Origin of the sequence: Mesorhizobium sp. M0040, from assembly GCF_040323505.1 — a bacterium.
In the GTDB taxonomy this organism is placed as follows: Bacteria; Pseudomonadota; Alphaproteobacteria; order Rhizobiales; family Rhizobiaceae; genus Mesorhizobium.
The window spans coordinates 56523-168785 of the sequence record NZ_JAMYVA010000010.1; the positions used below are offsets into that span (position 1 = coordinate 56523).

At 62.4% G+C, this 112263-nt stretch carries 115 protein-coding genes and 1 tRNA gene (1 of these 116 cut by a window edge); 77 read left to right on the forward strand and 39 right to left on the reverse strand.

Features of this window, described 5'->3' with window-relative positions; all coding sequences use genetic code 11:
• Positions 1-111, forward strand: the end of a protein-coding gene (locus NKJ91_RS11680) for an MFS transporter (RefSeq protein WP_352455675.1). 1107 nt of this gene lie to the left of the window's left edge; the window shows 111 of its 1218 coding nt (coding positions 1108-1218); its start codon lies beyond the left edge, outside the window; its stop codon occupies positions 109-111.
• On the opposite strand, the gene dgcA is transcribed toward NKJ91_RS11680, so the two are convergent.
• The gene (gene dgcA, locus NKJ91_RS11685) at positions 82-1065 is read right to left on the reverse strand and encodes an N-acetyl-D-Glu racemase DgcA (RefSeq protein WP_352455676.1); all 984 of its coding nucleotides are present in this window, start codon (positions 1063-1065) and stop codon (positions 82-84) included. The genes NKJ91_RS11680 and dgcA overlap by 30 nt on opposite strands.
• A 78-nt stretch (positions 1066-1143) precedes the next feature.
• Between dgcA and NKJ91_RS11690 the strand changes: the two genes are divergently transcribed.
• Genes NKJ91_RS11690 through NKJ91_RS11705 form a run of 4 tightly spaced genes read left to right on the forward strand, consistent with a single transcriptional unit; the run spans position 1144 to position 5226 of the window.
• Positions 1144-2328, forward strand: a complete 1185-nt coding sequence (locus tag NKJ91_RS11690) for an ABC transporter permease (protein ID WP_352455677.1) — start codon at positions 1144-1146, stop codon at positions 2326-2328.
• Position 2329: 1 nt separating this feature from the next.
• Positions 2330-3148, forward strand: a complete 819-nt coding sequence (locus NKJ91_RS11695; RefSeq protein WP_352455678.1) for an ABC transporter ATP-binding protein — start codon at positions 2330-2332, stop codon at positions 3146-3148.
• A gap of 13 nt (positions 3149-3161) precedes the next feature.
• Positions 3162-4535 (forward strand): MlaD family protein, encoded by a 1374-nt coding sequence (locus NKJ91_RS11700; RefSeq protein ID WP_352455679.1) that lies wholly within the window; start codon positions 3162-3164, stop codon positions 4533-4535.
• A gap of 37 nt (positions 4536-4572) precedes the next feature.
• Positions 4573-5226 carry an ABC-type transport auxiliary lipoprotein family protein gene (locus NKJ91_RS11705; protein WP_051406244.1) on the forward strand — a complete coding sequence of 218 codons (654 nt, stop codon included), beginning with the start codon at positions 4573-4575 and terminating at the stop codon, positions 5224-5226.
• Positions 5227-5330: 104 nt separating this feature from the next.
• Here the strand turns inward: NKJ91_RS11705 and NKJ91_RS11710 are convergent, their stop codons facing one another.
• A complete protein-coding gene (locus NKJ91_RS11710) occupies positions 5331-11717 on the reverse strand; it encodes an apolipoprotein A-IV repeat region-like domain-containing protein (protein WP_352455680.1) in 6387 nt (2128 codons plus the stop codon).
• Positions 11718-12002: 285 nt separating this feature from the next.
• Here NKJ91_RS11710 and NKJ91_RS11715 point away from each other — a divergent pair, with 285 nt between their 5' ends.
• From NKJ91_RS11715 to NKJ91_RS11725, 3 genes are all read left to right on the forward strand, one after another.
• The gene (locus NKJ91_RS11715) at positions 12003-12371 is read left to right on the forward strand and encodes an Hpt domain-containing protein (RefSeq protein ID WP_292660938.1); all 369 of its coding nucleotides are present in this window, start codon (positions 12003-12005) and stop codon (positions 12369-12371) included.
• Between the two features lie 97 nt (positions 12372-12468).
• Positions 12469-12789, forward strand: a complete 321-nt coding sequence (locus NKJ91_RS11720) for a 2Fe-2S iron-sulfur cluster-binding protein (protein WP_023674833.1) — start codon at positions 12469-12471, stop codon at positions 12787-12789.
• Positions 12790-12871: 82 nt separating this feature from the next.
• Positions 12872-13900 (forward strand): NAD(P)/FAD-dependent oxidoreductase, encoded by a 1029-nt coding sequence (locus NKJ91_RS11725; protein ID WP_352455681.1) that lies wholly within the window; start codon positions 12872-12874, stop codon positions 13898-13900.
• A 26-nt stretch (positions 13901-13926) separates the two neighbouring features.
• Here NKJ91_RS11725 and NKJ91_RS11730 read toward each other — a convergent pair whose 3' ends face one another.
• Both NKJ91_RS11730 and NKJ91_RS11735 read right to left on the reverse strand, forming a co-directional pair.
• The gene (locus NKJ91_RS11730; RefSeq protein WP_352455682.1) at positions 13927-15408 is read right to left on the reverse strand and encodes an MDR family MFS transporter; all 1482 of its coding nucleotides are present in this window, start codon (positions 15406-15408) and stop codon (positions 13927-13929) included.
• Between the two features lie 201 nt (positions 15409-15609).
• The gene (locus NKJ91_RS11735; protein ID WP_023674836.1) at positions 15610-16227 is read right to left on the reverse strand and encodes a DUF922 domain-containing Zn-dependent protease; all 618 of its coding nucleotides are present in this window, start codon (positions 16225-16227) and stop codon (positions 15610-15612) included.
• A 96-nt stretch (positions 16228-16323) separates the two neighbouring features.
• Between NKJ91_RS11735 and folP the strand changes: the two genes are divergently transcribed.
• From folP to folK, 3 genes are read left to right on the forward strand one after another with little or no spacing between them, the layout of a single operon-like run.
• Positions 16324-17169, forward strand: coding sequence for a dihydropteroate synthase (folP, locus tag NKJ91_RS11740; protein ID WP_352455683.1), 846 nt, complete (start codon positions 16324-16326; stop codon positions 17167-17169).
• Positions 17170-17172: 3 nt separating this feature from the next.
• On the forward strand, positions 17173-17532 hold the full coding sequence (gene folB, locus NKJ91_RS11745; RefSeq protein WP_023674838.1) for a dihydroneopterin aldolase: 360 nt from the start codon (positions 17173-17175) through the stop codon (positions 17530-17532).
• Positions 17516-18040: a 2-amino-4-hydroxy-6-hydroxymethyldihydropteridine diphosphokinase gene (gene folK / locus NKJ91_RS11750; RefSeq protein ID WP_352455684.1), complete on the forward strand. Its 525-nt coding sequence runs from the start codon at positions 17516-17518 to the stop codon at positions 18038-18040. Before folB ends, folK begins: the two co-directional genes overlap by 17 nt.
• 24 nt (positions 18041-18064) lie before the next feature.
• Here the strand turns inward: folK and NKJ91_RS11755 are convergent, their stop codons facing one another.
• Both NKJ91_RS11755 and NKJ91_RS11760 read right to left on the reverse strand, forming a co-directional pair.
• The gene (locus NKJ91_RS11755) at positions 18065-18616 is read right to left on the reverse strand and encodes a DUF924 family protein (protein ID WP_502894566.1); all 552 of its coding nucleotides are present in this window, start codon (positions 18614-18616) and stop codon (positions 18065-18067) included.
• Between the two features lie 17 nt (positions 18617-18633).
• Positions 18634-20469, reverse strand: coding sequence for a monovalent cation:proton antiporter-2 (CPA2) family protein (locus NKJ91_RS11760; RefSeq protein WP_352455685.1), 1836 nt, complete (start codon positions 20467-20469; stop codon positions 18634-18636).
• A gap of 228 nt (positions 20470-20697) precedes the next feature.
• Here NKJ91_RS11760 and NKJ91_RS11765 point away from each other — a divergent pair, with 228 nt between their 5' ends.
• Positions 20698-20964 carry a hypothetical protein gene (locus tag NKJ91_RS11765; protein ID WP_352455686.1) on the forward strand — a complete coding sequence of 89 codons (267 nt, stop codon included), beginning with the start codon at positions 20698-20700 and terminating at the stop codon, positions 20962-20964.
• A 64-nt stretch (positions 20965-21028) separates the two neighbouring features.
• Here the strand turns inward: NKJ91_RS11765 and NKJ91_RS11770 are convergent, their stop codons facing one another.
• The 4 genes from NKJ91_RS11770 to NKJ91_RS11785 all read right to left on the reverse strand — a co-directional run bounded on the left by NKJ91_RS11770 (position 21029) and on the right by NKJ91_RS11785 (position 24806).
• Complete coding sequence (locus tag NKJ91_RS11770) at positions 21029-21583, reverse strand: hypothetical protein (RefSeq protein WP_023674843.1); 555 nt, start codon at positions 21581-21583, stop codon at positions 21029-21031.
• An 87-nt stretch (positions 21584-21670) separates the two neighbouring features.
• Complete coding sequence (locus NKJ91_RS11775; protein ID WP_352455687.1) at positions 21671-22765, reverse strand: YcjF family protein; 1095 nt, start codon at positions 22763-22765, stop codon at positions 21671-21673.
• Positions 22762-24240, reverse strand: coding sequence for a YcjX family GTP-binding protein (locus NKJ91_RS11780; protein ID WP_352455688.1), 1479 nt, complete (start codon positions 24238-24240; stop codon positions 22762-22764). Before NKJ91_RS11780 ends, NKJ91_RS11775 begins: the two co-directional genes overlap by 4 nt.
• Before the next feature lie 62 nt (positions 24241-24302).
• Entirely contained in the window at positions 24303-24806 is a 504-nt protein-coding gene (locus NKJ91_RS11785; RefSeq protein WP_352455689.1) for a SixA phosphatase family protein, read from the reverse strand.
• A gap of 260 nt (positions 24807-25066) precedes the next feature.
• Between NKJ91_RS11785 and dksA the strand changes: the two genes are divergently transcribed.
• The gene (dksA, locus tag NKJ91_RS11790) at positions 25067-25483 is read left to right on the forward strand and encodes an RNA polymerase-binding protein DksA (RefSeq protein WP_023674847.1); all 417 of its coding nucleotides are present in this window, start codon (positions 25067-25069) and stop codon (positions 25481-25483) included.
• Between the two features lie 83 nt (positions 25484-25566).
• Here the strand turns inward: dksA and NKJ91_RS11795 are convergent, their stop codons facing one another.
• Positions 25567-26319, reverse strand: a complete 753-nt coding sequence (locus tag NKJ91_RS11795; protein WP_352455690.1) for a hypothetical protein — start codon at positions 26317-26319, stop codon at positions 25567-25569.
• A gap of 203 nt (positions 26320-26522) precedes the next feature.
• On the opposite strand from NKJ91_RS11795, the gene cckA reads away from it, so the two are divergent.
• Entirely contained in the window at positions 26523-29096 is a 2574-nt protein-coding gene (gene cckA / locus NKJ91_RS11800; protein WP_352455691.1) for a cell cycle histidine kinase CckA, read from the forward strand.
• An 83-nt stretch (positions 29097-29179) separates the two neighbouring features.
• Entirely contained in the window at positions 29180-29890 is a 711-nt protein-coding gene (locus NKJ91_RS11805) for a purine-nucleoside phosphorylase (protein ID WP_352455692.1), read from the forward strand.
• Positions 29891-29935: 45 nt separating this feature from the next.
• Here NKJ91_RS11805 and NKJ91_RS11810 read toward each other — a convergent pair whose 3' ends face one another.
• The gene (locus tag NKJ91_RS11810; RefSeq protein WP_352455693.1) at positions 29936-30331 is read right to left on the reverse strand and encodes a hypothetical protein; all 396 of its coding nucleotides are present in this window, start codon (positions 30329-30331) and stop codon (positions 29936-29938) included.
• Positions 30332-30632: 301 nt separating this feature from the next.
• Between NKJ91_RS11810 and urtA the strand changes: the two genes are divergently transcribed.
• The 6 genes from urtA to NKJ91_RS11840 all read left to right on the forward strand — a co-directional run bounded on the left by urtA (position 30633) and on the right by NKJ91_RS11840 (position 36827).
• Positions 30633-31943, forward strand: a complete 1311-nt coding sequence (gene urtA / locus NKJ91_RS11815; RefSeq protein WP_352455694.1) for an urea ABC transporter substrate-binding protein — start codon at positions 30633-30635, stop codon at positions 31941-31943.
• A gap of 100 nt (positions 31944-32043) precedes the next feature.
• Positions 32044-33660, forward strand: a complete 1617-nt coding sequence (gene urtB / locus NKJ91_RS11820) for an urea ABC transporter permease subunit UrtB (protein ID WP_352455695.1) — start codon at positions 32044-32046, stop codon at positions 33658-33660.
• Positions 33657-34889 (forward strand): urea ABC transporter permease subunit UrtC, encoded by a 1233-nt coding sequence (urtC, locus tag NKJ91_RS11825; protein WP_352455696.1) that lies wholly within the window; start codon positions 33657-33659, stop codon positions 34887-34889. The genes urtB and urtC overlap by 4 nt, the downstream gene beginning before the upstream one ends.
• A gap of 7 nt (positions 34890-34896) precedes the next feature.
• Positions 34897-35643, forward strand: coding sequence for an urea ABC transporter ATP-binding protein UrtD (gene urtD, locus NKJ91_RS11830; protein ID WP_023674855.1), 747 nt, complete (start codon positions 34897-34899; stop codon positions 35641-35643).
• A gap of 70 nt (positions 35644-35713) precedes the next feature.
• On the forward strand, positions 35714-36409 hold the full coding sequence (gene urtE / locus NKJ91_RS11835; RefSeq protein ID WP_126041867.1) for an urea ABC transporter ATP-binding subunit UrtE: 696 nt from the start codon (positions 35714-35716) through the stop codon (positions 36407-36409).
• Between the two features lie 217 nt (positions 36410-36626).
• Positions 36627-36827, forward strand: coding sequence for a hypothetical protein (locus tag NKJ91_RS11840; protein ID WP_023674857.1), 201 nt, complete (start codon positions 36627-36629; stop codon positions 36825-36827).
• Between the two features lie 46 nt (positions 36828-36873).
• Here the strand turns inward: NKJ91_RS11840 and NKJ91_RS11845 are convergent, their stop codons facing one another.
• From NKJ91_RS11845 to NKJ91_RS11885, 9 genes are all read right to left on the reverse strand, one after another.
• Positions 36874-37680 (reverse strand): DUF72 domain-containing protein, encoded by an 807-nt coding sequence (locus NKJ91_RS11845; protein ID WP_352455697.1) that lies wholly within the window; start codon positions 37678-37680, stop codon positions 36874-36876.
• A gap of 28 nt (positions 37681-37708) precedes the next feature.
• A complete protein-coding gene (locus NKJ91_RS11850; protein WP_352455698.1) occupies positions 37709-38179 on the reverse strand; it encodes a GNAT family N-acetyltransferase in 471 nt (156 codons plus the stop codon).
• Positions 38176-38586 carry a DUF302 domain-containing protein gene (locus tag NKJ91_RS11855; RefSeq protein WP_352455699.1) on the reverse strand — a complete coding sequence of 137 codons (411 nt, stop codon included), beginning with the start codon at positions 38584-38586 and terminating at the stop codon, positions 38176-38178. Before NKJ91_RS11855 ends, NKJ91_RS11850 begins: the two co-directional genes overlap by 4 nt.
• Entirely contained in the window at positions 38586-41507 is a 2922-nt protein-coding gene (uvrA, locus tag NKJ91_RS11860) for an excinuclease ABC subunit UvrA (RefSeq protein WP_352455700.1), read from the reverse strand. The genes NKJ91_RS11855 and uvrA overlap by 1 nt, the downstream gene beginning before the upstream one ends.
• A 695-nt stretch (positions 41508-42202) precedes the next feature.
• A complete protein-coding gene (locus NKJ91_RS11865; protein WP_352455701.1) occupies positions 42203-42601 on the reverse strand; it encodes a hypothetical protein in 399 nt (132 codons plus the stop codon).
• Positions 42598-43203 (reverse strand): ATP-dependent Clp protease proteolytic subunit, encoded by a 606-nt coding sequence (locus tag NKJ91_RS11870; protein WP_352455702.1) that lies wholly within the window; start codon positions 43201-43203, stop codon positions 42598-42600. The genes NKJ91_RS11865 and NKJ91_RS11870 overlap by 4 nt, the downstream gene beginning before the upstream one ends.
• Positions 43204-43229: 26 nt before the next feature.
• On the reverse strand, positions 43230-43754 hold the full coding sequence (locus NKJ91_RS11875) for an SRPBCC family protein (RefSeq protein WP_352455703.1): 525 nt from the start codon (positions 43752-43754) through the stop codon (positions 43230-43232).
• The gene (locus NKJ91_RS11880; RefSeq protein ID WP_352455704.1) at positions 43751-44065 is read right to left on the reverse strand and encodes an ArsR/SmtB family transcription factor; all 315 of its coding nucleotides are present in this window, start codon (positions 44063-44065) and stop codon (positions 43751-43753) included. Before NKJ91_RS11880 ends, NKJ91_RS11875 begins: the two co-directional genes overlap by 4 nt.
• A gap of 82 nt (positions 44066-44147) precedes the next feature.
• On the reverse strand, positions 44148-44537 hold the full coding sequence (locus NKJ91_RS11885) for a cupin domain-containing protein (protein WP_352455705.1): 390 nt from the start codon (positions 44535-44537) through the stop codon (positions 44148-44150).
• A gap of 209 nt (positions 44538-44746) precedes the next feature.
• Between NKJ91_RS11885 and NKJ91_RS11890 the strand changes: the two genes are divergently transcribed.
• Positions 44747-45259 (forward strand): single-stranded DNA-binding protein, encoded by a 513-nt coding sequence (locus NKJ91_RS11890; protein ID WP_023674867.1) that lies wholly within the window; start codon positions 44747-44749, stop codon positions 45257-45259.
• A gap of 123 nt (positions 45260-45382) precedes the next feature.
• Positions 45383-45808, forward strand: coding sequence for an OsmC family protein (locus NKJ91_RS11895; RefSeq protein WP_352455706.1), 426 nt, complete (start codon positions 45383-45385; stop codon positions 45806-45808).
• Positions 45809-45816: 8 nt separating this feature from the next.
• Here the strand turns inward: NKJ91_RS11895 and NKJ91_RS11900 are convergent, their stop codons facing one another.
• On the reverse strand, positions 45817-46446 hold the full coding sequence (locus tag NKJ91_RS11900) for a MarC family protein (RefSeq protein WP_352455707.1): 630 nt from the start codon (positions 46444-46446) through the stop codon (positions 45817-45819).
• Positions 46447-46520: 74 nt separating this feature from the next.
• On the reverse strand, positions 46521-47051 hold the full coding sequence (locus NKJ91_RS11905) for a hypothetical protein (RefSeq protein WP_352455708.1): 531 nt from the start codon (positions 47049-47051) through the stop codon (positions 46521-46523).
• A gap of 86 nt (positions 47052-47137) precedes the next feature.
• Between NKJ91_RS11905 and NKJ91_RS11910 the strand changes: the two genes are divergently transcribed.
• Together NKJ91_RS11910 and gyrA are read left to right on the forward strand one after the other, a co-directional pair.
• Positions 47138-47965 carry a helix-turn-helix transcriptional regulator gene (locus NKJ91_RS11910; RefSeq protein ID WP_352455709.1) on the forward strand — a complete coding sequence of 276 codons (828 nt, stop codon included), beginning with the start codon at positions 47138-47140 and terminating at the stop codon, positions 47963-47965.
• Between the two features lie 148 nt (positions 47966-48113).
• Positions 48114-50924, forward strand: a complete 2811-nt coding sequence (gyrA, locus tag NKJ91_RS11915) for a DNA gyrase subunit A (protein WP_352455710.1) — start codon at positions 48114-48116, stop codon at positions 50922-50924.
• 53 nt (positions 50925-50977) lie between these two features.
• Here the strand turns inward: gyrA and NKJ91_RS11920 are convergent, their stop codons facing one another.
• Entirely contained in the window at positions 50978-51130 is a 153-nt protein-coding gene (locus tag NKJ91_RS11920) for a hypothetical protein (RefSeq protein ID WP_352455711.1), read from the reverse strand.
• 195 nt (positions 51131-51325) lie between these two features.
• Between NKJ91_RS11920 and coaD the strand changes: the two genes are divergently transcribed.
• From coaD to NKJ91_RS11960, 8 genes are all read left to right on the forward strand, one after another.
• Complete coding sequence (gene coaD / locus NKJ91_RS11925) at positions 51326-51826, forward strand: pantetheine-phosphate adenylyltransferase (RefSeq protein ID WP_023674874.1); 501 nt, start codon at positions 51326-51328, stop codon at positions 51824-51826.
• Positions 51827-51901: 75 nt separating this feature from the next.
• A complete protein-coding gene (locus NKJ91_RS11930) occupies positions 51902-52492 on the forward strand; it encodes a peptidylprolyl isomerase (RefSeq protein ID WP_502903576.1) in 591 nt (196 codons plus the stop codon).
• A 29-nt stretch (positions 52493-52521) separates the two neighbouring features.
• Positions 52522-53034 (forward strand): peptidylprolyl isomerase, encoded by a 513-nt coding sequence (locus NKJ91_RS11935; RefSeq protein ID WP_352455712.1) that lies wholly within the window; start codon positions 52522-52524, stop codon positions 53032-53034.
• Positions 53031-53429, forward strand: coding sequence for a hypothetical protein (locus NKJ91_RS11940; RefSeq protein WP_352455713.1), 399 nt, complete (start codon positions 53031-53033; stop codon positions 53427-53429). The genes NKJ91_RS11935 and NKJ91_RS11940 overlap by 4 nt, the downstream gene beginning before the upstream one ends.
• A gap of 12 nt (positions 53430-53441) precedes the next feature.
• Positions 53442-54527 carry a tRNA preQ1(34) S-adenosylmethionine ribosyltransferase-isomerase QueA gene (queA, locus tag NKJ91_RS11945; protein WP_352455714.1) on the forward strand — a complete coding sequence of 362 codons (1086 nt, stop codon included), beginning with the start codon at positions 53442-53444 and terminating at the stop codon, positions 54525-54527.
• Entirely contained in the window at positions 54517-54801 is a 285-nt protein-coding gene (locus tag NKJ91_RS11950) for a hypothetical protein (protein WP_352455715.1), read from the forward strand. Before queA ends, NKJ91_RS11950 begins: the two co-directional genes overlap by 11 nt.
• Complete coding sequence (tgt, locus tag NKJ91_RS11955; protein ID WP_023674880.1) at positions 54794-55924, forward strand: tRNA guanosine(34) transglycosylase Tgt; 1131 nt, start codon at positions 54794-54796, stop codon at positions 55922-55924. Before NKJ91_RS11950 ends, tgt begins: the two co-directional genes overlap by 8 nt.
• Positions 55925-56145: 221 nt before the next feature.
• A complete protein-coding gene (locus tag NKJ91_RS11960) occupies positions 56146-57525 on the forward strand; it encodes a glycosyltransferase family protein (RefSeq protein WP_352455716.1) in 1380 nt (459 codons plus the stop codon).
• 9 nt (positions 57526-57534) lie between these two features.
• Here the strand turns inward: NKJ91_RS11960 and NKJ91_RS11965 are convergent, their stop codons facing one another.
• Positions 57535-57954, reverse strand: coding sequence for a DUF4864 domain-containing protein (locus NKJ91_RS11965; protein ID WP_352455762.1), 420 nt, complete (start codon positions 57952-57954; stop codon positions 57535-57537).
• A gap of 241 nt (positions 57955-58195) precedes the next feature.
• Here NKJ91_RS11965 and NKJ91_RS11970 point away from each other — a divergent pair, with 241 nt between their 5' ends.
• The 15 genes from NKJ91_RS11970 (at position 58196) to glpK (ending at position 74657) form a co-directional block, all read left to right on the forward strand.
• Positions 58196-58432, forward strand: a complete 237-nt coding sequence (locus NKJ91_RS11970) for an Lrp/AsnC ligand binding domain-containing protein (RefSeq protein WP_023674883.1) — start codon at positions 58196-58198, stop codon at positions 58430-58432.
• Positions 58433-58604: 172 nt separating this feature from the next.
• Positions 58605-60017, forward strand: a complete 1413-nt coding sequence (locus NKJ91_RS11975; RefSeq protein ID WP_352455717.1) for a circularly permuted type 2 ATP-grasp protein — start codon at positions 58605-58607, stop codon at positions 60015-60017.
• Positions 60018-60209: 192 nt separating this feature from the next.
• A complete protein-coding gene (locus NKJ91_RS11980) occupies positions 60210-61151 on the forward strand; it encodes an alpha-E domain-containing protein (protein WP_023674885.1) in 942 nt (313 codons plus the stop codon).
• Between the two features lie 61 nt (positions 61152-61212).
• The gene (locus NKJ91_RS11985; RefSeq protein ID WP_352455718.1) at positions 61213-62007 is read left to right on the forward strand and encodes a transglutaminase family protein; all 795 of its coding nucleotides are present in this window, start codon (positions 61213-61215) and stop codon (positions 62005-62007) included.
• A gap of 31 nt (positions 62008-62038) precedes the next feature.
• A complete protein-coding gene (locus NKJ91_RS11990; RefSeq protein WP_254817354.1) occupies positions 62039-62770 on the forward strand; it encodes a proteasome-type protease in 732 nt (243 codons plus the stop codon).
• 61 nt (positions 62771-62831) lie between these two features.
• Complete coding sequence (locus NKJ91_RS11995; RefSeq protein ID WP_352455719.1) at positions 62832-64244, forward strand: pyridoxal phosphate-dependent decarboxylase family protein; 1413 nt, start codon at positions 62832-62834, stop codon at positions 64242-64244.
• 128 nt (positions 64245-64372) lie between these two features.
• Positions 64373-65140, forward strand: a complete 768-nt coding sequence (locus tag NKJ91_RS12000; RefSeq protein WP_023674889.1) for a DeoR/GlpR family DNA-binding transcription regulator — start codon at positions 64373-64375, stop codon at positions 65138-65140.
• Between the two features lie 125 nt (positions 65141-65265).
• Positions 65266-66792, forward strand: a complete 1527-nt coding sequence (gene glpD / locus NKJ91_RS12005; protein ID WP_352455720.1) for a glycerol-3-phosphate dehydrogenase — start codon at positions 65266-65268, stop codon at positions 66790-66792.
• A gap of 39 nt (positions 66793-66831) precedes the next feature.
• Positions 66832-67911, forward strand: a complete 1080-nt coding sequence (locus NKJ91_RS12010; protein WP_352455721.1) for an ABC transporter ATP-binding protein — start codon at positions 66832-66834, stop codon at positions 67909-67911.
• A 9-nt stretch (positions 67912-67920) separates the two neighbouring features.
• The gene (locus NKJ91_RS12015; RefSeq protein WP_352455722.1) at positions 67921-68988 is read left to right on the forward strand and encodes an ABC transporter ATP-binding protein; all 1068 of its coding nucleotides are present in this window, start codon (positions 67921-67923) and stop codon (positions 68986-68988) included.
• A 1-nt stretch (position 68989) separates the two neighbouring features.
• Positions 68990-69856 (forward strand): carbohydrate ABC transporter permease, encoded by an 867-nt coding sequence (locus NKJ91_RS12020; protein WP_023674893.1) that lies wholly within the window; start codon positions 68990-68992, stop codon positions 69854-69856.
• Between the two features lies 1 nt (position 69857).
• Positions 69858-70772: a carbohydrate ABC transporter permease gene (locus tag NKJ91_RS12025; RefSeq protein WP_352455723.1), complete on the forward strand. Its 915-nt coding sequence runs from the start codon at positions 69858-69860 to the stop codon at positions 70770-70772.
• Positions 70773-70945: 173 nt separating this feature from the next.
• Complete coding sequence (locus NKJ91_RS12030) at positions 70946-71212, forward strand: DUF2160 domain-containing protein (RefSeq protein ID WP_031193610.1); 267 nt, start codon at positions 70946-70948, stop codon at positions 71210-71212.
• A 78-nt stretch (positions 71213-71290) separates the two neighbouring features.
• Entirely contained in the window at positions 71291-73018 is a 1728-nt protein-coding gene (locus tag NKJ91_RS12035; RefSeq protein WP_352455724.1) for an ABC transporter substrate-binding protein, read from the forward strand.
• A gap of 145 nt (positions 73019-73163) precedes the next feature.
• Positions 73164-74657, forward strand: coding sequence for a glycerol kinase GlpK (glpK, locus tag NKJ91_RS12040; protein WP_352455725.1), 1494 nt, complete (start codon positions 73164-73166; stop codon positions 74655-74657).
• A gap of 86 nt (positions 74658-74743) precedes the next feature.
• Here the strand turns inward: glpK and NKJ91_RS12045 are convergent, their stop codons facing one another.
• Positions 74744-75217 carry a BA14K family protein gene (locus NKJ91_RS12045; RefSeq protein ID WP_023674898.1) on the reverse strand — a complete coding sequence of 158 codons (474 nt, stop codon included), beginning with the start codon at positions 75215-75217 and terminating at the stop codon, positions 74744-74746.
• Positions 75218-75523: 306 nt separating this feature from the next.
• Here NKJ91_RS12045 and NKJ91_RS12050 point away from each other — a divergent pair.
• Positions 75524-75599, forward strand: a tRNA-Lys gene (locus NKJ91_RS12050).
• Between the two features lie 88 nt (positions 75600-75687).
• Here NKJ91_RS12050 and NKJ91_RS12055 read toward each other — a convergent pair.
• Genes NKJ91_RS12055 through NKJ91_RS12075 form a run of 5 tightly spaced genes read right to left on the reverse strand, consistent with a single transcriptional unit; the run spans position 75688 to position 80145 of the window.
• Entirely contained in the window at positions 75688-76083 is a 396-nt protein-coding gene (locus NKJ91_RS12055) for a hypothetical protein (protein WP_352455726.1), read from the reverse strand.
• Between the two features lie 46 nt (positions 76084-76129).
• Positions 76130-77254 (reverse strand): DNA-processing protein DprA, encoded by a 1125-nt coding sequence (gene dprA / locus NKJ91_RS12060; RefSeq protein WP_352455727.1) that lies wholly within the window; start codon positions 77252-77254, stop codon positions 76130-76132.
• The gene (gene plsY, locus NKJ91_RS12065) at positions 77251-77838 is read right to left on the reverse strand and encodes a glycerol-3-phosphate 1-O-acyltransferase PlsY (protein ID WP_352455728.1); all 588 of its coding nucleotides are present in this window, start codon (positions 77836-77838) and stop codon (positions 77251-77253) included. Before plsY ends, dprA begins: the two co-directional genes overlap by 4 nt.
• A 58-nt stretch (positions 77839-77896) precedes the next feature.
• Positions 77897-79183, reverse strand: a complete 1287-nt coding sequence (locus NKJ91_RS12070) for a dihydroorotase (RefSeq protein WP_352455729.1) — start codon at positions 79181-79183, stop codon at positions 77897-77899.
• A complete protein-coding gene (locus NKJ91_RS12075) occupies positions 79183-80145 on the reverse strand; it encodes an aspartate carbamoyltransferase catalytic subunit (protein ID WP_023674903.1) in 963 nt (320 codons plus the stop codon). The genes NKJ91_RS12070 and NKJ91_RS12075 overlap by 1 nt, the downstream gene beginning before the upstream one ends.
• 155 nt (positions 80146-80300) lie before the next feature.
• Between NKJ91_RS12075 and NKJ91_RS12080 the strand changes: the two genes are divergently transcribed.
• The 3 genes from NKJ91_RS12080 to NKJ91_RS12090 all read left to right on the forward strand — a co-directional run bounded on the left by NKJ91_RS12080 (position 80301) and on the right by NKJ91_RS12090 (position 82954).
• A complete protein-coding gene (locus tag NKJ91_RS12080; RefSeq protein WP_352455730.1) occupies positions 80301-81929 on the forward strand; it encodes a DNA alkylation response protein in 1629 nt (542 codons plus the stop codon).
• Positions 81930-82088: 159 nt separating this feature from the next.
• Positions 82089-82643, forward strand: coding sequence for a hypothetical protein (locus tag NKJ91_RS12085; protein WP_352455731.1), 555 nt, complete (start codon positions 82089-82091; stop codon positions 82641-82643).
• Positions 82643-82954, forward strand: a complete 312-nt coding sequence (locus NKJ91_RS12090; protein ID WP_352455732.1) for a DUF6105 family protein — start codon at positions 82643-82645, stop codon at positions 82952-82954. The genes NKJ91_RS12085 and NKJ91_RS12090 overlap by 1 nt, the downstream gene beginning before the upstream one ends.
• Here the strand turns inward: NKJ91_RS12090 and ruvX are convergent.
• Positions 82921-83406: a Holliday junction resolvase RuvX gene (gene ruvX / locus NKJ91_RS12095; protein WP_352455733.1), complete on the reverse strand. Its 486-nt coding sequence runs from the start codon at positions 83404-83406 to the stop codon at positions 82921-82923. The two genes, NKJ91_RS12090 and ruvX, sit on opposite strands and share 34 nt — an antisense overlap.
• A 116-nt stretch (positions 83407-83522) precedes the next feature.
• On the opposite strand from ruvX, the gene NKJ91_RS12100 reads away from it, so the two are divergent.
• From NKJ91_RS12100 to NKJ91_RS12125, 6 genes are all read left to right on the forward strand, one after another.
• On the forward strand, positions 83523-84230 hold the full coding sequence (locus NKJ91_RS12100) for a metal-dependent hydrolase (protein WP_352455734.1): 708 nt from the start codon (positions 83523-83525) through the stop codon (positions 84228-84230).
• A gap of 24 nt (positions 84231-84254) precedes the next feature.
• A complete protein-coding gene (locus tag NKJ91_RS12105; RefSeq protein WP_352455735.1) occupies positions 84255-84671 on the forward strand; it encodes a hypothetical protein in 417 nt (138 codons plus the stop codon).
• A gap of 77 nt (positions 84672-84748) precedes the next feature.
• Positions 84749-85036 carry an Asp-tRNA(Asn)/Glu-tRNA(Gln) amidotransferase subunit GatC gene (gene gatC / locus NKJ91_RS12110; RefSeq protein ID WP_023674910.1) on the forward strand — a complete coding sequence of 96 codons (288 nt, stop codon included), beginning with the start codon at positions 84749-84751 and terminating at the stop codon, positions 85034-85036.
• A gap of 7 nt (positions 85037-85043) precedes the next feature.
• Complete coding sequence (locus tag NKJ91_RS12115; protein WP_352455736.1) at positions 85044-85502, forward strand: GNAT family N-acetyltransferase; 459 nt, start codon at positions 85044-85046, stop codon at positions 85500-85502.
• Positions 85502-87067 (forward strand): amidase family protein, encoded by a 1566-nt coding sequence (locus NKJ91_RS12120; protein ID WP_352455737.1) that lies wholly within the window; start codon positions 85502-85504, stop codon positions 87065-87067. The genes NKJ91_RS12115 and NKJ91_RS12120 overlap by 1 nt, the downstream gene beginning before the upstream one ends.
• A gap of 29 nt (positions 87068-87096) precedes the next feature.
• Positions 87097-87891, forward strand: a complete 795-nt coding sequence (locus tag NKJ91_RS12125) for a YdcF family protein (protein ID WP_352455738.1) — start codon at positions 87097-87099, stop codon at positions 87889-87891.
• Here the strand turns inward: NKJ91_RS12125 and NKJ91_RS12130 are convergent.
• A complete protein-coding gene (locus tag NKJ91_RS12130; protein ID WP_023674914.1) occupies positions 87840-88583 on the reverse strand; it encodes a DUF599 domain-containing protein in 744 nt (247 codons plus the stop codon). The genes NKJ91_RS12125 and NKJ91_RS12130 overlap by 52 nt on opposite strands.
• 170 nt (positions 88584-88753) lie before the next feature.
• Between NKJ91_RS12130 and NKJ91_RS12135 the strand changes: the two genes are divergently transcribed.
• From NKJ91_RS12135 to NKJ91_RS12150, 4 genes are all read left to right on the forward strand, one after another.
• Positions 88754-90157 (forward strand): L-serine ammonia-lyase, encoded by a 1404-nt coding sequence (locus tag NKJ91_RS12135; RefSeq protein ID WP_352455739.1) that lies wholly within the window; start codon positions 88754-88756, stop codon positions 90155-90157.
• A gap of 85 nt (positions 90158-90242) precedes the next feature.
• Positions 90243-90680, forward strand: coding sequence for a DUF1489 family protein (locus tag NKJ91_RS12140; RefSeq protein ID WP_352455740.1), 438 nt, complete (start codon positions 90243-90245; stop codon positions 90678-90680).
• Positions 90681-90804: 124 nt separating this feature from the next.
• The gene (locus NKJ91_RS12145; protein ID WP_023674917.1) at positions 90805-91536 is read left to right on the forward strand and encodes a vWA domain-containing protein; all 732 of its coding nucleotides are present in this window, start codon (positions 90805-90807) and stop codon (positions 91534-91536) included.
• Positions 91536-92234, forward strand: a complete 699-nt coding sequence (locus NKJ91_RS12150) for a DnaJ domain-containing protein (protein WP_352448805.1) — start codon at positions 91536-91538, stop codon at positions 92232-92234. Before NKJ91_RS12145 ends, NKJ91_RS12150 begins: the two co-directional genes overlap by 1 nt.
• A 47-nt stretch (positions 92235-92281) precedes the next feature.
• Here NKJ91_RS12150 and NKJ91_RS12155 read toward each other — a convergent pair whose 3' ends face one another.
• Positions 92282-93670 carry an SPOR domain-containing protein gene (locus tag NKJ91_RS12155; RefSeq protein ID WP_352455741.1) on the reverse strand — a complete coding sequence of 463 codons (1389 nt, stop codon included), beginning with the start codon at positions 93668-93670 and terminating at the stop codon, positions 92282-92284.
• 298 nt (positions 93671-93968) lie between these two features.
• Here NKJ91_RS12155 and NKJ91_RS12160 point away from each other — a divergent pair, with 298 nt between their 5' ends.
• The 3 genes from NKJ91_RS12160 (at position 93969) to clpA (ending at position 97374) form a co-directional block, all read left to right on the forward strand.
• Positions 93969-94298 carry a phasin family protein gene (locus NKJ91_RS12160; protein ID WP_023674920.1) on the forward strand — a complete coding sequence of 110 codons (330 nt, stop codon included), beginning with the start codon at positions 93969-93971 and terminating at the stop codon, positions 94296-94298.
• A 274-nt stretch (positions 94299-94572) separates the two neighbouring features.
• Complete coding sequence (gene clpS, locus NKJ91_RS12165; RefSeq protein WP_023674921.1) at positions 94573-94899, forward strand: ATP-dependent Clp protease adapter ClpS; 327 nt, start codon at positions 94573-94575, stop codon at positions 94897-94899.
• Positions 94900-94905: 6 nt separating this feature from the next.
• Entirely contained in the window at positions 94906-97374 is a 2469-nt protein-coding gene (gene clpA / locus NKJ91_RS12170; protein ID WP_352455742.1) for an ATP-dependent Clp protease ATP-binding subunit ClpA, read from the forward strand.
• Between the two features lie 94 nt (positions 97375-97468).
• Here the strand turns inward: clpA and NKJ91_RS12175 are convergent, their stop codons facing one another.
• From NKJ91_RS12175 to NKJ91_RS12190, 4 genes are all read right to left on the reverse strand, one after another.
• Positions 97469-97900, reverse strand: a complete 432-nt coding sequence (locus NKJ91_RS12175; protein WP_352455743.1) for an HIT family protein — start codon at positions 97898-97900, stop codon at positions 97469-97471.
• A 119-nt stretch (positions 97901-98019) separates the two neighbouring features.
• Positions 98020-99234 (reverse strand): GNAT family N-acetyltransferase, encoded by a 1215-nt coding sequence (locus NKJ91_RS12180; RefSeq protein ID WP_352455744.1) that lies wholly within the window; start codon positions 99232-99234, stop codon positions 98020-98022.
• A gap of 40 nt (positions 99235-99274) precedes the next feature.
• Entirely contained in the window at positions 99275-100003 is a 729-nt protein-coding gene (locus NKJ91_RS12185; protein ID WP_023674925.1) for a glycerophosphodiester phosphodiesterase, read from the reverse strand.
• Positions 100004-100017: 14 nt separating this feature from the next.
• Complete coding sequence (locus NKJ91_RS12190; RefSeq protein WP_352448812.1) at positions 100018-100482, reverse strand: RidA family protein; 465 nt, start codon at positions 100480-100482, stop codon at positions 100018-100020.
• A 138-nt stretch (positions 100483-100620) separates the two neighbouring features.
• Here NKJ91_RS12190 and NKJ91_RS12195 point away from each other — a divergent pair, with 138 nt between their 5' ends.
• From NKJ91_RS12195 to tsf, 5 genes are all read left to right on the forward strand, one after another.
• On the forward strand, positions 100621-101448 hold the full coding sequence (locus NKJ91_RS12195) for a cell envelope integrity EipB family protein (protein WP_352455745.1): 828 nt from the start codon (positions 100621-100623) through the stop codon (positions 101446-101448).
• A 135-nt stretch (positions 101449-101583) separates the two neighbouring features.
• Positions 101584-102882 (forward strand): lysophospholipid acyltransferase family protein, encoded by a 1299-nt coding sequence (locus tag NKJ91_RS12200; RefSeq protein ID WP_352455746.1) that lies wholly within the window; start codon positions 101584-101586, stop codon positions 102880-102882.
• Between the two features lie 43 nt (positions 102883-102925).
• On the forward strand, positions 102926-103204 hold the full coding sequence (locus tag NKJ91_RS12205) for a DUF4031 domain-containing protein (RefSeq protein WP_352455747.1): 279 nt from the start codon (positions 102926-102928) through the stop codon (positions 103202-103204).
• A gap of 204 nt (positions 103205-103408) precedes the next feature.
• Entirely contained in the window at positions 103409-104206 is a 798-nt protein-coding gene (gene rpsB / locus NKJ91_RS12210) for a 30S ribosomal protein S2 (protein WP_031211288.1), read from the forward strand.
• 119 nt (positions 104207-104325) lie between these two features.
• Positions 104326-105249: a translation elongation factor Ts gene (gene tsf, locus NKJ91_RS12215; protein WP_352455748.1), complete on the forward strand. Its 924-nt coding sequence runs from the start codon at positions 104326-104328 to the stop codon at positions 105247-105249.
• On the opposite strand, the gene NKJ91_RS12220 is transcribed toward tsf, so the two are convergent.
• A complete protein-coding gene (locus NKJ91_RS12220) occupies positions 105250-106188 on the reverse strand; it encodes a LysR family transcriptional regulator (protein ID WP_352455749.1) in 939 nt (312 codons plus the stop codon). It lies immediately after the preceding gene.
• 114 nt (positions 106189-106302) lie between these two features.
• On the opposite strand from NKJ91_RS12220, the gene NKJ91_RS12225 reads away from it, so the two are divergent.
• The 7 genes from NKJ91_RS12225 (at position 106303) to rseP (ending at position 112233) form a co-directional block, all read left to right on the forward strand.
• On the forward strand, positions 106303-106731 hold the full coding sequence (locus tag NKJ91_RS12225) for a nuclear transport factor 2 family protein (protein WP_352455750.1): 429 nt from the start codon (positions 106303-106305) through the stop codon (positions 106729-106731).
• A gap of 55 nt (positions 106732-106786) precedes the next feature.
• Positions 106787-107893: an aldo/keto reductase gene (locus tag NKJ91_RS12230; protein WP_352455751.1), complete on the forward strand. Its 1107-nt coding sequence runs from the start codon at positions 106787-106789 to the stop codon at positions 107891-107893.
• A 132-nt stretch (positions 107894-108025) separates the two neighbouring features.
• Positions 108026-108748 carry a UMP kinase gene (gene pyrH / locus NKJ91_RS12235; protein WP_023674934.1) on the forward strand — a complete coding sequence of 241 codons (723 nt, stop codon included), beginning with the start codon at positions 108026-108028 and terminating at the stop codon, positions 108746-108748.
• A gap of 91 nt (positions 108749-108839) precedes the next feature.
• Positions 108840-109394, forward strand: coding sequence for a ribosome recycling factor (gene frr, locus NKJ91_RS12240; protein ID WP_084640965.1), 555 nt, complete (start codon positions 108840-108842; stop codon positions 109392-109394).
• A 32-nt stretch (positions 109395-109426) separates the two neighbouring features.
• Entirely contained in the window at positions 109427-110149 is a 723-nt protein-coding gene (locus NKJ91_RS12245) for an isoprenyl transferase (protein ID WP_023674936.1), read from the forward strand.
• Positions 110150-110152: 3 nt separating this feature from the next.
• Positions 110153-110986: a phosphatidate cytidylyltransferase gene (locus NKJ91_RS12250; RefSeq protein WP_352455752.1), complete on the forward strand. Its 834-nt coding sequence runs from the start codon at positions 110153-110155 to the stop codon at positions 110984-110986.
• Positions 110987-111090: 104 nt separating this feature from the next.
• Entirely contained in the window at positions 111091-112233 is a 1143-nt protein-coding gene (gene rseP / locus NKJ91_RS12255; RefSeq protein WP_352455753.1) for an RIP metalloprotease RseP, read from the forward strand.
• The last annotated feature ends 30 nt before the right edge of the window (positions 112234-112263 follow it).

Genomic DNA, 112263 nt, shown 5'->3' on the forward strand with positions numbered 1-112263 from the left:
GACCGCTTCGGCGCGAATGGCTTCTTTGCGATGATCCCGATCGCTCTGACGGGCCTGGCTCTGATCGGGCTTGCCGCGCGTTCAGCCCCACAGCGCCCGCTCGGGCGGTGACACCAGCGAACCTTGGTAGACGAGACCGGGAACGCGGTCGCGGGCCAGCAGCAGCGGACCGTCGAGATCGACGAAATCGGCATCCTGCGCCAACAGCACGGCCGGCGCCATCGCAAGCGATGTGCCGACCATACAGCCGACCATGACACCAAGAGCCAGTTCGCGGGCGCGGTCGCGAAGCACGAGTGCAGCGGTCAGGCCACCCGATTTGTCGAGCTTGATGTTGACGGCGTCGTAAAGGCCGACAAGCGCTTCAAGGTCCTTCGCCTCGTGCACGCTTTCGTCGGCACAGATCGGTACCGGATGCGCGATGTGGCGAAGAATACCGTCATGTCCCGCCGGCAGCGGCTGTTCGATCAAGGCGATACCGTGCTCGGCGGCAAAGGCGAGGTTTGCGACGATATTGTCGTCATTCCAGCCCTCATTGGCGTCGAGAATGATTCGGCTGTCGGGTGCTGCCGCCGTCACTGCACGGATGCGCGCGATGTCGTTGTCGCCGCCGATCTTGACCTTGAGTAGCGGGCGCTGGGCGTTAGCGCGGGCCTGCGCCGCCATCGCCTCCGGCTCGGCGAGCGACAATGTATACGCCGTCTCAAGCGGTCGTAACGGAACGGTTCGTATCGTATGCGCCACCGGTGTTCCGCTGATCTTCGCTTCCAGGTCCCAGAGCGCGCAGTCGATGGCACTGCGTGCCGCGCCGGCAGGCATGGCATCGAGCAGGGCGATGCGGCTGATGCCGCGCGCGATCTCGCTGCGCATCGCCTCGATCGCGTCGCGCACACCCTCCATGGTTTCGCCATAGCGCTTGTAAGGGACGCATTCGCCGCGGCCTGTACGGCCGTTTTCGGCAATGGCACAGGAAATCACCTCAGCTTCGGTCTTCGAGCCGCGCGAAATGGTGAATGTCCCGGCGATGGGAAAGCGCTCGGCCTCGACCGAAATGACACGCGCCATATTTTTCTGCTCCGGCTGTGCAACAAGGAGGATATCGGCAAATCGACAGGTCGGCCCCGTCAGGCTAAACAGGACGCCATGTTGACTATCCGCAAACGCGACGCAAGCGGCCCTGCCAAGGAGCCCGACCACCAGCCGCGCATCGCGATCGGCGAGGAGGGCGGCGTTCTCGGCTGCGCTTTCTCGGGAACCTGGACGACGCGCACCGTGGCGCTGGTCGATGCCGAGATGCGCAAGATCGAGAAGCGCGGCGGCTTCAAGACGCTGGCGCTCGACCTTTCACAAATCGAGAAGATGGACACTGCCGGGGCGTGGCTGATCGACCGCCTGGTCAGCAGCTTCGAAAAGAAGGGCGTCGAGATCACGATGCAGGGGCAAAGCGAGATTGCCTCGATCCTGCTCGGCGCCGTCGGTGATGCGGTCCGACGCGAGGCCGAATCAGGTCCGGCAAAGCCGCCCAACTTCATCATTCGCGGGCTCGAGGCGGTTGGCCGGCGCGTTTATGAGATGCGCGACGATTTCCTGGCCGCAATGAATATCCTCGGCGCCACGATACGCGGCTCTCAGATGAAGCTTGGCCGTGGCCATGGCGTCAACATGGCGGCGATCTTCAACCAGATCGATCGTATGGGTGTCGGCGCCATACCGGTAGTCGTGCTGATGTCGGCCATCGTCGGTGCGATCGTCGCCCAGCAAGGCGCTTATCAGCTCAGCTATTTCGGCGCCGACATCTTCGTCGTCGACCTGGTCGGGGTGCTGATCCTGCGCGAGCTCGGCGTGCTGATGACGGCGATCATGATCGCCGGCCGCTCCGGCAGTGCGATCACCGCCGAGATCGGCTCGATGAAGATGCGCGAGGAGGTCGATGCGCTGAAGGTGATCGGTCTTAATCCAATCGGCGTGCTGGTGTTTCCGCGGCTGGTCGCGCTGGTCATCGCGCTGCCTTGCCTGACGATCGTCGCCAACTTTGCCGCGCTGGGCGGCGGCATTTTGGCTGCATGGCTCTACTCCGATATTGCACCGGCAGCGTTCATCGACCGGCTGCGTGTCGCAATCGACCTCAGCACCATCTTTGCCGGCCTGATCAAGGCGCCGTTCATGGCCATGATCATCGGCATAATCGCCTCGGTCGAGGGCATGAAGGTTGGCGGCAGCGCCGAATCGCTTGGCCAGCATGTGACCGCCTCAGTGGTGAAGTCGATCTTCGTGGTCATTATCCTCGACGGGCTTTTCGCCATGTTCTATGCAGCGATCGAGTTCTGAGATGGCGCTGCCGGGCACAAACACGACCAAGGTGGCGGCGAAAGCCAAAGAAGACGAGATCGTGCTGTCGGCGCACGACGTCACGGTGTCGTTCGCCGATCAGGTCGTTCTCGACAAACTGTCGCTCGATATCTGGCGCGGGGAGATTCTCGGCTTCGTCGGTGCCTCCGGTGCCGGCAAATCTGTTCTCTTGCGCACCATCCTTGGCTTGACGCGCAAGCAATCGGGAACAATCAAACTGTTCGGCGTCGACGTCGAGAAGGCAACCGAAAGGGAGCGCCTTCGCATCGACATGCGGCTTGGCGTGCTGTTCCAGCATGGCGCCCTTTTTTCGGCGCTGACGGTCCTCGAAAACGTCCAGGTGCCGATGCGTGAATATCTCGATTTACCGAAGAAGCTGATGGACGAACTTGCCATGCTCAAGGTCGAGCTGGTCGGACTGCCGCCGGAGGCGGCGCAGAAATTCCCCTCCGAGCTCTCCGGCGGCATGATCAAGCGTGCCGCCCTGGCGCGCGCCCTGGCACTCGACCCGGATATCGTTTTCCTCGACGAACCGACGTCCGGGCTCGATCCGATCAGCGCGGCTGAGTTCGACGAATTGGTCGTCAAGCTGCGCGATACGATGGATTTGACCGTGTATATGGTCACGCACGATCTCGACACGCTGTTTACGGCGTGCGACCGCGTGGCGGTGCTCGGCAACAAGAAAGTGCTGGTCGAGGGCACGATCGACGACATGCTCAGGAGCGAGGAACCCTGGGTAAAATCCTATTTCCGCGGAAAACGCGCCCGGCAACTTGATCTTGCGGCGCGCGCATAGCCATAAGTGAGCAATGGAAACCAGAGCCAACTACGTCATTGTCGGCATTTTCACGCTGGCCGCGATCCTGGCGGCCTTCGCTTTCGTCTATTGGACGGCGGCGATCGGCGACAGGGGTGAGACGGCGATGCTGCGCGTGCGCATCCCGGGCTCGGCTTCCGGCCTTGGTCGCGGCAGCTTCGTGCTGTTCAACGGCGTCAGGGTCGGTGAGGTCAAGCGTGTCTATATCGACCTCAACAATCCGACCGCCGCCATCGCCGACACCGAGATCGGCCGGAATACGCCGATCACCAAGTCGACGCAGGCCGATATCGGGATCGTCAGCCTCGCCGGCCAGGCCAGTATCGAATTGAAGGGCGCCGACCCCAAGGAAGTGAACCTTCTCGACCAGGCGGAAGCGGAGGGCAAGGTCGCCGAGATCGTCGCCAATCCGTCGGCGGTCACCAACCTTTTGCAAACGGCGCAGAACATCTTCACCCGCGCCGACAAGGTCCTTTCGGAGCTCGAAGGCTTCACCAAGGATGTTCGCGGGCCGCTGACGCAAACCGTCAACAATGTCCAGACCTTCTCCGATGCACTGGCCAGGAATGCGGACGGCGTCGACAAGTTCCTGGCCAGCGTCAGCTCGCTGGCGGACGAACTGAAGGGTGTTTCGGGCAAGCTCGACGGCACCCTGAAGGCGGCGGAAGGGCTACTCAACGCCGTCGACAAGGACCAGATCAAGAGCATCGTCGCCAATGTCGACACGGTCACTTCCAACCTCAAGGAAACCAGCAAGCAGTTCGACACGGTCATCAAGAACGTGGACACCGCGGTCGGCTCGATCAACGACTTCGCCCAGAAGACGCAAGGCACGCTGGCCAAGGTCGACGGCGTTCTCGACGGCATCGATCCGGCTGAGGTTCGCACCGCACTGGCCAATATCCAAAAGGCCAGCGAAAACGCCAACGAGGCTGCCGCCGACATCGCCAAGGTGACCAACAAGTTCGCCAACCGAGCCGACGACATCGACGAAACCATCAAAGACGCGCACCAGCTCGCAGGACGCCTCAACGATGCCTCGGTGCGAGTCGACGGTATCCTTGCCAAGGTCGACAAACTGCTCGGCTCCGGTCAGGCCGATGGCGTCATGGCCGATGCCAGGGCGACGCTGAAATCGTTCAAGCAGGTCGCCGACACGCTGAACGCCCGCCTCGGCACCATCACCGACAATCTGGCGCGGTTCTCGGGACAGGGGCTGCAAAACGTCGAATCGCTGGTCCAGGACAGCCGTCGTTCGATCAACCGCATCGAAGAGGCGGTGACCGACCTCAGCCGCAATCCACAGCGGATCCTGTCCGGCGGCGAGGGTGAGGTCCGGCAGTTCGACGGCAGGGTGCGCCGTTGACTTCGGTCTGCGCCCACCGCAAGAACATAGCTTGCGGATGCGCGTTGTTTCCACGATCCGGGGGGGATCGCGTTTGAAGTCGATCAGTTCAGGCAGCGTCAGATCGAGTGGGTTCAAGGCCGGAGCGGCACTGCTGGCGCTTTCGCTCGCCGGCTGCGCGGCGCTGGGCGGCAAGCCGGCGCCGCTGGATACGTTTGAGCTTTCGGCGCCGTCGCTGGAAGCGCGTGCCCACAGCCGCCGCCAGATCCTCATCGCCCAGCCATCGGCGCTCAAGGCGCTGGATAGCCAGAACATCGTCATCAAGCCGTCGCCGCGATCGATCCAGTATCTCAAGGGCGCGCAATGGGCCGACCGGCTGCCGATGATCGTACAGGCGCGGCTGGCTGAGACCTTCCAGCGCTCGGGCAGCTTTACCGGCGTCGGCAAGCCGGGCGAGGGGCTGGCGATCGACTATCAGGTGATCGTCGAAATCCGTTCGTTCGAAGTTCGGGTCGACGGCGGCGAACATGCCGAGGTCGAGCTGTTCGTGCGCCTGTTGAACGATCGCAACGGTGAAGTGCGCGCTTCGAAGACGTTTAGCGCCATCGCGCCCGTTTCGGGCAATGGCAACCAGGCCTATGTCGGCGCGCTCGATGCCGCGTTCGGCGATGCGGCCGGGCAAATCGTCCGCTGGACGGACACCGTGATCTGACACAGCCGGAACTGCCGGCACGGCACTCTACTGCGCCAATGGAATTCAGTACGGCATGAAAAAGGCGGGAAATCCCGCCTTTTCGTTTGTTCTCTGTCGCCCGCTTAGTGCAGGCGGCCGCTGGCGTGGGCCAGCATGGTGTAGACCTTGCCGGTATCCGACGTCAGGTAGGTCTGCGCCATGATGTTGTCGCGGTCGTTGCGCGACACGTCCTTGAGCAGCTTTTCGAAATCGTCGCAGTAACGATCGACAGCAGCGCGGAACTCCGCCTCTGACTGATATTTGCGGCGGATCTCGTCGAACGTCTGCTGGCCCTTCAGCGTGTAAAGTCGGCGCGTGAAGACGTCGCGCTCGCCGCGCCGGTAGCGGTTCCACAGCTCGATCGAGGCATCGTGATCGATGGCGCGTGCGATATCGACCGAGAGCGAGTTCAGCGATTCCACGACATGAAGCGGCGAACGCGCAGCGGGAGCCGGGCGCGGCGCTTCGGCAGGCGCTGCCGGCTTGGCGTCGTCTTCGCGTGATGCACCGGTCAGGAGGTCACGCACCCAACCGCCCTGCGGCGTGCGGCCGTTGGGGTCGCGCTGGCGCGGCGCTTGGTCTGCGGGACGTTCGAGGTCGAGCGTGCCGCGCAGCGCCGTCTCGCCCGAAGGCGCCTGTGGTGCACGGCGCTGTTCTGGAGCCGGAGCCGGGCGACGTGGCGGTTCGGCGGGGCGTGCGGCAGGCGCTTGCGGCGTCGGACGCAGGTTGCGCTGTTCCGAACTGTCGGTGCTGCGGCCAGATTTGGCAACGATTTCAGAAAGTTCCTTCAGCGCGTTGATCTGCTCTGAAACGGCACGGCGGATAGCCGTGGTTGATTCCTTTGCCTCTTCCGGCATCTCGATGACGCCTTTCTTGAGCTCGGCGCGGGTGAGGTCGAGCTCGCTCTTGATCGAGCCGGCGGTACGCCGCATCTCCTCGGTCGCATCGGCAAAGCGCTTGGTGGCCGAATCGACCACTTCGGAAATCGCGGTACGGATCTTGTCGGCGGATTCCAGCGTCTTGCCTTCGGCGTTCTGCAGCGTCTGGCCGACCAGATTCTCGAACGAGCGCATGACCCTTTCGAGATCTTCCGATTTCTTGACAAGGCCGACCGCGAGGTCCTCCAGTGACGATTGCCTTTCGAGCGTGTGCTCGAGATTGCTCTGGGCCGAGCTCAACAGGTCCGAGGCACTGGAAAGCAACCGGCTGTGCTCGTCGAACTTGGTGGCGATAGAGGCAACCTCGCGCAAGGTCGAGGACGACAGCTCGGTGAGCCGCGTCGTGTTCGAATCGACCAGGCGCGCCGAGCTGGCGAAGGTCTGCGCGGTCTTTTCGGTAGTCGCTGCGAAGCTTTGCGTGCTGCCGGTCAGGCGTTCGTCGACCTGGCCGAGATTGGTCGCCGCCTGCTCGATCAACTGACCGAGCTGCGAGCTGGAGGTGGTCATGCGGCCGATGAGGTCGGCAACGCTGTCGGCAAGCGTCGAGCGCGCGCCTTCGACGGCCGACAGGGTTTCGGCCGTACGGCTGGCGAGGGCGTCGACGAGGGCGGCGTTTTGAGTGCGCAGCTTCTCGGTCGCACGTTCGGTGACCTCTTCCATGCTCTTTTGCAGCTCGGAGCCGCCCTGGGCGAAGCGCTCGACCAGAGGCCGTGCCGTCTCGTCCAGGATTTTCGATATTTCGGCCGAACGTGCCGCAAGCATCGTATTGAGCTCGCGAGTATTGGCACCGATGGTCTTTGCAGCGTCATTGGTGCTCTGGCCGATATGCTGGCCGACCGCGGTGAAGGTTTCGGCGATCGAGTTGGCGCGCGAGACCAACTGCGCCTCGGCATTCGAGACCTGTTCGTTGAGCTTTTGGCCCATTGTCTCGGCGGAGTAGGCGAGGCGGTTCTCGACGCTGGCGACCTGCTCCTCGACGCGGACCGCTGTGGCGGCGGCACTCGATGCCAGGCGTTCGTCGGCACCGGCAAGCAGTTGCTCGATTTCACGGGCATGGACGGCGAGTTCCTGGCCAGTCTGCCTGGCGCGTTCGGCAACCCGCTGCTCGGTGCTGGTGAAGGCACCGACAATGGTGTCGGCATGTTCGCCGATGGCGGTGCTGCTGTCGGCAATGCGGGACACCAGACGATGATCCGCCTCCTCGAAGATGCGGCCGATCTCGGACGCACGGGCCGAAAGTGCTTCGGAGCCTTCGGCAATGCGCGAAATAAGTTGCTGGTCGGCGGCATCGAAAATGCGACCGAGATCCGACGCGCGTGCCGCGAGCGCTTCGGCGGATTCGCCGATGCGCACGCCCAGCCGCACGTCGGCCGTTTCGAAATTGCGCAGGATGTCGCCGGCACGTGCCGCCAGCGACTGGGCCGTTTCGATGGCGCGAGAGACCAGCCTGTGGTCCGCCGCGTCGAAGGTGCCGGCAATCTCACTTGCTCTGGCTGCCAGCTGATCGGCCGTTTCCTGGGCACGCGCGAGCAAGCTGTTCGACGTGTCGTCGACGCGGGCAATCAGTGCGCTCGACGTATCCTCGGCGCGGGCGGCGAGGCGACGATCCGCCTCTTCAAAGGTGCGGGCGATGTCCTCCGCCCTGGCGAGCAGGGCGGCCGAGGTCTGCTCGGCGCGCTCGGCGATCTTGCGGTCGGCATCGCTGAATGCCGCGCCCGCCTGCTCATGCAGCGCGCTGGTAACTTCCATGACCTTCTCGCGCAGCGCGCCGGCGACGAAGACCGCGCTTCTTTCGAGCACACTGCGCACGTTGTCGACACCCGTCGACAGCGCCCGCTCCATTGTGCTGGCGCGCTCTTCAATGATGCCTGTCTGCCGGCTGAACGCCTGCTCGATCTTTTCTACGTCCGCAGCGATCGCATCGGAGATGTCGGTGCTCCTGGCGGCGATCTGGTCGATATGGCCGGACAGCGAACGGTCGACGTCCTTGCGCGTTTCGGCGAGCCTGGAGAGATCGTCCTGCAATGCGCGGGTCAGCATGTCGCGGCCCTCGCTCAACTTGCCGACATGACCGGCGACGATCTCGTCGACCTCGCTGCGGCTCATTGCAAGCCTCTCCAGGTCGGCTTCCAACGCGCGCCTGAGGATGTCGCGGCCTTCCGCCAGTTTCTCGACCTGGCCGGCAACCAGCCCATCGATGCTCGAGCGGCTTTCGGCCAGCTTGGCGAGATCGTCCTCGAGCGCCTTCGACAGGGTCGAGCGGTCCTGGACGAGCTTCTCTGCGTGGGTAGCGACAAGGCTGTTGACGTTGCCGAGATCGGCTTCCAGGGCACGCGAAAATTGTGCGCGATTGTCGGTCAATAGCTGCGACTGGTCGGCGATGGCGCCCCTGATCGTGCTGAGATCGGCCTCCAAAGCGCGCTTGAGGATGTCGCGGCCTTCGGCCAGTTTCTCGACCTGGCCGGAAACCAGTCCGTCGATGCTCGAGCGGCTTTCGGCCAGCTTGGCAAGATCGTCTTCCAGCGCGCGCTTGAGGATGTCGCGACCCTCGGCCAGCTTCTCGACCTGGCCTGCGACCAGCCCGTCGATGCTCGACCGGCTCCCTGCCAGCCTGGCAAGATCGTCCTCGAGCGCCTTCGACAGGGCCGAACGGTCCTCGGCGAGCTTGTTCATATGTTCGGAGACGACGCCCCGCACGGTCTCGAGATCGGTCTCCAGTGCCCGCGACAGCTGACCGCGATCCTCCGCCAGCTTCTCGGATTGGCCGGCGATGACATCCTTGACAGTGCTCAGATCGGCTTCGAGCGCACGCTTGAGGATGTCGCGGCCCTCTGCCAGCTTTTCGACCTGGCCGGCAACCATCACATCGATGCTCGAGCGGCTTTCGGCCAACTTGCCGAGATCGTCTTCGAGCGCCTTCGACAGGGTCGAGCGGTCTTCGGCGAGCTTGTTCATGTGATCGGAGACAACGCCCCGCACGGCCTGCAGGTCGCTCTCCAGTGCCCGCGACAGCTGGCCACGGTCTTCCGCCAGCTTTTCGGACTGGCCGGCGATGACGCCCTTGATCGCGTTCAGGTCCGATTCCAGCGCGCGCTTGAGGATGTCGCGGCCTTCGGCCAGCTTCTCGACCTGGCCGGCAACCAGCCCATCGATGCTCGACCGGCTTTCGGCCAGCTTGGCAAGATCGTCTTCAAGCGTCTTCGAAAGCAGGCTGCGGTCATCGGCGAGCCTGCCAGAATGATCGGCGATCAGGCTCCTGATGTCGGACAGGTCGTTATCGAGTGACTGGGAAAGGCCGCTGCGGTCTTGCGCCAATTTCGCCGAATGCGCCTCGATGAGGCCATTGATGCCGGCGATGTCGGCTTCCAGCGCGCTGGCGAGTATGGCGCGACCCTCGGCGATCTTTTCGACCTGACCGGCGACGAGGCCGTCGATGCTGGCGCGACTCTCTGCCAGCTTGCCGAGGTCGGCCTCGAGCGCGCGCGAAAGGATGCTGCGGCCTTCGGCGAGCTTGCCGACGTGCCCGGCAACCATTTCATCAATTATCGTACGAGCTTGCACGAGTTTTCCGGAGTCTTCGTTCAAGGCCTGGGCAAGCCTGTTGCGACCCTCTTCAAGGCTTTCGAGATGGCTGCCCAGCGAAGCGTCGATCGCTGCGCGCGATTCGTTGACCTTGCGCAGATCCTCTTCAAGGGCGCGCGAGATCAGGCCGCGGCCTTCGGCTAGCTTCTGCACCTGGTTAGCCACCGCTGCGTCGACTTCGGCGCGACCTTCGGCGAACTTCGCCAGATCGGCCTGCATTGCCGCCGCCATCCGGTCGCGGCTTTCGGAAAGCTTGCGGCTGTGGTTCTCGACGGCTTCCTCGATGCCGGCGCGAGCATCGGCAAGCCGCTGGATGTCCGTATCGAACGAACGCGATACGACATGGCGCGCCGCTTCCATGCGCCCGGCGAAATCGCCGGCGCGGGCTTCAAGCATGGTCGAGGTCGATGAAATGATGTCGGCCATGTCGGCGCCGATCTGGGTCTTGCCCTGATCGATCATCGCCGACAGCGTCTCCTTGCTATCCTGGAAGGTGTGGGCGATTTCGCGCGCGCGCTCGACCAGCGTCTCGTTGATCTGGCGTGCGCGAGCCTCCAGCGCGGCGTTGAGCTTCTGCGTGCCGGTGTCGAGCGCCTCGGCCCGCGTCTGGAACTCGCTGATCAGCGCCTGGCCACGTTCAGCAAGCGTCCGCTCGATGCCGTTGAGGCTGGCTTCGAATTCCGAATTGAGTGTGCGGGCGGCACCGCCGAGCAGCGACACCATGCCGCTCGTGCGGTCGTCGAGCAGGTCGGTCAGTGACCGCGTCAGGCCATCGGTGGTGTCCGTCAGCTTGGCGATCCGGGTGTCGAGCAGGCTGGCGAAGGCCTCGCCCGACGTCGACAGCCGATCGGTGATCGATTCGAGCCGGCCTTCCACCGAATCGAAGATCGACATCGAGCTTCCGTTGATCCTGTCGATCAGCGTGTCGCCGGATTCGTTGATCGTCATCGACAGCTTGGTCGAGGCGTTGAGAATGCTGTCGCGAATGATATCGCTGGCGGCGTTGATCTCGTCTTTCAGTGTCTCGTGGGCGCCGGTGATCGAGGCGCGCACGCGCTCGGCATGGGTGACGACCGCTTCGCGCTCGCTGCCCAGCCCGTCGACCAGCGAGCGGATGCGGGACTCGTTCTCTGAATAGGAGCGCTCGATCTGGTTCACCTCGCTGTGGACCAGCGTTTCGAGCTCGACGGCACGCGCAAGCGTGCGTTCGATGCCTTCGCCCATGGCTGCCACCTCGCGGCGAACCGCTTGGCCGATCATCATGACGCGATCCTGGGCAAGATTTTCCGGCTCGGCCAGACGGAAGGCCACCTCGGTCATCGACTGCGCGGCAAGGCGCATCTCCTGAGCGCGGCGAATCATCACTGCGAATGCCCAGAACAGGATGACGGGCACGATTGCCGCGACCGCCAGGCCGATCAGCTCCGGACGGGCGAAAAACTGATCGAAGGTGCGGATGTTCCAGATGCCAGGTCCGAACAACAGGTTCGCAAGGCCGCCAGCGCCGGCGATCCAGGCCAGCGAAACGAAAGCCACGACCCAGTAGATCGTGTTCGAGGCGCGCCGATTGAGGGTGTGCAGGAGCGTCTTATAGTCTTTTTGACGATCGTCGTTGGCCGGCGAGAAAGCTGCCGGCTGCGAGCCATTGCGCGTTGCGACAGGACGCAACTCAGCCTGCTTGGCCTTTGGCGCGGGATTTGCGATCTGGCTTTGATTGGCGGCAGGTGCCGCGTTCTGGGTCTGGTCCAGGGCAGGCGCTTCGTTCTGGCTGCGACCTTCGCGCGCCAGCTCGTCGGCGGCTTGCGATATTTGCGCTTCGAGATCTTCCATGGATGCAGCCATGTCGAAGTCGCCGCCGGCATCGCCGCTCAGATCGATCTCAAGTGCCTTTTCAAGTTCCCTGGCTACGTCGCTGTCGAGCGTTCTTGTCGTCGTTGGTTTCTTCGCCATGCCTTCGCTACCCTGTACAAGCTGCCGCGGGACTTATGGTTCTGCTTATTGATTGTGCCTAGCGTGTCCCGCGCAGGAGGCTGAAAATGGACCTGTCGTATCGTAATGACACAGCCGGGTAAAGAAAACATGCATTCCGCCCGATACGTAAAACTTTAAATATAAGGTTAACACAGCCGTGATTCCGGCGCCGTTATCGCGACATTTTTCCGGGCCAATCATTAACCCGTTGTCCACCGGATACGCCTAGTTTTTGCGGCGGTCGAAGAACGGAGTCTCAAAGTGATACGTGGCGAAAACGGCATTGCCTTCTCGATGCCCGGCGGCGACGTGTCGGGGACAGCCGGGGCGCGGCCGATCGACCTGGCGCATCTTGCGCGCCAGACGATGGGCGATCGGAGCCTCGAGCAGGAGGTGCTGGCTCTGTTCGTGCAGCAGGCGCTTTCGGTGCGCGACAAGATCGTCGATGCGGATGTCAGGCAGCGGCTGCTATTGGCACACGGGCTCAAAGGCTCGGCGCGCGGGGTCGGCGCCTTCGCCATTGCCGATTGCGCCAGCGCGATCGAATGCCGGCCCGAAGACGCCAGCACGCTGAAGCGGCTTGGCTCGCTGATCGAAGAAGTTCGCGACTTCGTCGCCGCCATCAGCCGATAGCGCTTATTCCCAAAACGCCACACAGCGGCGCTTTGGCGCCGCAGTTGACTTGTCCGGCAGAGTGATTATGTCGGCTCAGACTCCCTTCAGGTGACAAATGACCAAGCTGACCTTCATCGCCCATGACGGCACGCATTTTGACGTGGATGCCGAAAACGGCTCGACCGTCATGGAAAATGCGATCCGCAATGCGGTGCCGGGAATAGAAGCGGAATGCGGCGGCGCCTGCGCCTGCGCGACCTGCCATGTTTATGTCGACGAAGCCTGGACGGCGGAGGTCGGCGAGCCGGAAGCCATGGAAGAGGACATGCTGGATTTCGCCTACGAGGTCCAGCCGAACTCGCGGCTGTCATGCCAGATCAAGGTGCGCGACGCTCTCGACGGGCTGGTCGTGCGCGTGCCGGCCCGCCAGGGCTGAAGCCGATTTTTGCGGCTGCCGCTTGGCAGCGGACCAATGGTCATGCAGTGTCGCGCCGTTTTCCCATAAAGGCGCATGCTTCATGACCGCTATCACCAAGACGGACGTACTCATTGTCGGGGCAGGGCCTGTCGGCCTGTTTGCCGTATTCGAGCTCGGCCTCTTCGACATGAAGTGCCATCTGATCGACATACTCGACCGGCCCGGCGGGCAATGCGCCGAACTCTACCCGGAAAAGCCGATCTACGACATTCCGGGCTGGCCCTCGATCTCGGCGCAAGGCCTGGTCGACAAGCTGCTTGAGCAGATCGCGCCGTTCAAGCCCGAATTCACCTATAGCCGCATGGTTTCGAGCCTGGAAAGGCTGGACGACGGCAGCTTCCGCGTCATTACCGACGAAAACGAGGTGTTCGAAGCCAAAATTGTGGTGATTGCCGCCGGCGGCGGTTCGTTCCAGCCGAAGCGGCCGCCGATTCCAGGCATCGAACCCTATGAAGGCAAGAGCGTGTTCTACTCGGTGCGCCGGATGGAGGACTTTCGCGGCCATGACCTCGTCATCGTCGGCGGCGGCGATTCGGCGCTCGATTGGACGCTGAACCTGCAGCCGGTCGCCAAGAGCGTGACGCTGGTGCACCGGCGGCCCGAATTCCGCGCAGCGCCCGACAGCGTCAACAAGATGTACGCCATGCAGGAGATGAAGCAGCTGGAATTCCAGGTTGGACAGGTGACTGGCCTGACCGGCAGCGACGGCCAGCTAGTCTCGGCCACGATCAAGGGGCCGGAGGGCGATGTCGAAGTGCCGTGCACGCGGATGCTGCCGTTCTTCGGCCTGACGATGAAGCTCGGCCCAATCGCCGAATGGGGGCTCAACCTCCACGAGAACCTGATCCCGGTCGACACCGAAAAATTCCAGACGTCGGTTCCCGGCATCTTCGCCGTCGGCGACATCAACTGGTACCCCGGCAAGCTGAAGCTGATCCTGTCGGGCTTCCATGAGGTCGCTCTAATGGCGCAGGCAGCCAAGCGCATCATCAGCCCCGGCGAGCGCATCGTATTCCAGTATACGACCTCGTCGACCAGCCTGCACAAGAAGCTCGGCGTGGTCGACTGAAGCTCGCCGGATTTCGCCGGACAGGTCTATTCGGCCAGGGTTGGGGCCACAGCCTCGGCATGGCCGCGAAGCGTTTTCTCCGGCATCAGCCAGAGCGTGATGAGCGACAACAGCAAGATCGCGGCCGCGGCAAGAAAGATCATCACGAACGGCATGGCCGAGGCGATATGGCCGGCCGGCTGCGTGCCTTCGCTGGCCAGCGGCAGCCCGTAACCAAGGGCGACGGCACCGAGCATAGCGACGCCAAGCGCGCTGCCCAGCGAGCGCAGGAAGGTGAGAACGCCGGTCGCCACGCCAAGGTGCATACGATCGACGGCGTTCTGGACCGAGACGGTGGCAACCGGAAAGGTCGTGCCTGTGCCCAGGCCTACGCAGGTCGTCAACACCTCGACGAGCAACAGTGAGGCATGCCCGGCGACCAGGCTGAGCACGCCGAGGCACAGGATCGAGAAAACAGTTCCGATCATGGCAATGCGCTTATAGTGGAAAAAGCGCGGGATCATTCGCGCGCTGAATGTCGCACCGGCCACCGTGCCGAGCATCAGCCCAAGCAACGCGGTGCCCGATTGACTGACCGACAGGCCGACGACCGATTGCAGGTAGACCGGCAGATAGACTGACAAGCCGACATTGGCGGCCTGCAGCAGGAACATCGACAATGTGCCGGCGAGAACGATCGGATTGCCGAGCACTTCGAGCGAGATCAGCGGTTCGGCCGCGCGCATGAGCCGCAGCGCGAACGCGCTCCAGAACACCGCCGAGCAGGCGAGCAGTCCAAGGATTTCAGGCGACAGCCACGGATACTCGCTGCCGCCCCAGTTCAAGGCAAGCAGCAGCAGCGAGGTGGCCGCGACCAGAAGCAGCGCGCCGAGGCCGTCGATGCGGTGATGTTTTGCGGCGATCGGCAGCTTCTTGAGCGGGTTGTTGATGATCGCCATGGCCAGCAGGCCGAGCGGAATGTTGATCCAGAAGATCAGCGACCAATGCAGATGTTCGGCGAAGGTGCCGCCGAGCAGCGGCCCGGCGATGCTGGCGACGGCCCATGTGCCCGAGATCCAGGCGGCGTATCGGGCCCGCTCGCGCGGCGGCACGAGGTCGCCGATCACGGTCTGCGTCAGGGCGAACAGGCCGCCGCCGCCGGCGCCCTGGATCGCCCGGCCGACAACCAGGACCAGCATGTTAGGGGCCGTGGCGCTGACCAGCGAGCCGGCGAGAAAGATCAGGATTGCAGCATAGACGGTCGGCCGGCGACCATAAATATCGGAGATCTTGCCGTAGAGCGGCGCCACGGCGGTCGCGGTCAGAAGATAGCCGGTCACGATCCATGGCAGATATTCGGCATGCCCGAGCAGACGTGCCATTGTCGGCATCGCCGGCGCGACGATGGTCTGGTCGAGCGCCGCCAGCAGCATCGACAAAAGCACGCCGCCGATGATGGCGTTTTTCTCGGTTTCGGTCAGCGGCGCGCTGGTTTCCACCATCGTTTGCTTGTCGACAGCCTGGTCCATATCCGTTCATCCATTATGCCTGCGTGCACGTCCGCGACGGGCTGGGAAGCATCTAGTACGCCGATTGGCGTTTGCCGGAGGCTGATCCCTGCGAACCTGGCATATGTCGTTCGCTATAGGCCGATTTCGATAGCGGCTCGAAAGTTTTCCGAAGCTGGCACTATGTTTCGGCAAAATTGGCTTTGTCCGATGACGCGGAGTTCAGCCGGGAGCGAGTCGGCCGTTCTCAATGCGCTCGATGCGATAGTGCAAAAGCCGCAGGATGCGGCTTTGGAAATTGGCGCTTTCGACACGATCGAAGCGCATCTGGTCCTGGTCGTGTTTGGCAAGCATGGCCGCAGTGATTTTTGCGGCCTTGGCCTTTGCCAGTTCGCAGGTCTTTTCCGGGTAGCTCGCCTTCAAGGCGTCTTCTAGTTCGCGGCCGTGGTTCTTGGCAATCTCGACGTGGCGTTCCTCATGGCGCTTGATGTCGGCGGACAACGTATCCCAGAACAGCCTGACGCCGGCATCGGCTTTGCGCGGGCGGCGCCACTCAGGAAGGATGACCTTGACCTTGACGGTGACGACAGCGTCGGCAATCCAGCACGAGCCCGGCTTTTGCGCATAGCTGACGCGGGTGGTGAACGCCATCTGGGTAGCGCCTGGATGCCGCGACCCGGTGCTTTTCACCTGAGGCCCGAGTTTCGACAGCTGGGTCTCGATGTCGTCGAGCGTCCTGCCGCCGATCGGGAAATAACTATATGTCTTGACGAGAGTTGCAGCGCCGGCCGGGAATGCGGTCAGGGCGAGCATCAGGGCGCAAAGGAGGGATCGTTTCATCGTGTTGCCTCTTTGCCCACCTTGCTTTACCGCCGTCTCCGGCGCAACGGAATTGATCCCTGGCCACGCCGCGGGATCGAACATGGTTGATGGGCAATGATGACAGGGCGATGGCAGTTGGCGCACGGACGCCATCTCGACATTGGCGGCAAGGCCGTGGTCGTCGGCATCCTCAACATCACGCCGGACAGTTTTTCCGACGGCGGCCTGTTCGATGCGCCGGAAAAAGCAGTGGCCCAGGCGCGCCGCATGGTCGAGGAGGGGGCCTCCGTCATCGACATCGGCGGAGAATCGACACGTCCCGGGGCGTCTGCGGTCTCCGCAAAGGAAGAGCAGGCTCGCATATTGCCGGTCATCGAGGCGCTCGCGACGTCTGGCGGAACGCTGATCTCGGTCGATACCTATCGCGAGGATACGGCCCGGCTTGCCGTCCAAGCCGGCGCGCATATCGTCAATGACGTCCGGGGCCTACAGCGCGAACCGGGCATTGCCCGCGTCGCGGCCGAAACCGGCGCTGGCCTTGTCGTCATGCACACTGGACGGGACCGGCAGAAACTGCCCGACGTGATTGCCGATCAGCTCTTCTTCCTCAGGAAGTCGCTGGAAATCGCGCGGCGGAGCGGTGTTGCCGACGACCATATCGTGCTCGATCCGGGCTTCGGCTTTGCCAAGGAGACGGCAGCGGAAAATCTTGACCTGATGGCACGGTTTTCCGAGCTTCATGCGCTGGGTTTTCCACTGATGGCCGGCACATCGCGAAAGCGCTTTATCGGCACCGTCACCGGCCGCGACGCAGCCGCAAGAGGCGCCGGGACCGCGGCCACCAGCGTTATCCTGAGGCTCAAAGGCGCGCATCTCTTTCGCGTCCACGATGTCGCAATCAACGTGGATGCGCTGGCCATCGCCGATGCTATGCTGGCACGTGAGATCGGGGAAAGCTGAGCCATGTATGTCATCCGCATGAAGAACTGCGCCTTCTTTGCCCGGCACGGTGTGCTGGACGAAGAAGAGACGCTCGGCCAGCGCTTTTATGTCGATGCGGCACTCACGGTGGATCCCGGGCGGGCGCTGGTCGAGGATTCCATCGAGGACACCGTCAATTACGGCATCGCCTTTGCGGTCATCGAGAAGATCATTACCGGCGAACGGCGCTTTCTGATCGAAGCGCTGGCGCTCGAAGTGGCGAGGGCGCTGACGGCGCGGTTTCCGCAGATCAAAAAGGCCGAGATCACCGTGCGCAAGCCGAACGCCCCGGTGCCGGGTGTGCTCGATCATGTCGAGGTGACCGTTGTCTGGCCAGAATAGTAACAACAACAACACCGTCTATCTCAGCCTTGGCGGCAATCTCGGTGATCCGGCGAAGTCGATGGCTGCGGCACTGGGCATTCTGGATGCCAACGAGAGAACGCGCGTCGTTGCCGTTTCGTCGCTCTACCGCACGCCGCCCTGGGGCAAGCTCGATCAGCCGGATTTCCTCAACGCGGCGGCCGAAATCTCGACCGCGCTCGCGCCACGGGCTTTGCTCGACCTTTGCCTCGACGCCGAGCGAAAACTGAAGCGGGTGCGCGAGGAGCGCTGGGGTCCACGCCTGATCGATATCGACATTCTGGTGTTCGGCGACCGCATCATCCACGAGACCGGACTGGAGGTGCCGCATCCGCGCATGCTGGAGCGCGCCTTCGTGCTGGCGCCGCTGGCAGAAATTGCGCCGGAGCTTGTGGTCGACGGCAAGAGCGTATCGGAACGGCTGGCCGCCGTCGACACATCGGGCATTGAACGGCTGCCGTCAGGCCGGGATTGGTGGAAAACCTGACGCTGCCGCCATCGGTGCCTGAAATCAGCCGGAGAACCCACCTCCGTCGAGGAACATTTGTTCGTCCGGTGTCGTCTCGCGGCCAAGCATCCTGTTTCGATGCGGAAAGCGGCCGAAGCGCTGGATGATGTCGCGATGCTCGATCGCATATTTCAGATAGATCGGGGCTTTGGCGGCGGTAAGCTCTGCCGATTTGAGCTGATCGGCGAGGTCCTCCGAATGCTCATAGGGCAGATAGAGAAAAACGCGGAGCTCTTCGTCGAGTGCCAGGTCATGGCCGGCAGCGATCGCTTTCCCGGCGAAATGCCGCGCCAGCGGGTCCGTGGCGTACATGTGGCCGGTGGCGCGAAAGCAGTTTCGCGGAAACTGGTCGAGCAGGATCATCAGTGCCAGCGACCCTTCGGCGTGTTCGGACCAGCCGTCGCATTCGCGGCGGGCGGCGGCAAAGTGCAGATCGAGAAACCGGGTGCGGAAGTCGGCATCAAAGGCGTCGTTCTTCTCGAACCACGCGTCCTCCCCGGCGTCGCGCCAGAATCTGGTGATGGAGACAGCGCGCTCGTCCAGTTCGTTCATCATTCGCGTCTTTCCAACGTTTAATCGGCCGGTTCGGATTTCTGCAGCACGCCGGCGGTCTCCTCGTTGAGCGCCTGGCCCACGCGCCGTGGCGTGCTGAGCGGCGTCGGGATGGGGGTGCCGATATTGCCTTTGAGGAAGCGCCGCCCGGCGCGGATGCCTTCTGCCTGTTGAAGTTCGAAACGGGCAGCATCGCGGCGGCGGACGTCCTCGACTACCTCGGCGACCTCTTCCGGATCGACGCCGAGAGCTTCCAGTGTCGAGCCGCCGAAGACAAGCGCCGATTCGAACGTCTCGCGGAGCTGATAGTCGACGCCGGCACGAATGAGCTGCAACGCCGTGCCGCGGTCGAAAGCCCGCGCCAGCACCGTCAGCAACGGAAACTCCGCCTTGATGAGCTCGGCGATGCGCACGGCGGCATCGGGCTTGTCAACGCAGATCAGCACGGCGCGTGCGCGCCCGGCTCCCGCGGCACGCAGGATGTCCAGCCGCGTGCCGTCGCCGTAATAGACCTTGAAGCCGAAATCGGCCGCTGCCTGGATCATCTCGACCTCATTGTCGATGATCGAGACGTCGATGCCGCGCAACAAAAGCGGCTGGCTGGCGATCTGGCCGAACCGGCCAAAGCCGATGATCAGCACGCTGCCGGTCAGGCCGTCGGCGACATCGACGCCTTCAAGCGACTGCTCGTCGCGTGGCGTCAGATACCGCAATGCTATGATCGCTAAGGGCGTCAGCACCATGGAAATGATGACGATGGCGGTCAGCATCGCATTGGCCTGGCTATCGATGATACCGACAGCCGCCGCTGCGGAATAGAGGACGAAGGCGAATTCGCCGCCTTGCGCCATGAAGACCGCGCGCTCGAGCGCTTCCCGGTGGCCGGTTTTGAGAATGCGGGCGACGATATAGATGCCGATCGCCTTCATCATCATGTAGGCGACGACATAGATGGCAATGAGCTGCCAGTTGACGACGATCACATGCAGGTCGAGCGACATGCCGACGGCGAGGAAGAACAGCCCGAGCAGAATGCCGCGGAACGGTTCGATGTCGGCCTCCAGCTGATGGCGGAAGGTCGATTCCGACAAAAGCACGCCGGCCAGGAAGGCGCCCATGGCCATCGACAGGCCGGAAAGCTGCATGGCGAGCGCCGACCCGAGCACGACCAGAAGGGCGGCTGCGGTCATCACCTCACGGGCGCGCGCATCCGCCAGGATACGGAAGAACGGATTGAGCAGATAGCGTCCTGCAAGCACCAGCCCGACGATCGCGGCAAGGCCGATGCCGACCTCCGTCAACCGATCCGACAGGCTCATATCGGCGCCGCCCGGCGCGAGGAAGGCGATCAGCGCCAGCAATGGCACGATGGCCAGGTCTTCCAAAAGCAGGACCGAGACGATGCGCTGGCCCTTGGGCGTGGCCAGTTCGCCGCGTTCTTCCAGCAATTGCATGACGATTGCCGTCGAGGTGAGTACGAAACCGGCGCCGGCGACGAAGGATTGCGCGATCGGGAAACCTCCCGCAAGGCCGACGCCGGTCAGCAGGACCGCGCAGACGCCGACCTGCAGCGCGCCAAGCCCGAAAATCTCGCGACGCAGGCCCCATAGCCGTGACGGCTGCATCTCCAGCCCGATGATGAACAGGAACATAACGACGCCGAGTTCGGCGACATGAAGAATGGCTTCCGATTCGGAAAAAATGCGCAGCCCGAATGGGCCGATCACGACGCCGGCCGCCAAATAGCCGAGGATGGAGCCAAGTCCCAAACGCCTGAAGATCGGCACCGCAACGACGCCGGCGGCAAGCAGCGCCACCACCTGGATCAGATCGCCGTTCGATGCCTCTGCCGCCATGCCTGCCGTTCCGCTCTCTTGCAACAAGCGGCCAAGATAGGGGCTACGGGGCGGATCGAACAGTGCGAATCCGGCGCGTTGTGAAGGCGATATTGCAGGCGCACTGAACAGGATAATGGGCTCCCAGGCGTTGCTTGTTCCAGCAATCCGGCGCTAAGGACGCCCGGCTTCGGCCAGTGAAGGGCGAGCGACGATCAAGTCGCGACCTTTTTTGAGGAGATGACTGACATGAGGAAGTTCTTGCTGCTTGCCGTTGGCATCGCGGCACTTGCCGGTTCTGCCTGTTCGAAGGCGCCGGAGTGCACGACCGAGATGCTGACCAAGAAGGCCCAGGACATGACTGCGGCACTTCAGGCTGCGATTACCAAGGATCCGGCCAAGGCAGCCGACCTCGGGGCCAAGGTCCAGGCGGTCACAACCAAATATCAGGGCGGCACGACAGCGGCTGAGGCCTGCAAGGCCTATGACGAGGTGATTGCCGCGATCAAGGGCTGAGCACTTATTTGCAAATCAAAAGAGGGCGGCGCCGTTTGGTTGCCGCCTTTTCTCACGCTGAAAGTCAGTTCGGCGTTATGGAGCCGACCTCGACTGCATCGATCCGCTTCAGCTTCATGCCGATGACCGGGACCAGCTGCTGGTCGACGCGCACGGCAACGGTCACCGTCATTGAATTGTCGTCGGGGACAAGCGCCTGCATAACGCCGCGCAACTGATTGCGATTGATGGTGAAAACCACCTTGTGCGCATCGACGACATTGCCGCCGATAATGTCGAGGCCGGAGCCGGCGGCCCCGCCCATAAAGCTGCCCTTGTAGCCCTGCCGGCCCTTGTGTTCGATCGTTGCCGACATCTGCTGGGTGAACATGCCTACCCGGCAGCCGCCGTCGAGCGACATGCCGACCTTGCCGTCAGGCGTCGAGCCGATGAAGCTGCAGGTGAATTTCGTGCCCTTGTATTTGCCGGCAACGATTTCCCCGGGGCCGACCCATTTGCCTTCGACCGATCGAAAGAACTGCTTGTCCGGTTCCGCCGCCGAGGTCTTTCCGGCAATGCCGACGGTTGCGACAAGCGCGAGCGCCACGGGCAGCCCGCTGGACAGAATAACGCTTTTCATCGACGACACCCGGCAACAAAGAGACTGGTTTGGACGCTTCCGACCATGGACAAGATTGGTTAATGCTTTGTCACCCCAAGGCAATAGTCACGTTCCGGAAGCGGATGTTTCTTTTTCTTTCTTTGCTGCAAAGGAGGTCAGCGCGGAGAGGAAATCGCCCAATCCGGGCCGCCTGACCGCGTAAAAGGGCAGGGGCCTTGCGGTTTCCATCGCTGCAATGCCGATGCGCGCAGTCATCATGCCGTTGACGACGCCTTCGCCGAGCTTGGCCGAGAGCCGGGCGGCAAGGCCGTGGCCGACGATCTGCTGGACGAAACTGTCGCCGACGGCGATCGACCCGGTGACCGCGAGATGGGCCAGAACGCTGCGCGCCAGGCGAAAAAAGCCAAGCGTGCCGGGGCGGCCGCCATAAAGCTCCGACAGCCGGCGAATCAACCGGCCGGCTTCGAACACGACATAAGCGACGTCGACCAGCGCGCGGGGGCTGACCGCGGTCACCAGGGAGACGCGCTTCGCCGCTTCGAGGATCATCACCCTGGCGCGGGCATCGAGCGGGCCGAGTATCTCGGTCTCGGCCAGCCGCACCAGATTGCCGCCGTCAATGATCTCGCCGCGCAATTCGGCCAGCGAGCGCCTGCCGGCCGCGGTTTCAGGCTTGGCCGAGACAAAGACCGACAACTCGTCGACCACGGCGCGGGCGGCCTTCGGATCGTCACGGGCAATCGCATCGAGCGCCCGCTTCTGCAACTTTTCGACCTCGGCAAGGCGGGCAATCGCCATGAATTCGCGCACGAGGATGATCAGAAGCGCCAGGATGGCGATCGCGGCCATAGCGGCAGCCAGCCAGCCCAGCCACTCGGCGCGCTCGAACAGGTCGCGAATCAGCTGGTCGGTCCAGAGGCCGACGGCGAGCGAAACCAGAACGCCCAGCGCGCCGAAGAACAGGCTGCCAAGCGGCGAACGTTTTCGCGGCGCAATCGCCGGCGGCGGTTCGGCAGCGACGATATCAGGCTCGTCGAAGACGTCGATCTCCGCCGGTGTGACCACGGCAAGATCCGCCGTCACGGTACGTGGCTTTCGCGGCGGCGCGGCCTCGGACGCAGCATGGTGAGCCGTCGAATCTTCCTTTTGCTGGGGCTCCGGCTCTATGCGAAAGGCCGCCGGTCTGCGGGGCGCACTCATGCGAGATGATCTCCGATCAGGAACTGCAGCGCGCGGTCGAGCCTGATATGCGGCAGCGACAGCGTCACACCCTCGGCGGTGCGCTCGAGTTTCGGCGGGCGAAAGCGCACGAAGCGGATCGCGGGGTCGTCATTGTTTTGCGGGCGGGTCGATTCGGAAACGTCGAACACCGCATCAACTTTCTCCGGCAAGTCACCGGGAAATATGGCTGTTTCGGTCTTTCCGTCAAAGGTTTCGCCATCGATTTTTTCGCCGCGCAATGGCGTGCCGATAATGACCGGCAAAGTCTCGCGGCCCTGCTTGACCGTGCCTTCCCGGGTCGCGCGCATGGCAGCCATAGCGACGACGTCGACGTCGGCGCCGGTGAAATTCGCCCGCGCCACGGCTCGGTCGGCTAGCCGCCGCACGATCGCCTGCAGCCGGTCGTGGCTTTCGTGGTGCAGATGGTCGGCCTTGGTCGCGGCCACCAATATGCGGTCGATACGCCTCGAAAACACGTCGGTCAGGAAGTTGCCCCGGCCGGGCCGGAAACAGGACAGGATTTCGGTGACCGCGCGCTCCAGATCGGCCATCGCACCGGGGCCGGCATTCAATGCCTGCAATGCGTCGATGAGCACGATCTGGCGGTCGAGACGCGTGATGTGTTCGCGAAAGAACGGTTTGACGACATGCGTCTTGTAAGCCTCGTAGCGCCGCTCCATCATAGCCTGCAGCGATCCCGAGCGGGCGCGCCGGCCGCCCAGATTCGGCAGCGGCGCGAAGGTGAGAGCGGGCGAGCCTTCAAGATCGCCGGGCATCAGGAAGCGGCCGGGCGGCAAGGTCGAAAGCGCCCGTTCGTCGAGCTTGCAGGCCTTGAGATAGGCCGCGAAGCTCTCGGCGAGACGGCGCGCCGTCATCTCGTCGGCCTCGGCGCTGGGGTCGACCGCATCGGAGAGCGCCCGCCATTCCCGCGAAAGATCGACACGCACCGGCAACACGGCCATCTCGAAGGCCTCACGCGAAAAATCGGCGTAGGACTTGCCGAGCAGTGGCAGGTCGAGCAGCCATTCGCCGGGATAATCGACGATGTCGACCGACAATTTGCCGGCGGAAAACATGCGGCTCCAACCAGAGGCCGATTCGTATTCGATGGTGAGCCTCAGTTCGGAAATCGCACGCGTCGAATCCGGCCAGACGCGGTCGTCGACAAGAGCCGCGATGTGATCCTCGTACTGGAAGCGTGGTACGGCGTCGTCCGGCTGCTCTTCGAGAAAAGCGCGGGCGATGCGCCCCGATTTTTGTGCCTCAAACAGCGGCAAGCGTCCGCCATGGACCAGATTGTGCACAAGGGCCGAGATGAACACCGTCTTGCCGGCGCGGGACAGCCCGGTCACGCCAAGACGCAGTGACGGAGCGAAAAGCCCGGCAGCGCGGCCTGACAACGTATCCAAGGCAATCTTCGCCTCGTCGGTAAAAGTCGTCAGCGATGATGCCAAATCTGTTCTCGCGGGCCGGTCAGGATCCGATATAGGCTTTGATGGGCGGCTTTGAAATGGCCTCAGATATCGGCAGGCGTCAGGAAGGCTTCGAGATAGCCGGTGCCTGGCGCAGCCTCGGCAAGTCTGCCGTTGAACCGGACCACCGCAAGTGCGGAGGTCGGGAAGCCGTGGTTCAGCATGGCCCGCGCGGTCTCGTTGCCGTCGCCTGAGAGCGCCATGGCGAGATCCTCAATCATCGGATTGTGGCCGATGACGAGCAAGGCATCCAGCCCGCCATTCTGCCGGATGGCAGTGAGGTACGCGGCGGCATCGTCGCTGTAGAGGGTGTCACAGAACAGCACCCGGCCCGTGTCCGTCTGGCCAGCCAAGCTTTCCAGCGTCTGGCGGGCGCGCTTGGCGCTTGAGCAAAGGGTGAGGGCCGGTGCGTATTTGCGGGAACGCATCAGCACGCCCATCGCTTCGGCATCGGCGAAGCCGGATGGATCGAGCGGGCGATCGAAGTCAGCCACGCCAGGCAGCGCCCAGCCGGCCTTCGCATGCCTCAGCAGGTAAAGTCTGGTCACCGGATCCCCGTTGTGCCGGGCACCGAACCCGTCAGCACGCCGCAGGATTTGCCATCAGAAGAGCTCCGTGCGCAATGGCAAGCACCCCTCAAGCATAGCGAATCATGTACGGATTCGGTCGTATTCTTCGCAAAAAGGGCATCGCAGATGCTGGTTTGTCCGAGACTAACAATTGCGTGAAACTGTTGTCGATTGACCTTGTGCAGCTTTCGGTCCGCGAATATATAGGCGCCAAATTTGGGGTTTGTTGGGTGAGTCGAATGAACGACATCGTTACCGCCGATTACGTGCCCTCCGAAGACGAGCCGTTCATGAACGAGCGGCAGAAATCCTACTTTCGCATGAAGCTCGTCACCTGGAAGAACGACATCTTGCGCGAAGCGCGCGAAACTCTCGAAATCCTGCAGCAGGAAAACGCCAACCACCCCGACCTCGCCGATCGCGCCTCCTCCGAAACCGACCGCGCCATCGAACTTCGCGCCCGCGATCGCCAGCGAAAACTCATCTCCAAGATCGATTCGGCCCTCCAGCGCCTTGACGAAGGCACTTACGGTTATTGCGAGGAGACGGGCGAGCCGATCGCGCTGAAGCGGCTCGATGCGCGCCCGATCGCCACCTTGTCGATCGAGGCACAGGAGCGCCATGAGCGGCGCGAGAAGGTCTACCGCGACGACTGAGTCGCCGGGAAAAACAGCGGCATCGGTAAAGCGTTCAAAATGGCCGGTTTTCCGGCCATTTTCATTGGCCGTTCGCTATCGGCCTATCTTTTCTGATTGGACAACTCGCCGAGGAGCTTCGTCATCTCGTCGTCGAGAGAGGGCGATGCCTTCGCCACCGGCTTGCTCGGCGTTTGGCTGAAGCGTGGCTCGTCGAGGGAAACCTCCAGCTCCTTCATCAGAGCATCGTCAATCGACTCGTGCTGTGCCGGCGGCTCGTATCTTGCCGGGGAGTCCTGTCTTGCCGGCGGCTGCGCATGCCGCGAGGCATTGGCGTTGACGGATCCATAACTTGGCAACGGTGTGACGTTCGATGCCGGTTTCGGCGCCGGCGCCGGCATTGTTGCCGGCATCGTCGCCGTCTGGCGGGCTCGGACAGGGGGCGCGGTTACGCTAGCCGGCGGCGGTGGCGCTTGCCTCGCCGGCGCGGCTGTGATCGAAGCCGACCTTGCTGCCGGCTGGTGGCCGTTGTCTCCGGTCAATGCCGGGCGCCGCAACGCCGAGAGCCTGATGTCGCGCTCGACGACGACGTCGGTCGGACCACCGATCAAGAGCAGGTGCTCGATATCGTCACGGCGCACCAGCACCAGCCGCCGGTGACTGTCGACCGCTGTGGCATCCATGACAGCCAGCCGCGTCTTGCGGTTCCTGCCGCCGGCGACGAATGTCCCGAACGTCAGGCTGCGGACCAGCCTGATGATAAGAAGAATGATGAGCAGAAGGACAAGTACTGCAAACGTCCATAGGATTGCTGCGGCATAACCAGGACCCGCCACGCCATCCAGCCATTGCAGCATTGGTTCCCCCAAAATCAGCTTTCGAAGAGAGGCGACACTAGACTGTTGCGGCAGGCCACCGCAAGTTGCCTTTCACGCTTCGTGAACAGCTTGAAACGCCGGGAGCCGAACGGCGTCATTTTTAGCGGACATCTGCAGCCGGGCCTTTTCCCAACCCTGAGAATATGATTCAACCGACACCGGAATTCACGAGCAGGGGGCACATGGCCAAGGAAGCGCGCGGCGATTTCTATCCGGTACCTATCGTCCACCAGAACACGCGGCCGGGAGCGGTCACCCGGCTCATCGTCTTCATCGTCGTCCTGACTGGGGCAGCGATCGTCTTCGGCCTTTTCCGCGAGCGCCTTGGCGATCCATTCCTGCTCGGCATGCTTGGCGTGCTGGCGATGATCGGCGTCGGCTTTCTATTCGCCACTGCGATCGGCTTCGTGCACATCACGCCGCGCTCGACAAGCGACGAACTGTCGAAAGCTTTCGTCGATTCGATGTCGCAAGGTCTCCTGGTCACCGACACCAAAGGCCGTATCATCTACGCCAACCGGACCTACGCCGATATGACGGGTGCCGAGTCGGCCGCCGACCTCAAGACGGTCGAAGCTTTGCTTTCAGACGTTCCCGAGGCCTCGGTGACCATATACCGGCTGGCGTCAGGCCTGCGGGACGGCCAGCCGGGCGACGGCGAGTTTCGGCTCGCGCAGTCCATTCGGCCAGGCGCCGAACCGGGCGCGCGCTGGTACCGCGTTCGGGCCCGCGCCTTCAGCGTTCCCGGCCAGCGGCTGCCCATGCTTGCCTGGCAGCTTGCCGATATCTCGCAGGAACGGGCCGAGCAGGAGCGGTTCTTTCTCGACCTGCAAAAGGCGATCGATCACCTCGACCATGCGCCGGCCGGTTTCTTTTCGGCCGACCAGGAAGGCCGCGTCACCTATATCAACGCGACCCTTGCGGAGTGGCTGGGCATCGACCTGGCCAGCTTCACTCCCGGCGCCATCACGCTGCCGGAGATCGTCGCCGGCGACGGCATGGCGCTGGTCCGTTCGGTCAAGGCCGACGCTGGTACCACGCGCAATGCCGTTATCGACCTCGATCTGACGACGATGACTGGCGAGGCGCTGCCGGTGCGCTTCATGCATCGTGTCTCGGCCAGCCGAGAGGGGCTCAACGGCCCGACTCGCACCATCGTGCTCAACCGGACGCAAGGCGAGGACGCTTCGGCCGACCTCCGCGCATCGGAAATACGCTTCACGCGGTTCTTCAACTCGACGCCGATGGCGATAGCCGGCGTCGACCATGCCGGCCGCATCCTGCGCACCAATGCGCCGTTCCTGTCGCTGTTTTCCTCGGTCGTCGACCGCGACGCGGTCGATCGGCGTGTGCGGCTGGATACGGTGATCCACGAGCGCGACCGGCCGGCTTTCGCCGCGGCCTTTGAAAAGGCACGCCAGCAACAGGCTGACATCGAGCCGATCGATACGGTGCTGCCCGGCAATGAGGAGCGCCACATACGCTTCTACGTCAACGCGGTCGCAGACGGAACCGGTGGCGAGGGCGCCGAGGAATCGGCCATCGTCTATGCCGTGGAGACCACTGAGCAAAAGGCCCTCGAGGGCCAGATGGCGCAGAGCCAGAAGATGCAGGCGGTCGGCCAACTCGCCGGCGGCATCGCGCATGATTTCAACAATGTGCTGACCGCCATCATCATGGCCTCGGACCTGCTGTTGACCAACCACCGGCCGTCCGATCCGTCATTCCCGGACATCATGAACATCAAGCAGAATGCCAACCGGGCGGCCTCGCTGGTGCGGCAGTTGCTGGCCTTCTCGCGCAAGCAGACGCTGCGGCCGGAGGTGCTCAACCTGACCGACGTGCTCGCCGATCTCAGGATGCTGCTTGCCCGGCTGGTCGGCAACGACATCAAGCTCAAGATCGACCATGGCCGCGACCTGTGGCCGGTCAGGGTCGATATCGGGCAGTTCGAGCAAGTGGTGGTCAATCTGGCGGTCAATGCGCGCGATGCGATGCCGGCCGGCGGCGAGCTCACCGTACGCACCCGCAACGTCAGCGCCGGAGAGTGCAAGACCTTTTCCTACCGCGAACTTACTCCGGCCGACTATGTGCTGGTCGAGGTCGAGGACAGCGGCAGCGGCATCGCGCCTGATGTGCTGAAAAAGATCTTCGAGCCCTTCTTCACGACAAAGGAGGTTGGCAAGGGAACCGGACTCGGCCTGTCCATGGTCTATGGCATCATCAAGCAGACAGGCGGCTTCATCTTCTGCGATTCCGAAGTTGGCAAGGGATCCGTGTTCCGCATCTTCCTGCCGCGGCACATTGCGGAGGCAAGGAAGGCGGGCGAGGCTGGAGAAGTGCCGGCCGCCCCTGCCAAGATCGCCGACTCAGCCAAGGATCTGTCGGGCTCGGCCACGGTGCTGCTGGTCGAGGACGAGGACGCCGTGCGCATGGGCGGCATGCGGGCGCTGAAATCGCGCGGCTACACCGTCCACGAGGCGTCGTCGGGCGTCGAGGCGCTTGAGGTCTACGAAGCGCTCGGCGGCAAGGTCGACGTCGTGGTGTCGGACGTGGTGATGCCGGAAATGGATGGCCCGACGCTGCTTGGCGAATTGCGCAAACGGCAGCCCGACATCAAGTTTATCTTCGTGTCCGGCTATGCCGAAGACGCGTTCGCCAAGAACTTGCCGGCCGACGCGCATTTCGGCTTCTTGCCGAAGCCGTTTTCGCTCAAGCAATTGGCCACGATCGTAAAGGACATGCTGGAATCCTGACCCTTCCAACGCTCCGCTTGCGCAATGTCGTGAGACTGCCATGATTGCAGGCGAAACGGGCGACGGGTTTTGGAAAGCATGCCGTGACGCCACACAACGAGGCTAGCAAAGGCGACTACGCAAGCGCGGTGCTGCTGCCGGGCGACCCTCAGCGCGCTGAATGGATGGCGGAGACCTTTCTGGAAGCGCCGCGCTGCGTCAACCGCCGCCGCGGCGCGCTCGGCTTTACCGGGTTGTTTCGCGGCAAGCCTGTCAGCGTCCAGTCCACCGGCATCGGCGTCCCGTCATTCCTGGTCTACGTGCACGAGCTGCTGGATTTCTACGGTGCGAAAACGTTGATCCGCACCGGCACCTGCGGAGGCCTGACCGCTGAGGTGGTGCTGCGCAGCCTGGTGATCGCGCAATCGGTACGTGGCGAAAATGCGGAGAGCGGCCAGGTTTTTGGGCTCTATCGTGCCGATGCCGGCCCCGATCCGGCATTGTTGGCCCAGGCGTTGGCCCGGGCTGCGGAACTCGGCATCGACCATCGGGCCGGGCTGACCATCTGCAGCGATATTTTTTATCATCCGCTGGGGCGCGAACGCTTTGCCGAAGCACAGGCACAGGGGGCGCTCGCCGTGGATATGGAAACCAGCGCACTCTACCGCATTGCGGCCGATTTCGGCGCCCGGGCGCTGTCGATCCTGACCGTCGTCGACAATGTGGCAACCGGCGAGCAGACCGACTATTCCGAACGCCAGGGCCTTTTCACCGATATGACCCGGCTGGCGCTCGACATGGCGGCGGAGAGCTAGGCGGCTTCTACTTCGGAGTACGGAACCTCGCCAGGTTCCGTACTTTCAACGCTTCGTGCAGGTCGAGGCGGTAAAGGCGCCGTCTGGCTGCTTCATGATGATGTCGAAGGACGGGGTGGTTCCGCTTTCCAGCGTCGCCTGCGTAAGCGAGATCGAGTTGCCGCCACTGGTGTAGCCGCCCAGCGGACCCAGCCAGGTGATCACGCCGTCTGCATCCATCTGGTAATTGTAGCTTTGCGGCGCGATGCCGAAGCTCACCGGACCGCTATAGACGTTTCCCTTGATGGTGATGTCGCCGAGGCTGAGGAACATGCCAAGCAGATAGACTTCGCAATGATAGGAGCCGTCCGGCAGCTTGCCGTCGCTGAAGCCGGCGCGCGCTACGGTCGTCGCCGCCAACAGAAGAATGGCGGTGAAAATGCAAGAAGCTCTGAAGGCCATGGAGGTCCCCCGTTAAGGGTTCGAACTTGCCTCATTTCGCTCCGGCGCTGCAATCCTCGCCAGCGCTCATATGATGCTGCTCAAAATTCGGGCATTGGCCTGTATATGAGTAAAACTTAGGCTGATACGAGTGATCTTTTCTCATTTAAAACCTGGCAGGCGAGGTTCATCTCCTGCGGCTAATACATTAACCGACTGACAGGGCTGAGAAATCTCAAACCCTCCGATCTTTCGCCGGTGATTGGCACAGCCGTTGCATGGTCAGTTCCGATGCAGTTAACCAGCTTGGGAGTTTAAAAGTATGAGGGGCAGTTTCTCGACAATAACAAAAATGTTTTCGGCCGGCGTGGTCACCGCCGGCCTGCTGATGAGCGTTCCCGCCAAGGCGGCCGACGACACCATCAAGGTCGGCATCCTCCATTCGCTGTCGGGAACCATGGCGATCTCGGAGACGACGCTGAAGGACGCCATGCTGATGCTCATCGAAGAGCAGAATGCCAAGGGTGGCCTGCTCGGCAAGAAGCTCGAGGCGGTGGTCGTCGATCCGGCTTCCAACTGGCCGCTATTCGCCGAAAAGGCGCGCGAGCTGATCTCGAAGGACAAGGTCGCGGCGGTGTTCGGCTGCTGGACCTCGGTGTCGCGCAAATCGGTGCTGCCGGTGTTCAGCGAACTCGACAACATCCTGTTCTACCCCGTCCAGTACGAAGGCGAGGAGAGCGAGCGCAACGTGTTCTACACCGGTGCGGCGCCGAACCAGCAAGCCATTCCCGCGGTCGACTATCTGATGAGCGAGGACGGCGGTTCGGTGAAGCGCTGGGTTCTCGAAGGCACCGACTACGTCTACCCGCGCACCACCAACAAAATCCTCGAGGCCTATCTGAAGGCCAAGGGCGTCGCTGCGGAAGACATCATGGTCAACTACACGCCGTTCGGCTTCTCCGACTGGCAGACCGAAGTCTCGGCGATCAAGAAATTCGGTTCGGCCGGCAAGAAGACCGCCGTCGTCTCGACCGTCAACGGTGACGCCAATGTGCCGTTCTACAAGGAACTCGGCAACCAGGGCATCAAGGCCGAGGATATTCCGGTCATGGCCTTCTCGGTTGGTGAGGAAGAGCTTGCCGGTCTCGACACCGCGCCGCTGGTCGGCCATCTCGCCGCCTGGAATTATTTCGAGAGCGTCGACACACCCGAGAACGCGAAGTTCATCGCCGACTGGCACAAATTCATCAAGAACGACAAGCGCACCACCAACGACCCGATGGAAGCCCATTATATCGGCTTCAACATGTGGGTGAAGGCGGTCGAGAAGGCCGGCACCACCGATCCGGACAAGGTCATCGACGCCATGGTCGGCGTCTCGGTGCCGAACCTGACCGGCGGTTATTCGACGATGATGCCGAACCATCACATCACCAAGCCGGTGCTGATCGGCGAAATCCAGGCCGACGGCCAGTTCGAAACCGTCTCGCAGACGCCCGGCCTGGTGATGGGCGACGAGTGGTCCGACTATCTGCCTGACTCCAAGGACCTGATCTCCGATTGGCGCGCGCCTCTGTCCTGCGGCAACTTCAACGTTGCCACCGGCAAATGCGGCGGCAAGGGAACCAACTGATCCTCCCGGTCTGTCCTCCCAGACCCGCAAGCCTCCGGGCAGGCTCCTCCTCCAGCCTGCCCGGAGGCGACATTCAATCTTCAAGAGCCACCAGAAACCAATGATCCTGATCCGCGCGATTGGCCTGATGCTGCTCCTTCTCCTGGGGACGCTGCTGCCGTCGAACGCCAGCGAAGCAGATCTGCGCGTGGTCATAGCCAAATTCGCCACCGCCGCCAATTTTCCGGCGATAGAAGCCGTGGTGCGGGAGCTTGCGGCTTCCGGCGATCCGGCCGTAGAACGGCCGCTTGCCGCGCTTGCGGAGGGCAGCCTTTACGTGCGCAAGGCCGATTCACTGGTCTTTGTCGGCAAGGAGAGCGGCGACGGCATCGAGCTGCTCGATGCGCTTACCGGCGAAAGATCGGGCGAAGCTGCCAAGGCCGACATCAGCAAGATCAAGGTCAACAACACGCTGCGCCGCGTCATTCGCGATGCATTGGGCACACTGACGCTTGGCTCCAAGGATCCGGCCGTGCGCATTGCCGCCGCCGACACAATGTTCAAGACGCCGGACGCGGCAAACATCGAGCCGCTCGACACCGCGATCGCAAATGAGAGCGTGGCAAGCGTCAAGGCGCTGCTAGAACAGGCCCGCGCCGCATCGATTCTCGTTTCCGACTGGCCAGAGGCCGACAAACTGGCGGCGATCGCGCTCATCGGTGCGCGCGGCGACCGCGATGCGGTGTCGCTGCTCACGTCGGTAGAGGCCAATTCCGAAGGTGCGGTGAAGGACGCGGCGACCGCGGCGATCCCCAACATCAATTCGACGCTGGCGCTGTGGGATGCCGGCCAGAATATCTGGTACGGCATATCGCTTGGATCGGTGCTGCTGCTGGCGGCGATTGGCCTGGCTATCACCTTCGGCGTCATGGGCGTCATCAACATGGCGCATGGCGAGATGGTCATGCTCGGCGCCTACACGACCTTCGTCGTGCAGGAGGTTATCCGTAATTCCTTTCCCGGTCTGTTCGACTGGTCGCTGGTCATCGCCCTGCCGCTGGCCTTCCTGGTGGCGGCGCTCGTCGGCCTTGTCATCGAGCGCGGGCTGATCCGCTTCCTCTATGGACGGCCGCTGGAGACGCTGCTGGCGACATGGGGTGTGTCGCTGATCCTGCAGCAGGCCGTACGCACCATCTTCGGGCCGACCAACCAGGAGGTCGGCAACCCGTCCTGGATGTCCGGCTCGTTCAATATCGGCCAGCTTGCCGTGACCTGGAACCGGCTCTGGATCCTCGTATTCGCGCTCGGCGTGTTCGCTGTGCTGCTCTACGTGATGAAACGCACGCCCTGGGGGCTGCAGATGCGTGCCGTCACCGCCAATCGCCGCATGGCCGCCTCGATGGGCATCAGGACGCCGTGGGTGGACGCCCTGACGTTTGCACTCGGCTCCGGCATTGCCGGCATCGCCGGTGTCGCGCTCAGCCAGATCGACAACGTCTCGCCCAATCTCGGCCGCGGCTACATCATCGACAGCTTCATGGTTGTCGTTTTCGGCGGTGTCGGCAATCTCTGGGGCACGCTGGTCGGCGCCTTCTCGCTCGGCATCGTCAACAAGTTCCTCGAGCCTTATGCCGGAGCGGTGCTCGGCAAGATCGTCGTCCTGGTGCTGATCATCCTGTTCATCCAGAAACGCCCGCGCGGTCTGTTCGCGCTAAAGGGCAGGTCGGTGGAAGCATGATCACGGGACGCTTCTTTGCCGCCGGCGCCGACCGCCGCGTCGCCATCACCATCTTCATCCTGCTGGCGGTTGCAATCGTCGTGCCGCTGCTCAATCTTGCGGTCTCGCCGACAAGTGCGTTTTACGTGCCGTCCTATATCGTCGCGCTCACCGGCAAATACCTCTGCTATGCACTGCTCGCCTTGGCGCTCGATCTCGTCTGGGGCTATTGCGGCATCCTCTCGCTCGGCCACGGCGCCTTCTTCGCACTCGGCGGCTATGCGATGGGCATGTATCTGATGCGCCAGATAGGCTCGCGCGGCGTCTACGGCAATCCGCTGCTGCCGGATTTCATGGTGTTCCTTAACTACAAGGAACTGCCATGGTTCTGGTATGGTTTCGACCATTTCTGGTTTGCCGCGATCATGGTGCTTGCGGTGCCCGGCCTACTCGCCTTCGTCTTCGGCTGGTTTGCCTTCCGCAGCCGCGTCACCGGCGTCTACCTGTCGATCATCACCCAGGCGATGACCTATGCGCTGCTGCTTGCGTTTTTCCGCAACGACATGGGTTTCGGCGGCAATAACGGCCTGACTGATTTCAAGGACATTCTAGGGTTCAACGTGCAGGCCGACATGACGCGGTCGGCGCTGTTCGCGGCCAGCGCCGTCATGCTGGCGTTTGCCGTCTTCGTCACCTGGGCAATCGTCGGTTCCAAGTACGGCAAGCTTTTGATGGCGGTGCGCGACGCCGAAAGCCGCACACGCTTTCTCGGCTGGCGGGCGGAGAACGTCAAACTGTTCGCATTCACCGTGTCGGCGGTGATGGCCGGCATCGCCGGTGCGCTTTACGTGCCGCAGGTCGGCATCATCAACCCTGGCGAATTCGAGCCGTCCAATTCGATCGAGGTGGTGGTGTGGGCGGCCGTCGGCGGGCGCGGCACCATCGTCGGGCCGATCATCGGCGCGCTTCTGGTCAATGCCGGTAAATCCTGGTTCACCGGCGTGCTGCCTGAATTCTGGCTGTTTGCGCTGGGCGGACTGTTTGTCGCCGTCACGCTGTTCCTGCCCAAGGGCATCATCGGCATGTGGGATTCCTGGCGCGGCAACGCCAAGGCGCTGCGGGCGGCCTCGGTTGCCGAGGAAGTCGGCATCGATCCCGATGCGCCGGTGCCGCCGAAAACCGACCGCTCGGCGGCGAGAAGGCCGGGCGACTGGTCGGCCTCCGGCGCCGAACCGCAGCCGGCGGAGTGATGGCCTGATGTCGAAGAGCAACACCATCCTCTATCTCGACGGCGTGTCGGTTTCCTTCGACGGGTTTCGCGCCATCAACAACCTTTCGCTGGTGCTCGACAAGGGCGAGATGCGGGCGATCATCGGCCCCAACGGCGCCGGAAAGACGACGATGATGGACATCGTCACCGGCAAGACGCGGCCCGACGCGGGTGAAGTTTTCTTCAACGGTGAGGTCGACCTAACCAAACACGACGAGGCCGAAATCGCCATGATGGGCATCGGCCGTAAATTCCAGAAGCCGACCGTCTTCGAAAGCCACACGATCGAGGACAATCTGATGCTGGCGCTGAAAGGCCCGCGCTCGATCTTCCCGGCACTGTTCCATCGTCGCTCGGCCGCGGACGTGCGGCAGATCGACGACATCCTCGGCATCATTCGGCTTGGCGACAAGCGTGACGAACTCGCCGCCAATCTGAGCCACGGCCAAAAGCAATGGCTCGAGATCGGCATGCTTCTGGCGCAGGATCCGAAGCTGCTGCTGGTCGACGAACCGGTTGCCGGCATGACTGACGCCGAGACCGAGGAAACCGCGCGGCTGCTCAGGGACATCGCGCGCGACCATTCTGTCATCGTCGTCGAGCACGACATGCATTTCGTGCGCGAGCTCGGCGTCAAGGTCACCTGCCTGCACGAAGGCTCGGTGCTTTCCGAGGGCAGTCTCGACTTCGTTTCGGCCGACGAGCGCGTCGTCGAAGTCTATCTGGGGAGATGAACATGGTCTGGCGCGTTCCGTTCCATCATTTCGACCTTTCGTTCTTCACGCGTTGGAGAAAGCGCTGACCATGCTCGAAGTCTCCAATGCCACGCTGCACTACGGCGCTGCCCAGGCGCTGCGCGGCGTCTCGCTGAAGGCCGGCGCCGGCAAGATCACCTGCGTGCTCGGCCGCAACGGCGTCGGCAAGACCAGTTTGATGAGATCGATCGTCGGCCATCACCGGCTGACGAGCGGAAGCGTTGCCTTCGAGGGGAAGGCGCTCGACCGGAGCGCGGCGTATGATCGCGCCCGGTCGGGCATCGCATTCGTGCCGCAGGGCAGGGAGATATTTCCGCTGCTTACGGTGCGGGAAAACCTCGAATCGGGTTTTGCGCCGTTGAAGCGCGCCGATCGCAACATTCCCGGTCACGTCTTCGAATTGTTTCCGGTGCTGAAGCAGATGCTCGCGCGCCGCGGCGGCGATCTTTCCGGCGGCCAGCAGCAGCAGCTTGCCATCGGCAGGGCGCTGGTGATGCGGCCGAAGCTGCTGGTGCTCGACGAGCCGACCGAAGGCATCCAGCCGTCTATCATCAAGGACATCGGCCGCGCCATCCGCTATCTGCGCGACCAGGCCGGTATCGCCGTGCTTCTGGTCGAACAATATCTCGACTTCTGCCGGGAATTGGCCGACGAGGTCAACATCATGGACCGCGGTCAGATCGTCCATACCGGCCCAGCCGAGGATCTCGACCGGGCGGACGTCCGCAAATTCCTGACTGTCTGAATTCTTATTGATTCCGTTACTTTGCAACTCTGGCGCGCTGCAGATTGCGTGCTAGATTTTGCTTGGCCTTGGTGAGTCGGCCGCTTTCCGTACCAGTTCCAATTTGGCAGATCAGGGGAAGGCGCGGGCCGCGCCGGCACGCTTGCGCGCAAGCCGTTCCCTTCCAGCGATCTGTTGTCGTCCAACATTTCGGGTGCTTGGGAGCCAGGGCTAGACGATGGAGCGCTATGTCGAGGACTACCAGAAACGACGGCTCACGGAGCGCGTCGATATCCTGACAGCCATCAACATTCTGAAATCGCAGGGGTATGACCACGACGAACTCATCGCGGAGATCACCAAGGTCTTCTATGTCGACCTCGATGCTTTCAACGAGATCGTCAGGGTTGATCGGCGTCCGGACGAACGCGCCGCATAGCCGGTAGTTTAGGACCAAGCCAGGCGGACCACCGACAGCGGGGGCGTCAGCCTGCGACCCGCTTCATCAGCGCGATGGCGCCGAATGGAGCGCGGACCTTGCCCTCGGTGATGAAGTAGACGAACACATCGCGTGGCTTGACCGGCGCGTCGGTTGAAGGAGCGACACGCGGCAGGTCGGCCGGCACCTTGCCTTCCGCCCAGGTTTTTGCGCGCGCCGCCCATTCATCGAGCGCCTTTGGCGTGTAGCAATCGGGATTGTCGTCGCTGCCGGTCTGCAGCCGGGCATAGATGAAATCGCCGGTGACGTCGGCAATCCCCGGATATTTGGCGTGGTCGGCATAGACGATGGCGGCCTTGTGCTTTCGCGCCAAGGCGGCGAACTCCGGCACGACGAAGCTGTCGTTGCGCACCTCGACGGCGTGGCGCAGCGCAACGCCGTCCTGCTTTTCCGGCAACAGCTTGAGGAAGGCCTCGAAATCGTCCGGGTCGAATTTCTTGGTCGGCGCGAACTGCCACAGGATCGGCCCGAGCTTGTCGCCAAGTGCCGCGACGCCCGACCCGAGGAAGCGCATGATCGATTCCCCGGCCTCGCCGAGCACGCGGCGGTTGGTGACGAAGCGGTTGCCCTTCAGCGAATAGACGAAACCATCCGGCGCCTCGTTGGCCCATTTGACGAAGGTCGGCTCCTTGAAGCTCGAATAATAGGTGCCGTTGACCTCGACAGTGGGCACCTGCCGGCTGGCATAATGCAGTTGCTTGGCCTTCGACAATTTGTCCGGGTAGAAGGACGTGTCCCACGGCTCGAAGGTCCAGCCGCCCATGCCGGCGCGGATTGTTCCTGATTGAGTCATGGTCGTCCTCCCGGTTTGCAGAAAAGGATCACGCGATGGCGGTCGTCTCGACGGCTTTCGCCATGTCGACGACCGTCCATCCTGGCCGATATGGATTGGGCCGGCGACCCGTTTCGCGAAAGCCGTAGGCCTTATACAACGAAACGTTCCGTTCCATTCTGGCATTGGTGTAGAGTCGGATTTCAGGCAAGCTCCACAGGCGCGTCTGTTGCTCGGCCCAGTCGAGCAGCCCGATGCCGAAACCCTTGCCCTGAAAGGCGGGCGCAACGGCGACGCTGAAGATCATTGTATGGTCCGCATGTCGTTCGAGAACGATCAAGCCGGCCGGCTTTCCGTCGTGCTCCGAAAGCCAGACCTCGCCGCGTTCGATGCGCGGCGCATAATCCTCGGTGACGGGGATCGGCGGCGCTCCGAACAGGGCAGTGTAGGGCGCGTAGGCGTCGGTGGTGAGCGAGATCACCGTGGGGAGATCATCGGCCCGAGCGGCTCTCATGATCAAAACTGGCCCGCGCCGACAGCGGCCGCAATCACCTTGTCCATGCCGGCCGCTATCGCGGCGACGGCATTGCGACTGGCGTCGCCCAAGCCGTGGCGCTCAGCGAGCCAGTGCGCGTCATTGCAGGAGAGCCAGACCTTGCCTTGCTCGTCCTCCCAAGCCAGTGCCTTGACCGGCAGATCGATGCCGGCAAGCTGCCGGTCCTGCATCAGCGGCGTGCCGCCTTTCGGGTTGCCAAAAATCAGAAGCTGGGTCGGACGCAGGGAAGCTTCGACACTGCGCGCACCGGCGGCGTGGTCAATGCGGGCGAAGACCAGCAATCCTGCACGTTCCACAGTCCCGACCAGGCGATCGATCGTTTCGGCCACGCCGAAGCGGCTTTGGACCGTGATGAGACCGTTCTTTGCCATCACTCCGCCGCTTCGCGCTTGCCTCCGGGGCGCCGCTCCAGCAAGTCCCTCAGGAACTGCCCGGTATAGCTGCGTTTTTCGCGGATGATGTCCTCAGGCGTGCCGGACGCTACCAGCTCGCCGCCGCCGTCACCACCTTCGGGGCCAAGATCGAGCACCCAGTCAGCGGTCTTGATCACCTCTAGATTGTGCTCGATGACGACGACCGTGTTGCCCTGGTCGACCAGCTCGTGCAGCACTTCAAGCAGCTTGGCGACGTCGTGGAAATGCAGGCCCGTGGTTGGCTCATCGAGAATGTAGAGCGTCTTGCCGGTCGCCTTGCGCGACAGTTCCTTGGCCAGCTTGATGCGCTGCGCCTCGCCGCCCGACAAAGTCGTTGCCTGCTGGCCAACATGGATGTAGCCGAGGCCGACCCGTTTCAGCGTCTCCAGCTTGTCGCGCACACCGGGCACGGCGGCGAAGAAATCGACGCCTTCCTCGACCGTCATGTCGAGAACGTCGGCGATCGACTTGCCCTTGAACAGGACGTCCAGTGTCTCACGGTTGTAGCGCTTGCCGTGGCAGACGTCGCAGGTGACGTAGACGTCTGGTAGGAAGTGCATCTCGATCTTGATGACGCCGTCGCCCTGGCAGGCCTCGCAGCGGCCGCCCTTGACGTTGAACGAGAAGCGCCCCGGCTGGTAGCCGCGCGCCTTGGCCTCCGGCAGGCCGGCGAACCAGTCGCGGATCGGCGTGAAGGCGCCGGTGTAGGTGGCGGGGTTGGAGCGCGGGGTGCGCCCGATCGGCGACTGGTCGATGTCGATGACCTTGTCGAGGAATTCCAGCCCCTCGATGCGGTCGTGCTCGGCCGGATGCTCGCGCGAGCCCATGATGCGGCGCGACGCCGCCTTGAACAGGGTCTCAATCAGGAAGGTCGACTTGCCGCCGCCGGATACGCCGGTGACGGCGGTAAACGTGCCGAGCGGGATTTCGGCGGTGACGTTCTTCAGGTTGTTGCCGCGCGCGCCGACGACCTTCAGCCGGCGGTTCTTCTTGGCCTCGCGCCGAACCGCCGGCGTCGCCACTTCGAGCTCGCCCGACAGATACTTGCCGGTGATCGAGGCGGGGGTCGCCATGATCTGCTGCGGCGTGCCCTGCGCGATGATGTGGCCGCCATGGATGCCGGCCGCCGGGCCGATATCGACGACGTAGTCGGCATGCAGGATGGCGTCCTCGTCATGCTCGACGACGATGACCGTGTTGCCGATGTCGCGCAGATGCTTCAGCGTGTCGAGCAGGCGGGCATTGTCGCGCTGGTGCAGGCCGATCGACGGCTCGTCGAGCACATAGAGCACGCCGGTCAGGCCGGAGCCGATCTGCGAAGCCAGCCGGATGCGCTGGCTCTCGCCGCCCGACAACGTGCCGGAGTTGCGCGACAGCGTCAGATAGTCGAGACCGACATCGTTGAGGAAGCGCAGCCGCTCGCGGATTTCCTTGAGCACGCGCACCGCAATCTCGTTCTGCTTGTCGTTGAGCGAAGCGGGCAGATCGGTGAACCACTGGTCGGCCTTGCGGATGGACAGCTCGGTGACCTCGCCAATGTGCTTGCCGGCGATCTTGACCGCGAGCGCCTCGGGCTTCAGCCGATAGCCGCGGCAGGCCGGGCAGGGCGTGGCCGACATGAAGCGCTCGATCTCCTCGCGCATCCAGGCGGATTCGGTTTCCTTCCAGCGGCGCTCGAGATTGGGGATGACGCCCTCGAAGGTTTTGGTCGTTTTGTAGGAGCGCAGACCGTCATCATAATGGAAGGTGATTTCGCGCTCGCCGGTGCCGTGCAGGACGGCTTGCCTTGCCTCCTCGCTCAAATCCTTGAACTTGTCGCCGAGCTTGAAGCCATAGGCAACGCCCAGCGCTTCCAGCGTCTGCGCATAATAGGGCGAGGTCGACTTCGCCCACGGGCTGACGGCGCCGGCGCGCAGCGAGACATTCTCGTCGGGCACGACCAGGCTGGCATCGATGGCGCGTTGGCTGCCGAGCCCGTCGCAGGTCGGGCAGGCGCCGAACGGATTGTTGAAGGAGAATAGCCTGGGCTCGATCTCGGGAATGGTGAAGCCGGATACCGGGCAGGCGAACTTTTCCGAGAACAGCATGCGTTCATGCGTCTCGTTCTTCGATTTGTTGACCGAATCCTCGCCGGTCTGGCTGGCGTCGAGCGGCTTGTCGGCAAATTCCGCCACCGCCAGCCCGTCGGCCAGCTTCAGCGCGGTCTCGATGGAATCGGCGAGCCGCGTCGCCAGATCGCCGCGCACGACGATGCGGTCGACGACAACGTCGATGTCATGCTTGTACTTCTTGTCCAGCGCCGGCACGTCGGCGATCTCGTAGAAGACGCCGTCGACCTTGACGCGCTGAAAACCTTTCTTCTGCAGCTCAAGCAGTTCCTTGCGGTACTCGCCTTTGCGGCCGCGCACCATCGGCGCCAGGATGAACAGCCGAGTGCCTTCCTCGACCGCAAGCACCCGGTCGACCATCTGCGAAACCGTCTGGCTCTCGATCGGCAGGCCGGTGGCCGGCGAATAGGGGATGCCGACGCGGGCGAACAAAAGCCGCATATAATCGTAGATCTCGGTGACGGTGCCGACCGTCGAGCGCGGGTTCTTCGAGGTGGTTTTCTGCTCGATGGAGATGGCCGGCGACAGGCCGTCGATCTGGTCGACGTCCGGCTTCTGCATCATTTCGAGGAATTGCCGCGCATAGGCCGAAAGGCTCTCGACATAGCGGCGCTGGCCCTCGGCATAGATGGTGTCGAAGGCAAGCGACGACTTGCCGGACCCCGACAGGCCGGTCATGACGATCAGGCTGTCACGCGGCAGGTCGAGATCGACATTCTTCAGATTGTGTTCGCGTGCCCCGCGAATGGAGAGATATTTATGGTCGGCCATCGCCGGTCGCCGCCTCAGAATCTGGAATTCGTGGGATGGGCGGGTTTTCCCGACCATCCCCTATGTAGGCAATTTCGCCGCCTTTTCGAGAGACGCCACAACTCTCGACCAAAGCGTTTAACCGCCTTTCGCGCGAACGGGCAAGCGGAAAGAACAAAGGCCGAACACGCTCCTGACAAAAGCTGCCCGTGGGGCCGGCTTCCCAAGCCGTCTCGCGATCACATTTTTCGGTAATCGGCTATTCAAGGTTGACGTCCCTGCACCGTGGGGGCAGACTCCAGACGTCAACGAAGCCGGCCGTCTTTCGATGGCCTCGCGGCCTGGGGCTAGCCTGCGAGACGCCGCGGGTTATGCGATGAGCGCTTCGACGACGACAGTCGCAACCAACAGAAGGAGAGCAGAGGCATGACTCCACCGGATTGTTCGTTGAGGCTCCACGTGTCGCTGGAGCCGCGGCAGGTATAAGTGGCCAGGGTCAGGCGTTTTCGCTGCCCGCCAAACGGACCTGCTGATCCCCATAAAATCAGAGACTGCTAGTCGGATCGTCGGCTGAATGCCGCGAAGCATCCGAATAAAAAGCCGGCAGTACACTCCCGGCAATTTGGATTTCAGATCCAAGAAGCCCCGTCAGTTGCAAAGGCAATGGCGGGGCTGTTCGTTTGAAGCGCAATATTTGTGGTTCACACCAGGCGAACTTAGCGGCTGGAGGGCCTGATCCCGCCGGTAGCGACATCGATGGTGATGCTACCGGAAATCCGAACGTCGGTATCGCCGATCTTGAAGGTGCCGTTGCCGCTGCCTGGAGCCACATCGTCAGGCTCAGGCCGCGGCGCTGGCTCGGCGATGCGATAATCGCTGGTCACACCGGGCAGGGCGCCCTTTTGCGAAGACGTTGAATTATCTTGGGCAAGTGCCATACCCACCAGCATGTTCGTGCCGGCAACGGTAGCGATGGCAAGGCATAACAGGCTGGATGAGCGGCTGGCGGTCATCACCGGACTATAGTGCCGCGATAGCGTCAAGACCAGACCGATGGCGCTGAAATTGCGGGCGCTCAATCGCCTCAGTTCCGTCCGCCGGCCCGGCACGTTCATGCGGCCTGCTTGCGAGTGTCGAAAACATGGTCGACGAGGCCCCAATCCTTGGCCTCCTGCGCGGTCATGAAAAAGTCGCGGTCGAGCGTGCGTTCCACTTCTTCGTAGGTGCGGCCGCAATGGCGGGCGTAAAGATCGGTCATGCGCCGCTTGGTGCGAAGGATGCCCTCGGCATGGCGTTGGATATCGGAGGCCTGGCCCTGGAAACCGCCGAGAGGCTGATGCAGCACGATGCTGGTGTTGGGTAGCGCGATGCGCCGCCCCGGTGTGCCGGCCATCAAAAGGAACGAGGCCATCGAGGCGGCGAAGCCCATACAAACCGTGGAGACCGGGCAGCTGATATACTGCATCGTATCGTAGATCGCGAAACCGCTGGTCACCACGCCGCCCGGCGAGTTGATGTAAAGCGAGACCTCCTTGTCGGGATTGTCGGATTCCAACGACAGAAGCTGGGCGCAGACCAGCGCCGAGGTGCCGTCATCGATCGGGCCGTTGATGAAGACGATTCGCTCGCGCAGCAGCCGCGAAAATATGTCGAAGGCACGTTCGCCGCGGCTCGACTGCTCGATCACCATCGGCACCAGATTGGCAAGGCCGCTCATCGGTTGTCTCCGTTGACTGTTGTCGTTCAGGCCGCGCGCAGGAAGAGGCGCGGGGTGTTTGCGGCGATCTGCTTGTGCCTGGGAGTGCGCGCTTCAAAGGAAAGCCGGCAACCGGCGCCTGCCATCGCGATCTCCGGCACTGCTGCCCGAGCAAAACCATCATGGACGATGCGCAGATGCGTGCCGCCGGAAACGGTGCGGTCGAGCGTAAAGGTGACGATGCTGTCCACTGGGCTGTCGTTCATTGCGCTGTCCAGGGGGCTGCCGGGCGGCACCTGCGTATCGCCGGGCGCCGGCCGCTCCCGCCAGGAATAGCGCAGCAGCCGTCCGGGATCCGCGTCGAGGATTTCGCACTCGATCGGCGCATTCGGCGCTTTAAAGGCAAAGCGGTTGCCGATTTCGGGCTTGATGTCGTTCGGCATCATCCAGGCCGCGAGCAGGTCCGGCACCGTCAGCGCCCGCCACACCTTTTCCGGCGGTTCGGGCAGCTCGCACTCGAACTCGATCTTGTCTGCGGCCATTTCGGCGCGTTCTTTGCCTCGGCTGGTCATTGGTCCATGTCCTTCAAAACCGTCTTGAGCCTTTCGATGCGCTCTGGCCAGAACGCACGGTAGCGTTCGATCCAGCCGAGCAGTAGCGCAAGCCCCTTCGGATCGACGCGGTAATAGGCGTTGCGACCGGCCCGGCGCTCGACCACGAGGCCGGCGCCGCGCAGCACTGCGAGATGTTGCGATACCGCCGGCTGCGATACCGGTATGCCAGTGCGCAGTTCCGACACCGTCATCTCGCCGTCGGCGAGCCGCTCATAGACGGCGCGACGCGTTGGATCCGCTAGTGCCCGAAAAATGTCTGCTTCGATCATGCCGAAAGCATAAGTCAATACTTATCGGTTTGGCAAGCCGTGTTTTTTAAGACAGGCGGTGTTTTTTAAGACAGGCGAGGTTTTACAAACTCGCTGGAAGCCAGCGTCTCACCATGTCGGGGGATCCGTTGAACGTCGCCTCGAAAACTGGTGACGCGAGCACAGCATGAATATGAAGCAATTCGGAGCCGACGTTTCGGAAGCCATGTTGCCTGTGCGCGGCAACAACAAGCGACTGTCCGGCAGTCAAGACGAGATGCTCTTCGTCGATCCACATCTCGGCCCTGCCAGCGATGACGGTAAGCACTTCCTCGACCGGGTGCCAATGTGTCGGGGCGCCAACCGCGGGTTCGATCCATTGTTCGAATATGCAAAGTTGAGTTGCGCCGTTGCAGGCCGAGACATGCATGCGGGTCTTTACTCCCGTCCGCCATTCTTCTTGCGGCTGATCGTCATGCTCGACCATCTTCATTGAGTTCGCCTCGATCCCATGGTCTGTGGAAATTCGACGCCAAGACACTACTTCTTACTGACAACTATTGACAGTGCAGGGCCTCTCCTATAGAACGAAAAGAGAACAAAAACCTTGTGGGAAAAGGCAGCGACGGCAGGCAGGGATTGTCCATAGCCTGTAAGGTGCGGCGACAAAAATTCGGTTTCGGATGAGCGCGGAGAAGTATCATGGCGGGTAGCGTCAACAAGGTCATTCTGGTGGGCAACCTCGGGGCGGACCCTGAAATCCGCCGCTTGAATTCGGGTGACCCGGTCGTCAACATCCGCATCGCGACGTCGGAAAGCTGGCGCGACAAGACATCCGGAGAGCGCAAGGAAAAGACCGAGTGGCACAATGTCGTGATCTTCAACGACCAGATCGCCAAGGTGGCCGAGCAGTATCTGAAGAAGGGCATGAAGGTCTATGTCGAGGGCCAGCTGCAGACGCGCAAATGGCAGGACCAGACCGGCAATGACCGCTATACGACCGAAGTCGTGTTGCAGAAATTCCGCGGCGAGCTGCAGATGCTCGATGCGCGGGGCGAGGGCGGGGGCCAGGTCGGCAACTATGCCGGTGGTGGTGCGAGCCGCGGTTCCGATTTCGGCCAGTCCGGCCCGGGCGAAAGTTTCAATCGCGGTGGCGCCAACAAGGGCGGCGGCGGTGGTTCGTCGCGCGAGCTGGACGACGAAATCCCGTTCTGATTTCTCGGGGCGGACTGCCCTTGCGGCGAAAAGCGCCGGCACCTTGGCCACGAAATGGCGTCCCGAAAATCTGTCTTGGATTTTCGGGACGTTGTGCGTTTGAGCGGTGAAAGGACGTATCAGGTGAAGGCAAGGGTCAAATGGGTCGAGGAGCGCACTTTCGTTGGCGAGTCCGCCAGTGGGCACAAGCTGGTGCTAGGCACTGCGTTCGGGCCGGAGGGCAAGACGCCGGGGCCGAGCCCAATGGAACTGGTGCTGATCGGCACCGGCGGCTGCTCGGCCTATGACGTGGTCCATATCCTCGAAAAGGGGCGCGAGGCGGTCGAAGATTGCGTAGTCGAACTCGATGCCGACCGTGCAGAAGCCGATCCCAGAGTATTCACCCGCATTCACATGCATTTTGTCGTCAAGGGCCGGGCGCTATCACACGACAAGGTGAAGCGGGCGATCGGGCTTTCGATCGAGAAATACTGCTCGGCCTCGGCAATGATGGCCAAGACTGCCGAGATTACCCACGACTTCGAAGTCATTGAAACGACAGCGAAGTAGGGCTGTTCCTACGTCGCCATCAGCGCCTTGATGCCGTCGGCGACGAACTGTACGGCGAGCGCCGCCAGGATGACGCCGAGCAGCCTTGTCAGGATCGAACGGCCGGTTTGGCCGAGGATACGATCGATGCGCTCTGACAGCACGAACACCAGGTAGGTGATGACGAGGCAGATGGCGATGATGCCGACAAGGGCTGTCTGCGCGCCCAAACCCTGAAACGAGCTTGAGAGCAGGACGGTCGCCGAAATCGCGCCGGGACCGGCAATAAGCGGGATCGCCAGCGGAAAGGCGGCGATGTTGTGGATCATGTCCCTGGTGATGGCGACGTCGCCGATCTTCTCCTTGCGGTCCTGCCGGCGGTCGAACACCATTTCGAAGGCGATGAAGAACAGCAGAAAGCCGCCGGCGACGCGGAAGGCCGGCAGAGTGATGCCGAAGACTGACAGGATCGACGCGCCGGCGATTGCGAACAACGCCATTACCAGGAAGGCGATGACCGAGGCGCGCACGGAGACCTGGTTGCGCTCCTCGCGGTTCATGCCGCGGGTCACGGCGAGGAAGAGCGGCGCCAGGCCCGGCGGATCGATCGTCACCAGTATGGTGACGAAGGCGTTGAACAGGCTGTCGAAGCTCGGCATGCTGACCCTCCCCGCCGGCAAAGCCGGATAACGGGATTGGTAGAGCAAAGCGGAGGCAGTGGAAACCGTGCGGATCAGGGGCTGACGGCCCGGCGCGCCAGAAACTCGACTTCGAGACGCCAGGTGGCGCCGTCGTCCTGTGAGCGTTCGCCCAGCCAGCGGAACGAATTTTCGGTGATGCGCGAAAAGCTCCAGCGCACAGCAGATCCGGTGCCGTCTGCGCCTTGCTGGATGATGGTGTCGCCCTCGGCACGGCCGAGCTGGCGGCTGTAGTACTGATTGCGCGGATCGCTCCAGAAGATGTGCCAGGCGTCAACGCCGGGATCGTAGACGCGCAACGTCGTGCCATAGAAGGTCCATTTGCCGAGCGAGGGCGAGGGGCCGGCGTCACGGGCAGGCAGGATCCATACGTCCTGGATCGCGCGGCCTTCGAGCACCCAGCCGAAATGCACTTCGCCGCGCCCGGTCAGCACCTGACCGTCCTCGAGATGGCGCGTGGCGTCGAACGTCCAGGCGCCGACGAAGCGGCCATAAAGATTCAGTTTCTCGGCAAGGGCCGGTACGGGCCCATCGCTGTGCAGGGCCTTGGCAAAGGAATTGGACATGGCTTCGCTCTCATCTTGTCAGGAAACCGGCAAGCATAGAGGCCGACAGGGGTTCTGCGCTTGGGAAAAGTTGCTATGTTTCGGCGATGACGACGAGCGCGCACAGGCTGGCGTCGGGCCGAGGCTGGCAGGTGTCGGATGTCATCTGCACCGCCAGCGCCGCCGACAGGCCATTCGAGGAGGAGCATCGGGATTTCTGCGTTGCCGCCGTAACCAACGGCACCTTCCGCTATCGTGCGCGCGAGGGCACGGCGATGCTCGCGCCGGGCGCGCTCCTGCTCGGCAATCCCGGCACATGCTATGAATGCGGTCACGAGCATGGCGCCGGCGACCGCTGCCTCTCCTTCCATTTCGGGCCGGCCTATATGGAGCGGATCGTCGCCGACGTGCCGGGCGCGAAGACGCTCGATTTCGGCACGCCGCGCCTGCCGCCCTTGCCGGCGCTGGTGTCGCTGCTTGCCGAAGCGGAGGCGGCGCGCGAGATGGCCGACACCGGCGCGTTCGAGGAACTCGCCCTGCGCATTGCCGGTGCCGCGGTGACAGCGGCTTGCAGCGCTACGGATCGGGGACGGACGCCGAGCCGCCGTGACCAGAAGCGTGTCGCCGAAGCGGTGCGGCGCATCGAAGTCGATGCCGACCGGCCGATCTCGCTTGCCGAACTCGCCGACGAGACCGCCACCAGCCCTTACCATTTCCTGCGCACCTTCCGGCACGTCGCCGGCATGACGCCCTACCAGTTCCTGCTGAGAGCGCGGCTGCACAGGGCAGCCGTGCGGCTGCGGACGTCAGATCAGACGATTTCGGCGATCGCCTTTGCGGCGGGGTTCAACGATCTGTCGACCTTCAACCGCCGTTTCCGGCGGCTGATGGGCGAGGCGCCGGGTACTTATCGCGCCCGCCGGCGACGCCCGTGAAAGGGTGCCACGGCCATATCGTCGCAATTGGTTTATCCTTTTGAATTTGCCGCTAAAAACCACACTGGAAAACTGCCGCGATTGTTGGAGTTTCGGGCCGGCTTCCTATATAAGCACCAAGTGATTCCTGATTAGATTGTGATCCGATTTGACCGACCAAAAGACACCGCGCGGCGCCGACGGCGGCCCCACCGGCATCGAGCCGATATCCATCATCGAGGAGATGCAGCGCTCCTATCTCGATTACGCCATGAGCGTGATCGTCAGCCGTGCGCTGCCGGACGTGCGCGACGGCCTCAAGCCAGTGCATCGCCGCATCCTCTACGCCGCCTATGAGAGCGGCTATCACTGGAACCGCAAATATGTGAAATCGGCACGCCCGGTCGCCGACGTGATGGGTAAATACCATCCGCATGGCGACGCCTCTATCTACGACGCTTTGGTGCGCATGGCGCAGGACTGGTCGCTGCGCGTGCCGCTGATCGACGGGCAGGGCAATTTCGGCTCGATCGACGGCGATCCGCCGGCGGCGATGCGCTACACGGAATCGCGGCTGACCAAGGTCGCGCATGAGTTGCTGGAAGACATCGACAAGGACACCGTCGATTTCCAGGACACTTACGATGCGTCGGGCAGCGAACCGAAAGTCCTTCCGGCGCGCTTTCCGAACCTGTTGGTCAACGGCTCCGGCGGTATCGCCGTCGGCATGGCTACCAACATCCCGCCGCACAATCTGGGCGAGGTCTGCAACGGCGCCATTGCCCTCATCGATAATCCAGCGATCGACCTTCCGGCACTGATGGAGATCGTTCCGGGGCCGGATTTCCCGACCGGCGGCATCGTGCTCGGCCGCTCCGGTATCTACAGCGCCTATTCGACCGGCCGCGGCTCCATCGTCATGCGCGGCCGCGTCAACGTCGAGGCGCGCGGCAACGATCGTGAATCGATCGTCATCACCGAGGTTCCCTATCAGGTGAATAAGGCGTCGATGATCGAGAAGATGGCCGAGCTGGTGCGCGACAAGCGCATCGAAGGCATTTCCGACATTCGCGACGAGAGCGACCGCCAGGGCTACCGCGTCGTCATCGAACTGAAGCGCGACGCGGTCGCCGATGTCATCCTCAACCAGCTTTACCGCTTCACTCCGCTGCAGACGTCCTTCGGCGCCAACATGGTGGCACTGAACGGCGGCAAGCCGGAATTGCTGACTCTGACCGACATGCTGAAGGCGTTCGTCGCCTTCCGTGAGGAGGTGATCAGCCGGCGCACGAAATTCCTGCTGCGCAAGGCGCGCGACCGCGCCCATGTGCTGGTCGGCCTTGCCATCGCTGTTGCCAACATCGATGAAGTCATCAAGCTGATCCGCAGCGCTCCGGACCCGCAGACGGCGCGCGAGCAGTTGATGGAGCGGCGCTGGCCTTCGGGCGACGTGGAATCGCTGATTCTTCTGATCGACGACCCGCGCCATCGCATCAATGAGGACGGTACCTATAATCTCTCCGAGGAGCAGGCGCGCGCCATCCTCGAACTGCGCCTGCAGCGCCTGACCGCGCTCGGCCGCGACGAGATCGCCGACGAGCTGAACACGATCGGCGACGAGATCAAGGACTACCTGGACATCCTCTCGTCCCGCGCCCGCGTCCAGCAGATCGTCAAGGACGAGCTGATGGCCGTGCGCGACGAGTTCGGCACGCCGCGCCGCACCGAGCTCGCCGAGGGCGGGGCGGACATGGAAGACGAGGACCTGATCCAGCGCGAGGACATGGTCGTCACGGTCAGCCATTCCGGCTACATCAAGCGCGTGCCGCTGTCGCTCTACCGGGCGCAGCGCCGCGGCGGCAAGGGCCGCTCCGGCATGTCGACCAAGGAAGAGGATTTCGTCACCCGGCTGTTCGTCGCTAACACGCACACGCCGGTGCTGTTCTTCTCCTCGCGCGGCATCGTCTACAAGGAAAAGGTCTGGCGCCTGCCGATCGGCAACCCGCAATCGCGCGGCAAGGCGCTGATCAATATGCTGCCGCTCGAACAGGGCGAGCGCATCACCACGATCATGCCGCTGCCGGAGGATGAGACGAGTTGGGGCGAGCTCGACGTCATGTTTGCCACCACGCGCGGCACCGTGCGTCGCAACAAGCTGTCGGACTTCGTCCAGGTCAACCGCAACGGCAAGATCGCCATGAAGCTGGACGAGGAGGGCGACGAGATCCTCGGCGTCGAGACCTGCACCGACAATGACGACGTGCTTTTGACGGCAAGTTCCGGCCAGTGCATCCGCTTTCCGGTCAGCGACGTACGCGTCTTCCAGAGCCGCAATTCGGTCGGCGTGCGCGGCATTGCGATGGCCGATGGCGACCGGGTGATCTCGATGGCGGTGATCGAGCATGTCGATGCGCCGCCGGCGGAGCGTGCCGCCTACCTCAAGCGGGTGGTGGCCGAACGCCGGCTCGCTGCTGACATTGCGGCCGGCGAGGAGGAAGAAATCCAGCTCACCAATGAAGAGGTCGGCGAAGAGGCGGAGCTTTCCGACGACCGCTATGAGTTCCTCAAGGCGCACGAGCAGTTCGTGTTGACGGTGACGGAATATGGCTACGGCAAGCGTTCATCGTCCTACGATTTCCGCCTGACTGGCCGTGGCGGCAAGGGTATTCGCGCCACCGACGTCTCGAAAACGGCCGAAATCGGCCGCCTGGTGGCGACCTTCCCGGTCGGCAATGACGATCAGATCATGCTGGTTTCGGATGGCGGCACCGTCATCCGCGTCCCGGTCAACGGCATTCGTTTCGCCAGCCGCGCCACCAAGGGCGTTACCATCTTCAATACCGCAGAGGGCGAGAAGGTCGTTTCGGTGGAGCGGATTTCAGAACCGCAAGCCGACGAGGAGATCGAAGAGAGTGTCGATGCTGAAGGTGGCGCTTCCACCGATGCCGAAGGTGGGGGGCCTGATACTACCGTCGAGTGAGTTTGGCACGACGACGCCAGCCCTATGGGCCGGCGTGTGAAGACACCCGCAATCTAGAAGTGGCGATAAGGCTTGCGGTTGCCGAAGCCTTCGAACCGCTTGGTATTGGCCTTGGCGCGGACGCGCTGTGCTTCCTGATGCAACCCGAATACGGTAGCGATCAGCATGGCGACGGTCATTGCGGTGGCGAGGATGTAGATCAGCATGTGCGTGTTCTCCTGCGCCTAACAACGATTAGATGGGTGTTTGGTTTCATCTTCTGCAGCGGCAACTTAGTGAACACTGCGTGAAGCTGTTGTGAGCGGCACATTCATCTGTCGTTCACGTCGGCCAAAAGGTTCACGGGGCGGGCTGGCGATCGGATTTGCCTTTAGGGGAGAGGCTCGCTAGAAGCACCTGCCATGACCGAACGCATCGCCCTTTATGCCGGCTCTTTCGACCCGCTGACCAACGGCCATCTCGACGTGCTGAAGGCGTCGCTGGCCGTGGCGGATACAATCTATGCGGCGATCGGCATCCATCCCGGCAAGAAGCCGTTGTTTTCCTTCGAGGAACGGGTTGGCCTGATCGAAACGGCCGCGAAGGCGGAATTCGGCAGCGACGGTGCGCGTATCAAAGTAGTCGCCTTCGACGGGTTGGTCATCGATGCGGCCAGGAAGCATGGCGCCTCGATCATCATCCGCGGCCTGCGCGACGGCACCGATCTTGACTATGAGATGCAGATGGCCGGCATGAACGAGACCATGGCGCCGGAGCTGCAGACCGTGTTCCTGCCCGCCAGCCCTTCAGTGCGCACCATTACCGCCACACTTGTGCGCCAGATAGCTTCGATGGGAGGCGACATCCGCCCCTTCGTGCCGGCGGCCGTGGCCGGCGCGCTCACCGCCAAATTCGCGAAATAAATGCATGTCACCCAAAAGTGGAACCCGGCTTTGGGTAACGACATGCATGAACGAAGATATTCGGAGAAAGATCCCATGCAGCTGAAAAAGCTTGCCTTCTTGCTTGCCGTGCTTGCCGGTCTTGTGACCGCATCCGTGTCGGCCTTTGCCGCCGATCCGGAAAACACCATGATCGTAACGCTGAAGGACGGCGACGTGACCATCGCGCTGAGGCCCGACCTTGCGCCGAAGCACGTCGCGCAGATCAAAAAGCTGGTGCGCCAGGGCGCCTACGACAACGTCGCCTTTCACCGCGTCATCGACGGCTTCATGGCGCAGACCGGCGACGTCAAGTTCGGCAACATGAAGAGCGGCTTCAATGCCGACGCTGTCGGCACCGGCGGCTCCGATCTTCCTGACCTGCCGGCCGAATTCTCCGGCACCGAGCACTACCAGCGCGGCGTGGTCGGCATGGCCCGCTCCGACGATCCGAATTCCGCCAATTCGCAATTCTTCATCATGTTCGCGCCGGCACCGCCGCTCGATGGCCAGTACACCATCGTTGGCAATGTCGTCGGCGGCATGGAGCTGGTGGACCACATCAAGAAAGGCGACGAGGCGCAGAACGGGACGGTGACCGACCCCGATCGCATGATCAAGGTGCGCATCGCCGCGGACGGCAAGTAACCCCAATTGTTCAAAAGGATATTTCTGACATGGCCGAAATCAAGGACCGCGAGAACGCGCTTATCATGGACACGACCAAGGGCAAGGTCGTCATCGAATTGTTTCCAGATCTGGCGCCCGGCCATGTCGGCCGTATCAAGGAGCTGGCGCGCGAAGGCGCCTATGACGGCGTGGTCTTCCACCGCGTCATCGACGGCTTCATGGCGCAGACCGGCGACGTGAAGTTCGGCAATTCCAACAAGCCGTCTTTCGCGCCATCGCGCGCCGGCACTGGCGGTTCCGACAAACCCGATCTGAAGGCCGAGTTCTCCAACGCCAACCACGGCCGCGGCACCTGCTCGATGGCGCGCTCGCAGAACCCGAATTCGGCCAATTCGCAGTTCTTCATCTGCTTCGACGATGCCGCCTTCCTCAACCGCCAGTACACGGTATGGGGCCAGGTCGTCGAAGGCATGGACAACGTCGACAAGATCAAGCGCGGCGAACCGGTGCAGGATCCTGACAAGATCGTGTCGCTCAAGGTCGCGGCCGACGTGAAATGACCGGCCGGGCTGTCGCGGCCATCGCATTTGTGCTCGTCGCGGCGGCCACTCCGGCGCTGGCGACGGAATCGATCGTCTGCAGCGCCGACGGCGGCGCGGCATCGATTGATGTTTTGATGGGACACACGGCCGTCATTGCGGTGGCGCGTGTGTGGCTGGATGCCGGCGGCAAGACATGGACCACGGACGGACAGCCAGGCTCAACGAAAGTCATCGTTGGACAGGCATTCGAAGACGACGAGCGTATGCTTATCGACCTCACCGACGAAGGCATCAGCTCGATCGTCGCCAGATTGCGGCTGGTCAAGGCCAGCGAGCAGTCCAGTTTCGCGATGGGCGGCACATTGAGCATAGACGGTGTTGGCGCCTGGGCGGTGACCTGCCCGGAACCTTGAGGCGGGGATCTCTTGCGCGTCGACCTTTTCGACTTCGATCTGCCGGAGGAGCGCATCGCGCTTCGCCCAGCCGAGCCGCGCGACAGTGCCAGGATGCTGGTGGTCAGGCCGGGTGAGGGGCTCGAGGACCGGACAGTGCGCGACCTGCCGGCCCTGCTCAAGGCCGGTGATCTGCTGGTCTTCAACGACACCAAGGTCATTCCGGCACAATTGAAGGGCATCAGGCGGCGCGGCGAGGCGGCGGCGCAGGTCGAAGCCACGCTGCATATGCGGATGGCGCCCGACCGCTGGCTCGCCTTCATGCGTCCGGGCAAGCGCATCGCCGCCGGCGATCGCATCCATTTCGGTCATGACGCCAATTCCTGCTTTCTCGGCCAACTCGATGCGACCGTGATCGAGAAGGGAGAAGGTGGCGAGGTGCTGCTCGGCTTCGACCTGTCAGGTCCGTTCCTCGACGAGGCGCTGCATGCCGTCGGCCACATCCCGCTACCGCCCTACATCGCTTCCAAGCGTGACGACGACGAACGCGACCGCAGCGATTACCAGACCATTTATGCCAAGGAGGAGGGCGCCGTGGCCGCGCCGACGGCAGGGCTGCATTTCACGCCGGAGCTGTTTGCGACGCTCGACGCCAAGGGCATAGAGCGCCGTTTCGTCACGCTGCATGTCGGCGCCGGTACGTTCCTGCCGGTGAAGGCGGACGACACCGCCGACCACAAGATGCACGCCGAAACCGGTTCGGTCAGCCCGGAAACCGCCGAAGCGCTGAATGCGGCGAAGGCAAAAGGAGGGCGCATTATCGCCGTCGGCACGACATCGCTGCGCTTGTTGGAGAGCGCGGCCGGCGAGGACGGCAGGCTGGCCGCATGGTCAGGCCCGACAGACATCTTCATCACGCCCGGCTATCGCTTCAAGACCGCAGACATGCTGATGACCAATTTCCATCTGCCGCGTTCGACGCTGTTCATGCTGGTTTCGGCCTTCTGCGGTTTGCAGACGATGCGCGCGGCCTATGCGCATGCGATCGAGAACCGCTACAGGTTTTATTCCTATGGAGATGCAAGTCTTCTGTTCAGGGAGGATACCGATGGACGATGACCTGGAAACCTTCGACCGCGAAGCCTTGATCGCCGAGGTCAGGAAACTGCGCGCCGGCATCCGCCAACACCGCGACGCCACCGGCCATGATCTGTGCTGGCATCATCCCGACCTCTGGTCACTTTTGCCCGAAAAGACCGAGCCGGCGATTGCCGTGCCGCCGTGGCCGAAATTCATGCGCGGCTGCATCCGCTACCGGCAATCACTCGACAAGCAGGCCCCGGACGCGCCGGTATTCGACAAGGACTCGATGGCTAGGGAATTCGATGACTGACGCATTCACCTTCAAGGTGCTGGCGACCGACGGCAGGGCGCGGCGTGGTGCAATCACCATGCCGCGCGGGGAAATCCGCACGCCTGCCTTCATGCCGGTCGGTACCGGCGGCACGGTGAAGGCCATGTATATGGATCAGGTGCGCGGCGTCGGCTCGGACATTATCCTCGGCAACACCTACCACCTGATGCTAAGACCCGGCGCCGAGCGCGTGGCGCGGCTCGGCGGCCTGCATGAATTCGCCCGCTGGCAGCATCCAATCCTGACCGACAGCGGCGGCTTCCAGGTGATGTCGCTGTCGAAGCTGCGGAAACTGACCGAGAACGGCGTTACCTTCCGTTCGCATATCGACGGCGGCGCCTACGAGATGTCGCCGGAGCGTTCGATAGAGATCCAGGGGCTGCTCGATTCCGACATCCAGATGCAGCTCGACGAATGCACGGCGCTGCCGGCCAAGCAGAACGAGATCGAGCGTGCCATGGAGTTGTCGTTGCGTTGGGCCGAGCGTTGCAAGACGGCATTCGGCGAGCAGCCCGGCAAGGCGATGTTCGGCATTGTGCAAGGCGGCGACGTGCCGGATCTGCGGCTGCGCTCGGCGCAGGCGCTGAAGGCAATGGAGCTGAAGGGCTATGCGATCGGCGGGCTGGCTGTCGGCGAGCCGCAAGCGGTGATGCTGGAGATGCTCGACATCACTTGCCCGGAGCTGCCGGCTGACCGGCCGCGCTACCTGATGGGCGTCGGCACCCCGGACGACATTTTGAAGTCGGTGGCGCGCGGCATCGACATGTTCGACTGCGTGATGCCGACGCGGGCGGGGCGCCACGGCCTTGCATACACACGGCGCGGCAAGGTCAATCTGCGCAACGCCCGCCATGCCGACGATCCGCGTCCGCTCGATGAGGAAAGCGACTGCCCGGCCGCACGCGACTATTCGCGGGCCTATTTGCACCATCTGGTGCGCTCGCAAGAGGCGCTTGGGGCGATGCTCCTGACCTGGAACAATCTGTCCTATTACCAGCAGCTGATGCGCGACATTCGTGAAGCGATCGAGGCTGGCAGGTTCGCCGAACAAGCCGAGATCATCACGCAGCAATGGGCAAACGGTGACCTCGCCGTCCGGTAGGCATGCTCGCCAGGAATCCGGCTCCAGGGAGGAGTTGCCCCTGCCATGAACTGTTTTGAAACGACTGCCTAATAAGCATTGCCGGACGACATCGGGCGAGGATCAAGAACCTGTTCGTTTCGGGGCAAGTTTCAGTTCTTGGCACGACGGTGCGGACGAACGGCATCGCCGAGCCTTCGCCTTCGACCCCCATCGCGGTTCAGCGATGGACGGCTGGGTCGTTGCTTGCCATTCTGGCGATCGCAGTGACCGGCCTGGTCTTGCGCTTGCTTGGCGCGCGCGGCGACCTTTGGCTGGACGAGATCTGGAGCTTTGCGCTGATCGAGCCGCTTACCTCGATCGACCAGATATTCTGGCGCGTCAATCACGACAACAATCATTTCCTCAACTCGGTCTATCTCTATCTCATTGGCCCCGATGCTTCGCCGCTGATCCAGCGAGGTCTGTCGATAGCATTAGGTGTTGCCACGATCGGTGCGGCGGCAGCGAGCGCCGCATCGCGCGGACGACAGGCGATGATTGCCACAAGCCTGTTATTTGCCGTGAGCTACCCAATGATCCATTACGGCTCGGAGGCGCGCGGCTATGCCGGCCTTGTGCTGTTCACGCTGCTGTCGGTCGTTTTTCTGGAGCGCCGGCTCGACAGTAGACGGTGGTCTGGCGTGGCCTTGGCAGCGGCGATCCTTTTCGGCTTCCTGTGCCACCTCACCATGATCGGATTGGTGGCGGTCCTCGCAATATGGACCGCCTGGCTCGCCTGGCAGCGTACGGCGAAGGTCGGCCGTGTCGTTGCGGACCTGGCGTCGATCTTCCTGCCGGGCTTGCTTGCCGTGCTGCCACTGGCTGTCGGCGTGTTTGTCGGCTGCAGGCTGTTCGGCTTCAGTGTCGGTGGTGTTTCGCCGTTCTCGATTGCCGCCTTCGCGCAGGGCTATGGCGGGATGATCCGCTCTCTGTTCGGGCTGCCACCCTGGTTCGGCGACAGGCCCTACATCGTTGCCGCCTGCGGTCTTGTCGGCCTCTCCGCCGGTGTCTGGCGCGGTCGTCGAGCCAGCCTTTATGCCATCGGGATTATCGGACTGCCTTTGCTCATGGCGGCGGCGCATCTGCCCAACCTCGAGTTCCCACGCTATTTCATCATCAGCGGAACATTGCTGCTGCTGTGGGCCGGCGAGATGATTGGCCGCGGCCTGGATGCTCGCGGGACTGCAAGGCTACTTGCGATGGGAGCGCTGGCGATCGTGGTGACTGGAAGCATTTCGTCGCTGCTTCAGTTCTATCAATATGGACGCGGCTCCTACGCCGCTATCGTTGATGAAATGACCAGGAACGGCGCAACCACCTATGCCAGCGACGGTAATTTCCGCACCCCCATTGTCGTCAACTATTTTGCGGCGCGAATGGATCGTCGGGCATTGCTGGTTCCAGACGACGGGATGTGCACCGAACGGCCCACCTGGCTGGTCCTCGAGGGGGACGTGGACAACCAAGCCGAACATGTCGAACCGACGGCCGCATGCGGTCTGGCGTATGAACGGGCCGATGCGTCGAGGCATTGGGGGTTTTCAGGCCTGAGCTGGACGCTCTACCGGCGACAGGATTGAAACACCCCTTTAGGTGCTGAGCGACGTGGACGCACGCAGGCTGCAGCCGGTGATCCGAAAGCTGCCGTCAGGCTGTAGTTCGAGCGTGTAGACCGCCTCGTAGTCCTTGCCATCCGGGCCGACGATCAGCACTTGCTGGATGATCGACGTCGGGCTCGTCTCGCGAACCTTGCCGAAGGAGTAGGTCTGCGGTTGGCGCACCGGCGGATAGCCTTTTGTCACCATGTTCATGAAGGTATCGACGGTCGGAAAGATGCGTTTCACATTCGGTGCGGCAAAGCTGTAGGCCGTCATTCCGTCATTGGCGATGAAGGCCCTCAACTGCCCATCGATGACCGTCTGCGCCGCTTTGACTTCGGCGTCGCCAGCAAAGGCCTGGGATGCGAAAATGAATGGAACGACTGCGAATGCGAAAAACGCGCGGCGCATGGCCTGTCTCCGTTGTCCCTGAGAAATCGCTGCCTGAAGGTACATGATACCATACGCTTTGCAGTGCTTCAGGGTTTCAGCCGAGCGCAAACATTCGGCGTGGCAGTCCGTGTCCGAGCCGAGAAGCATTGTCGAGGCGAGAACAGCCTGAGCGATTGCCGATGCTTGAAAGGCGAACGGCAGTCTGCCACAAGGGCCGCTCGATTATACCTAGAGCGTGCGATGTGAGCAGGACCAGGCAATGAAGGCATTTTTCGTGCAGATAAAGTGCGATCTGGGCAAGGCCTACGACGTTGCCAGCGCCCTGGCCGATGCCGAGATTGCTTCGGAAATCTACTCGACAGCCGGAAACTACGACCTGCTCGCCAAATTCTATGTCGACGACGAGGAAGACATCGGCCACTTCGTCAACGAGAAAGTGCAGATTCTCCCGGGCATCAAGGACACGTTCACGGTCGTCACCTTTCGCGCTTTTTGATCCGCATCCGGCATCTGCCCGGACACCAGGCAAAGCCTGATCAAGGCCCTATTGGTGCTGCCTTAATTTTAGGCAAGTGCGATATACTGATCGCCGGCGCCCAACAAATCACCGATTGCGCTTGATTTTCTCCAGCGAGGCCAGTGAAATGGCGCCACAGGGGAGTATGCGATTGGCAGCGTTCGATGAAATGCTTCCGGAAGTTTCCGGGCTGAGAAAACCGTATTCGGCTTACGATCGCTGGCTGAAGGAACAGGACCCGGCCAGACTTAGCGAGAAGATGCAGGACGCCGAACGCGTCTTTCGCAAGACAGGCATCACTTTCGCCGTCTACGGCGAGCAGGAAGCATCGGAGCGGCTGATACCCTTCGACATCGTTCCGCGCATCATTTCGGGCAATGAATGGCGACGGCTGACGCAAGGCATCGAGCAGCGCGTCCAGGCGCTGAACGCCTTTCTCGACGACATCTACCATCGCCAGGAGATCTTGCGCGCCGGCCGGGTGCCGAAGGAGTTGATCGCCAAGAACGAGGCGTTCCTGCCCGAGATGATCGGGGTGCGGCCGCCGGCCGGCGTCTATACCCACATTATCGGCGTCGACATCGTACGCATTAGCGAGAACGAGTTCTACGTGCTGGAGGACAACGCGCGCACGCCGTCCGGCGTCTCCTACATGCTGGAGAATCGCGAGACGATGATGCAGCTCTTCCCCGAGTTGTTCCAGCAGATCAAGGTGCGGCCGGTTGAGAATTACCCGCAGCTCTTGCGCCAGTCGCTGGCGGCAGTGCGGCCGCAAAGCACCAAGGGCGCGCCGACCATTGCCGTGCTGACGCCGGGCAGCTTCAACTCAGCCTATTTCGAACATGCTTTCCTTGCCGACCAGATGGGCGTGCAGCTTGTCGAGGGGCAGGATCTGCGCGTCGTCGATGGCCATGTCGCGATGCGCACCACCGAGGGCTACAAGCAGATCGACGTGCTTTACCGGCGTGTCGACGACTCGTTCCTCGATCCGCTGACCTTCCGCCCCGACTCGGCACTTGGCGTGCCGGGCATTATGGACGTCTACCGCGCCGGCAACATCACGATCGCCAATGCGCCGGGAACCGGCATCGCCGACGACAAGGCGATCTATTCGTACATGCCCGAGATCGTCGAATTCTACACCGGCCGCAAGGCGATGCTCGGCAACATCCCGACCTGGCGCTGCTCGGAGCCGGACAGCCTGAAATACGTGCTCGAACACATCGACGAATTGGTGATCAAGGAAGTCCACGGCTCCGGCGGTTACGGCATGCTGGTCGGTCCGGCGGCGACCAAGAAGGAATGCGAGGAGTTTTCCAAAAAGCTCGCGGCAAAACCGTCGAACTACATCGCCCAGCCGACGCTGGCGCTGTCGACCTGTCCGATCCTGACGGACAAGGGGCTGGCGCCGCGCCATGTCGATCTGCGCCCCTATGTGCTGGTTTCCGACCGTATCCAGATCGTGCCCGGCGGGCTGACCCGAGTAGCGCTCAAGGAAGGCTCGCTGGTCGTCAATTCCTCGCAAGGCGGGGGCACGAAGGATACGTGGGTGTTGGATGATTAGAGTGGAAGTAGCGAGTAGTGAATAGTGAATAGTGAATAGTGAATAGTGAATAGTGAATAGTGAATAGGTAAGGATATGGGTCGTTGATGTTGGTGAAATGCCCTGAAGTGAAGCGCGCGGGATCGTGCCCTGGAATCTGGATAGTCACCATTCACCATTCACCTTTCACTATTCACCACAGGACCGCCTGACATGCTTCTCGGCCGCACCGCCAACGGGCTCTACTGGATGAACCGCTACATCGAGCGGGCGGAAAACATGGCGCGATTGGTGGATGCCGGCCTGCGCATGGCGCTGACTCGTACCCAGAACGCTTCGGAGGAGTGGAATTCGGTGCTGCTCAGCGCCGGTTCAGACGCCAGCTTCACGCAGAAATATTCCGACTACACCGCCGCCAATGTCGCCGACTATCTGCTGCGCGACACATCGAACCCGTCGAGCACGATGTCGTCTATCGAAACGGCCCGTAACAATGCCCGCATGGTGCGCACGGCATTGACGCGTGAAACCTGGGAAAGCATCAACGAAGCCTGGATGTCGCTGAAGCGGATGCTGGCCAAGCCGATCGACGAGCGCGACCTGCCCAACGCGCTCGACGCAATCAAGCGCGAGACGGCGCTGATCCGCGGCTCGTTCTACGGCACGATGCTGCGCAACGAGATTTTCGATTTCTCGCAGCTCGGCACGTATGTCGAACGCGCCGACAACACCGCGCGCATCCTGGATGTGAAATACTACGTGCTGTTGCCGTCGATCTCCTGGGTCGGCTCGACGCTCGACAACTACCAGTGGGAATCGATCCTGCGCTCGGTGTCGGCGCACCGTTCCTATCGCTGGGTCTATGATGCCGACTACAAGCCGAGCAACATCGCCGATTATCTGATCCTCAACGTCCGCATGCCGCGCTCGCTGACCTTTTGCTACCGCTTCCTGACGGAGCATCTCAAATTCCTGGGTGACGACTATGGGGAGCGCCACGCCTGTCATGCAACGGCTGCCAAGACCCAGGCCATGCTGACGGCCGGGTCGATCAAGGATATTTTCGACGCCGGCCTGCACGAATTTCTGGCCAATTTCATCCGCGACAACACCAGGCTCGGCGACGAGATCGCGCAGGATTACAGGTTCTATTGAGCATGACCCCAAAAAGCGGAGATCGGTTTTCGGAAAAGCTCATGCTCCAGGGACGAGAGCGATGCGGCTGAAGATCACCCACCGAACCGAATACCGCTACGATGCGCCGGTGCACTATCTGTTGCAGCGTTTGCGGCTGCTCCCGGTGAACGGGCGCACCCAGACGGTACTGTCCTGGGCGCTGAAGATCGAAGGCGCACGCGAAGAAGTGCGCTTCACCGATCATTTCGGCAACGATACCCGGCTGTTGAGCGTCGAGGGCGAGCGCGACTTCATCACCGTCGAAGCAGCCGGCGAAGTGGTGACGCGCGACACCGCTGGCGTCTGCGGACCGCACCAGGGTTTCGCGCCGCTCTGGCTGTTCGGCCAGGAAACGCCGCTGACGACGATCGGCAGCGGCATTCGCGAGCTTGCTGCCTCGGTCGGCAAGGGTACCGACATCGAAAGGCTGCACCGGTTGATGGCGGTGATCGGCGAGCGCGTCGCTTATACGCCGGACACCACCAACGTGACGACGCCGGCCGAAGAGGCCCTGGCGCTCAAGACCGGCGTTTGCCAGGATCACAGCCACATCTTCGTTGCCGCGGCGCGTGCCATGGATTTTCCGGCCCGCTATATCAGCGGCTACCTGATGATGGATGCGGCCATCGAGCAGGCGGCAAGCCACGCCTGGGCCGAGGCGCATGTCTCGGGCCTCGGCTGGGTCGCCTTCGATGTCGCCAACGGCATTTCTCCGGACGAGCGTTATGTGAAGGTGGCGACCGGCCGCGATTATCGCGACGCCACGCCGGTATCTGGAATTCGGCTGGGACAGGCGGAAGAACAGCTTGCGGTCACCGTCACCGTGGAGCAGTAATCCCCGGCAAGATTGTTGCCAAAGAGATTCGATGACCTATTGCGTCGGCCTGAAGATCGATCGCGGGCTCGTGTTCATGTCGGACACGCGCACCAACGCCGGCATGGATTCGATCTCGACCTTCAGGAAGATGCATGTCTGGGAAGAGCCGGGCGAGCGCGTCATCGTTTTGATGTCGGCCGGCAATCTGGCGACGACGCAGGCCGTGGTCAGCCTGCTCGACGAACGCACCAAGGCAGTGGCGGAGCGCCGTGCCACACTGCTCGAAACGCCCTCCATGTACCAGACAGTCCGGTTGGTCGGAGACACCGTCAAGGAGGTCATCGCCAGTTCATCGCCGGCGGGCGAAAAGGCGGATTCCTACTTCAACGCCTCCTTCATCCTCGGCGGTCAGATCAAGGGCAGCGCGCCGCGCCTGTTCATGATCTATCCGGAAGGCAATTTCATCGAATCGACCGACGACACGCCGTTCTTCCAGATCGGTGAGACCAAATACGGCAAGCCTATCATTATCCGCGCTTATGAAAGGACGATGAGTTTCGCCGAGACGGTGAAGTTGCTGCTGGTGTCGTTCGACTCGACGCTGAAGTCGAACCTGTCGGTCGGCCTGCCGCTCGACCTGCTGTTCTATGAAAAGGACACGTTCAAGGTCGGCCTCAAAAAGCGAATAACCCAGGACGATCAATATTATCGTACGATCTCGGATAGCTGGTCGAATGCGCTGAAGACCGCCTTTGCCAGTCTGCCTGATTTTCCCGAATGAAAACCTTCGTTTTTCGTGCTCTTTGATCGCGGCTCGATGAGGCGCCACGGAGGCGAAGAAGATGAATAGCAACGAATTCCGCGAGTGGTCGCTGCGAGCGGCTGAATGGGGCGTCGACTACAGAAACAGCCTTCGCGAGAGACCGGTGCGGCCGCTTGTCGAGCCGGGCGAAATCTTCAAAAGCGTCGATGCCGCGCCGCCGGAAGACGGTGAAACGATGCAGGCAATCTTCGCCGATTTCGAACAAAAGATCCTGCCTGGCATGACGCACTGGCAGCATCCGCGTTTCTTCGCCTATTTCCCGGCCAATGCGGCACCGGTCTCCGTCGTGGCCGAGTATCTGGTTTCCGCGATGGCCGCGCAATGCATGCTCTGGCAGACCTCGCCGGCGGCAACCGAGCTCGAGACGCGTGTCGTCGACTGGATGCGGCAGGCGCTTGGTTTGCCGGAGGGATTCTCCGGCGTCATGCAGGATTCGGCTTCGTCGGCGACGCTTGCCGCCGTGCTGACCATGCGCGAGCGCGCGCTCGACTGGCAAGGCAACAAGAACGGCTTGCAGGGGCAGCCGGTCGTGCGGATCTATTCTTCCGACCAAGTCCATACTTCTATCGACCGGGCGATCTGGGTGTCGGGCATCGGCGAGGCGAACCTCGTGCGCATTCCGGTCGCCGGACGCTTCCGCGCCATGCAGACGGCGGCTCTGGAAGCCGCGATCGTTACCGACCGCGAAAACGGCATGCTGCCGGCGGGCATCATCGCCAGCGTCGGCGGCACAAGTACCGGCGGCACCGACAATGTGGCGGCTGTTGCCGAGGTGGCGAAGCGGCACGGGCTCTACCTGCATGTCGATGCCGCATGGGCCGGCTCCGCCATGATCTGCCCCGAGTTCCGGCATTTCTGGACCGGCGCCGAAAATGCCGATTCCATCGTCTTCAACCCGCATAAATGGTTGGGGGCACAGTTCGATTGCTCGATGCAGTTCATCCGCCAGCCGGAAGACCTGGTCCGCACGCTGGCGATCAAGCCCGAATTCCTCAAGACGCATGGCCGCGACGGGGTCATCAACTACTCCGAATGGTCGGTGCCGCTCGGCCGAAGATTCCGCGCGCTGAAACTTTGGTTCCTGCTGCGTGCGCATGGCTTGGAAAATCTGCGGACCATGATCCGCAACCATGTCGCCTGGAGCGAGAGCCTCGCCGCGCGGCTGGCTCGGGAACCGGATTTCGAGATCGTCACGGAACCGATGCTGTCGCTATTCTCATTCCGCCATCTCGCGGCTGCGGCCATCGACTCTGACGAGCGCAATTTGCGGTTGGTCAGCGCGATCAACGATGACGGCCGCATTTACCTGACGCAGACCCGGGTGGACGGGCAGGTGGCGATCCGCTTTCAGGTCGGGCAGTTCGAAACGACTGCGGCGGACGTCGATACTGCTTTCGAGGTCATCACTGAGATCGCGCGGGGGCTGAGTTGATACCCTCGTCGAGATTGCGCCGGAGCTTTTCTCTCTGCAGTCGCCCGATTTTCATTAGCCGGCCCATAGCTGTTCATGGCTTTCGTTTTCAGCTATAGACGAGAAAAACGAAAATGAGAGGTTGCTAGATGTATCTGTCGCCGCGTCATTCCGAAATCATCCAGATGGCCAAGGACCATGGCCGCGTACTGGTCGAGGAGCTGGCGACGCATTTCAACGTGACGCCGCAGACGATCCGCAAGGATCTCAACGATCTCTGCGACCAGCGGCTTTTGTCCCGCATCCATGGCGGGGCATTGTTCCCCTCCGGCATCGAGAACATGGAATATGAGGCTCGGCGCAAGATCGCCGCCGAGGAGAAGGAGGCGATCGGCCGCGCAGCAGCCCGGCTGATCCCCGACAACGCGTCTCTGTTCATCAATATCGGGACAACGACGGAAGCTGTCAGCAAGTCGCTGCTCGATCACAGCGGCCTGATGGTCATCACCAATAACATCAATGTTGCCAACAGGATGCGCATATATCCTTCGATCGAGGTGGTGATCGCCGGCGGTGTCGTGCGCGGTTCCGACGGCGGTGTGGTCGGCGAGGCCGCGGTCGATTTCATCAGGCAGTTCAAGGTCGATTTTGCGGTGATCGGCGCCTCGGCCATCGACCATGACGGCGCACTGCTCGACTTCGATTTTCGCGAGGTGAAGGTGGCTCAGGCGATCATCGCCAACGCCCGACATGTGATCCTGGTGTCGGACCAGACCAAATTCGAGCGCACCGCGCCCGTCCGCATCGGCCATCTGTCGCAGGTCAACACCTTTATCACCGATCGTTGCGACATCCCGTCGGTGCGTAAGATCTGCCAGGAGGCAGAAGTTCAGCTGATCGAAACGTCGCTCTCCTAGAGATGCCGTAGCGGCATCTTCCGCCTATCATATTTCGTTTGACATTCGTTATCATTTCGAAATAATTCCTCTACGGTTTCGCAAGAACCCAAAAATGCTGCAATGCGAAATCGAGGGAGGATTCTTTGAGCGCATCACCGATTCATGACATTTTCGTCATCGGTGGCGGCATCAATGGCTGCGGCATCGCCCGCGATGCCGTTGGACGTGGCTTTTCGGTTTTTCTTGCCGAGATGAACGATCTGGCCAGCGGGACCTCTTCCGGCTCGACCAAACTGATCCACGGCGGCTTGCGCTATCTCGAATTCTACGAATTCCGTCTGGTGCGCGAAGCGCTGATGGAACGCGAGGTCCTGTGGAGGAACGCGCCGCATATCATCTGGCCGATGCGCTTCGTGCTGCCATACGCCAAGGGACTGCGTCCGGCCTGGCTCATCCGGCTCGGGCTTTTCCTCTACGACCATATTGGCGGGCGCAAATTGCTGCCGCCGACGAAAACGCTGGACATGGCCAAGGATCCGGCCGGCAAGCCGCTGAAACCGCTGTTTCGAAAGGCGTTCGAATATTCGGACAGTTGGGTCAACGATGCCCGGCTGGTTGTGTTGAACGCCCGCGACGCTGCCGAGCGCGGCGCAACCATTCGAACCCGAACAAAGGTCGTCAGCGCACGCCGCGAAGGCAATCTCTGGACGGTCAGGCTTGAAAATGTGCGGACCGGCCATACCGAGGAGGTCAAGGCGCGGCTGCTGGTCAATGCCGCCGGCCCGTGGGTCGATCAGGTGCTGTCGGCCACCGTCGGCTTGAACGACGTGCACAATGTCCGCCTCGTACAAGGCAGCCATATCGTCGTGGGCAAGAAATTCGACGACCGACGCGCCTATTTCTTTCAGAACAAGGACGGGCGCATCATTTTCGCCATTCCTTACGAGGACGAATTCACGCTCATCGGCACCACCGACCGTGACTATCCCGGCGATCCGCACAACGTCAGGATCAATGACGCCGAGATCGACTATCTCTGCGCTGCGGCAAGCGAATATTTCGCGCAGCCGGTCAAGCCGTCGGATATCGTCTGGACCTATTCCGCGGTGCGACCGCTCTACGACGATGGCGCCTCAAAGGCGCAGGAAGCCACCCGAGACTATGTGCTGAAGGCCGATGGAGGCGAGGGTGCCGCCCCGATCGTCAACGCCTTTGGCGGCAAGATCACGACCTACCGCCGATTGTCGGAATCGATGCTCGAGAAGATCGAGGGTTTTCTCGGCAAGCGCGGCAAACCATGGACGGCAAACGCGCCGCTGCCCGGCGGTGACTTTCCCGTCACCGGCTTCGATGCCGAGGTGGCGAAACTGAAAACGGCGTACCCGTTCCTCGACGCCCGGCTGGCCCGCCGGTTGACCCGGCTCTACGGCACCCGCGCAAGGAAGCTGCTGGGCCTCGCCAAGTCGAACGTCGATCTTGGCCGCAACTTCGGCGCCGATCTCTACGAAGCCGAGGTGCGCTACCTCGTCGAAAACGAATGGGCGATGACTGCCGAGGATGTATTGTGGCGCCGGACCAAGCGCGGCCTGCGTCTCAGCCGTGAGCAGGCGGCAGTGCTCGACGAGTTCATGCGCGGAATAAGCCGGCAGCACGTAGCGGCTGCCGAATAGGAACGGCCGACTGATGCAGAAAGCCTGGGAGGAGGCATCATGCTTGAACTGAGAAACGTGACGAAGACGGTGGGTGCGGCGGAACATATCCGCGACGTCTCGCTGACGCTTCAGCACGGCTCGCTCAACGTCCTGCTCGGGCCGACGCTCTCCGGCAAGACCAGCCTGATGCGGCTGATGGCGGGCCTCGACGTGCCGACCTCGGGCTCGGTCTGGTTCGATGGCAAGGATGTCACCGGCATGCCGGTGCAAAGGCGCAACGTCGCCATGGTCTACCAGCAATTCATCAATTATCCGGCGATGACGGTCTACGAAAACATCGCCTCACCGCTGCGGGTGGCCGGCACGGATCAGGCAACGATCGACAGGGAGGTGCGCAATGCCGCCGCCCTTCTCAAACTAACGACCTATCTCGACCGGACGCCTCTCAGTCTGTCGGGCGGCCAGCAGCAGCGCACCGCGCTGGCCCGCGCCATCGTCAAGAATGCCAGCCTCGTGCTGCTCGACGAGCCGCTCGCCAATCTCGACTACAAGCTGCGTGAAGAATTACGCGCGGAACTGCCGAAAGTCTTCGCGGCCGCCGGTACAATCTTTGTTTATGCCACGACCGAGCCGCACGAGGCCTTGCTGCTCGGCGGCAACACGGCAACGCTTTCCGAGGGCAGCATCACCCAGTTCGGGCCGACCATCGAAGTGTTCCGCAAACCGGTCGATCTGGTGACGGCGAGAACCTTCGCCGATCCGCCGCTCAACACCATCGTGCTTGCCAAGAAGGGCCTGGATTTCCTGCTCGAGGGCGGCGTGAAATTGCCGGTGCCGGCGGAACTCTTCGGCATTGCCGATGCGATCTATACGATCGGCTTCCAGCCGCATCATCTGTCCCTCGAACGGCCCAACGCCGCCGCAGTGCCGGTGCGCGCAAAGGTGACGATCACTGAGATCACCGGATCGGAAAGCTTCATCCATCTCGATTTTGCCGATGCGCGCTGGGTCATGCTGACCCACGGCATTCGCGACTTCGAGCCGGACGAGGAGGTCGAGGTGTTCATCGACCCGCGCCACATCATGGTCTTCGACGAGCACGGCCGCGCCGTGGCCGCGCCGAAGCTGGCGGCTTAGGAGGAAGCGATGGCGCGCATCGATGTCAATCATATCCGCCACTCCTATCTGCAGAACCCGCGCACGGATGCCGATTTCGCGCTGAAGGAAGTGCACCACACGTTCGAGGATGGCGGCGCTTATGCGCTGCTCGGCCCATCCGGCTGCGGCAAGACCACGCTGCTCAACATCATTTCGGGATTGCTGCATCCCTCGCATGGCCAGCTGCTGTTCAACGGCAGGGACGTGACCAATCTGTCGACCCAAGAGCGCAACATTGCCCAGGTCTTCCAGTTCCCGGTGATCTACGACACGATGACCGTCTACGACAATCTGGCGTTCCCGCTGCGCAATCGCGGCGTGCCGGAGGCCGACGTCGACCGCAAGGTGCGCGAGACGCTGGAGATGACCGGGCTGGCCGATATGGCCAAACGAAAGGCGCGCGGACTGACCGCCGACCAGAAGCAGAAAATCTCGCTCGGACGCGGGCTGGTGCGCTCCGACGTCAATGCCATCCTGTTCGACGAGCCTTTGACCGTCATCGACCCGCATATGAAATGGGTGCTGCGCTCGCAGTTGAAGCAGCTTCACCGCCGCTTCGGCTACACCATGGTCTATGTCACGCACGACCAGACCGAGGCCTTGACCTTCGCCGACAGGGTGGTCGTCATGTATGACGGCGAAATCGTGCAGATCGGCACACCGGCGGAGCTGTTCGAGCGCCCGCGCCACACCTTTGTCGGCTATTTCATCGGCTCGCCCGGCATGAATGTCATGCCGGTGGCGATCGACGGCAAGACAGCGAAGCTGGGCTCGCAGCAGATCGAACTGCCGGGCGTGCCCAAGGCGGGCGGCGGCGCCATCGAGCTCGGCATCCGTCCCGAATATGTGCGCCTGGGCAGCCAGGGCATGGCCGTCCGGGTCAGCAAGGTCGAGGACGTCGGCCGCCACAAGGTGGTCCGTGCCAATCTCGAAGGACGCGAGATCGCCGCCGTCATCGGCGAGGACGAGACAGTTCCGGCTGATCCGAAGGTGCGGTTCGACCCGGCCGGCATCAACATCTATGCCGATTCCTGGCGCGTCGAGATGGGAGCCTGAAGTGGAAAAGACCTGGAACAACAGAGCCTGGTTCCTGGTGCTGCCGGTGCTGCTGCTGGTGGCGTTCTCGGCGGTCATACCGCTGATGACGGTCGTCAATTATTCGGTGCAGGACACTTTCGGCAATAACGTCTTCTTCTGGGCCGGCACGGAATGGTTCGAGGAACTGCTTTCCTCCAGCCGCTTCTGGCAGGCGATGATCCGCAACCTTGTCTTCTCCTTCATCATCCTGGCGATCGAAGTGCCGCTCGGCATCTTCATTGCGCTCAATATGCCGAAGAAGGGTTGGGGCGTGCCTGTTTGCCTTGTTTTGATGGCGTTGCCGCTGCTGATCCCGTGGAACGTCGTCGGCACCATCTGGCAGGTGTTCGGGCGCAACGACATTGGCCTGCTCGGCTATTACGTCAACGCGCTCGGCATCGACTATAATTATGTGCAAGACCCATATGACGCCTGGGTCACGGTCATCATCATGGACGTCTGGCATTGGACCAGCCTCGTCGTTCTGCTCTGCTATGCCGGCCTGGTCTCGATCCCGGATGCCTTTTATCAGGCGGCCAAGATCGACGGTGCCTCGCGCTGGGCGGTGTTCCGTTACATCCAGCTGCCGAAGATGAACCGCGTGCTGCTGATCGCCGTGCTGCTGCGCTTTATGGATAGCTTCATGATCTACACCGAACCGTTCGTGGTGACCGGCGGCGGACCCGGCAACTCGACGACCTTTCTTTCGATCGATCTCGTCAAGACGGCGCTCGGCCAGTTCGACCTCGGCCCGGCGGCGGCGATGTCGCTGGTCTACTTCCTTATCGTCCTGTTGTTGTCATGGGTGTTCTACACCGTGATGACCAATTACGACGCGGAGCGCTGAGATGAGCCGCGCTGACGAAAGAGCCGACAGAGTGAGCGAGACGACAGCTTCGGAAGGGCTTGCCAGCCCGCTACGGCAGGACGAGATCGCACGGCTGATGCGCCGTCGCGGCGAGGAGTCGCGCTGGTGGTGGATCGTGCCGACGCTCTACATCATCGTTCTGCTTTTGCCGATCTACTGGCTCATCAATATGAGCTTCAAGACCAATGGCGAGATCGTCTCGTCGCTGACGCTCTACCCGCACGCACCGACATTGGCGAATTACCGCACCATCTTCACCGACGCGTCCTGGTACTCTGGCTACATCAACTCGATCACCTATGTGGTTATGAACATGGTGATTTCGGTGGCTGCGGCACTGCCTGCTGCCTATGCCTTTTCGCGCTATCGCTTCCTCGGCGACAAGCATCTGTTCTTCTGGCTGCTGACCAACCGCATGGCGCCGCCGGCGGTGTTCGCGCTGCCATTCTTCCAGCTTTATTCGGCCTTCGGCCTTATCGACACCCACATCGCCGTGGCTCTGGCGCATTGCCTGTTCAACGTGCCGCTGGCGGTGTGGATCCTCGAAGGCTTCATGTCGGGCGTACCCAAGGAGATCGACGAGACCGCCTATATCGACGGCTATTCGTTCCCGCGCTTCTTCATCAAGATCTTCATGCCGCTGATTGCGAGCGGCATCGGCGTGGCGTGCTTCTTCTGCTTCATGTTCTCGTGGGTGGAGCTCTTGATCGCCCGTACGCTGACGACAACCGATGCCAAGCCGATCGCCGCGACCATGACCCGCACCGTTTCGGCCGCCGGCATGGATTGGGGGCTGCTCGCCGCAGCCGGCGTGCTGACGCTGATTCCCGGCGCGCTCGTCATCTGGTTTGTGCGCAACTACATCGCCAAGGGCTTTGCCCTGGGGAGGGTATGATGGAGCAGGTCGACAGAAGCCCATGGTGGTGGGCCGTGCTGCTTCTCGCCCTGGTCGTCGTGGCCTGGGTGGCACTTCAAATCGATTTCGTGGCAATAACGGTAGGCTTCAGCGATCCGGCTAATATCCGCCTGTGGGGATTTAACCTCTCGTCCAACCTCGATTTTTCGTGGATGGCCTGGACGTGGCCGACCGCGGCCTTCTTTGGAACCATCTTTCTGCTGCTTTGCGGCATGGCGGTGTGGGAATACGTCTCGCCGGGCGGCAATCCGCGCGTCGGCGTGCTGCGGTTCGAAACGACGCGTGGCGACCGCCTGTTCCTGTCGCTGCTTGGCAGCGCCTTTATCCATCTCGCTTGGCTGGGTCTAGTCGGACCCAATCTGTGGTGGGCTCTCGCTCTCTCCGTGGTCTACGCTGTCGGCGTGTTCCGCTACGTATAGAGGGGGAAACTGTTGGAACGGCGGCGTGCCGGCCGCCGATCCAGATCGCACTTTGAACTTTAACAGTGGAGGAAATACATGCGACGGCAATTCTTGACATCAACAACTGCGCTTGTCCTGTTGCTCGGGGCAAGCAATGCCTATGCCGGAATGGACGAGGCCAAGACCTTCCTCGATAAGGAAATCGGGCCCCTTTCGACGCTTTCGCGCGCCGACCAGGAAGCCGAGATGCAATGGTTCATCGATGCCGCGAAACCTTTCGCCGGCATGGATATCAAGGTGGTTTCCGAAACCATCGCCACGCATCAGTATGAATCGCAGGTCCTGGCGCCGGCCTTTACGGCCATCACCGGCATCAAGGTTACGCATGACGTCATCCAGGAAGGCGACGTCGTCGAGAAGATCCAGACCCAGATGCAGACCGGCCAGAACCTCTATGACGGCTGGGTCAACGATTCCGATCTGATCGGCACGCACTGGCGTTACCAGCAAGTGCGCAACCTGACCGACTGGATGGCGGGCGACGGCAAGGATGTCACCAACCCGAACCTCGACCTGAAGGACTTCATCGGCACCTCGTTCACCACCGCGCCCGACAAGAAACTCTACCAACTTCCCGACCAGCAGTTCGCCAACCTCTACTGGTTCCGTTACGACTGGTTCAACGACGAGAAGAACAAGGCGGACTTCAAGGCCAAATACGGCTACGACCTCGGCGTGCCGGTCAATTGGTCGGCCTATGAGGACATCGCCGAGTTCTTCACCGGGCGTGAGATCGATGGCAAGAAGGTCTACGGCCATATGGATTATGGCAAGAAGGACCCGTCGCTCGGCTGGCGGTTCACCGACGCCTGGCTGTCGATGGCCGGCAATGGCGACAAGGGCATTCCGAACGGTCTGCCCGTCGACGAATGGGGCATCAAGGTCGACGAGAATTCGCGTCCGGTCGGTTCCTGCACGGCGCGCGGCGGCGACACCAATGGTCCGGCTTCCGTCTATGCCATCCAGAAGTACCTCGATTGGCTGAAGGCCTATGCACCGGCGGAAGCCCAAGGCATGACCTTCTCCGAATCGGGGCCAGTTCCGGCGCAGGGCGCGGTTGCCCAGCAGATCTTCTGGTATACTGCCTTCACCGCTAGCATGGTCGACGCCAGCGCCAAGGCGGTGCTGAACGACGACGGCACGCCGAAGTGGCGCATGGCGCCGTCGCCGCATGGCGTCTACTGGAAGGACGGCATGAAGCTTGGCTATCAGGACGTCGGTTCCTGGACGCTGATGAAGTCGACGCCGACCGACCGCGCCAAGGCCGCCTGGCTCTACGCGCAGTTCGTCACCTCGAAGACGGTCGACGTGAAGAAGAGCCATGTCGGTCTGACCTTCATCCGCGAGAGCACGATCCACGACAAGAGCTTCACCGAACGTGCGCCAAAGCTCGGCGGCTTGATCGAGTTCTACCGCTCGCCGGCGCGTGTCCAGTGGTCGCCGACCGGCACCAACGTGCCGGATTATCCGAAGCTGGCGCAGCTCTGGTGGCAGGCGATCGGCGATGCCTCGTCGGGTGCCAAGAGCGCGCAGGAAGCGATGGACTCGCTCTGCGCCGAGCAGGAAAAGGTGATGAGCCGCATCGAGAAGTCGGGCGTCCAGGGCGATATTGGCCCGAAGATGGCCGAAGAGCATGACCTCGCCTACTGGAATGCGGACGCGGTCAAGAAGGGCAATCTCGCTCCTCAGCTCAAGATCGAGAACGAGAAGGAAAAGCCGGTCACCATCAACTACGACGAGCTGGTGAAGAGCTGGCAGCAATAGGACCGTTTGATGCGGGCGTCCGCGCCCGCATCGCCATGCTCAGGGGAGGCGGCATGTTGCCGTCTCCCCTGTTTGCGTGAACGGCTCCGAGCCATCTGGCGTCGAGACATCGCAGCACCTTGAATTCGCTTCGACGGGAGAGAGAATGACCGGATATATCCTTGCAATCGACCAGGGGACGACATCGAGCCGGGCGATCCTGTTTGACGACAAGATGATGGTCGTCGGCAGCGGGCAAAAGGAATTCACCCAATATTATCCGGCCTCCGGCTGGGTCGAGCACGATCCCGAGGAGATATGGGCAAGCGTCGTGGAAACGGTGAAGGCCGCGCTGAAGACAGCCGGCCGCAACGCAGCGGAAGTCGCCGCGATCGGCATCACCAACCAGCGCGAAACGATCGTCATCTGGGACAAAGAGACCGGCAAGCCGATCCACAACGCGATTGTCTGGCAGGATCGTCGCACCGCGCCGCTATGCCAGAAACTGAAGAAGCTGGGGCTGGAGAAGAAATTCACGAAAAAGACCGGCCTGCTGCTCGATCCCTATTTCTCCGGCACCAAAATCGCCTGGATGCTGGACAAGGTGAAGGGCGCCAGAAAACGCGCCGAGAAGGGCGAACTGCTGGCCGGCACCATCGACAGTTTCCTGATTTGGCGCCTGACCGGCGGCAAGATCCACGCCACTGACGCCACTAATGCCTCGCGCACGCTGGTCTACAACATCGAACAAAACGCCTGGGATGACGAACTGCTGGCCATTTTCGGCATACCTGCAAGAATGCTGCCGCAGGTGAAAGATTGTGCCGATGATTTTGGAATCACCGACAAAAGCCTGTTTGGTGCACAGATCAGAATCCTCGGTGTGGCCGGCGACCAGCATGCGGCGGCGATCGGCCAAGCCTGTTTCGAGCCAGGCATGATGAAATCCACCTACGGCACCGGTTGCTTCGCGCTGCTCAACACCGGCAGCGATCTGGTTCGTTCGAAGAACCGGCTTTTGACCACCATCGCCTACAGGCTGAACGGCAAGACCACCTACGCTCTGGAAGGCTCGATCTTTATCGCGGGCGCCGCCGTGCAATGGCTGCGCGACGGCATCAAGGTAATCGGCAAGGCCGAGCATAGCGGCAAATTGGCAGCGGAAGCCGATCCGACGCAGAACGTCTATTTGGTGCCTGCTTTCGTCGGGCTCGGCGCGCCCCATTGGGATGCCGAAGCGCGCGGCGCCATCTTCGGGCTGACCCGCAATTCGGGGCCGGCGGAATTTGCCCGCGCGGCACTGGAATCCGTTGCGTTCCAAACACGCGACCTGCTTGACGCCATGCGCAAGGACTGGAAGGCCGCCTCGGCCAAGACCGTGCTCAGGGTCGATGGCGGCATGGTGGCGTCGGACTGGACCATGCAGCGGCTGGCCGACATTCTCGATGCGCCGGTCGACCGGCCGACAATTCTCGAAACAACAGCACTCGGTGCGGCTTGGCTGGCCGGCTCGAAGGCGGGTGTCTGGCCGAAGGCCGCGGAATTCGCCAGGAGTTGGGCGCTCGAGCGCCGGTTCAAGCCGGACATGGATGCTTCGACACGTGCCGCCAAGCTGGCAGGTTGGCGCCACGCTGTGCGCAGGACGCTAAGTACGCAATAGGCAGGGATGCCCCGATGCCCCGGGATTCGCACTAATGAAAAACCCGCGCCGTTTCGGGCGCGGGCTTGCAGCCTCTAATCTGGGACTCAGTAAGGCGACCGGCACTGCCGGCGCGGACCGTAGTTGGGCTGGTAAGTGTTGTCAGAAGCGCGATAGCTCCGATAACGGTCATAGCACCACTGCACGTGGGCATCGCCACGATAGACACGATTCTGGTTGACGATCGCGCCGGTAATCAGCGCTCCGGTAGCAAACGCAGCCAGCGGGAACCAGAAGTCGCCGTGACGGCGATAGCCGCGACGATATTCGCGATAGCCGCGATGGCCACGCCAGTACATTCCGTCGTCACGCGAAAAATTGCGACGGAAATCGCGACGCGAGAAATCGCGATTGAAATTCCGGTGCCTCCGCCACGGCTCGTACTGGACGGTCTGGACATTCGAGGTGAGCCCCTGGGCCGGGGGCGCATAGCTGGGCTGAGCGTTGACTGGCACGATCTCCGCGGCAGCGAATGAGATCGAAAGAGTGGTCGCCAGTAGGCCCGACATGATCCTATTCATGGTCTTCTCCTTGAAACGCATGTCCCTTATCGCGGGAAACGGGCAGGCTGCGCAAATTGTTCCGCCAAAAATCCCAAGTTGCTGATCCGCAAAGGTTCTTCCGATTTGCTGCTTGCTTTCGTCGGCATAGCGCGAGCTTCGGTCTTGCGCGAGAACGAGGCCGTTCCGTCGACGCCGAAGCGCTCCGCAAGGCATGATGACACTGCAGGACAGTCCGGTTTGCGAGCCGTCTTTTTCCGGTTGACCGGCAGAGGCACTCTCCCTATGTTCCGCGCAATTTCGAGGGCGGCCTTTCTGAGCCCGCGGGAGCGCGTAGCTCAGCCGGTAGAGCAACTGACTTTTAATCAGTAGGTCATGGGTTCGAATCCCATCGCGCTCACCAAAATCAAGATTGTCCAACCCGGAGACATAGGTAACAGATTGTACCTAAGACATGGGTGACAACCTCGTGCCGAACGCATGCAGTGGCTTTAGCCGCCCGCTCCATCGTCCATCATCGTGCCGGTGAGCGCCTCATAGGCTCTGCTGCACAGCTGTGAATGCGGACAATCCTTCACGATAAGCACTGGCGCCACGGTGAGAACTGCTGCGGCAAGGATTTGCAGGCAAGGACCGACGGCGCTTACCTTTCTGCCGAACACGCCGGCCAGGAAAAAGTAGAGACCCTGGGCCATGCAGGCTGCGGTCAGAATGCCCCGAAGCGTGCTGGTCGCTCTTGCGAAGGGCGTTATGTAGCCATCAGGAAAACCCAGCATGCCGAGATCGGCGGACCATTGCAGCGCCAGCATGACGCTCAGCGCTGACCAGATGAGGGCCGTCGTGCGAGTGAACAGCGTCTGCTTTGGTTTGTTGCTCGGATCGGCCATCGGGATCACGTCGGAATTGCGTGCCGGGACATGCGCAAGCTCTCGGTCAAATCAGCGAGACATTACCGCCGGCATGGCGCTCGAGCCGTCCGGCTAGGTCGAGCTCCAGCAGCACCATGAACACTTGAGCGGGATGCAGGCCGGTGTGGCGGATGATCTCGTCGACTGCCACTGGCGTCGGGCCGAGCGCCTCGACGACGCGGTCGCGGTCGTCCTCGCGCGGCGGCGGCGTTGCCGAAAAGTCGGGCGGCTCCTCAAGCGGCGATGTCCTTGGCGACCAGGCGCCGACCAGCGGGGCGATCGCACTGGTGATATCGGCGGCCTCGGTGACAAGGGTGGCGCCGTCCTTGAGCAGGCCATTGGCGCCGGCGGCGCGCGGATCGAGCGGCGAACCGGGAACGGCAAAGACCAGTCGGCCCATCTCGCCGGCAAGCCGGGCGCTGATCAGAGAGCCGGAGCGCTGTGCGGCCTCGACCACTACCAACCCTAATGCAGCACCCGCGACAAGCCGGTTGCGGCGCGGGAAATCCTGCGCGCGCGGCTGCCAGCCAAACGGCATTTCGGAGATGACGGCGCCGCCGCGCTCGGCAATCTCGTCGCACAGGCCGGCATTTTCGGGCGGATAGGGCAAATCGAGGCCGCCGGCGAGCACACCGATTGTGCCAGTCGCAAGGCTGCCCTGGTGCGCGGCCGTATCGATGCCGCGCGCCAGGCCGGAGACGATGCCATAGCCGTCGCGGCCGAGATCCGCCGCCAGCATCCGCGCCATCTTGATGCCGGCCAGCGATGCGTTGCGAGCGCCGACGATGGCGACCGCTGGCAAGCGGAACACCGCGCTATTGCCCCTGACCGCGAGCAGCGGCGGCGGATGATCCATGCTTTTCATCAGCGGCGGATAATCCGCTTCGCCGATGCCGACGAAGCGGGCGCCAGCCCGCCGGGCGGTCTCCAGCTCCGCCTCGGTCTCGGCAATGGACGGGATGCGGACGATTTTTTTGGCGCCACCCGAAATCATCAGCTCGGGCAGCATCGATAGCGCTGCTTCGGCCGAACCGAACCGGTTGATCAGGTCGCGAAAGGAAGCCGGGCCGACATTCGGCGTGCGGATCAGACGAAGCCAGCTCAGCCGCTGCCGGTCGCTGAGGCGCGGCCCGGCGTCGGGCTCGCTCACTCCTTGGCCCCGATCTTACCCTCGGTGCCGGCAAGCAGCCGCGCAATGTTGGCGCGGTGCTTTACGATGACGATTAGGCTCATCGCCGCGAAAAGCCCGGCAATCTGCGGCGTGCTCAGGAAATACAGCGCCATGGGCACCACGACTGCTGCCGTCAGTGCCGCAAGCGAGGAGAAGCGGAACAGGAAGGCCACCGCCAGCCAGACGACGGCGAAGATCAGCGCCGCCTGCCAGGCAAGGCCGATCAGCACGCCAAGGTAAGTGGCGACACCCTTGCCTCCCTTGAAGCCGAGCCAGACCGGAAAGAGATGACCTAAAAACGCGCCGAAGCCGGCCCAAAGTCCGAGCTCGGGCGCAAAGCGGCCTGCGATCAGCACCGCCGCGGTGCCTTTAAGGGCGTCGAGCAGAAGCGTGGCCGCGGCCAAGCTCTTGTTGCCGGTGCGCAGCACATTGGTGGCGCCGATGTTGCCGGAGCCGATGTTGCGCACGTCGCCGAGGCCGGCGGCACGGGTGATCAGCAGGCCAAACGGGATCGAGCCGAGAAGATAGCCGAACACCAATGCCAAGACGGGACTGTAAGCCATTGTTCCCCCGAACTTTCCTTGGCTGAGCGGATTTTAAGCCGTGACGCCTGTTTTCGTCCTAGGCCGAAAACACTGTGCGGCCCGCCACCATCGTTTGCAAGACCTTGCCTTGCAGTCGTGCGCCTTCGAAACAGGTGTTTTTCGAGCGTGAGCGGATGCCGCTCTCGCTGACGACCCATGGCTCGTCCAGATCGACGAGCGAAAGGTCGGCCAATGCCCCCGGTTTCAGCGTGCCGCCGGGCAGGCCGAACAATCTTGCCGGCGCGGTCGACAGTGTCTCAACCAGCCGGAGCAGCGTCACGTCGCCATTGTGATAGAGCCGCAGCGCTGCGCCTAGCAGCGTTTCCAGGCCGATGGCGCCGGCCGCGGCATCGGCAAAGGGAAGGCGCTTGGTGTCAACGTCCTGCGGGTCGTGCGAGGAGACGATGAGATCGATGGTGCCGTCCTTGATCGCTTCGATCATCGCCAGCCGGTCTTCCTCCGCACGCAGCGGCGGCGTCAGCCGGAAGAAGGTGCGGTACTCGCCGACATCATTCTCGTTGAGCGACAGATTGTGGATCGACACGCCTGATGTGACATTGGCGCCATCGGCTTTCGCGCGCGCTACCGCGTTTGCCGCCATAGCCGTCGAAATCTTGGCAGCGTGATAGGCGCCGCCGGTCAGGCGAGCCAACGCGAGATCGCGCTCCAGGGGGATCGATTCGGCTTCGCGCGGAATGCCGGCAAGGCCAAGCCAGCTTGCGTAAAGGCCTTCGTTCATCACGCCGGCCGAAGCGAGGTCGGCGTCTTGGGTTTCATGCGCGATGACGCCACCGAAATCGCGCGCATAGGTCAGCGCGCGGCGCATCACCAGCGCGCTGGCAATCGAATGCCGGCCATCGGTGAAGGCGACCGCGCCGGCCTCGCGCAGCAGGCCGAATTCGGTCATTTCGCGGCCTTCCAGCCCCTTGGTGATCGCTGCTGCCGGCAAGATGTTGACGATTGCGGTGTCCTTGGCGGTGCGCAGCACGAACTCGACCAGTGCGACATTGTCGATCACCGGGTCGGTATCGGGCATCATGACGATTGAGGTGACGCCGCCGGCCGCCGCAGCGATGCTCGCCGAAGCAATGGTCTCCCGGTGTTCGCCGCCGGGTTCGCCGATGAAGACGCGCGCGTCGATCAATCCAGGGATGATAGTCTTGCCGGCGCAGTCGATGATGGTGGCGCCTTCGGGCGCGCCCTGATTCAAAGCCGCCTTGCCGGCGGCAACGATTTTGCGGCCTTCGACGATGACGGTGCCGACCTCATCGATGCCGCGCGACGGGTCGACGATGTGGGCCCGGCTGAAGACCGTTATGCTCATCAGGCGCGGCCCTCGTGGTTTCGACGGGGGTCGAGCAGCGCTTCCATAACCGCCATGCGCACGGCGACGCCCATCTCAACCTGTTCCTGGATAACGCTTTGCGGGCCGTCGGCGATCTCGGAGGCGATCTCGACGCCGCGGTTCATCGGGCCGGGATGCATGACCAGCGCACCGTCCTTGGCCGCCTTCAGCTTCTCCGCGTCGAGGCCGAAATAGCGGAAATATTCGCGTACCGACGGTACGAAAGCGCCTTCCATGCGTTCGCGCTGCAGGCGCAGCATCATCACCACGTCGGCGTCCTTCAGACCCTCGGCCATGGAACGGGTGACGATGACGCCCATCTTCTCGATGCCGGCGGGCAAAAGCGTCGAAGGGGCGACGACCCTGACCTGGGCACCAAGCGCGTTGAGCAGGATGATGTTGGAGCGGGCCACGCGCGAATGCAGGATGTCGCCGCAGATCGCCACGATCAGCTTCGGCAACGGACCCTTGACGCGGCGGATGGTCAGTGCGTCGAGCAGCGCCTGGGTAGGGTGCTCATGGGCGCCGTCGCCGGCATTGACCACCGAACAGCCGACTTTTTGAGCGAGAAGTGCTGCCGCGCCGGCCGATTGATGGCGGATGATCAATATGTCGGGACGCATGGCATTCAGCGTCATCGCCGTATCGATCAGCGTCTCGCCCTTTTTCACCGACGAACTCGCTACGGACATGTTCATGACGTCGGCGCCGAGCCGTTTGCCGGCCAGCTCGAATGACGATTGCGTACGGGTCGAGGCTTCGTAGAAGAGATTGATCTGGGTGCGGCCGCGCAGCGTCGATGTCTTCTTGTCCGACTGCCGCGAGATGGCAACGGCCCTGTCCGCCCGGTCGAGCAGAAGCTCGATGTCGGCAGGGGAAAGATCGCGGATGCCCAGAAGATGGCGGTGGGGATAAAGCGGCAGGGACGATGCGTCGGTCATCTCAAGTCGCTGCTATAGGGGGGAGGCTCCGCGGCTGCAAGCACCGGCTTGGGATTGGATTGGTTCTCCCCGGTATTTTCGTCGCGCGCCGCTGGCCATAGGCTATAAACCGCCTTGGCTTTGGATTCGCAGCCTTCAGGTGATAAGGACGAAGCGTGACTGACGACGTGACCAACCAGCCGCCGCCGCTGGCCGGCGGCAACGCCTGGCGGGGCGATCCGTTGCTGATCCAGCTTGCCGAGCGCTTTTCCGATCCGGTGCGCAAGGACCTCGACGGGCTTGGCCGTTTCGTTCTGACCCATGAGGCGCAGGAACTGGCCCGTCTTGCCAATGTCGAGATGCCGAAGCTCAGGACCCATGACCGCCAGGGCCGGCGCATCGACCAGGTCGAGTTCCATCCCGCCTATCACGCGCTCATGCGCCGCTCTGTTGCCAACGGGCTGCATTCGTCGGTCTGGGAGAATGGCGACGCCGAGATCGGCCGCCGCCACCAGGTGCGCGCTGCACGCTTTTACCTCACGGCTGAGCTCGAGACCGGACATCTCTGCCCGATCACCATGACCAGCGCTTCGCTGGCAGCGCTGATGGCCAGCCCGAAGCTGTTTCGCGAATGGGCGCCTCGGGTGACGACGCGCAAATACGATCAAAGCCAAAAGCCTCCGGTCGAAAAAGCCGGGCTGACGCTCGGCATGGGCATGACCGAGAAGCAAGGCGGCACCGATGTCCGTGCCAACGTCACCAGGGCCGAGCGCGCGGGCAGCGGGTTTTATCGCCTGACCGGCCACAAATGGTTCATGTCGGCGCCGATGTCGGATGCCTTCCTGGTGCTCGGACAGGTGCCGGAGGGACTGTCGTGCTTTCTCGTTCCCCGCCTGCTCGGCGACGGATCCGGCAACGGCTTCCGTTTTCAACGGCTGAAGGACAAGCTCGGCAACCGATCCAATGCCTCGTCGGAGGTGGAATTCGTCAATGCCATCGGCGAGATGGTCGGCGAGCCCGGCGCGGGCGTGAAGACGATCATGGACATGGTGACCCTGACGCGGCTCGACTGTGCCGTCGCCTCATCGGCGATCATGCGGGCCGGACTGGCCGAGGCCGTCCACCACACGCGCCACCGCAAGGTGTTTGGAACCAATCTGATCGAGCAGCCGCTGATGCAGCGTGTGCTGGCCGATATGGCGCTCGACGTTGCCGCCGCTACCGCGCTGTCGTTCCGGCTGGCGCGCTCCTTCGACGAGGCGGCCGGCGACCGCGGCGAGGCGGCCTTCGCGCGCGCCATGACGCCGGTCGTCAAATACTGGGTCTGCAAGATTGCGCCGCCGCTGCTCTATGAAGCGATGGAGTGCCTCGGCGGCAATGGCTATGTCGAGGAGGGGCCGCTCGCCCGCTACTATCGCGAAGCTCCGGTCAACGCGATCTGGGAGGGATCCGGCAACGTCATGGCGCTCGACGTGCTACGTGTGCTGGGGCGTGCACCCGGCCTGTTCGATGACGTGCTGGCCGGCATCGACCGCGATCTCGGCGCCGGCGGACGCGGCACCGTCGGCGTGCTCAAGGCGGCAATGCAGGTCGCTGCAACCGACGAGGGCTCGGCGCGGCTCTTGACCGAGCAATTGGCATTGTCGGCGGCGGCAGCAGAGCTTCGCAGGCTGGGGGCAGGGCGGATCGCCGACGCCTTCGTCGAAACGCGCCTCGCCGGCCAGTGGCGCAATACCTATGGCATGATCGATTCCCGCCATGATGCGCGCATGATCATCGATACGCTCTACCCGCCGATCAACTAAGGGCCGTCGCCCAATTCGCTGCCGCTCTCGCGACCCTGTGGATGGCCGTTAACCTTAACGAATGGTTTCCATTGCGGCGGCCGGTGGCAAAGCCCAGTGTTATGGTTAAGGCAAGGACTGTTCAGCTTGAGCGGCTTTGCCCTGCGAAGCAGGAGCGTCATGCGGCATATTCTGAGCTCTTTTCTGGCATTGCATTGGGCGGCCGTTTTCGCCCTGCTGGCGTTCATCTGCATCGACGGGAATCGAGGCGTGGCGACGGCCCTTGGCGTACTCGGCGTTCCCATCCAGAACACTCGATTTGCCGATCTCGAAAACGCCGTCGTTGTGGCGCCGCTCGCCGTGGCACTACTTGTCGTCGCGGTGCTGTTCTGCTGGGCCTTTGTTGAAGCACTGACCAGCGACAGGACCAACCCGGATGCCGCCGATAGCGTCATGCGAATCGCCTTCATTTCCGCCTTGGGCGTGCTGTCGCTGATCGTCATCGGCGGCGCCGCGCAAGGCATCAATGGGCTGTTCATGATTGTCGCGGTGCAATTGGCGGCACTTCTGGCGTCCTATGTCGCGATGCTCGCGGAGCGGCGGTCGACCGTTGCCGCGGCAATTCCAGGGACCGGCGAAATCCGAGCGGCCGCGCATGTCATGGCCAAGGCAGCGGCGCATAATTCCTCGCTTGCCCGCATTTCCGGCCGGCTGGATTCGAGGGATGACCGCTGATGCGCACCTTGTTCGCGCTGTGGGCGGCTCCGCTCCTCTTGTTTTGGGGCTGGTTCTTTCTGTCGCTCAACGACATCAATTTCGGCTATGTCATGCTGAGCCGCCAATTACACGATCTCGTCTTCCAGCTCTATGGACAGATGCTCGGCGTTGATCCGGCGCTTATTCCGGGCATGGTGGCGAAAGCTTGCGTGTTCGATGGGCTGCTGCTGGTGGCGTTCTGGGCATTTCGCCGCCGCAAGGCGATTGGTGGCTGGATCACGGCGATGCGCAACCGCTATTTCGACCAGGCATCGACGCCGAGCGCCTGAAGCCGGTCGAGAACACCTTGGAGGATAAAAGCGGCCGCCGCAGAATCGATCTTGCCGGCGCGTTTCTTGCGGGAAAAGTCCATCTCGATCAGCGTCCGCTCGGCCGCCACCGTCGACAGCCGTTCGTCCCAAAAGAGGAAGGGCAGATCGGTCAATCCAGCCATATTGCGCACGAACGCGCGGGATTTTTGGGCGCGCGGGCCTTCGGAGCCGTCCATGTTGATGGGGAGGCCGATTGCCACGGCGCCGGCATTCTCCTTCTGCAACAGGGCGAGCAGCACTGCGGCATCGAGCGAGAATTTCCTGCGCATGATGACGGGGCGCGGGTGCGCGAACGACAAGCCGCGGTCCGCAACCGCCACGCCGATCGTTTTGTCGCCGAGGTCGAGACCGGCCAGGGTCTTGCCGCCGCCGAGCCGGGCCGGCAACTCCTCGATGGTGATGATGCCCAACGGCTTTTCCTTTGACCGCGACGCCGCACGTCCTATACGCGCAAAGCGTGCGCGGCACTTTAATTTCGCCGTCGGCGTTCTATCCTCCACCGAAGCAAAAATCGAGGAAAGCATTGATGAAACTGACCTGGTACGGACATTCGGCATTCCGAATCGAAATCGAAGGCGCGAAAATCCTCATCGACCCCTATCTGGTCGGCAATCCGTCGTGGGCGGGCGGCTGGGAAGGGCCGGCCGAAGGGATCACGCACGTGTTGCTCACCCATGGCCACAGTGACCACATCAGCGGCGCCGTCGAAGTGCTCAAGAAGAGCGGCGCGATGCTGGTCGCCAATTTCGAGATTTGCATGTACCTGGTCGGCAAGGGTGTCGGTGACAAGCAGATCAATCCCGGCAATATCGGCGGCACCGTCGATTGCGGCGGCTTCACCACCACCTTCGTTCAGGCTCTGCATTCATCGTCCTTTCCGGGCGAAGGCGGCCAGAATACCTATCTCGGCAATCCGGGCGGGCTCGTCCTGCACTTCCCCGAGGATAAGACGCTCTACCATATGGGCGACACCGACGTTTTTTCCGACATGGCGCTGATCAACGAGTTGCACGAACCGAAGATCGGCATCGTGCCGATCGGCGACCGTTTCACCATGGGCGGCGCGGTGGCAGCGCTTGCCTGCCAGCGTTTCTTCAAGTTTGAGACGGTCATTCCCGCCCACTTCGGCACATTTCCGATGATCGACCAGACCGCCGACAAGTTCGTGGCCGGGCTGGATGGATCGGGTGTGAAAGTTGCGTTGCCGAAGATCGGCGAGACGATTACGCTGTAAAGAAAGCCGGTCCGGAACGATACGATGCGCTTGAGAAATTCTCTTTGCCTTTCCATGCTGGTTGCCGCGTCGCCGACGCTGGCCGCGGAAAATTTCATCGAGGGCGTCTATCTGCAATCGGAGGACCTCTGCGCGCAGGCCAAAAAGGATACGCTGCAGACGGTGATCGAGGGCGGCAATATCGTGCTGTCGGCAAATGGCCTGGAAAGCATCGAATATAATTGTGAATTCCTGCAGATCACCAAAGCGACACGCTCACCAAGCTGGGCGGTGACCGCTATATGCCAGGCGCCGGGCTACGTCTTTCCCGATGTTCTCTCACTAACACAGATGAGCCCGAAGCAGATCGACCTGGTATCGGTTCGGCCTGCCGCCGACGAAGGCGAGCAGAGCGGCAACGGCGGCAGTTATTTCCTCTGCGACGGCGTGGCGATGCCATAGGGCAGTTGAAGGCATGATGCATGTTGCGCGGCACGCGCCGCGCCGCTATAGCGCTGGTTTTTCCCCGAGGCACAAACATGTCCGTTGATATAAAAACCGTGAAGCGCGTCGCGCATCTTGCCCGTATTGCGGTGAGCGAGGAGGATGCAGAGCGCATGACCGGCGAATTGAACGCCATTTTGGGCTTTGTCGAGCAGTTGAACGAGGTCGATGTTTCCGGCGTCGAGCCGATGACCTCGGTCACGCCGATGGCAATGAAAAAGCGCCAGGACGTCGTCACCGACGGCGGCAAGGCAGCCGACATCGTCGCCAACGCGCCGGCGACCGAAGAGAATTTCTTCCTTGTGCCTAAGGTCGTGGAGTAGCTGGCCGATGGCAATCGAGATCGCCACGGAGACGCCGCTGCAGGACGATGTGCGCGGGCTGGTCGAGGAGCTCAACGCCACATTGCTGGAGCTGACGCCGCCGGAGCATTGCTACCATTTGACGGTCGAGCAAATGGCGGACCGCGACACGACCGTCTTCATCGCCCGCGATAACGGCCTTGCCATCGGTTGCGGCGCACTGAAGCGCCACGATGCTGTCGTCGGCGAGGTCAAGCGCATGTATACGCGACCTTCGCATCGCGGCCGCAAGATCGGCGCGAAGATTGTCGAGCGTATCGAGGCGCTGGCGCGCCGAGAAGGGCTTAAGCGTCTGGTGCTGGAGACGGGCGACCGTCATCCCGCCGCCTGGACCGTCTACGAACGCGCCGGTTTTTCGCGTTGCGGCCCGGTACTGGATTATCCCGATTCCGAGTGGTCGGTGTTTTACGAAAAGAGCCTTGCCTGATGAGCGACCTTACCCAGCTGACGATTTCGCAGGCCCGCGCCAAATTACGCTCCAGGGAGATCACCGCCACCGAAATCACCGAGGTTTATCTATCGGCGGTCGAGCGAGCCAATCCGGCGCTCAATGCCTACGTCGTGGTCACCGACGACAAGGCGCGCCACATGGCCAAGGCCTCCGACGCGAAACTGGCCAAGGGCGAGGGCGGGTCGCTCGAGGGTATCCCGCTCGGCATCAAGGATTTGTTCGGCACCGAAGGTGTCCACACCCAGGCCTGCAGCCATGTGCTGGACGGCTTCAAGCCGCGCTACGAATCGACGGTCACCGCCAATCTGTGGGCGGATGGCGCCGTCATGCTCGGCAAGCTCAACATGGACGAGTTCGCCATGGGTTCGTCCAACGAGACCTCGTATTACGGGCCAGTCATCAACCCGTGGCGGCGTTCGCGCCTCGACACGGTGGTAATGCCGACGACGCATCAGGGCGAGGGTGGCTTCGTTTCGGCCGGCGGCACCAGGACCGCGCGCACGTTGGACAATGCCCAACTGGTGCCGGGCGGTTCGTCCGGAGGCTCCGCATCAGCGGTCTCGGCCTTCCTGTGCGCCGGCGCCACCGCCACCGACACCGGCGGCTCGATCCGCCAGCCCGCCGCCTTCACTGGCACAGTCGGCATCAAGCCGACCTATGGCCGCTGTTCGCGCTGGGGCATCGTTGCCTTCGCCTCATCGCTCGACCAGGCCGGGCCGATCGCGCGCGACGTACGCGACGCCGCGATCCTGTTGAAGTCGATGGCTTCGGTCGACGCGAAGGACACGACGTCCGTCGACCTGCCGGTGCCGGACTACGAGGCGGCGATCGGCCGCCCGATCAGGGGCATGAAGGTCGGCATTCCCAAGGAATATCGCGTCGACGACATGCCCGCGGAGATCGAGGCGCTGTGGCAGAAAGGCATTGCCTGGCTGCGGGATGCTGGTGCCGAGATCGTCGATATCTCACTGCCGCACACCAAATATGCGCTGCCGGCCTATTACATCGTGGCGCCGGCCGAAGCCTCGTCCAACCTCGCCCGTTACGACGGCGTCCGCTATGGCTTGCGCGTGCCCGGCAAGGACATTGTCGATATGTATGAAAAGACCCGCGCCGCCGGCTTCGGGCGGGAGGTCAAGCGCCGTATCATGATCGGCACCTATGTGCTTTCCGCCGGCTACTACGATGCCTACTATCTACAGGCGCAGAAGGTTCGAACCCTGATCAAGCGTGACTTCGAAAATGTGTTTGCCGCAGGCGTCGACGTCATCCTGACGCCGGCAACGCCTTCCGCCGCCTTCGGCATCGCCGACGAGGACATGGCCGCCGACCCGGTCAAGATGTATCTCAACGACATTTTTACGGTGACGGTGAACATGGCCGGCCTGCCCGGCATAGCGGTTCCGGCCGGGCTCGACGCCAAGGGGCTGCCGCTCGGCCTGCAGCTGATCGGCCGGCCCTTCGACGAGGAAACGCTGTTCCAGACCGCCCATGTCATCGAACAGGCGGCGGGCACATTTCAGCCGGAAAAATGGTGGTAGGATCGTTTCTCATCTTGAGGGGGTGAGGGATGTTCTTCTATGTCTCCAAGGTTCTCGGGTTCTTCGTCGAGCCGTTGAATCTCGCGATCTTCCTGCTGCTGGCGGGGCTGATCGCGGCGATGTTCGGGCGGCGACGGTTGGCGACCGCCGGCAGCGCTCTTGCCTTCCTCATTCTGGCGGTTTCGATATGGAGCCCGCTCGGCCCCATGATGCTCAATCGGCTGGAGGAACGCTTCCCCAGGCCGCCGCTGCCGGAAAAGGTTGACGGTATCATAGTGCTTGGCGGCAGTCTGGATGGCGCCGTCAATCTGGTGCGTGGCGGCTATGAAATGAACTCCAGCGGCGACCGGATGGTCGAGGCGGCCGTGCTGGCGCGGCGGTTCCCGACAGCGAAAGTCGTTATCTCCGGTGGCAGCATCGAAACGTTCCGCGGCGGCGAAGGCGATGCAGATACCGCGCCGCGTCTTTTTGCCGCTTTCGGCGTGGCGGCCGATCGGCTGATCCTCGAGAACAAATCCCGCAACACCTACGAGAACGCTGTCTTTACCAGGGAACTGGTGACGCCGAAACCGGGCGAGACCTGGCTGCTGGTGACCTCGGCCTTCCACATGCCACGCGCCAAGGCGCTGTTCGACAAAGCCGGTTTTTCGACCGTTCCGTGGCCGGTCGACTATCGCACTTCCGGCAAGGAAAGCATCGGCACCTTGCCTTATCCCGGCGACTGGCTGGAGGTCACCACCGTTGCGATCCGCGAATGGATAGGGCTCACCGCCTATTGGCTGTCGGGCCGCATCGATCGGCCTTTCCCCGGACCGGGCGGCTGACCGAGCACCGCCTGCCGCGCCGCCGAGAAAAACTGGCGGCGCACCAGTACCGCCAGAAGCAGCAGCGTCGATAGCACGAAGACGGTGGGATCGACGAACCAACCGAGATAGCCGATCGAGAAGAACACGCCGCGCAGGCCCGAATTGAAATGCTTTCCGGCCAGCATGTTCATGCGCGCGGCGCGCCACACCGCCGTTTCGGTGACCGGATTGCGCGACGCCTCGCCATGTGGAATCGGCACGGCGCCGATCAGGATCGAGCAATAGTTGAACAGCCGGTAAGCCCAGCCGAACTTGAAGAAGGAAAAGGCCAGGATCAGCACCAGCCCGAACACCTTCGTCTGGAAGGCCGCGCGTGAGGACGTGGCGCCAAACGGCAGGTCGCTCAGCACGGTCAGAACCTGATCGGAGGCGCCGAGCAGGGCAAAACAGCCGCCGATCGCAATCAGCGAACTGGAGGCAAAGAAGGCGGTCCCCTGTTGCAGCCCGCTCATGATAGCGGTGTCGACGATGCGGATCTCGCGTTCGGCCATGGTCCGCATCCAGGCCTCGCGCTGCGCGTTCATAGCCCTCGTCAGCGACATGCGGCTGACCAGCATTCCGTCGGCGGCGAGCGTATGCAGCACCCACGCGGTAAGGAAGAACCCCAGCGCCGCAAGGTCGGCCGTCGATAGGTGAAAGGAATCGCTCATGCGTTGCTTTTACCACAGGCGGCGGTAACGCTTCGATGGCCGAAGCTGGAATGTCGCTGCCGGAGCAAACAAGGTCGGCAGGTGCAGCGCCGCGGTCCTTAAAACAGCGGAAAACATCATGGGAATTCCTATATGTAGACCTCAACAGGGTCCCAGGAGAAAACGCCCACGTGTTCCTTTCGGTTTTCGACTTGTTCAAGATCGGCATCGGCCCATCGAGTTCGCACACGATGGGGCCGATGACGGCCGCGCGGCGGTTTCTCGACGAGATTGCGGGAGACGACTGGCCGCGCCCGGCCGGCGCCAAGGTCGACCGGATCGCGGCCAGCCTGCATGGCTCGCTCGCCTATACCGGCATCGGCCATGGCTCCGATCGTGCCGTGGTGCTCGGCCTCGCCGGCCAGACGCCGCAGACGGTGGATCCCGACCTAGCAGACGGCATCGTCGCACGCATCGCCGCCGAGAAGCGGATTTCGCCGCCCGGCCATCCGTCCTACCGTTTCGACCCGGCAACGGATCTGGTGCTGGATCGCAAGACGCCGCTGCCGGGTCACGCTAACGGCATGGCCTTCTCTGCCCATGATGCCGGCGACCGGTTGCTGCTGAGGCGCGTCTATTATTCGATCGGCGGCGGCTTCGTAGTGTCCGAGGAAGAACTGCAGCGGGTGAAAGCAAGGGGCTCGGCGACAACCGAAGGCAAGAAGGTTCCGTATCCGTTCAAGAACGCCGTCGAAATGCTGTCCATGGCAGCGAAAAGCGGGCTTTCCATTGCCGAGATGAAGCGCGTCAACGAGGAGACGCAGATGTCGCGCGGGGAGCTCGACGCCGGCCTCGATGGCATCTGGAGCGCCATGAAGGGGTGCATCGAGCGCGGCCTGTCGCAAGACGGCATCATGCCGGGCGGACTCAAGGTGCGCCGCCGTGCCCGGATGCTGCACGACAAGCTGCAGGAGCAATGGCAGCAGAACCGGCCCAACCCGCTGCTCGCCAACGACTGGCTGTCGATCTATGCGATGGCGGTCAATGAGGAGAACGCTGCCGGCGGCCGTGTCGTCACCGCGCCAACCAATGGGGCGGCCGGCACTCTGCCCGCAGTGCTGCGCTACTGGTTGCATTTCCATCCCGAAGCCGACCAGCCCAGCATCCGCGATTTCCTGCTGACGGCGGCGGCCGTCGGCGGCATCATCAAAACCAATGCTTCGATCTCGGGGGCGGAAGTCGGCTGCCAAGGCGAGGTCGGTTCGGCTTCGGCAATGGCTGCGGCGGGATTGTGCGCCGTCATGGGCGGCACGCCCGAGCAGGTCGAGAATGCTGCCGAGATCGCGCTGGAACATCATCTCGGCATGACCTGCGATCCGGTCGGCGGGCTGGTGCAGGTGCCGTGTATCGAGCGCAACGCGCTTGGTGCCGTCAAGGCGGTGACCGCCGCTTCGCTGGCCATCAAGGGCGACGGCGTTCATTTCGTGCCGCTCGATGCCGCGATCGAGACGATGCGCCAGACCGGCCTCGACATGAACGAAAAGTACAAGGAAACCAGCCTTGGCGGATTGGCAGTCAATGTCGTGGAGTGCTGAGCGCCAATCTGGCGGCCTGGACCACCACTGTGGAGAAGTCGATCAGGCCGTTGACGCGTTCGCGTGCTGGACTAAACCTTAAACGATGTCTCTCAATCTCATAAAGCTTTGCGTCGGCTGTGACAGCGTCGAGGATCTGGAAGAGTGGATTGCCTTCCGTCTCGACGAGCGGCGCCGCGCCGGCGAACCGGCCGAGCACTACCACACCACCCGCATGGTGCCGACGCGTAGCGCCGAGATTACCGGCGGCGGCTCGCTCTACTGGGTGATCAAGGGCAATGTCCAATGCCGCCAGCTGATCACCGAAATCCGGCCCTTCACCGATGACGAGGGCATCGGCCGTTGCCATCTGATCCTCGATCCCGAGGTCGTGCGCACTGACTGGCAACCGCGCCGTGCATTCCAGGGGTGGCGCTACCTGAAGCCGGCGGACGCGCCGGCCGATCTCGGCAAGGGCAAAGCCGGGCTGATCGAGATGCCGCCGAAGCTCAGGCGTGAGCTTGCCGATCTCGGCCTGCTCTGACGCCGAGAAACGCAACGCCAAGACCACCAGCCGAAGCGCTGTCCGCAGGTGCCATCATCACAGGTCCTCCAGGTCGCCTCATCTGGGCTTGCAAGCCGGGGAACAACGCCACATCTTGAATGTCATGAGCGACAAGAAGCAGCCCGTGCCTGCAAGGGCCAATCCTGCGCCGGTCGAGTCACAATCGAGCACCGGCGAGATCGACGCGTTTCTCCGTCAGGCAAGGACGCTCGCTGCATCCGCCACCGGTTCAGGCAGGCTGATCCTGTCCCTCGACGCGACGATGAGCCGCCAGCCGACCTGGGATCTCGCCTGTGCGCTGCAGGCCGAGATGTTCGACGCCGTCGGCAAGGCCGGGGCGCTCAAGGTTCAACTTGTCTATTTTCGCGGCCTTGGCGAGTGCCGCTCGTCCGCATTCGTCACCGATACCGAAGCTCTGAAACAGCTGATGACGCGCATCGACTGCCGCAGCGGCCATACCCAGATCGGCAAGGTGCTCGCCCATGCGCTGAAACAGACGGCGGCGGCCAAGGTCAACGCGCTGGTCTATATCGGCGACGCGATGGAAGAAAACATAGATGATCTGGCCGAAAAGGCCGGCAGCCTCGGTCTGCACGGCGTTCCTGTCTTCGTCTTTCAGGAGGGCCATGATGCCGCTGCGGAAAAGGCGTTCAAGGAAATTGCGCGGCTGTCGAAAGGGGCCTGGTTCCGGTTCGATCGGCGGGCTGCCGCGACGTTGGCCGGCCTGCTTTCGTCCGTCGCCGTGTTTGCGACCGGCGGGCTGAAGGCACTGGAGGCCCGGGGCAGGCCGGAGGACCGGCTGATGATCGAGCATATGCGGGGCGGCGGAAACTGATGGGCGCGATTATCGCTTTCGTAGCATTGCTTCTGGTGTTTCTCGGCATGCTCACCATCTTCCTGCGCGCCGATCCGGCGAAGCTTGCAGGCGGCATGAGGACGCTTGGACCTGTGCTGCTCGGGCTGGTCGGCGTCGCCGTGCTGCTGGTCGGGCGCGAGGGCATCGGCGGCTTGATCCTGTCGGCTGCGCTCGCCTGGTACGGCTCCATGCGCATGAATCGGCCGGCAGCCAAACTGGCGGCAGGCAAGCGTTCGACAGTTCGTACGGCGGCGCTTGAGATGGAACTCGATCACGATACCGGCGGCCTCGAAGGCCTTGTGCTGGCCGGGCGCCATGAAGGCAAGATGCTTGGCTCGATGGGGCTTGCCGAATTGCAGCAACTCTATCGCGAACTCTCCGGCGATCCGGAGAGCCGTCAATTGCTAGAGACGTATCTTGACGGCAGATTTCCCATCTGGCGCAAAGACGCTGATGCGAATGGTGGCGAAGGGCTGGGTGTTGCGCCAGGTTCTGGCGCCATGACTAAGGAGGAGGCCTACAAGATCCTTGGTCTTGAAGCGGGGGCTGCCGCGGCGGATGTCCGCAAGGCGCACCGCCGCCTGATGCAGCGCCTGCACCCCGATATCGGTGGCACGTCTTTCCTGGCGGCGCGGATCAATGAAGCCAAGGACGTCTTGCTCTCCAATCACAACTAGTCTCCTTCGACGCAGAACTTCGGGAAAGATATCGTTTCGCGCGCCGCTTACTGAGGGACGGCGTAGCACTCGATCTTCTTCTTTTTCAAAGCGTTGCAGGCTTTCCAGGCAGCCGTCTTCGAACCGAAACCACCGAACCGGGCGCGGTAATAGGTGACACCGTCCTTGTCGAAGGCGACGGTGAAACCGGAGGCATCGGTCAGAACGGAGGGCGCCTGCTTCGTCGCCTTGTCGAGGAAAGCCTTCGCTTCGGCCTGTTTTGGCGAAGAGGCGACCTGTATTGCCCAGCCGGATGGCACCGACGCCGTGCTGACCGGATCGACCTCTGCCGCCGGTTCGGCATAGGCTGCGGCGACCCGGGCTGTCGCCACGTCGTCCACCGTCGACACAGCCGTCGTCTTGACCCTCTTGGCCTGAACGACCGGAGCGGTCTCTTCAACGACGGGCGCATTTTCCTCGACAAGAGAGGCAACGGCATCGTCGTCCGGCTTACTGTCCGGTGTCGGCGCGTCATGCTTCGGTAGAAGCACCTTGGCCAAGGCTGAAATCGGATTGCCGCCGCCGGCCTTGGCAATCAGCACGCCGCCGCCGCGCGACGACGCCTGCGGCATGTAGGCATTGATCAACCCGGCCATCTGGCTGTCGCGGCTGCCGCCGGACCTGCCGCCCATGACCACCGCTACGATGCGCCGATCGCCATCCGAGACCGAGGAGACCAGATTGTAACCGGAGGCGCGGGTGTAACCGGTCTTGATGCCGTCGACGCCCTTGATGCGTCCGAGCAGACGATTGTGGCCGTTGATGCGCTGCCGCCCGTAAAGAAAGGAGCGCTGCGAGAAATAGCCGTAATATTGCGGGAAATGCTCTCTCAGGGCGATGCCGAGCATCGCCATGTCGCGCGCGGTCGTGAACTGGCCGGGATCAGGCAAGCCGTTGGCGTTGCGGAAAACGGTTCCCCTCATGCCCAGCGCCCGCGCCTTGGCGGTCATCATGCGGGCGAAATTGGCTTCATTGCCGCCAAGCATCTCGCCAAGCGCCGTTGCGGAATCGTTTGCCGATTTGGTCACCATCGACAGGATCGCGGTCTCGACCGTGACCGAGCCGCCCCGCTTGACGCCGAGCTTCGTCGGCGGTTCGGCAGCGGCATTGGCCGAGAACACGACCGGGGAATTCTTGCTGATCCTGCCCTTCGCCAACGCCTCGAACGTCAGATAGAGCGTCATCATCTTGGTAAGCGAAGCCGGATAGCGCCGGCCATCGGCATCCGACGAATAAAGCACCTTGCCGGTCTTGGCATCGATGACGATGGCCGCCGACTTGGCCGCCATGGATGAAGCCGCGTCCGCGACGACGAAGCTCATCGCCATGGCGAGGATCATGATCGTTTTGAAGGGGGACGCGGATTTAGAAACGAAGCCCGACAACGCCTTACGCACTGATAGTTCCTTTGAATTTCCGTTGCCTTGGAGGCGGCAAAGGGTCCTGCCTCACCTCCGGCCACGCTAACGCGGGCAGCGTTACCAATCCGTTTATGGTAACCGCCGCGTTCACCATTTTCTGTGGGATTGAGCTTCTCTTTATTCGAATCTTAGCGATTGCCGGCAGCTCACGATCCGCATTGCCGCGGGAATCTTGACTTTTGTGCACTGCACAATATATTTACACGCATTGCACAACGCGGCCCGGACAAGCCGCGTCTATCGTTCAAGGCAACCGTTCAAGGGAATGCGTGAAATGACCCAGACCTATGAAGATTTCAGCAAATACGGCAAGGAATTTGCGGACACCGGATTGAAGAGCTTCGCCTCGCTGTCCAAGGGTGCGCAGGCTATCGCCGCCGAGGCGGGCGAGTACACCAAGAAAAGCTTCGAAGCCGGTAGCGCCGCTGTTGAGAAGCTCTTTTCCGCCAAGTCGCTGGACAAGGCGATCGAGATCCAGTCCGACTATGCCAAGCAGTCCTATGAGAGCTTCGTCACCGAAGCCACCAAGCTTGGCGATCTCTATGCCGAACTCGCCAAGGAAGCCTACAAGCCGTTCGAATCGATCGTCGCCAAGGCGAAGTAAATTCGACGAACATTCCGAGCCGGCCCCTGGGCTTGCAAAGACAGACCCGGTCGCGAACGCGCGGCCGGGTTTTTTCATGCCAGCTCGAAATCGGGGGCCTGCGGTCTTCACGATTTGAAAAATCGGTCAAGTTTGGCCACCTAGCCATATTGTCAGCTAAACAGAAGGGCTTAAAATCGTCCATCGAACACCTACATGTCGAGCATGCATGAGGATTCGAAAGAGGCAGGACTACGTGATTACAGGTTTGACTGCCACGAGCTACGTGGTGCGAATGCAGAACGGCAGCAACGGCAATGAGGCCGGTCGCGGCACGGCCGTCATCACGCGCACAAAAACCAAGACCAAGAAGCCCAGTCTGTATCGGGTCCTCATTCTTAACGACGACTACACACCCATGGAATTCGTGGTCCACGTGCTGGAGCGCTTTTTCCAGAAGGACCGCGAAGCCGCCACACGCATAATGCTTCATGTTCACAATCATGGGGTGGGCGAGTGCGGGGTCTATACATTCGAGGTGGCCGAGACCAAAGTGGCTCAGGTCATGGATTTCGCCCGACAGAATCAGCATCCGCTGCAATGCGTGATGGAGAAGAAGTGAGGTAACATGCCGGCTTTCTCCCAAGGCCTGGAAAAGGCGCTTCACCAAGCGCTGACGCTCGCCAATGAGCGGCACCATGAATATGCAACCCTTGAACATTTGCTGCTCGCCCTGATCGACGACACCGAGGCGGCGGCCGTCATGCGTGCCTGCAACGTCGATCTCGACGAGTTGAAGCATACGGTCCTCACCTATATCGACACCGAGCTCGACAACCTCGTCACCGGCTACGATGAAGATTCCAAGCCGACTGCCGGTTTCCAGCGCGTCATCCAGCGCGCGGTGATCCATGTGCAGTCGTCAGGCCGCGAGGAGGTGTCCGGCGCCAACGTGCTCGTCGCCATCTTCGCTGAGCGCGAGAGCCACGCCGCTTACTTCCTGCAGGAACAGCAGATGACCCGCTACGACGCGGTCAACTACATCTCGCATGGCATCGCCAAGCGCCCCGGCGCTTCCGAGACGCGGACGCCGCGCGGCGCCGACGACGAGCAAGGCAGCCAGAGCGGGGCCGAGCCGCAAGAGGAAGGCGGCAAGAAGAAGCAGCAGCAGGACGCGCTGACTGCCTATTGCGTCAACCTGAACAACAAGGCCAAGGCCGGCAAGATCGATCCATTGATCGGTCGCGAGAGCGAGATCAACCGGACCATCCAGGTGCTGTGCCGCCGCTCCAAGAACAACCCGCTCTATGTCGGTGATCCCGGCGTCGGCAAGACGGCAATCGCCGAGGGCCTCGCCAAGCGCATCGTCGAGGGCGACGTTCCCGAAGTGCTGCACAATGCCACCATCTTCGCGCTCGACATGGGCACGCTACTGGCCGGCACCCGCTATCGCGGCGATTTCGAGGAGCGGCTGAAGCAGGTCGTCAAGGAGCTCGAGGATTATCCCGGCGCCGTGCTGTTCATTGATGAGATCCACACCGTGATCGGGGCAGGGGCCACCTCTGGCGGCGCCATGGATGCGTCGAACCTGTTGAAGCCGGCGCTGTCGTCCGGCGCGATCCGCTGCATCGGCTCGACCACCTACAAGGAGTTCCGTCAGTTCTTCGAGAAGGACCGCGCGCTGGTGCGGCGCTTCCAGAAGATCGACGTCAACGAGCCGACCGTCGAGGACGCCATCGAGATCATGAAGGGCCTCAAGCCCTATTTCGAGGAGTTCCACAAGGTCCGCTACACGAGCGAGGCGATCAAGGCTTCGGTCGAACTCTCGGCGCGTTACATCAACGACCGCAAGCTGCCGGACAAGGCGATCGACGTGATCGACGAGACCGGCGCCTCGCAAATGCTCGTGCCGGAAGCCAAGCGCAAGAAGACCATCGGCATCAAGGAGATCGAAGCGACGATCGCCACGATGGCGCGCATCCCGCCGAAGACAGTTTCCGCCGACGACGAGAAGGTGCTGCAAGGCCTCGACATCGAGTTGAAGCGCGTCGTTTACGGCCAGGACACCGCGATCACCGCGCTGACCTCGGCCATCAAGCTGGCGCGGGCCGGCCTGCGCGAACCGGAAAAGCCGATCGGCTCGTACCTGTTCTCGGGCCCGACCGGTGTCGGCAAGACGGAAGTGGCCAAGCAGCTCGCCGCCTCGCTCGGCGTGGAGCTGATCCGCTTCGACATGTCGGAATATATGGAACGCCACACCGTTTCACGGCTGATCGGCGCGCCTCCCGGCTATGTCGGCTTCGACCAGGGCGGCCTTCTGACCGACGGCGTCGACCAGCATCCGCATTGCGTGCTGTTGCTGGACGAAGTCGAGAAGGCGCATCCGGATCTGTTCAACATCCTGTTGCAGGTCATGGATCACGGCAAGCTGACCGACCACAACGGCAAGCAGATCGACTTCCGCAATGTCATCCTGATCATGACCACCAATGCGGGCGCGTCCGACGCGCAGCGCGCGGCCATCGGTTTCGGTTCGACCAAGCGCGAAGGCGACGATGTCGAGGCGATCAACCGGCTGTTCACGCCGGAGTTCCGCAACCGTCTCGATGCGATCATTCCGTTCGGCTCGCTGCCGGTGCCGGTCATCCATCAGGTGGTGCAGAAGTTCGTCATGCAGCTGGAAGCACAGCTTTCCGAGCGTGGCGTGACCTTCGACCTGTCGCAGGATGCAATCGCATGGCTGGCCGACAAGGGCTATGACGAGCACATGGGCGCCCGGCCGCTTGGCCGTGTCATCCAGGAGCACATCAAGAAGCCGCTGGCCGACGAGGTGCTGTTCGGCAAGCTCAAGAAGGGCGGCACGGTGCGTGTCACCGTCGAGAAGAAGGAAACCGGCGAGACCGGCCTGAAGCTCGAATCGCTCGCCGATGAGGCGCCGGTGAAGCCGAAGAAGGAAGAGCCGGACGACGTGCCGAAGGCCAAGAAGGCCGTGGCGAAGAAGCCCGCCGCGAAAAAGGCGGTGGCGCAGAAGCCGGAGCCGAAAGGCAAGGACGGTGGCAAGCGCAGCCTTGTGCCGCAACTGCCGCGTAAGAACTGACGAATCCGCAAGTCAAAAAAGCCCCGGAAGCGGGGCTTTTTTTATGACATTTTCCGGTTAACCGCCCGGCGTCCGCCAGAGCGGTTGCGCCGGTTCAGCTTGCCAGCGCCATCCGTATCTTGCCGGCGTTTTCGGCCAGGACTTCAGGCCTTTCCATCTGTCCGCTGTGCGGCTTCAAGGGAATGCCGTCGAAGCGCGGAATGACATGGACATGGAGGTGGAAAACGGTCTGCCCCGAAGCTGGTTCGTTGAACTGCATAACCGTGACGCCATCGGCATCGAAGGCCTTCTTTACGGCCCGCGCAACTTTCTGGACGTGAGCGAAGAGCGGGCCAAGCGCCGCCGGATCCGCGTCAAGCAGGTTGCGCGACGGCGCTTTCGGCACCACCAGCGTGTGACCCTGTCCTTGCGGCATCACATCCATGAAGACGATGACCGCGTCATCCTCGTAGATGCGGTGCGAAGGGATTTCTCCGCGCAGGATTTTTGCGAAGATGTTGCTGCTGTCATAGGTTGCTTCGGCCATGGCGCGCGCTCCGGTTCTTGGCTCGCTGTCTCGTGTAGCGAAGCTATTCCGGGCGGGCAAGACGATCGGCCGACATCGGCCATGCGGCCCGCGTGGCTGAGCGAGTGGGTCTCGCTACTCTACTCCGCCATGTCCTTGCGGAACGGGGTGTGCTCTTCCAGATATTCGCTCATCCGCTCGACTTCGCGCCGCTCGCGCTGGAGGTAGTCGGCCACTGCATTGCGCAGACCTGGATGGGCGATGTAGTGCGCCGAATGCATCGTCACGGGCCGGTAGCCGCGCGTCAGCTTGTGCTCGCCCTGCGCACCGGCTTCAACCACCTTCAGCTTGCGCGAGATGGCGAAATCGATCGCCTGATGGTAGCAGACCTCGAAATGCAGGAACGGGTGGTCCTCGATGCAGCCCCAATTGCGGCCGTAGAGCGCGTCTGAACCGATGAAGTTGATGGCACCTGCAATGTAGCGCCCGTTGCGTTTGGCCATGACCAGCAGGATGTCGTCGGCCATGCGTTCGCCGATCAGCGAGAAGAAATCGCGGTTGAGGTAGGGCCGGCCCCATTTCCTGCTGCCGGTATCCATGTAGAACGCGAAAAAGTCGTCCCAGGCCTTTTCGGTCAGATCCTTGCCGGTCAGCCAGTCGATCGAGATGCCGTCGGCGAGGGCCTCGCGCCGCTCTTTCTTCATTGCCTTGCGCTTGCGCGAGGCTAACGTTGCGAGAAAATCGTCGTAGCTCGAGAAGCCTTCGTTGAAGAAGTGAAACTGCTGGTCGGTGCGATGAAGGAAGCCGGCCGCCGCCAATATCTGGACGTCGTCCTCGGGCGCGAAAGTAACATGCGCGGAAGACACGCCGAGCTTATCCGTCACCGCCTTCAGGCCGGCCGCAAGACCGGCCTTGACGGTGGGGCTGTCCTCGCCCCTGCCGACCAGCAGGCGAGGGCCGGTGACGGGTGTGAACGGCACCGCGCATTGCAGCTTCGGATAGTAGCGCCCGCCGGCGCGTTCGAACGCGTCCGACCAGCCATGGTCGAAGACATATTCGCCCTGGCTGTGCGACTTCAGATAGCAGGGGACCGCCCCGAGCAGCTTGCCTCGCGCGGTTTCCAGCCTGAGGTGATGGCCCTGCCAGCCGGTGCGCCGAACAGCGCAGCCGGAATCTTCCAGCGCGCTCAAAAAAGCGAATGAAACAAGCGGGTTGTAGCCGTATTCTGCATCGCCGCGTGTGGTGCCGCCGAGGCTGTCCCATTCAGCGCTGGTAAAGGCGCCGATGCCCGCGGCGATGCGGATCGACAGCTCCGCATTCTCCGTTTGTCTTTCGCGGTCGTCCCCTTGATCCATGAGGCTTACTTAAGCTCGCTGCGGACCCATACAAGCCCGCTCAGGCGAGCCGTACCAGATCGGGCTCGAATCCTTCGAACGTCATCTGGTCGGCATATTTGAAGGTCAGGTCGACGGCAGGCTGGTCGTGCACGGTCCAGGTGATCACCGGCATGCCGAGTCTCTCTCGCACGAAGGAGACGAACCGGTTCGGCAGGTCGCCGGCAGCGTAGGAGGTGAAGGCGATGTCATGCGCCAGCATGGCGAAATGCGCCTCGATCAAGTGGTTGTCGTTGCCGTAGGCGGTCAACCCGCCGGGTATGCCGGGTGCATATTTCGGGAACTCGCGGATCAGCCAATGGTCGAACGACATGATCGCGGTCTTGCCCTTGTAATGCTTGAGCATCTTGCCGACGCTTTCGACCAGGCCTTCGTCGTGCCCGGCAGCACCTTTCAGTTCGACAACCATCGGTACACGGCCGTCGACCAGATCAAGCGCCTGCTGCAGCGTTGGCAAATGGTCGGCGGTGCCGCCGACCTTCAGCGCCGTGATCTCGGCAGCCGTACGCTGCCAGACGAAGCCGTCCTCGCCGGTCAGCCGCCGCAGATCGCCATCGTGGATGATGACGGGGACGCCGTCGGATGATAGGTGCACATCGCATTCGATCGCGTAGCCGCGCTCGGCCGCCGCAGCGAAGGCGGAAAGGGTGTTCTCCCAGCGCGTCTTGTTCATGTCGTGGAGGCCGCGATGGGCGACGGGCCGGGCGGTCAGCCAGGAAAGATCGGTCATGGTTGCAGTCCCGGTCATTCGACTTCGAAGATCGCTTCGATTTCCACTGCGGCATTAAGCGGCAGGGAGGCGGTGCCGACGGCGGAGCGAGCGTGCTTGCCACGATCGCCGAGCACGGCGGCGAGAAAATCCGAGGCGCCGTTGGCAACCAGATGCTGTTCGACAAAATCCGGTGCCGAGGCGACGAAGACGGTGATCTTCACCAAGCGACGGATTTTCTCGAGATCGCCAAGTGCCGCCTGAGCCTGGGCCAATATGTTGATCGCACAGTATTTTGCGGCTTCCTTGCCGGTCGCGGTGTCGACATCGCGGCCAAGCAGTCCGCTCGCCTGGAGCTTGCCCTCCTTGAGCGGCAACTGCCCGGCGGTGAACAGCAGATTGCCGGTCCGGCAATAGGGCACGTAATTGGCGGCGGGCGCGGCGGCGGCCGGCAGCGTCACGCCGAGATCGCTTAGCCGCTTTTCGATTGTTTCGCTCATGCTATTTCCCTATTGCTTGAAGGTGCCGCGCAGGCCGGGCCGAAATTGCTATTTTTGCCTCGCTTCCGCCACGACTTTTTTTAAGCTGGACCATCTTTCCATGCGGCCTGCCATTAGCCGCGATGATCGGAGCACCCCATGCGCACAACGCGCCTCGCATTCAACGCCGTTCTCTTGACAGCGGCTTCCTGGGCGGCTCCCGCTTTTGCGGTGCCTGCGCTGCAGGCGCATCGTGCTGTTTACGACATTTCACTCGACAAGGCTTCAGACCGTTCCGGTATTACCGGCATCACCGGCCGCATGGTCTACGAGTTCAACGGCTCGCCTTGCGAGGGCTATACAGTAAAGTTCCGTTTGGTGACCCAGATCGTAACCAGCGACAACACCAGGCTGACCGACCAGCAGATGACCACCTTCGAGGATGCCGAGGGCAAGACCTTCTCCTTCGTGAACAAATCCTTTGTCGACCAGAACCTCGACAAGGAGGTCAAGGGTACCGCAACGAAGGAAGCCAACGGTCTCAAGGTCGATATCGACAAGCCCGAGAAGAACAGCCTGGAACTCGCGCCGACCCAGTTCCCGACCCAGCAAATGGTCGAAATGATCGGCAAGGCGGAAAAGGGCGAGCGTTTCTACGAAACCAACCTGTTCGACGGCTCTGAGGATGCCAACAAGGTGGTGACCACCACCGTCGTCGTCGGCAAGCAAGCCGATGCCGACAATGCCGATCCGGAAGCGCCGGCGCTGGCCAAGCTCGCCACCGACAAATACTGGCCGGTCGACATCGCCTATTTCGATGATGCCGACAAAGGCGGCGAGGAGGTGCCGGAATACCGGATCAGCTTCAAGCTGCACAAGAACGGCATCACGCGCGATCTCGTCATGGACTATGGCGAGTTCTCAATGACCGGCAAATTGGTCAATCTGTCGCTGTTCGATCAGCCAAAGACCTGCCCGTCTAAATAAGCTCGAGTGAACGGCAAGCCGCCGGCCGCTATCCGGGATGGTAGCGCTTAATCTTGCGGGGCAAGTCGCATCGACTTGAGCATGCCGCAATTGCCTATCAACGTCTTATGACGGTATGCGCCGCGGGGGAGCAGGTTGAGCAGGATCGACGTTTTTGTGGCGCCGCGGCCCAATGCGACGCTGATCAACGCTATGACATTCGTCAACCGGATTGTCATGCTGCACGGCGTTCCGGGGTTTCGCGACCTGTTGCCATTCAACCGTCTGGCCGGTTTGCGCGGCGTCGCCAATGTCCGCCACATCGATTTTCCGGAGAATGACCGGCAAAGGCTGAAGGCTTGTTGCGGCGCGGGCAAGGCGACGTTCATCACGCCCAACCATCCCGAATTCTTTACCGACTGGATGATCGACAAGGAGGTCGTCTCGCGGGTAAGCCCGCTGGCGGCATCCTGGGCCACGCACGGCGTCGTCAACGGGCTTGGCCGGCTGATGCAGAAATTCTGGTTGGCCAACAATCTGATCGCGCAAATCCCGGGCAACAGCGCGGCCGCCAAGGAACATTCGGTGGCCTGGGCGCTGAAGGGGCACGGCGTGCTCCTGCATCCCGAAGGCGGTGTCGGCTGGCATGCCAACATCATTGCCCCGCTGCTGCCGGGCGCGGTCGAAATGGGGTTCGAGGCGCTGAAGCGCGGCCGCCTGACGGATCCGGACTTCAAGGTTTGGATCGCGCCCGTGATCTGGAAGCTTGCTTTCACGGGGAATGTCGAGGCAGCGCTGGCAAAGGAATGCGCCTATGTCGAGCACAGCCTGAAGATCGAACGCCGTGCCGCCGATTCGCTGCCGGAGCGCATCCATCATATCTATGCGACCTTGCTGTCGCGCGATGAGGCTGCATATGGCCTGCGGTCCGATGAGCGGGCTTCGTACGACGCACGTCAAAAGGACCTGCTGACCGAACTCGGCCGTCGCCTTGCCGAACTTGTCTCGGTCGACGCCGGCACGCTCGACACTGCCGAGCTTTTGCGCCGGTCGCGGCGCTGGCTGCGGGAGAACATGGACGGCACCGAAAACCAGAAGCAGGTCCGAACGCTGGCAGATACGATCCAGCGCCTGCAGCGTGTCGGGCCGTGGGCTTCAGCCAATCCGCGCATCACGCAGGAGGAGATCGCCGAACATTTGAAGCGGATCCGCAACGACTATTGCAAGGGTACGCTGCGCGATACGATCAACCGTTTCGTGCCGCAGCCGGCAGGCCCACGCCGCGCCTATGTCCGGGTACCGGAGCCGCTAGGCTTGCACGCCTATCAAGGCTCCGTCGAGGAGGCACTCGCCGAACTGCACGACCGGATGCAGGAGACCGTCACCAGGACGATGACGCAACTCGAGGCCGGCGGCGGCTTCATTTTCTATGCCAATCCCTTCTATCATCGTTAGCGGCGTGTTGGTCGGCGCAAGATGAAGGAGTGCGGCAAATCTCATGGCGGTCTATGTCGATGCGGCGATCTGGAAATGGATCGGCCACCGCTGGTGCCATCTGCTGGCAGACGACACCGACGAGCTGCATCGCTTTGCCGGGCAGCTCGGCATCAAGCGCGCGTCCTACCAAGGACCGCCGAAGACATCGGCACCGCATTATGACATAACCGGGTTCGAGCGCGACCGCGCAGTGCGGTTAGGCGCCATCGAATGCAGCCGCGAGGAGATCGTCGCCGTTTTCCGGCGTGTGCGGGTGCCGAAGGGGAAGATGCGGCGATGACACCGGTGCGCTGATCGCCGCACGCTGAACCACAAGACGCCACAACGCTTGCGTTTGTCGCGCTTCCCCTCTATATGCGCGCTCATTCCACACACGGACTTTGGTGTCTGCCCGGGAGAAATCCGGCTGAAACCTCCGGTGGCGTTCGAGGACAAAGTCCAAAAATGCCTGTGTCCGTGGAGGCTAACCGGAAAGGAAATAAGAATGGCTCTGCCTGATTTCAGCATGCGCCAGCTATTGGAAGCTGGCATTCACTTCGGCCACCAGACCCACCGCTGGAACCCGAAAATGGCGCCCTATATCTACGGCGCCCGCAACAACATACACATCATCGACCTCTCGCAGACGGTGCCTTTGCTGCACCAGGCGCTGAAGCAGGTTTCCGACACTGTTGCCAAGGGCGGCCGCGTGCTGTTCGTCGGCACCAAGCGCCAGGCCTCCGACATCGTCGCCGATGCCGCGCAGCGCTCGGCCCAGTACTATGTCAACTCGCGCTGGCTCGGCGGCATGCTGACCAACTGGAAGACGATCTCGAATTCCATCCAGCGCCTGCGCAAGCTCGACGAAATGCTGGCCGGCGAGGCTCAGGGCCTGACCAAGAAGGAGCGCCTCAACCTCGACCGCGAGCGTGAGAAGCTCGACAAGGCGCTGGGCGGCATCAAGGATATGGGTTCGACGCCCGATTTGATGTTCGTGATCGACACCAACAAGGAAGCGATCGCCATTCTCGAGGCCAAGCGTCTCGGCATCCCGGTCGTTGCCATCATCGATTCCAACTGCGACCCGGACAAGATCGACTTCCCGATCCCCGGCAATGACGACGCGGCCCGCGCCATCCAGCTGTATTGCGATTTGATCGCCAAGGCAGCTATCGACGGCATCGCCCGTCAGCAGGGCGCGCTCGGTGTCGATATCGGCGCATCGGTCGAGGCTCCGGTCGAACCGGCGCTCGATCAGACCCCGGCCGCCGAGAGCCCGGCAGCCCAGACCCCGGAAGCATAGTAGCGAAGGCCGGCTGCGGCCTTCATCTTTCCAATATGTTGGCGCGGTAAGCGCTACCGGCACCAGGCGCATCATCGAAAATCGATGGTGCGTCAGTGCATTTAGACAAAGAGGCGACAATGAGCATTTCGGCTGCACAGGTCAAAGAACTCCGCGACTTGACCGGCGCGGGCATGATGGATTGCAAGGCGGCGTTGAACGAGACCAACGGCAATATTGAAGAAGCCATCGACTGGCTGCGCAAGAAGGGCATTTCCAAGGCCGACAAGAAGGCTGGCCGTACCGCTGCCGAAGGCCTGATCGGCGTAGATTCCGGCGTCCGCGAGGCAGCGATTGTCGAGGTCAATTCCGAGACGGACTTCGTTGCCCGCAATGCTGCGTTCCAGGAGATCGTCGCCAATGTCGCGAAGGTCGCGCTTGCCTATGGCGGCAAGACCGAGGCCGTTGCCGCCGCTCCCTATCCGGGCTCGGGCAAGTCGGTCGCCGAGACCATCAAGGACGCTGTCGGCACCATCGGCGAGAATCTGGGCTTCCGCCGCTCGGCCAAGCTCACCGTCGAGCACGGCGCTGTCGCAACCTACGTTCACAATGCAGTCGCCGACGGCCTTGGCAAGCTCGGCGTGCTAGTGGCCATCGAGACGACAGGCAACGCGCATGCCGCCAACGCCTTCGCCCGTCAGGTTGCCATGCATGTCGCTGCCACCAATCCGATGGCCCTGACCACCGAAGAGCTCGATCCGGCCGCAGTGGAACGCGAGAAGGCGATCTTCGCCGACCAGGCGCGCCAGTCCGGCAAGCCGGAAGCGATCATCGAGAAGATGGTCGAAGGCCGTTTGCGCAAGTTCTATGAAGAGGTCGTGCTGCTCAAGCAGGCTTTCGTGCTCAATCCCGACATTACCGTCGAGAAGGCGCTGAAGGATGCCGAAAGCGAAATCGGGGCGCCAGCCAAAATCGCTGCCTATCTGCGCTTCGCGCTCGGTGAGGGCATCGAGAAGGAAGAGACCGATTTCGCGGCGGAAGTCGCGGCAGCGGTCAAGAAGTAACTATTCGTTTGAAAGGCTTTTTCGGCCGGGTATCCGCGAGGATGCCCGGCCGATTTCTTGCGCGGTGTCGATGAAGGCGCGGAGCTTCGGGGCCATCGCGGCGCGGCGCGGGAAATAGAGGAACAGTCCCGGTTCCTCGATCGATGCCTCGCCAAGGACTTCGACCAGCCGGCCTGCCTCGATGTCGGGCTTGACAAGCGGCTCGAACAGATAGGCGAGGCCGATGCCGGCAAGCGCCATTTCCCTTGCCGACAGCGGATCGCTGACGACCACGCTGCCGCGTGTCTCGACGCTGATATCCTTGCCCTGATCGGACAGATCCCAGCGATAGAGCGCACGTGATCGCAACAGCCGATAGCCGATGCAGTTGTGCGCGGCGAGATCGGCCAACGCCCATGGCCGCCCGCGCCGGCCGACATAGGCCGGCGAGGCAACGATGATGCTGCGGAAAGGCCCTGTCAGTCGCACCGTCACCATATCCTCGGCGATCATCTCGCCCAGCCGGATGCCGGCGTCGAAACCCTCGCCGACGATATCGCTCAGACGTTCGTCGGTGACGATCTCCACCGTCACGTCAGGGTAACGTTCCGCCATCGCCGTCAGGATGGGCATCAGCGCCAGAGGCAGCGCCAAACGCGGCGCGTTGATCCTGAGCAGTCCGCTTGCCCGGCCTTTGACAGAGCGGATACGTTCGATCCGGTCGGCAATGTCTTCCAGCGCCGGCTCCGCCGCAGCGACAAGCGCGGTGCCAGCCTCGGTCAGCGAGACGCTGCGCGTGGTGCGGGCAAACAACGGCTGGCCGATTCGCTCCTCTACCAGCCGAACCGCATGGCTGACCGCTGACGGGCTCATGCCGAGCTCGGCGGCTGCCGGCGCGAAGCCGCCACGCCGCGCGACGGCAACGATTACAGGTAGGTAGCTAAGCAGATCGCGGTCCATTCATGCATGATATCGCATAGTCCATTCGGATAATGCAATCTTATCGGCGGAGAAAGGAGGGCGCATCTTTGGCTGCATCACACGGCAATCGCCGAGCAGCCAAGGAGACGTCTGATGACCGACCTCGATTCCGAACGAACCCGTAATCTCGAGACCGTGCGTAAATTCTTTGATCTGATGCACCGCAAGGACATTGAGGCATGGGGCGACCTTTGGGCTGAAGATGGCCGTATACTTGTCTTCTACCCGCCGGCAGGATTTGGAAACAGCATCGATGGTAAAGCCGCGATCCTGGCGGCCTTCCGAGGCCTCTTCGGTAATTTCGAATCCTTCGATTCGCAGCTGACAGCCATCTGTCCGGCAGCGGATTCGGACGCGATCGTCGTTGAGTACAAGAACCGCGCGGTGCTGATCGGCGGCACTGAATACACCAACAGCAATATCGCAATTTTCCACTTCAAGAGCGGTCTGATCAGCGCCTACCACGATTATTTCGATCCGCGCCGCTTCCAGGTGGTGGTCGATGCGCTGGCCAAGGCCTGACTGCGTATCCCAGGCAAGACCTCAATCCCGCTTTTCAAACTTCAGGAGAAAATCCATGACCATGTCCTACTACACGCTCGGCAACAGCGGGCTGCGTGTCACCCGCCTGGCGCTCGGCACCATGACGTTCGGCACGGAATGGGGCTGGGGCGCGGAGAAGGAAACCGCGCGCGCCTTGGTTGATGCCTATGTCGAAGCCGGTGGCAATTTCTTCGATACCGCCGATCTCTATACCGGTGGCACGGCCGAAACCTGGCTCGGCGAATTCATCGCCGAGCGTGGGCTGCGCGACAAGGCGGTGATCAGTACCAAATTCACCTACAACGCCGAACCGGGCAACCCGAACGCCGGGGGCAACGGCCGCAAGAACATCCTGCGGGCGATAGACGGTTCGCTGAAGCGGCTCGGCACCGACCACATCGACCTCTACATCCTCCATACCTGGGACAGGCTGACGCCGCCGGAGGAGGTGATGCGGACGCTGGACGATCTGGTGCGCGCCGGAAAGATACGGCATGTCGGTCTGTCCGACGTGCCGGCCTGGTACGCAAGCCGGGCGCAGGCCGTCGCCGAGCATCGCGGCTATGAACCGGTTTCGGCGCTTCAGCTCGAATATTCGCTGGCCGAGCGCAATATCGAGCACGAGTTCGTGCCGTTCGGCACGCGCTATGGCGCCGGAATCATGGTCTGGAGTCCATTGGCCAGCGGCCTGCTCAGCGGAAAATACCGTTTCGATACAATCGTCGAGGACGGTGGCCGGCTGGAGACAATGCGTGGTTCGACCAATCCCGGTTTCCAGAAATTCACCGATCGCAACTGGCAAATCGTCGCCGAACTGGAGAGGGTTGCCGGCCAGCTCGGCCGCAGCATGGCCCAGGTCGCCCTGAACTGGACGGCAAACAGGCCAGGCATTGCGTCCGTCATCGTTGGCGCCACCAGGCTTGACCAGCTCAAGGACAATCTCGGCGCGCTTGATTTCGACATTCCCGAAGATCTTCGGGCACGGCTCGATGCGGTGAGCCGGCCGGTCACGCCCTTTCCGTATTCGTTCTTCGGTCCTGAAATACAAGGCGGCCTGACCGGTGGGCAGGCGGTTGGCGGTAAGCCGGCAAGCTATCTGCCGGATCTGCTCATGCGAGGCACTTTTGCCGGCGTGAGCTGACGGCTATCCCGGTCCACGATCTCAACTTTCCGGCTCGGGCGCCGCGTGACATCGCGGCGCCCTTCGTGTATCGGAACGCCCAGTGTTTCGGGGCGCACCGAAACGCGTCACACGCACGATGACGAGGACCAGATGACGGTGAAGCCCCTCTACCGACGTGTCTTGCTGAAAGCGTCGGGCGAAGCGTTGATGGGCGAGCAGCATTTCGGCATCGACGTATCGGTGGTCGACCGCATCGCCGCCGACATCGCGGAGGCCCGCGCATTGGGCATCGAAGTCGGTGTCGTCATAGGCGGCGGCAACATCTTCCGTGGCGTCGCGGTTGCGTCAAAAGGCGGAGACCGCGTCACCGGCGACCATATGGGCATGCTTGCCACGGTTATCAATTCGCTGGCGCTGCGCACCTCGCTCAACAAGATCGGCGTCGACGCCGTGGTGCTGTCGGCGATCGCCATGCCCGAGCTTTGCGAAAGTTTTTCGCAGCGTCAGGCGACCGCCTACATGAACCAGGGCAAGGTCGTCATCTTCGCCGGCGGCACCGGCAATCCGTTCTTCACCACCGATTCGGCTGCAGCCCTTCGCGCCGCCGAGATCGGCGCCGATGCTCTGTTCAAGGGCACCCAGGTCGATGGTGTCTATTCGGCTGATCCCAAGAAGGACCCGCATGCGACACGTTTCGAGCGGATCAGCCATGACGAAGTCATCAAACGCGGGCTTTCGATCATGGATACGGCGGCGATTGCACTTGCGCGCGAAAACAACATTCCGATAATCGTCTATTCGATCCACGAGAAGGGTGGCTTCGGCGATATCCTGAGGGGCGGCGGCCGTTGCACGGTTGTCGCAGACGATTGACCGGACCATGAACCCGAAAGGGACCGGTTGCGGATGAGGCTCGAACAGGGCCTAAGCAGTGAACCCGGGTTAACGGGTCGAGGAGACGATGATGAGTGGCGAGTACGACGATCTCAAACGGCGCATGGACGGGGCGATCGCCGCGTTCAAGCATGATCTGGCTTCGCTGCGCACCGGCCGCGCGTCGAGCAACCTGCTCGATGCCGTCCAGGTGCAGGCCTATGGCACCACCATGCCGATCAACCAGGTGGCAACAGTGTCGGTGCCGGAACCGCGCATGATTTCGGTTTCGGTCTGGGACAAGTCGATGGTCAGCGCAGTCGACCGCGCCATCCGTGAAGCCAATCTCGGCTTCAATCCTATCGTCGACGGTACCAATCTCAGGATTCCGCTGCCCGAGCTCAACGAACAGCGCCGCAAGGAGCTGGTCAAGATCTCGCACGGTTATGCCGAGAATGCCCGCGTCGCCGCACGCCACGTTCGCCGGGACGGCATGGACTTTCTGAAAAAGGCGGAAAAGGACGGCGACATCAGTGAGGACGACCATCGCAAACGGGCCGACCAGGTTCAGAAACTGACCGACGAGACAATCAGCACCATCGACCACCTGCTTTCCGACAAGGAAGCGGAAATCATGCAGGTCTAGGGTCTGGCCACGCCTGGCCCGGAAGCGAGAATATGGCAACGCCCGCGCATGTCGCGATCATCATGGACGGAAACGGACGCTGGGCCAAGGCGCGCGGCTTACCGCGGCTGGCCGGTCACCGCGCCGGCGTCGAGGCGCTGCGCAAGACAGTGCGCGCCGCCCCCGGCCTCGGCATCTCCTTCCTGACCGTCTACGCTTTTTCGTCGGAAAACTGGTCACGGCCGAAATCCGAAGTCAGCGACCTCATGGGCCTGCTGAAGCTTTTCATCCGACGTGACCTCGCCGAGCTGCACCAGAGTGGGGTGCGGATCAGGGTCATCGGTGACAGGGCAGGGCTGCAGCCCGACATAAGGGGGCTGCTCGAGGAAGCCGAAACGCTCACTCTCAGCAACGAGGCGCTGACACTGGTCATTGCTTTCAATTACGGCGGGCGCGACGAGATCGTGCGCACCGCGCGCAAGCTCGCAGCGGCGGTGGCGCGCGGTGAGATCGAGAGCGAGGCGATCACGGCCGATTCCTTTGCCAGCTCGCTCGATACAGAGGGCATTCCGGACCCGGAACTGGTCATCCGCACCAGCGGCGAGCTTCGGCTGTCCAACTTCCTGTTATGGCAGGCCGCCTATAGCGAACTCGTTTTCCTGCCTTGCTACTGGCCCGACTTCAGTCGCGAGCACCTGTCCGATGCACTGCGCGATTTCGCCGGCCGCGAGCGCCGCTTCGGCGGACTTGCCGCCCAAGATGTCGCCTCAGGCTGAGGAATGAGCAACCTCCAACTCCGGGTCATTTCGGCCGCCGTGCTTGCCATCGTCACGCTTGCCCTGACCTGGCTCGGCGGACTGTCCTTCCGGTTGCTTTGCGCCGCCATGGCGGCGGTGATCTTCTACGAGTGGACGCGGATGAGCCGCCCCGTTGCCCCGGCAGGTGCTGGTGCTACGGCAGGTCTCGGCTTTCTGCCCGAGGCGCTGATCGTGGTCTTTATTGCTGCCCTCGTCGCCGGCCTGCCTGCGTCTTTGCTGCTGCCGCTCGTCGCGGCTCTGGTTGCTGTCACTGCCGTCGCGTCTTCCATGCGGAGGGCAGGACCGTGGGAAGCATCCGGCCTTGCCTATGCGGCCGTGTCCGGCTTGTCGCTGGCCTTCTTGCGTGACGGCGACCATTCAGGGCTGCTGGCCATTCTGTTCCTATTCGCCGTGGTTTGGGCGACCGATATCTTTGCCTATTTCGTCGGCCGCTCCATCGGTGGTCCAAGGCTGGCGCCGTCGATCTCGCCGGGCAAGACGCGGAGCGGGGCGCTCGGTGGGGTGGTCGGCGGCGTAGTGGCTGGGCTGCTTCTGGCCGCCGTAGCCGGAACGGGCAACCTCGTCGTGCTTGGTGTGGTCGCACTGGTGCTTTCGATTGTCGCGCAGGCCGGCGACCTGTTCGAATCATGGGTCAAGCGACGCCACGGCCGTAAAGATTCCGGCACGCTGATACCCGGCCATGGCGGCATCATGGATCGGGTAGATGGGCTTGTCGCGGCGGCTTTCGCCCTATACGTCATCGGCTGGATTTCCGCGACCGCCGACCATCCGGCACAGGGGCTGTTTCCGGTTTGAACGGCATCGTCGGTGGGCCGGCGCGGGGCTGCGTCATGGATTCGCCTGGATTGATGTCACAGTCGCGGCGTGATCTGTGCCGTGGATGAATTTGAGGGCATGAATTGAACGAGATTTTTCACGCGATTTTCAGCACAGACGGCTTTGTCCTCGGCACGCTGGTGCCTTTCCTGTTCGTGCTGACCGTGGTCGTTTTTGTCCACGAAATGGGCCATTACCTCGTCGGGCGTTGGTGCGGTATCGGCGCAAAAGCCTTTTCGATCGGTTTCGGCCCAGAGATCATCGGCTTCAACGATAGCCGCGGCACGCGCTGGAAGCTTTGCGCCATACCGCTCGGCGGCTACGTCAAGTTCGTCGGCGACATGAACGCGACGTCGAGCCAGCCCAGCTCGGAGGAGATCGAGGCGCTGAGCGACGAAGAACGCAAGGTTGCCTTCCACACGCAGCCGATCTGGAAGCGCGCGGCGACCGTCGTGGCGGGGCCGCTGTTCAACTTCCTGCTGACGATCGCCGTCTTTGCCGTGCTGTTTTCCGTCCATGGCCGGCCCGTGCTGGAGCCGATGGTGGCTGAGGTCACCGTCGGCAGTCCGGCCGCCGCGGCCGGCATCATGCCTGGCGACCGATTCGTCAGCGTCGACGGCAGCAAGGTCGAGACCTTTGCCGACGTCCAGCGTCTGGTCTCTGGCCGCGCCGGCGACAGCATCACCTTCGTCATGCTACGCGCCGGCAAGGAAATCACCGTCACGGCGACGCCGCGCTTGATGGAACAACAAGACGCACTGGGCAACAAGGTCCAGGTGGCCGTGATCGGCGTCGTCAACAACAAGGAACTCGGCCAGCCACGGCTGATCACCTATAGTCCGGCCGGGGCGGTCGGGGCAGCGGTCCAGGAAACCGGACACGTCATCCAGCGTACCGGCCAGTTCCTGCAACGTTTCGTTGTCGGTCGCGAGGACAAGTGCCAGCTGGGCGGCCCCATCAAGATCGCCAAGATGTCGGGTCAGGCGGCAAAGCTCGGCTTTGAATGGCTCGTGCAGCTTGTTGCATTCCTGTCAGTCGGGATAGGGATTCTCAACCTTTTGCCGATTCCCCCCCTCGACGGAGGGCATCTTCTGTTCTACGGCGTGGAGGCTGTCATCCGGCGGCCGGTGTCCGAACGCATGATGGAAATGGCTTACCGAAGCGGCCTCATATTGGTGCTCGGGTTCATGGGCTTTGTTTTCTGGAACGATCTGTTTGGGTGCTGAAATCATGAAGGAATTTGGCTTCGGCACGAG

Excerpts from the sequence above, each read along its gene's own strand:
- NKJ91_RS12100 (WP_352455734.1), top strand. The coding sequence starts at position 83,523 with ATGAAACTGACCTGGTACGGACATTCGGCATTCCGAATCGAAATCGAA.
- NKJ91_RS12045 (WP_023674898.1), bottom strand. The coding sequence starts at position 75,217 with ATGAATAGGATCATGTCGGGCCTACTGGCGACCACTCTTTCGATCTCA.
- NKJ91_RS11875 (WP_352455703.1), bottom strand. The coding sequence starts at position 43,754 with ATGACCAGCCGAGGCAAAGAACGCGCCGAAATGGCCGCAGACAAGATC.
- tsf (WP_352455748.1), top strand. The coding sequence starts at position 104,326 with ATGAGCATTTCGGCTGCACAGGTCAAAGAACTCCGCGACTTGACCGGC.
- NKJ91_RS12145 (WP_023674917.1), top strand. The coding sequence starts at position 90,805 with ATGAGCGACAAGAAGCAGCCCGTGCCTGCAAGGGCCAATCCTGCGCCG.
- rpsB (WP_031211288.1), top strand. The coding sequence starts at position 103,409 with ATGGCTCTGCCTGATTTCAGCATGCGCCAGCTATTGGAAGCTGGCATT.
- NKJ91_RS11700 (WP_352455679.1), top strand. The coding sequence starts at position 3,162 with ATGGAAACCAGAGCCAACTACGTCATTGTCGGCATTTTCACGCTGGCC.
- dgcA (WP_352455676.1), bottom strand. The coding sequence starts at position 1,065 with ATGGCGCGTGTCATTTCGGTCGAGGCCGAGCGCTTTCCCATCGCCGGG.
- urtE (WP_126041867.1), top strand. The coding sequence starts at position 35,714 with ATGCTCGAAGTCTCCAATGCCACGCTGCACTACGGCGCTGCCCAGGCG.
- NKJ91_RS11845 (WP_352455697.1), bottom strand. The coding sequence starts at position 37,680 with ATGACTCAATCAGGAACAATCCGCGCCGGCATGGGCGGCTGGACCTTC.
- NKJ91_RS11840 (WP_023674857.1), top strand. The coding sequence starts at position 36,627 with ATGGAGCGCTATGTCGAGGACTACCAGAAACGACGGCTCACGGAGCGC.
- tgt (WP_023674880.1), top strand. The coding sequence starts at position 54,794 with ATGACTGACGCATTCACCTTCAAGGTGCTGGCGACCGACGGCAGGGCG.
- NKJ91_RS12175 (WP_352455743.1), bottom strand. The coding sequence starts at position 97,900 with ATGGCCGAAGCAACCTATGACAGCAGCAACATCTTCGCAAAAATCCTG.
- NKJ91_RS12030 (WP_031193610.1), top strand. The coding sequence starts at position 70,946 with ATGGCCTGGACGTGGCCGACCGCGGCCTTCTTTGGAACCATCTTTCTG.
- NKJ91_RS11990 (WP_254817354.1), top strand. The coding sequence starts at position 62,039 with ATGACCTATTGCGTCGGCCTGAAGATCGATCGCGGGCTCGTGTTCATG.
- NKJ91_RS11970 (WP_023674883.1), top strand. The coding sequence starts at position 58,196 with ATGAAGGCATTTTTCGTGCAGATAAAGTGCGATCTGGGCAAGGCCTAC.
- NKJ91_RS11730 (WP_352455682.1), bottom strand. The coding sequence starts at position 15,408 with ATGGACCAGGCTGTCGACAAGCAAACGATGGTGGAAACCAGCGCGCCG.
- NKJ91_RS12010 (WP_352455721.1), top strand. The coding sequence starts at position 66,832 with ATGCTTGAACTGAGAAACGTGACGAAGACGGTGGGTGCGGCGGAACAT.
- NKJ91_RS12090 (WP_352455732.1), top strand. The coding sequence starts at position 82,643 with ATGCGCACCTTGTTCGCGCTGTGGGCGGCTCCGCTCCTCTTGTTTTGG.
- glpK (WP_352455725.1), top strand. The coding sequence starts at position 73,164 with ATGACCGGATATATCCTTGCAATCGACCAGGGGACGACATCGAGCCGG.
- NKJ91_RS12125 (WP_352455738.1), top strand. The coding sequence starts at position 87,097 with ATGTTCTTCTATGTCTCCAAGGTTCTCGGGTTCTTCGTCGAGCCGTTG.
- NKJ91_RS11965 (WP_352455762.1), bottom strand. The coding sequence starts at position 57,954 with ATGCGCCGCGCGTTTTTCGCATTCGCAGTCGTTCCATTCATTTTCGCA.
- folP (WP_352455683.1), top strand. The coding sequence starts at position 16,324 with ATGATGACAGGGCGATGGCAGTTGGCGCACGGACGCCATCTCGACATT.
- NKJ91_RS11725 (WP_352455681.1), top strand. The coding sequence starts at position 12,872 with ATGACCGCTATCACCAAGACGGACGTACTCATTGTCGGGGCAGGGCCT.
- NKJ91_RS12115 (WP_352455736.1), top strand. The coding sequence starts at position 85,044 with ATGGCAATCGAGATCGCCACGGAGACGCCGCTGCAGGACGATGTGCGC.
- coaD (WP_023674874.1), top strand. The coding sequence starts at position 51,326 with ATGACCGAACGCATCGCCCTTTATGCCGGCTCTTTCGACCCGCTGACC.
- NKJ91_RS11810 (WP_352455693.1), bottom strand. The coding sequence starts at position 30,331 with ATGGCCTTCAGAGCTTCTTGCATTTTCACCGCCATTCTTCTGTTGGCG.
- NKJ91_RS11690 (WP_352455677.1), top strand. The coding sequence starts at position 1,144 with ATGTTGACTATCCGCAAACGCGACGCAAGCGGCCCTGCCAAGGAGCCC.
- NKJ91_RS11885 (WP_352455705.1), bottom strand. The coding sequence starts at position 44,537 with ATGAAGATGGTCGAGCATGACGATCAGCCGCAAGAAGAATGGCGGACG.
- NKJ91_RS12150 (WP_352448805.1), top strand. The coding sequence starts at position 91,536 with ATGGGCGCGATTATCGCTTTCGTAGCATTGCTTCTGGTGTTTCTCGGC.
- NKJ91_RS12205 (WP_352455747.1), top strand. The coding sequence starts at position 102,926 with ATGGCGGTCTATGTCGATGCGGCGATCTGGAAATGGATCGGCCACCGC.
- NKJ91_RS11710 (WP_352455680.1), bottom strand. The coding sequence starts at position 11,717 with ATGGCGAAGAAACCAACGACGACAAGAACGCTCGACAGCGACGTAGCC.
- NKJ91_RS11775 (WP_352455687.1), bottom strand. The coding sequence starts at position 22,765 with ATGAGTGCGCCCCGCAGACCGGCGGCCTTTCGCATAGAGCCGGAGCCC.
- NKJ91_RS11880 (WP_352455704.1), bottom strand. The coding sequence starts at position 44,065 with ATGATCGAAGCAGACATTTTTCGGGCACTAGCGGATCCAACGCGTCGC.
- NKJ91_RS12220 (WP_352455749.1), bottom strand. The coding sequence starts at position 106,188 with ATGGACCGCGATCTGCTTAGCTACCTACCTGTAATCGTTGCCGTCGCG.
- frr (WP_084640965.1), top strand. The coding sequence starts at position 108,840 with ATGAGTGGCGAGTACGACGATCTCAAACGGCGCATGGACGGGGCGATC.
- NKJ91_RS12120 (WP_352455737.1), top strand. The coding sequence starts at position 85,502 with ATGAGCGACCTTACCCAGCTGACGATTTCGCAGGCCCGCGCCAAATTA.
- NKJ91_RS12015 (WP_352455722.1), top strand. The coding sequence starts at position 67,921 with ATGGCGCGCATCGATGTCAATCATATCCGCCACTCCTATCTGCAGAAC.
- NKJ91_RS12105 (WP_352455735.1), top strand. The coding sequence starts at position 84,255 with ATGCGCTTGAGAAATTCTCTTTGCCTTTCCATGCTGGTTGCCGCGTCG.
- NKJ91_RS12025 (WP_352455723.1), top strand. The coding sequence starts at position 69,858 with ATGAGCCGCGCTGACGAAAGAGCCGACAGAGTGAGCGAGACGACAGCT.
- NKJ91_RS11935 (WP_352455712.1), top strand. The coding sequence starts at position 52,522 with ATGGCCGAAATCAAGGACCGCGAGAACGCGCTTATCATGGACACGACC.
- NKJ91_RS12230 (WP_352455751.1), top strand. The coding sequence starts at position 106,787 with ATGACCATGTCCTACTACACGCTCGGCAACAGCGGGCTGCGTGTCACC.
- NKJ91_RS12190 (WP_352448812.1), bottom strand. The coding sequence starts at position 100,482 with ATGAGCGAAACAATCGAAAAGCGGCTAAGCGATCTCGGCGTGACGCTG.
- urtB (WP_352455695.1), top strand. The coding sequence starts at position 32,044 with ATGATCCTGATCCGCGCGATTGGCCTGATGCTGCTCCTTCTCCTGGGG.
- NKJ91_RS12180 (WP_352455744.1), bottom strand. The coding sequence starts at position 99,234 with ATGGATCAAGGGGACGACCGCGAAAGACAAACGGAGAATGCGGAGCTG.
- urtA (WP_352455694.1), top strand. The coding sequence starts at position 30,633 with ATGAGGGGCAGTTTCTCGACAATAACAAAAATGTTTTCGGCCGGCGTG.
- dksA (WP_023674847.1), top strand. The coding sequence starts at position 25,067 with ATGAACGACATCGTTACCGCCGATTACGTGCCCTCCGAAGACGAGCCG.
- NKJ91_RS11870 (WP_352455702.1), bottom strand. The coding sequence starts at position 43,203 with ATGAGCGGCCTTGCCAATCTGGTGCCGATGGTGATCGAGCAGTCGAGC.
- pyrH (WP_023674934.1), top strand. The coding sequence starts at position 108,026 with ATGACGGTGAAGCCCCTCTACCGACGTGTCTTGCTGAAAGCGTCGGGC.
- NKJ91_RS11980 (WP_023674885.1), top strand. The coding sequence starts at position 60,210 with ATGCTTCTCGGCCGCACCGCCAACGGGCTCTACTGGATGAACCGCTAC.
- NKJ91_RS12140 (WP_352455740.1), top strand. The coding sequence starts at position 90,243 with ATGTCTCTCAATCTCATAAAGCTTTGCGTCGGCTGTGACAGCGTCGAG.
- uvrA (WP_352455700.1), bottom strand. The coding sequence starts at position 41,507 with ATGGCCGACCATAAATATCTCTCCATTCGCGGGGCACGCGAACACAAT.
- NKJ91_RS11910 (WP_352455709.1), top strand. The coding sequence starts at position 47,138 with ATGACGACGAGCGCGCACAGGCTGGCGTCGGGCCGAGGCTGGCAGGTG.
- NKJ91_RS11865 (WP_352455701.1), bottom strand. The coding sequence starts at position 42,601 with ATGAACGTGCCGGGCCGGCGGACGGAACTGAGGCGATTGAGCGCCCGC.
- clpA (WP_352455742.1), top strand. The coding sequence starts at position 94,906 with ATGCCGGCTTTCTCCCAAGGCCTGGAAAAGGCGCTTCACCAAGCGCTG.
- NKJ91_RS12225 (WP_352455750.1), top strand. The coding sequence starts at position 106,303 with ATGACCGACCTCGATTCCGAACGAACCCGTAATCTCGAGACCGTGCGT.
- NKJ91_RS12035 (WP_352455724.1), top strand. The coding sequence starts at position 71,291 with ATGCGACGGCAATTCTTGACATCAACAACTGCGCTTGTCCTGTTGCTC.
- NKJ91_RS11920 (WP_352455711.1), bottom strand. The coding sequence starts at position 51,130 with ATGCTGATCTACATCCTCGCCACCGCAATGACCGTCGCCATGCTGATC.
- NKJ91_RS11940 (WP_352455713.1), top strand. The coding sequence starts at position 53,031 with ATGACCGGCCGGGCTGTCGCGGCCATCGCATTTGTGCTCGTCGCGGCG.
- NKJ91_RS11855 (WP_352455699.1), bottom strand. The coding sequence starts at position 38,586 with ATGGCAAAGAACGGTCTCATCACGGTCCAAAGCCGCTTCGGCGTGGCC.
- urtC (WP_352455696.1), top strand. The coding sequence starts at position 33,657 with ATGATCACGGGACGCTTCTTTGCCGCCGGCGCCGACCGCCGCGTCGCC.
- NKJ91_RS11905 (WP_352455708.1), bottom strand. The coding sequence starts at position 47,051 with ATGTCCAATTCCTTTGCCAAGGCCCTGCACAGCGATGGGCCCGTACCG.
- urtD (WP_023674855.1), top strand. The coding sequence starts at position 34,897 with ATGTCGAAGAGCAACACCATCCTCTATCTCGACGGCGTGTCGGTTTCC.
- NKJ91_RS11765 (WP_352455686.1), top strand. The coding sequence starts at position 20,698 with ATGAGGAAGTTCTTGCTGCTTGCCGTTGGCATCGCGGCACTTGCCGGT.
- folB (WP_023674838.1), top strand. The coding sequence starts at position 17,173 with ATGTATGTCATCCGCATGAAGAACTGCGCCTTCTTTGCCCGGCACGGT.
- NKJ91_RS12055 (WP_352455726.1), bottom strand. The coding sequence starts at position 76,083 with ATGGCCGATCCGAGCAACAAACCAAAGCAGACGCTGTTCACTCGCACG.
- NKJ91_RS12000 (WP_023674889.1), top strand. The coding sequence starts at position 64,373 with ATGTATCTGTCGCCGCGTCATTCCGAAATCATCCAGATGGCCAAGGAC.
- NKJ91_RS11770 (WP_023674843.1), bottom strand. The coding sequence starts at position 21,583 with ATGAAAAGCGTTATTCTGTCCAGCGGGCTGCCCGTGGCGCTCGCGCTT.
- NKJ91_RS11985 (WP_352455718.1), top strand. The coding sequence starts at position 61,213 with ATGCGGCTGAAGATCACCCACCGAACCGAATACCGCTACGATGCGCCG.
- NKJ91_RS11735 (WP_023674836.1), bottom strand. The coding sequence starts at position 16,227 with ATGAAACGATCCCTCCTTTGCGCCCTGATGCTCGCCCTGACCGCATTC.
- NKJ91_RS12185 (WP_023674925.1), bottom strand. The coding sequence starts at position 100,003 with ATGACCGATCTTTCCTGGCTGACCGCCCGGCCCGTCGCCCATCGCGGC.
- NKJ91_RS12250 (WP_352455752.1), top strand. The coding sequence starts at position 110,153 with ATGAGCAACCTCCAACTCCGGGTCATTTCGGCCGCCGTGCTTGCCATC.
- NKJ91_RS11755 (WP_502894566.1), bottom strand. The coding sequence starts at position 18,616 with ATGATGAACGAACTGGACGAGCGCGCTGTCTCCATCACCAGATTCTGG.
- NKJ91_RS12245 (WP_023674936.1), top strand. The coding sequence starts at position 109,427 with ATGGCAACGCCCGCGCATGTCGCGATCATCATGGACGGAAACGGACGC.
- clpS (WP_023674921.1), top strand. The coding sequence starts at position 94,573 with ATGCAGAACGGCAGCAACGGCAATGAGGCCGGTCGCGGCACGGCCGTC.
- NKJ91_RS11930 (WP_502903576.1), top strand. The coding sequence starts at position 51,902 with ATGCAGCTGAAAAAGCTTGCCTTCTTGCTTGCCGTGCTTGCCGGTCTT.
- NKJ91_RS12070 (WP_352455729.1), bottom strand. The coding sequence starts at position 79,183 with ATGAGCATAACGGTCTTCAGCCGGGCCCACATCGTCGACCCGTCGCGC.
- NKJ91_RS12195 (WP_352455745.1), top strand. The coding sequence starts at position 100,621 with ATGCGCACAACGCGCCTCGCATTCAACGCCGTTCTCTTGACAGCGGCT.
- NKJ91_RS11900 (WP_352455707.1), bottom strand. The coding sequence starts at position 46,446 with ATGCCGAGCTTCGACAGCCTGTTCAACGCCTTCGTCACCATACTGGTG.
- gatC (WP_023674910.1), top strand. The coding sequence starts at position 84,749 with ATGTCCGTTGATATAAAAACCGTGAAGCGCGTCGCGCATCTTGCCCGT.
- NKJ91_RS11795 (WP_352455690.1), bottom strand. The coding sequence starts at position 26,319 with ATGCTGCAATGGCTGGATGGCGTGGCGGGTCCTGGTTATGCCGCAGCA.
- NKJ91_RS11720 (WP_023674833.1), top strand. The coding sequence starts at position 12,469 with ATGACCAAGCTGACCTTCATCGCCCATGACGGCACGCATTTTGACGTG.
- NKJ91_RS12160 (WP_023674920.1), top strand. The coding sequence starts at position 93,969 with ATGACCCAGACCTATGAAGATTTCAGCAAATACGGCAAGGAATTTGCG.
- NKJ91_RS11995 (WP_352455719.1), top strand. The coding sequence starts at position 62,832 with ATGAATAGCAACGAATTCCGCGAGTGGTCGCTGCGAGCGGCTGAATGG.
- cckA (WP_352455691.1), top strand. The coding sequence starts at position 26,523 with ATGGCCAAGGAAGCGCGCGGCGATTTCTATCCGGTACCTATCGTCCAC.
- NKJ91_RS11705 (WP_051406244.1), top strand. The coding sequence starts at position 4,573 with ATGCGCGTTGTTTCCACGATCCGGGGGGGATCGCGTTTGAAGTCGATC.
- NKJ91_RS11890 (WP_023674867.1), top strand. The coding sequence starts at position 44,747 with ATGGCGGGTAGCGTCAACAAGGTCATTCTGGTGGGCAACCTCGGGGCG.
- NKJ91_RS12085 (WP_352455731.1), top strand. The coding sequence starts at position 82,089 with ATGCGGCATATTCTGAGCTCTTTTCTGGCATTGCATTGGGCGGCCGTT.
- NKJ91_RS11760 (WP_352455685.1), bottom strand. The coding sequence starts at position 20,469 with ATGGCGGCAGAGGCATCGAACGGCGATCTGATCCAGGTGGTGGCGCTG.
- NKJ91_RS12130 (WP_023674914.1), bottom strand. The coding sequence starts at position 88,583 with ATGAGCGATTCCTTTCACCTATCGACGGCCGACCTTGCGGCGCTGGGG.
- NKJ91_RS12075 (WP_023674903.1), bottom strand. The coding sequence starts at position 80,145 with ATGACCGACGCATCGTCCCTGCCGCTTTATCCCCACCGCCATCTTCTG.
- NKJ91_RS11695 (WP_352455678.1), top strand. The coding sequence starts at position 2,330 with ATGGCGCTGCCGGGCACAAACACGACCAAGGTGGCGGCGAAAGCCAAA.
- plsY (WP_352455728.1), bottom strand. The coding sequence starts at position 77,838 with ATGGCTTACAGTCCCGTCTTGGCATTGGTGTTCGGCTATCTTCTCGGC.
- NKJ91_RS11950 (WP_352455715.1), top strand. The coding sequence starts at position 54,517 with ATGGACGATGACCTGGAAACCTTCGACCGCGAAGCCTTGATCGCCGAG.